The sequence below is a fragment of the Thermoanaerobacter kivui genome (genome assembly GCF_000763575.1).
In the GTDB taxonomy this organism is placed as follows: Bacteria; Bacillota; Thermoanaerobacteria; order Thermoanaerobacterales; family Thermoanaerobacteraceae; genus Thermoanaerobacter; species Thermoanaerobacter kivui.
Window position 1 is genome coordinate 144,954 of the sequence record NZ_CP009170.1, and the last position, 115,343, is coordinate 260,296.

At 34.5% G+C, this 115,343-nt stretch carries 105 protein-coding genes, 9 pseudogenes, 2 riboswitches and 1 other annotated feature (1 of these 117 only partly in view); of the genes and pseudogenes, 84 read left to right on the plus strand and 30 right to left on the minus strand.

Annotation, left to right across the window (positions count from 1 at the left end):
- From rho to wecB, 14 genes are all read left to right on the plus strand, one after another.
- A protein-coding gene (rho, locus tag TKV_RS00715) for a transcription termination factor Rho (protein ID WP_049684343.1) crosses the window boundary here: on the plus strand, positions 1-160 show its end. Its footprint begins 1,379 nt before the window's first position; 160 of the gene's 1,539 nt are visible here — the last part of the coding sequence; its start codon lies beyond the left edge, outside the window; its stop codon occupies positions 158-160.
- Between the two features lie 271 nt (positions 161-431).
- Entirely contained in the window at positions 432-641 is a 210-nt protein-coding gene (gene rpmE, locus TKV_RS00720; protein ID WP_049684344.1) for a 50S ribosomal protein L31, read from the plus strand.
- A 70-nt stretch (positions 642-711) separates the two neighbouring features.
- Complete coding sequence (locus tag TKV_RS00725; protein WP_049684345.1) at positions 712-1,293, plus strand: thymidine kinase; 582 nt, start codon at positions 712-714, stop codon at positions 1,291-1,293.
- Positions 1,294-1,308: 15 nt separating this feature from the next.
- Positions 1,309-2,235, plus strand: a complete 927-nt coding sequence (locus TKV_RS00730; protein ID WP_049684346.1) for a DUF1385 domain-containing protein — start codon at positions 1,309-1,311, stop codon at positions 2,233-2,235.
- The gene (gene prmC, locus TKV_RS00735; protein WP_049684347.1) at positions 2,222-3,061 is read left to right on the plus strand and encodes a peptide chain release factor N(5)-glutamine methyltransferase; all 840 of its coding nucleotides are present in this window, start codon (positions 2,222-2,224) and stop codon (positions 3,059-3,061) included. The genes TKV_RS00730 and prmC overlap by 14 nt, the downstream gene beginning before the upstream one ends.
- Before the next feature lie 48 nt (positions 3,062-3,109).
- Entirely contained in the window at positions 3,110-4,180 is a 1,071-nt protein-coding gene (gene prfA, locus TKV_RS00740; protein WP_049684348.1) for a peptide chain release factor 1, read from the plus strand.
- A 688-nt stretch (positions 4,181-4,868) separates the two neighbouring features.
- Entirely contained in the window at positions 4,869-5,591 is a 723-nt protein-coding gene (locus TKV_RS00745) for a ZIP family metal transporter (protein WP_049684349.1), read from the plus strand.
- Positions 5,592-5,621: 30 nt separating this feature from the next.
- Complete coding sequence (locus TKV_RS00750; protein WP_049684350.1) at positions 5,622-6,686, plus strand: L-threonylcarbamoyladenylate synthase; 1,065 nt, start codon at positions 5,622-5,624, stop codon at positions 6,684-6,686.
- Complete coding sequence (locus TKV_RS00755) at positions 6,683-7,135, plus strand: low molecular weight protein arginine phosphatase (RefSeq protein WP_049684351.1); 453 nt, start codon at positions 6,683-6,685, stop codon at positions 7,133-7,135. Before TKV_RS00750 ends, TKV_RS00755 begins: the two co-directional genes overlap by 4 nt.
- 8 nt (positions 7,136-7,143) lie before the next feature.
- Positions 7,144-7,590, plus strand: coding sequence for a ribose 5-phosphate isomerase B (rpiB, locus tag TKV_RS00760; protein ID WP_049684352.1), 447 nt, complete (start codon positions 7,144-7,146; stop codon positions 7,588-7,590).
- 51 nt (positions 7,591-7,641) lie between these two features.
- A complete protein-coding gene (upp, locus tag TKV_RS00765) occupies positions 7,642-8,274 on the plus strand; it encodes a uracil phosphoribosyltransferase (protein WP_049684353.1) in 633 nt (210 codons plus the stop codon).
- A 36-nt stretch (positions 8,275-8,310) separates the two neighbouring features.
- On the plus strand, positions 8,311-8,754 hold the full coding sequence (locus TKV_RS00770; protein WP_049684354.1) for a deoxycytidylate deaminase: 444 nt from the start codon (positions 8,311-8,313) through the stop codon (positions 8,752-8,754).
- Between the two features lie 68 nt (positions 8,755-8,822).
- Positions 8,823-9,863 (plus strand): glycosyltransferase family 4 protein, encoded by a 1,041-nt coding sequence (locus TKV_RS00775; RefSeq protein WP_049684355.1) that lies wholly within the window; start codon positions 8,823-8,825, stop codon positions 9,861-9,863.
- A gap of 32 nt (positions 9,864-9,895) precedes the next feature.
- Complete coding sequence (gene wecB, locus TKV_RS00780) at positions 9,896-11,050, plus strand: non-hydrolyzing UDP-N-acetylglucosamine 2-epimerase (RefSeq protein ID WP_049684356.1); 1,155 nt, start codon at positions 9,896-9,898, stop codon at positions 11,048-11,050.
- Positions 11,051-11,072: 22 nt separating this feature from the next.
- Here the strand turns inward: wecB and TKV_RS00785 are convergent, their stop codons facing one another.
- Positions 11,073-11,369, minus strand: coding sequence for a hypothetical protein (locus TKV_RS00785; RefSeq protein WP_049684357.1), 297 nt, complete (start codon positions 11,367-11,369; stop codon positions 11,073-11,075).
- 363 nt (positions 11,370-11,732) lie between these two features.
- On the opposite strand from TKV_RS00785, the gene TKV_RS00790 reads away from it, so the two are divergent.
- The 27 genes and pseudogenes from TKV_RS00790 to TKV_RS00915 all read left to right on the plus strand — a co-directional run.
- Entirely contained in the window at positions 11,733-12,485 is a 753-nt protein-coding gene (locus TKV_RS00790; RefSeq protein WP_049684358.1) for a YwmB family TATA-box binding protein, read from the plus strand.
- Between the two features lie 7 nt (positions 12,486-12,492).
- Positions 12,493-13,743, plus strand: a complete 1,251-nt coding sequence (murA, locus tag TKV_RS00795; RefSeq protein ID WP_049684359.1) for a UDP-N-acetylglucosamine 1-carboxyvinyltransferase — start codon at positions 12,493-12,495, stop codon at positions 13,741-13,743.
- 84 nt (positions 13,744-13,827) lie between these two features.
- Complete coding sequence (locus tag TKV_RS00800; RefSeq protein WP_049684360.1) at positions 13,828-14,190, plus strand: OPT/YSL family transporter; 363 nt, start codon at positions 13,828-13,830, stop codon at positions 14,188-14,190.
- Positions 14,191-14,245: 55 nt separating this feature from the next.
- The gene (locus tag TKV_RS00805) at positions 14,246-14,587 is read left to right on the plus strand and encodes a PqqD family protein (RefSeq protein WP_049684361.1); all 342 of its coding nucleotides are present in this window, start codon (positions 14,246-14,248) and stop codon (positions 14,585-14,587) included.
- A gap of 135 nt (positions 14,588-14,722) precedes the next feature.
- A complete protein-coding gene (gene ald / locus TKV_RS00810; RefSeq protein ID WP_049684362.1) occupies positions 14,723-15,847 on the plus strand; it encodes an alanine dehydrogenase in 1,125 nt (374 codons plus the stop codon).
- A gap of 122 nt (positions 15,848-15,969) precedes the next feature.
- Positions 15,970-17,670 carry a PEP/pyruvate-binding domain-containing protein gene (locus TKV_RS00815; protein ID WP_049684363.1) on the plus strand — a complete coding sequence of 567 codons (1,701 nt, stop codon included), beginning with the start codon at positions 15,970-15,972 and terminating at the stop codon, positions 17,668-17,670.
- Between the two features lie 300 nt (positions 17,671-17,970).
- Entirely contained in the window at positions 17,971-23,262 is a 5,292-nt protein-coding gene (locus TKV_RS00820) for an IPT/TIG domain-containing protein (RefSeq protein ID WP_049684364.1), read from the plus strand.
- Positions 23,263-23,274: 12 nt separating this feature from the next.
- Complete coding sequence (locus TKV_RS00825; RefSeq protein ID WP_049684365.1) at positions 23,275-25,848, plus strand: S-layer homology domain-containing protein; 2,574 nt, start codon at positions 23,275-23,277, stop codon at positions 25,846-25,848.
- Between the two features lie 22 nt (positions 25,849-25,870).
- A complete protein-coding gene (locus tag TKV_RS00830; RefSeq protein WP_049684366.1) occupies positions 25,871-27,358 on the plus strand; it encodes an S-layer homology domain-containing protein in 1,488 nt (495 codons plus the stop codon).
- Between the two features lie 493 nt (positions 27,359-27,851).
- Entirely contained in the window at positions 27,852-28,904 is a 1,053-nt protein-coding gene (spoIID, locus tag TKV_RS00835) for a stage II sporulation protein D (protein ID WP_049684367.1), read from the plus strand.
- 68 nt (positions 28,905-28,972) lie between these two features.
- Entirely contained in the window at positions 28,973-29,809 is an 837-nt protein-coding gene (locus TKV_RS00840; protein ID WP_049684368.1) for a M23 family metallopeptidase, read from the plus strand.
- 119 nt (positions 29,810-29,928) lie between these two features.
- Positions 29,929-30,189 (plus strand): sporulation transcriptional regulator SpoIIID, encoded by a 261-nt coding sequence (gene spoIIID, locus TKV_RS00845; RefSeq protein ID WP_049684369.1) that lies wholly within the window; start codon positions 29,929-29,931, stop codon positions 30,187-30,189.
- A 130-nt stretch (positions 30,190-30,319) separates the two neighbouring features.
- Positions 30,320-31,336, plus strand: a complete 1,017-nt coding sequence (gene mreB / locus TKV_RS00850) for a rod shape-determining protein (protein WP_049684370.1) — start codon at positions 30,320-30,322, stop codon at positions 31,334-31,336.
- A 24-nt stretch (positions 31,337-31,360) separates the two neighbouring features.
- Positions 31,361-32,116, plus strand: a complete 756-nt coding sequence (gene flgF, locus TKV_RS00855; protein ID WP_049684371.1) for a flagellar basal-body rod protein FlgF — start codon at positions 31,361-31,363, stop codon at positions 32,114-32,116.
- A 14-nt stretch (positions 32,117-32,130) separates the two neighbouring features.
- The gene (gene flgG / locus TKV_RS00860; protein WP_049684372.1) at positions 32,131-32,931 is read left to right on the plus strand and encodes a flagellar basal-body rod protein FlgG; all 801 of its coding nucleotides are present in this window, start codon (positions 32,131-32,133) and stop codon (positions 32,929-32,931) included.
- A gap of 25 nt (positions 32,932-32,956) precedes the next feature.
- Positions 32,957-33,289 (plus strand): rod-binding protein, encoded by a 333-nt coding sequence (locus tag TKV_RS00865; RefSeq protein WP_049684373.1) that lies wholly within the window; start codon positions 32,957-32,959, stop codon positions 33,287-33,289.
- Between the two features lie 105 nt (positions 33,290-33,394).
- Complete coding sequence (fabZ, locus tag TKV_RS00870) at positions 33,395-33,823, plus strand: 3-hydroxyacyl-ACP dehydratase FabZ (RefSeq protein ID WP_049684374.1); 429 nt, start codon at positions 33,395-33,397, stop codon at positions 33,821-33,823.
- Positions 33,824-33,835: 12 nt separating this feature from the next.
- Positions 33,836-35,401 (plus strand): murein biosynthesis integral membrane protein MurJ, encoded by a 1,566-nt coding sequence (murJ, locus tag TKV_RS00875; RefSeq protein ID WP_049684375.1) that lies wholly within the window; start codon positions 33,836-33,838, stop codon positions 35,399-35,401.
- 21 nt (positions 35,402-35,422) lie between these two features.
- Entirely contained in the window at positions 35,423-36,541 is a 1,119-nt protein-coding gene (locus TKV_RS00880; protein ID WP_049684376.1) for a DUF362 domain-containing protein, read from the plus strand.
- Positions 36,542-36,633: 92 nt separating this feature from the next.
- On the plus strand, positions 36,634-36,792 hold the full coding sequence (locus TKV_RS13090) for a hypothetical protein (protein ID WP_009051973.1): 159 nt from the start codon (positions 36,634-36,636) through the stop codon (positions 36,790-36,792).
- Between the two features lie 15 nt (positions 36,793-36,807).
- The gene (gene pgeF, locus TKV_RS00885) at positions 36,808-37,620 is read left to right on the plus strand and encodes a peptidoglycan editing factor PgeF (RefSeq protein ID WP_049684377.1); all 813 of its coding nucleotides are present in this window, start codon (positions 36,808-36,810) and stop codon (positions 37,618-37,620) included.
- 149 nt (positions 37,621-37,769) lie between these two features.
- Positions 37,770-38,003 (plus strand): type II toxin-antitoxin system Phd/YefM family antitoxin, encoded by a 234-nt coding sequence (locus tag TKV_RS00890; protein ID WP_009051971.1) that lies wholly within the window; start codon positions 37,770-37,772, stop codon positions 38,001-38,003.
- A 54-nt stretch (positions 38,004-38,057) separates the two neighbouring features.
- Complete coding sequence (locus tag TKV_RS00895) at positions 38,058-38,480, plus strand: putative toxin-antitoxin system toxin component, PIN family (RefSeq protein WP_049686157.1); 423 nt, start codon at positions 38,058-38,060, stop codon at positions 38,478-38,480.
- A 180-nt stretch (positions 38,481-38,660) separates the two neighbouring features.
- Positions 38,661-39,809 (plus strand): annotated as a pseudogene (locus TKV_RS00900) (transposase).
- Between the two features lie 423 nt (positions 39,810-40,232).
- Positions 40,233-41,567 carry a TrkH family potassium uptake protein gene (locus TKV_RS00905; RefSeq protein WP_049684378.1) on the plus strand — a complete coding sequence of 445 codons (1,335 nt, stop codon included), beginning with the start codon at positions 40,233-40,235 and terminating at the stop codon, positions 41,565-41,567.
- Between the two features lie 15 nt (positions 41,568-41,582).
- Positions 41,583-42,236 (plus strand): potassium channel family protein, encoded by a 654-nt coding sequence (locus tag TKV_RS00910; RefSeq protein WP_049684379.1) that lies wholly within the window; start codon positions 41,583-41,585, stop codon positions 42,234-42,236.
- Positions 42,237-42,316: 80 nt separating this feature from the next.
- Positions 42,317-42,898, plus strand: a pseudogene (locus TKV_RS00915) (Gfo/Idh/MocA family protein); the annotation flags it as partial.
- 61 nt (positions 42,899-42,959) lie between these two features.
- Here the strand turns inward: TKV_RS00915 and TKV_RS00920 are convergent.
- Positions 42,960-43,535 (minus strand): Uma2 family endonuclease, encoded by a 576-nt coding sequence (locus TKV_RS00920; RefSeq protein WP_049684380.1) that lies wholly within the window; start codon positions 43,533-43,535, stop codon positions 42,960-42,962.
- 215 nt (positions 43,536-43,750) lie between these two features.
- Here TKV_RS00920 and TKV_RS00925 point away from each other — a divergent pair.
- Together TKV_RS00925 and rbsB are read left to right on the plus strand one after the other, a co-directional pair.
- A pseudogene (locus TKV_RS00925) lies at positions 43,751-44,463 on the plus strand (ABC transporter permease); the annotation flags it as partial.
- A gap of 81 nt (positions 44,464-44,544) precedes the next feature.
- Positions 44,545-45,468, plus strand: a complete 924-nt coding sequence (rbsB, locus tag TKV_RS00930; protein WP_049684381.1) for a ribose ABC transporter substrate-binding protein RbsB — start codon at positions 44,545-44,547, stop codon at positions 45,466-45,468.
- 385 nt (positions 45,469-45,853) lie between these two features.
- On the opposite strand, the gene TKV_RS00935 is transcribed toward rbsB, so the two are convergent.
- Together TKV_RS00935 and TKV_RS00940 are read right to left on the minus strand one after the other, a co-directional pair.
- Positions 45,854-46,585: a hypothetical protein gene (locus TKV_RS00935; protein ID WP_049684382.1), complete on the minus strand. Its 732-nt coding sequence runs from the start codon at positions 46,583-46,585 to the stop codon at positions 45,854-45,856.
- 20 nt (positions 46,586-46,605) lie between these two features.
- The gene (locus TKV_RS00940) at positions 46,606-47,433 is read right to left on the minus strand and encodes a 4Fe-4S binding protein (protein ID WP_049684383.1); all 828 of its coding nucleotides are present in this window, start codon (positions 47,431-47,433) and stop codon (positions 46,606-46,608) included.
- Positions 47,434-47,624: 191 nt separating this feature from the next.
- Between TKV_RS00940 and nagA the strand changes: the two genes are divergently transcribed.
- Entirely contained in the window at positions 47,625-48,791 is a 1,167-nt protein-coding gene (gene nagA / locus TKV_RS00945) for an N-acetylglucosamine-6-phosphate deacetylase (protein WP_049684384.1), read from the plus strand.
- 29 nt (positions 48,792-48,820) lie between these two features.
- Here nagA and TKV_RS00950 read toward each other — a convergent pair whose 3' ends face one another.
- Together TKV_RS00950 and TKV_RS00955 are read right to left on the minus strand one after the other, a co-directional pair.
- Positions 48,821-49,987, minus strand: coding sequence for an aminotransferase class I/II-fold pyridoxal phosphate-dependent enzyme (locus tag TKV_RS00950; protein WP_049684385.1), 1,167 nt, complete (start codon positions 49,985-49,987; stop codon positions 48,821-48,823).
- Positions 49,984-50,472, minus strand: a complete 489-nt coding sequence (locus TKV_RS00955; RefSeq protein ID WP_004400312.1) for an Lrp/AsnC family transcriptional regulator — start codon at positions 50,470-50,472, stop codon at positions 49,984-49,986. The genes TKV_RS00950 and TKV_RS00955 overlap by 4 nt, the downstream gene beginning before the upstream one ends.
- A 215-nt stretch (positions 50,473-50,687) precedes the next feature.
- Between TKV_RS00955 and TKV_RS00960 the strand changes: the two genes are divergently transcribed.
- Positions 50,688-50,930, plus strand: coding sequence for a FeoA family protein (locus TKV_RS00960; RefSeq protein ID WP_049684386.1), 243 nt, complete (start codon positions 50,688-50,690; stop codon positions 50,928-50,930).
- 18 nt (positions 50,931-50,948) lie between these two features.
- Positions 50,949-52,919: a ferrous iron transport protein B gene (gene feoB / locus TKV_RS00965; RefSeq protein WP_049684387.1), complete on the plus strand. Its 1,971-nt coding sequence runs from the start codon at positions 50,949-50,951 to the stop codon at positions 52,917-52,919.
- A gap of 390 nt (positions 52,920-53,309) precedes the next feature.
- On the opposite strand, the gene TKV_RS00970 is transcribed toward feoB, so the two are convergent.
- From TKV_RS00970 to nikR, 5 genes and pseudogenes are all read right to left on the minus strand, one after another.
- Positions 53,310-54,038, minus strand: coding sequence for an energy-coupling factor ABC transporter ATP-binding protein (locus TKV_RS00970; protein WP_049684388.1), 729 nt, complete (start codon positions 54,036-54,038; stop codon positions 53,310-53,312).
- An 11-nt stretch (positions 54,039-54,049) separates the two neighbouring features.
- Entirely contained in the window at positions 54,050-54,865 is an 816-nt protein-coding gene (gene cbiQ / locus TKV_RS00975; RefSeq protein ID WP_049684389.1) for a cobalt ECF transporter T component CbiQ, read from the minus strand.
- On the minus strand, positions 54,858-55,175 hold the full coding sequence (locus TKV_RS00980; protein WP_049684390.1) for a PDGLE domain-containing protein: 318 nt from the start codon (positions 55,173-55,175) through the stop codon (positions 54,858-54,860). Before TKV_RS00980 ends, cbiQ begins: the two co-directional genes overlap by 8 nt.
- On the minus strand, positions 55,172-55,864 hold the full coding sequence (gene cbiM, locus TKV_RS00985; RefSeq protein ID WP_049684391.1) for a cobalt transporter CbiM: 693 nt from the start codon (positions 55,862-55,864) through the stop codon (positions 55,172-55,174). The genes TKV_RS00980 and cbiM overlap by 4 nt, the downstream gene beginning before the upstream one ends.
- Before the next feature lie 12 nt (positions 55,865-55,876).
- Positions 55,877-56,264, minus strand: a pseudogene (gene nikR, locus TKV_RS00990) (nickel-responsive transcriptional regulator NikR).
- A gap of 212 nt (positions 56,265-56,476) precedes the next feature.
- Here nikR and TKV_RS00995 point away from each other — a divergent pair.
- The 11 genes and pseudogenes from TKV_RS00995 (at position 56,477) to TKV_RS01040 (ending at position 65,308) form a co-directional block, all read left to right on the plus strand.
- Positions 56,477-57,046, plus strand: coding sequence for a PepSY domain-containing protein (locus tag TKV_RS00995; protein ID WP_049684392.1), 570 nt, complete (start codon positions 56,477-56,479; stop codon positions 57,044-57,046).
- Between the two features lie 343 nt (positions 57,047-57,389).
- Positions 57,390-57,767, plus strand: coding sequence for a sodium ion-translocating decarboxylase subunit beta (locus tag TKV_RS01000; protein WP_236617292.1), 378 nt, complete (start codon positions 57,390-57,392; stop codon positions 57,765-57,767).
- Positions 57,768-57,797: 30 nt separating this feature from the next.
- Positions 57,798-57,911 (plus strand): OadG-related small transporter subunit, encoded by a 114-nt coding sequence (locus tag TKV_RS13755; RefSeq protein ID WP_268870087.1) that lies wholly within the window; start codon positions 57,798-57,800, stop codon positions 57,909-57,911.
- A gap of 88 nt (positions 57,912-57,999) precedes the next feature.
- Complete coding sequence (gene trmL, locus TKV_RS01005; protein ID WP_003869071.1) at positions 58,000-58,470, plus strand: tRNA (uridine(34)/cytosine(34)/5-carboxymethylaminomethyluridine(34)-2'-O)-methyltransferase TrmL; 471 nt, start codon at positions 58,000-58,002, stop codon at positions 58,468-58,470.
- 17 nt (positions 58,471-58,487) lie between these two features.
- A complete protein-coding gene (locus tag TKV_RS01010; protein ID WP_049684393.1) occupies positions 58,488-59,657 on the plus strand; it encodes a DNA polymerase IV in 1,170 nt (389 codons plus the stop codon).
- A 1-nt stretch (position 59,658) separates the two neighbouring features.
- Positions 59,659-60,012, plus strand: a pseudogene (locus TKV_RS01015) (MATE family efflux transporter); the annotation flags it as partial.
- A gap of 250 nt (positions 60,013-60,262) precedes the next feature.
- Positions 60,263-61,828: an efflux RND transporter periplasmic adaptor subunit gene (locus TKV_RS01020; RefSeq protein WP_049684394.1), complete on the plus strand. Its 1,566-nt coding sequence runs from the start codon at positions 60,263-60,265 to the stop codon at positions 61,826-61,828.
- Between the two features lie 3 nt (positions 61,829-61,831).
- Entirely contained in the window at positions 61,832-62,524 is a 693-nt protein-coding gene (locus TKV_RS01025; RefSeq protein WP_049684395.1) for an ABC transporter ATP-binding protein, read from the plus strand.
- Positions 62,521-63,696, plus strand: coding sequence for an ABC transporter permease (locus TKV_RS01030; protein WP_049684396.1), 1,176 nt, complete (start codon positions 62,521-62,523; stop codon positions 63,694-63,696). The genes TKV_RS01025 and TKV_RS01030 overlap by 4 nt, the downstream gene beginning before the upstream one ends.
- Positions 63,697-63,813: 117 nt before the next feature.
- Positions 63,814-64,212, plus strand: coding sequence for a bacteriohemerythrin (locus TKV_RS01035; RefSeq protein WP_049684397.1), 399 nt, complete (start codon positions 63,814-63,816; stop codon positions 64,210-64,212).
- 367 nt (positions 64,213-64,579) lie between these two features.
- Complete coding sequence (locus tag TKV_RS01040) at positions 64,580-65,308, plus strand: fumarylacetoacetate hydrolase family protein (protein WP_049684398.1); 729 nt, start codon at positions 64,580-64,582, stop codon at positions 65,306-65,308.
- 2 nt (positions 65,309-65,310) lie between these two features.
- On the opposite strand, the gene TKV_RS01045 is transcribed toward TKV_RS01040, so the two are convergent.
- Complete coding sequence (locus TKV_RS01045; protein ID WP_084574148.1) at positions 65,311-66,363, minus strand: DUF1646 family protein; 1,053 nt, start codon at positions 66,361-66,363, stop codon at positions 65,311-65,313.
- Between the two features lie 74 nt (positions 66,364-66,437).
- Positions 66,438-66,492: a sequence feature (sodium ion sensor (DUF1646 type); this cis-regulatory element may regulate processes involved in with the transportation of sodium ions), on the minus strand.
- A 75-nt stretch (positions 66,493-66,567) separates the two neighbouring features.
- Positions 66,568-67,563 (minus strand): sodium:calcium antiporter, encoded by a 996-nt coding sequence (locus TKV_RS01050; protein ID WP_084574150.1) that lies wholly within the window; start codon positions 67,561-67,563, stop codon positions 66,568-66,570.
- A gap of 161 nt (positions 67,564-67,724) precedes the next feature.
- Here TKV_RS01050 and addB point away from each other — a divergent pair, with 161 nt between their 5' ends.
- From addB to TKV_RS01070, 4 genes are read left to right on the plus strand one after another with little or no spacing between them, the layout of a single operon-like run.
- A complete protein-coding gene (gene addB, locus TKV_RS01055) occupies positions 67,725-71,186 on the plus strand; it encodes a helicase-exonuclease AddAB subunit AddB (protein ID WP_049684399.1) in 3,462 nt (1,153 codons plus the stop codon).
- The gene (gene addA / locus TKV_RS01060) at positions 71,164-74,856 is read left to right on the plus strand and encodes a helicase-exonuclease AddAB subunit AddA (RefSeq protein ID WP_049684400.1); all 3,693 of its coding nucleotides are present in this window, start codon (positions 71,164-71,166) and stop codon (positions 74,854-74,856) included. The genes addB and addA overlap by 23 nt, the downstream gene beginning before the upstream one ends.
- A 10-nt stretch (positions 74,857-74,866) precedes the next feature.
- Complete coding sequence (locus TKV_RS01065) at positions 74,867-76,084, plus strand: exonuclease SbcCD subunit D (protein WP_049684401.1); 1,218 nt, start codon at positions 74,867-74,869, stop codon at positions 76,082-76,084.
- Positions 76,065-79,598, plus strand: coding sequence for an AAA family ATPase (locus tag TKV_RS01070; RefSeq protein ID WP_049684402.1), 3,534 nt, complete (start codon positions 76,065-76,067; stop codon positions 79,596-79,598). Before TKV_RS01065 ends, TKV_RS01070 begins: the two co-directional genes overlap by 20 nt.
- A 21-nt stretch (positions 79,599-79,619) precedes the next feature.
- Here TKV_RS01070 and ltaE read toward each other — a convergent pair whose 3' ends face one another.
- Positions 79,620-80,657, minus strand: a complete 1,038-nt coding sequence (gene ltaE, locus TKV_RS01075; RefSeq protein WP_039929082.1) for a low-specificity L-threonine aldolase — start codon at positions 80,655-80,657, stop codon at positions 79,620-79,622.
- Between the two features lie 155 nt (positions 80,658-80,812).
- Between ltaE and TKV_RS01080 the strand changes: the two genes are divergently transcribed.
- Entirely contained in the window at positions 80,813-82,039 is a 1,227-nt protein-coding gene (locus TKV_RS01080; RefSeq protein WP_236617294.1) for a MalY/PatB family protein, read from the plus strand.
- A gap of 354 nt (positions 82,040-82,393) precedes the next feature.
- On the opposite strand, the gene TKV_RS01085 is transcribed toward TKV_RS01080, so the two are convergent.
- The 3 genes from TKV_RS01085 to TKV_RS01095 are packed head-to-tail and all read right to left on the minus strand — an operon-like array spanning position 82,394 to position 83,686.
- Positions 82,394-83,056 carry a peroxiredoxin gene (locus TKV_RS01085; RefSeq protein ID WP_003869087.1) on the minus strand — a complete coding sequence of 221 codons (663 nt, stop codon included), beginning with the start codon at positions 83,054-83,056 and terminating at the stop codon, positions 82,394-82,396.
- Between the two features lie 2 nt (positions 83,057-83,058).
- Positions 83,059-83,493 (minus strand): Fur family transcriptional regulator, encoded by a 435-nt coding sequence (locus TKV_RS01090; protein ID WP_049684404.1) that lies wholly within the window; start codon positions 83,491-83,493, stop codon positions 83,059-83,061.
- A gap of 16 nt (positions 83,494-83,509) precedes the next feature.
- Positions 83,510-83,686, minus strand: coding sequence for a MarR family transcriptional regulator (locus TKV_RS01095; RefSeq protein ID WP_049684405.1), 177 nt, complete (start codon positions 83,684-83,686; stop codon positions 83,510-83,512).
- A 322-nt stretch (positions 83,687-84,008) separates the two neighbouring features.
- Here TKV_RS01095 and galT point away from each other — a divergent pair, with 322 nt between their 5' ends.
- The 5 genes from galT to TKV_RS01120 all read left to right on the plus strand — a co-directional run bounded on the left by galT (position 84,009) and on the right by TKV_RS01120 (position 89,531).
- Positions 84,009-84,977 (plus strand): galactose-1-phosphate uridylyltransferase, encoded by a 969-nt coding sequence (gene galT, locus TKV_RS01100; protein WP_049684406.1) that lies wholly within the window; start codon positions 84,009-84,011, stop codon positions 84,975-84,977.
- A 24-nt stretch (positions 84,978-85,001) separates the two neighbouring features.
- Positions 85,002-86,549 carry a hypothetical protein gene (locus TKV_RS01105; RefSeq protein WP_049684407.1) on the plus strand — a complete coding sequence of 516 codons (1,548 nt, stop codon included), beginning with the start codon at positions 85,002-85,004 and terminating at the stop codon, positions 86,547-86,549.
- Positions 86,550-86,571: 22 nt separating this feature from the next.
- Complete coding sequence (glgA, locus tag TKV_RS01110; protein WP_049684408.1) at positions 86,572-87,738, plus strand: glycogen synthase; 1,167 nt, start codon at positions 86,572-86,574, stop codon at positions 87,736-87,738.
- 90 nt (positions 87,739-87,828) lie between these two features.
- Entirely contained in the window at positions 87,829-88,449 is a 621-nt protein-coding gene (locus tag TKV_RS01115) for a DedA family protein (RefSeq protein ID WP_049684409.1), read from the plus strand.
- Positions 88,422-89,531 carry a GNAT family N-acetyltransferase gene (locus TKV_RS01120; RefSeq protein WP_049684410.1) on the plus strand — a complete coding sequence of 370 codons (1,110 nt, stop codon included), beginning with the start codon at positions 88,422-88,424 and terminating at the stop codon, positions 89,529-89,531. The genes TKV_RS01115 and TKV_RS01120 overlap by 28 nt, the downstream gene beginning before the upstream one ends.
- A gap of 38 nt (positions 89,532-89,569) precedes the next feature.
- On the opposite strand, the gene TKV_RS01125 is transcribed toward TKV_RS01120, so the two are convergent.
- Together TKV_RS01125 and TKV_RS01130 are read right to left on the minus strand one after the other, a co-directional pair.
- Entirely contained in the window at positions 89,570-90,307 is a 738-nt protein-coding gene (locus tag TKV_RS01125) for a DUF881 domain-containing protein (protein WP_049684411.1), read from the minus strand.
- A gap of 164 nt (positions 90,308-90,471) precedes the next feature.
- Positions 90,472-90,996, minus strand: a complete 525-nt coding sequence (locus tag TKV_RS01130) for a hypothetical protein (RefSeq protein WP_049684412.1) — start codon at positions 90,994-90,996, stop codon at positions 90,472-90,474.
- 149 nt (positions 90,997-91,145) lie between these two features.
- Here TKV_RS01130 and TKV_RS01135 point away from each other — a divergent pair, with 149 nt between their 5' ends.
- The 4 genes from TKV_RS01135 (at position 91,146) to TKV_RS01150 (ending at position 94,812) form a co-directional block, all read left to right on the plus strand.
- Positions 91,146-92,081, plus strand: a complete 936-nt coding sequence (locus TKV_RS01135) for an L-lactate dehydrogenase (RefSeq protein WP_049684413.1) — start codon at positions 91,146-91,148, stop codon at positions 92,079-92,081.
- An 87-nt stretch (positions 92,082-92,168) separates the two neighbouring features.
- Positions 92,169-92,627: a ferritin family protein gene (locus TKV_RS01140; RefSeq protein ID WP_049684414.1), complete on the plus strand. Its 459-nt coding sequence runs from the start codon at positions 92,169-92,171 to the stop codon at positions 92,625-92,627.
- Position 92,628: 1 nt separating this feature from the next.
- Positions 92,629-93,729: an FAD-dependent oxidoreductase gene (locus tag TKV_RS01145; protein ID WP_049684415.1), complete on the plus strand. Its 1,101-nt coding sequence runs from the start codon at positions 92,629-92,631 to the stop codon at positions 93,727-93,729.
- A 3-nt stretch (positions 93,730-93,732) separates the two neighbouring features.
- Entirely contained in the window at positions 93,733-94,812 is a 1,080-nt protein-coding gene (locus TKV_RS01150) for an NAD(P)/FAD-dependent oxidoreductase (RefSeq protein ID WP_049684416.1), read from the plus strand.
- Positions 94,813-94,820: 8 nt separating this feature from the next.
- On the opposite strand, the pseudogene TKV_RS01155 reads toward TKV_RS01150, so the two are convergent.
- Positions 94,821-94,961, minus strand: a pseudogene (locus TKV_RS01155) (PPC domain-containing DNA-binding protein); the annotation flags it as partial.
- Between the two features lie 179 nt (positions 94,962-95,140).
- Here TKV_RS01155 and TKV_RS01160 point away from each other — a divergent pair.
- Entirely contained in the window at positions 95,141-95,449 is a 309-nt protein-coding gene (locus TKV_RS01160; protein WP_006569288.1) for a nucleotidyltransferase domain-containing protein, read from the plus strand.
- On the plus strand, positions 95,442-95,837 hold the full coding sequence (locus tag TKV_RS01165; RefSeq protein ID WP_006569287.1) for a HEPN domain-containing protein: 396 nt from the start codon (positions 95,442-95,444) through the stop codon (positions 95,835-95,837). Before TKV_RS01160 ends, TKV_RS01165 begins: the two co-directional genes overlap by 8 nt.
- 25 nt (positions 95,838-95,862) lie before the next feature.
- On the opposite strand, the gene TKV_RS01170 is transcribed toward TKV_RS01165, so the two are convergent.
- The gene (locus TKV_RS01170; RefSeq protein ID WP_049684417.1) at positions 95,863-98,007 is read right to left on the minus strand and encodes a sodium-translocating pyrophosphatase; all 2,145 of its coding nucleotides are present in this window, start codon (positions 98,005-98,007) and stop codon (positions 95,863-95,865) included.
- Positions 98,008-98,346: 339 nt separating this feature from the next.
- Between TKV_RS01170 and fbp the strand changes: the two genes are divergently transcribed.
- Positions 98,347-99,435 carry a fructose-1,6-bisphosphate aldolase/phosphatase gene (fbp, locus tag TKV_RS01175; RefSeq protein ID WP_049684418.1) on the plus strand — a complete coding sequence of 363 codons (1,089 nt, stop codon included), beginning with the start codon at positions 98,347-98,349 and terminating at the stop codon, positions 99,433-99,435.
- Between the two features lie 71 nt (positions 99,436-99,506).
- Here fbp and gcvPB read toward each other — a convergent pair whose 3' ends face one another.
- From gcvPB to gcvT, 4 genes are read right to left on the minus strand one after another with little or no spacing between them, the layout of a single operon-like run.
- On the minus strand, positions 99,507-100,961 hold the full coding sequence (gcvPB, locus tag TKV_RS01180; protein ID WP_049684419.1) for an aminomethyl-transferring glycine dehydrogenase subunit GcvPB: 1,455 nt from the start codon (positions 100,959-100,961) through the stop codon (positions 99,507-99,509).
- Positions 100,958-102,301, minus strand: coding sequence for an aminomethyl-transferring glycine dehydrogenase subunit GcvPA (gene gcvPA / locus TKV_RS01185; RefSeq protein ID WP_049684420.1), 1,344 nt, complete (start codon positions 102,299-102,301; stop codon positions 100,958-100,960). The genes gcvPB and gcvPA overlap by 4 nt, the downstream gene beginning before the upstream one ends.
- Positions 102,302-102,305: 4 nt before the next feature.
- Positions 102,306-102,686 carry a glycine cleavage system protein GcvH gene (gcvH, locus tag TKV_RS01190; protein WP_049684421.1) on the minus strand — a complete coding sequence of 127 codons (381 nt, stop codon included), beginning with the start codon at positions 102,684-102,686 and terminating at the stop codon, positions 102,306-102,308.
- Positions 102,687-102,700: 14 nt separating this feature from the next.
- The gene (gcvT, locus tag TKV_RS01195) at positions 102,701-103,807 is read right to left on the minus strand and encodes a glycine cleavage system aminomethyltransferase GcvT (RefSeq protein WP_049684422.1); all 1,107 of its coding nucleotides are present in this window, start codon (positions 103,805-103,807) and stop codon (positions 102,701-102,703) included.
- A gap of 75 nt (positions 103,808-103,882) precedes the next feature.
- A riboswitch (glycine riboswitch) is annotated at positions 103,883-103,954 on the minus strand.
- 2 nt (positions 103,955-103,956) lie between these two features.
- Positions 103,957-104,063, minus strand: a riboswitch (glycine riboswitch).
- Between the two features lie 109 nt (positions 104,064-104,172).
- On the opposite strand from gcvT, the gene TKV_RS01200 reads away from it, so the two are divergent.
- The 7 genes and pseudogenes from TKV_RS01200 to TKV_RS13095 all read left to right on the plus strand — a co-directional run.
- Positions 104,173-105,576 (plus strand): ISLre2 family transposase, encoded by a 1,404-nt coding sequence (locus TKV_RS01200; protein ID WP_049686150.1) that lies wholly within the window; start codon positions 104,173-104,175, stop codon positions 105,574-105,576.
- A 191-nt stretch (positions 105,577-105,767) separates the two neighbouring features.
- Positions 105,768-106,748 (plus strand): lipoate--protein ligase, encoded by a 981-nt coding sequence (locus tag TKV_RS01205; RefSeq protein ID WP_049684423.1) that lies wholly within the window; start codon positions 105,768-105,770, stop codon positions 106,746-106,748.
- 165 nt (positions 106,749-106,913) lie between these two features.
- A pseudogene (locus TKV_RS14040) lies at positions 106,914-107,123 on the plus strand (NAD-binding protein); the annotation flags it as partial.
- A 226-nt stretch (positions 107,124-107,349) separates the two neighbouring features.
- On the plus strand, positions 107,350-107,682 hold the full coding sequence (locus TKV_RS01215; protein ID WP_049684425.1) for a carboxymuconolactone decarboxylase family protein: 333 nt from the start codon (positions 107,350-107,352) through the stop codon (positions 107,680-107,682).
- 47 nt (positions 107,683-107,729) lie between these two features.
- Positions 107,730-108,173: an OsmC family protein gene (locus tag TKV_RS01220; protein ID WP_049684426.1), complete on the plus strand. Its 444-nt coding sequence runs from the start codon at positions 107,730-107,732 to the stop codon at positions 108,171-108,173.
- Positions 108,174-108,305: 132 nt separating this feature from the next.
- Positions 108,306-109,472, plus strand: a complete 1,167-nt coding sequence (locus tag TKV_RS01225; RefSeq protein WP_049684427.1) for a pyridoxal phosphate-dependent aminotransferase — start codon at positions 108,306-108,308, stop codon at positions 109,470-109,472.
- A 358-nt stretch (positions 109,473-109,830) separates the two neighbouring features.
- Positions 109,831-109,944 (plus strand): annotated as a pseudogene (locus tag TKV_RS13095) (transposase); the annotation flags it as partial.
- Between the two features lie 312 nt (positions 109,945-110,256).
- Here TKV_RS13095 and TKV_RS01235 read toward each other — a convergent pair.
- From TKV_RS01235 to TKV_RS01250, 4 genes are all read right to left on the minus strand, one after another.
- Positions 110,257-110,520, minus strand: a complete 264-nt coding sequence (locus TKV_RS01235; RefSeq protein WP_049684429.1) for a hypothetical protein — start codon at positions 110,518-110,520, stop codon at positions 110,257-110,259.
- Positions 110,487-110,684: a hypothetical protein gene (locus tag TKV_RS01240; protein ID WP_049684430.1), complete on the minus strand. Its 198-nt coding sequence runs from the start codon at positions 110,682-110,684 to the stop codon at positions 110,487-110,489. The genes TKV_RS01235 and TKV_RS01240 overlap by 34 nt, the downstream gene beginning before the upstream one ends.
- Before the next feature lie 306 nt (positions 110,685-110,990).
- Positions 110,991-111,311 (minus strand): hypothetical protein, encoded by a 321-nt coding sequence (locus TKV_RS01245; RefSeq protein WP_049684431.1) that lies wholly within the window; start codon positions 111,309-111,311, stop codon positions 110,991-110,993.
- Between the two features lie 128 nt (positions 111,312-111,439).
- Positions 111,440-111,679 carry a hypothetical protein gene (locus TKV_RS01250; RefSeq protein ID WP_049684432.1) on the minus strand — a complete coding sequence of 80 codons (240 nt, stop codon included), beginning with the start codon at positions 111,677-111,679 and terminating at the stop codon, positions 111,440-111,442.
- 348 nt (positions 111,680-112,027) lie between these two features.
- On the opposite strand from TKV_RS01250, the gene TKV_RS01255 reads away from it, so the two are divergent.
- Positions 112,028-112,303, plus strand: coding sequence for a YiiX/YebB-like N1pC/P60 family cysteine hydrolase (locus TKV_RS01255; RefSeq protein ID WP_052392241.1), 276 nt, complete (start codon positions 112,028-112,030; stop codon positions 112,301-112,303).
- 223 nt (positions 112,304-112,526) lie between these two features.
- Positions 112,527-112,673, plus strand: coding sequence for a hypothetical protein (locus TKV_RS12965; protein WP_158506583.1), 147 nt, complete (start codon positions 112,527-112,529; stop codon positions 112,671-112,673).
- A 778-nt stretch (positions 112,674-113,451) separates the two neighbouring features.
- Here the strand turns inward: TKV_RS12965 and TKV_RS01260 are convergent.
- Positions 113,452-114,728 (minus strand): annotated as a pseudogene (locus TKV_RS01260) (transposase).
- A 360-nt stretch (positions 114,729-115,088) separates the two neighbouring features.
- On the opposite strand from TKV_RS01260, the gene TKV_RS01270 reads away from it, so the two are divergent.
- Positions 115,089-115,292, plus strand: coding sequence for a hypothetical protein (locus tag TKV_RS01270; protein WP_049684435.1), 204 nt, complete (start codon positions 115,089-115,091; stop codon positions 115,290-115,292).
- Positions 115,293-115,343 lie beyond the last annotated feature (51 nt).

Sequence of the window (115,343 nt, forward strand, 5' to 3'; positions counted from 1 at the left end):
AAAGGAATTAGAAGCAATGTGGATGCTGAGAAAGGCTATGTCCAACTTGCCGCCAGCAGAAGTTACAGAAATGCTCATTGAAAAGTTAGTAAAAACTAAATCAAATGCTGAATTTATTGATATGATAAGGTCCCAATTATATAATAGGCAATATCAATAAATATATTAAGGTATATTAAAAATTTTAACAAAATATATAATTTCTTAATTCAAGGAACCATGAACTTATAGAACCCCTTGGTGGGATTCGCTTACTGTAAGGCTAATTCTAGTCTTGCATAGTTAGACGCCGAAACAATGGTGCGCATAAGGGAGTTGAAAGTATTCACCAACGCATTTGTAGAGAGGATAGAGGGTGTGGATCTTGATATTGTGTATAAGTTGTGTTATAATTTCTGACGTATGAGTTTAGGTTGAAAGAGGTGAAAACTTTGAAAGCGAATATACATCCTACCTACTATCATGATGCTGTTGTAAGATGTGCTTGTGGCAATACTTTTGTAACAGGTTCTACAAAGAAGGAAATTAGAGTAGAAATATGCTCTAAATGCCATCCTTTCTTCACAGGACAGCAGAAAATTGTTGATACAGGCGGAAGAGTCGAAAGATTTAGGAAAAAATTTAATTTGGAGGAAAAATAATTTATCGGTTAGAGTGGATAAGGCTCTAACCTTTTGTTTTTAATTTGACATTGGAAAGGTGGTTTTGTAAATGATATATGGTTCTTTGGACCATGGCTTTATTGAGGTTATAGTCGGTCCTATGTTTAGTGGTAAAAGCGAAGAGCTCATAAGAAGAATTAAAAGGTCTCAAATCGCGAAACAAAAGGTGCAAGTTTTTAAACCAGCTATTGACGATAGATACTCTATTGACAAAGTAGTATCTCACAATGGCACTAATATAAATGCCATAAGCATAGTAAAAGCTTCCGAAATACTTGAACATTTAGAGGAAGATACAGAGGTTATTGCGATTGATGAAATTCAGTTTTTTGACCATGCAATTGTTGATATTGTGAGGGGAATTGCTGATATGGGCAAAAGAGTGATTTGTGCAGGCCTCGATATGGATTTTAGAGGTGAGCCTTTTGGTCCTACTCCAGACGTAATGGCAATTGCTGAATCTGTCGATAAGCTAACAGCCATATGTGTAAAATGCGGTAATCCTGCTACTCGTACACAAAGGCTTATAAATGGAAAACCCGCAAAATATGATGACCCAATAATTTTAGTGGGGGCCCACGAAACATATGAGGCGAGATGTAGAAAATGTCATGAAGTTCCTCGTACATAGAAAAGAGGTGTGATGATGAGAAAAACTGATATAGGCGGCCAAGCAGTAATTGAAGGAGTTATGATGAGAGGCCACAATAGTGTTGCAACTGCTGTAAGGCATGGGGGGGAAATAATTATAAAAAAGGAGTATGTTAAACCTCTTACAAAGAGGAATAAATTTTTTTCTCTGCCTTTTATAAGAGGTACTTTTGCTCTTTTTGATTCTCTCATAATAGGAATAAAAAGCCTTACTTATTCTGCGGAACTTTTTGAAGAGGATGAAGAAGAAAACGTTTCAAAATTCGACTTGTTTTTACAAAAAATCTTTGGAGATAAACTGGATGACGTAATTATGTATTTTTCTGTTGCAATATCACTAATTATTTCCATTATTGTATTTTTCATAGGTCCTACATACGTTGCTGATTATATAAAAATATTTACAAAAAATACCACAATTATAAACTTTGTCGAAGGACTTCTTCGTGTTGTCATTTTTATTTTGTATCTTGTGTTGATATCACAGATGAAGGATATAAGAAGAATATTTGAGTATCACGGTGCCGAACACAAAGCCATTCACTGTCTCGAACATGGAGAAGATTTGACAGTGGAGAATGCGAGAAAATACACTACTCTCCATCCCAGATGTGGAACAAATTTTCTTTTTATAGTCATGATTGTCTCTATTATAGTTTTTTCTTTTTTAAAATGGCCTGCTCTCTATATAAGAATATTAAGCAGAATCTTTTTGCTTCCTGTGGTTGCAGGCATATCTTATGAAATAATAAAAATTGCAGGGCGGAGTGACAATAAAGTAATAGCAGCTTTTGTTTATCCTGGCTTACTTTTGCAAAAGCTTACCACAAGGGAGCCTGATGACAGTCAAATTGAAGTTGCAATTGCTTCTTTGAAGAGTGTTTTGGAAGATGAGGGAGGACGTGAATTTGAAAGTATATGAAGCAGTAAATTTGGGGGCGGCAGAGCTTAAAGGAATTTGTGCAAACCCCAAATTTGAATCTGAATTACTCCTTGCTTACTGCCTTGGGATTGATAGGACAAAGCTTATACTTAAAAAAGAGGAAAAACTTGAGGGAAAACAGCTAAAAAAATTTTTAGAACTTTTAAATATGAGGAAATCCCGCATACCCTATCAGTACATTGTAAAAAAACAGCATTTTATGGGGTTAGAATTTTTTGTAGATGAGAATGTGTTGATTCCCAGGCCTGATACAGAGACACTTGTAGAAGAGGTATTAAAAAGGTTGAGAAAAGGCGATGTTATCATTGATATTGGTACGGGTAGTGGGGCTATAGCCATAAGCATAGCTAAATATTTTAAAAATTGCACAGTGTACGCTGTTGATATTAGCAAAAAAGCTCTTGAAGTTGCTAAGTACAATGCTAAAATGCACGGTGTTTTAGATAAAATAGTTTTTATAGAAAGCGATGTTTTTTCTAATGTTTCAAAAGATTTAAAGTTTGATTTTATTGTGTCAAATCCCCCCTATATTAAGAGAAGTGAGATTGAGACTCTTCAGAAGGAGGTAAAAAAAGAGCCTATTATTGCATTAGATGGAGGACCCGATGGGCTTTTATTTTACAAAAAAATTATAAAAGAAGGTCCTTTTTATATAAATATAGAAGGTAATATAGTATTTGAAATAGGATATGGACAAAAGGAAGCAGTGACTGATTTATTAAAAAAGAACGGTTTTGAGGATATTGAAGTGATAAAAGATTTAAGCGGCATTGACAGAGTGATAATTGCAAAATACAAGTTATAGTTTTCACAAAAAATAATATGTGGTATAATCAATCTTTGAGGTGAGATGATGATTGATAAATTACAAGCAATAGAAGACAGGTATGTAGAATTGAGCCAAAAAATAAGCGACCCCGAAATAATCTCAAATGTGAACGAGTGGAGAAAGTATGTAAAAGAACATGCAGCCATTGAGGATATTGTATTAAAGTACAGGGAATACAAAAAAGTGATTGAAGATATAAATTCTACTAAGGAATTGCTGTCCAGTGATGATTTGGAACTGAGAGAAATGGCGGAAGAAGAGCTTTTAAAATTGGAAGAGAAAAAAGAGGAATTATTAAAGGAAATAAAAGTTCTTCTTATACCTAAAGACCCTAATGATGAGAAAAACGTCATAATGGAGATAAGAGCAGGAGCAGGAGGAGAAGAAGCAGCCCTTTTTGCCCATGACCTTTTTAGAATGTATTCAATGTACGCAGAGAAAAAAGGATGGAAAGTGGAAATAATGAGCTCAAATGAAACGGATATAGGAGGATTCAAAGAAGTAATTTTAAATATTTCTGGAAAGGGAGCTTACAGCAGATTAAAATACGAAAGCGGTGTTCATAGAGTCCAAAGAGTTCCAACTACAGAAGCAGGGGGAAGAATTCACACTTCAACTGCGACAGTGGCAGTTTTGCCTGAGGTGGAGGAAGTAGATGTACAAATAAATCCAAATGATATAAAAATAGATGTTTTTAGATCTGGCGGTCATGGTGGACAGAGTGTAAATACAACGGATTCGGCTGTGAGAGTTACTCATATCCCAACAGGAATTGTGGTAACTTGCCAAGATGAACGGTCTCAGATTCAAAACAGGGAAAGAGCTTTAAAAATTTTGAGAGCAAAGCTTTATGAAATGGCTTTAGAAGAACAGGAAAGAGAAATTGCCGAGACCAGGAAGTCTCAAGTAGGAACCGGTGAGAGAAGTGAAAGGATAAGAACTTATAATTTTCCCCAGGGTAGAGTCACTGACCACAGAATAGGATTGACTTTGTATAGGTTACAAGAGGTGCTTGATGGTGACCTTGATGAGATTATAGACGCTTTGATTTTGAATGACCAAGCGGAAAAACTCAAAAACATGAATCTAAACTAAAGGACAGGCATTTTGTTGACAAACCTTTTTATTGCAATTAAAGTTTCCTGTTTTTATGCTTAGGTGCAGGCTCACGTATCTAAGTCGTGTCATAGGCTTCCTTTGGGCAGCTTCCGAATTTGCTTTCTTTCTTAATATGAAAGACAATTTTGTTCTAAGTTCAAGAAAATTTTTTAAGTTAGTACATATTTTTTTAAGACTGCTCATGGGAAGCTACTTTTCCAAAACTTCGCCAAGCCGTCTCCGATACTTCCGCAATGCACCTTGCGCATAAAAGCGGAGACTTATTAAAAATGATTTGTCTGCAGTGTGCAAGAACAGGGAAGCCTGTTCTTTTTATTTTGTAAAATGTGTTTATAGCAATATTTTGTCAAAAAGTCGTAAAGTGTGTATTATCAAAAAAGATAGGCATAATTAAAATTTTTGTGCTTGACTAAATAGTCATTATAAATTATAATTATAAAAAAATACTTTAGTAAGCTAAACTAAAAAAATAGCAGTATGCAACAAAATACCTACAATTTGACATTGCCCCCCAGCTGTCCTCTATAGAGGATGCTTTGTTCGCTCGATGGTCCTCCTACCTTCGAGCGAATTTTTTTATGTCCAATCATAATGCTTATTAGGGATTAATACATTTAAGGTAGAGTATATTTTATGTTTAAAGCGTAAAAAGGAGATGTTTTATATGTCTACCTTAAATGCCATGATAATAGGTTCTTTGGTGGGGGTAATTGGCACAGGATTAGGGGGAGCGGCCACTTATTTTTTTAAAAATCCTTCTAAAAAATTTTTCAGTGGACTTATGGGAATTGCTGCAGGTTTAATGCTTTCCATTGTAGCATTTGACCTTTTGCCTCATGCTTTTGAAATAGCAGGACTTTCTATGGCGATAATTGGTATATTAATAGGGGCTATCTTGGTTTCACTTTTTGATATGTTAATTGCTGAAGGAGGAATTACTAAAAATACATATATAAAGGAAGGTATACTTTTAGGTATTGCAATTGCTCTGCATAATTTTCCTGAAGGGCTGGCGATAGGCTCCGGCTTTATGGTTTCTAATTCTTTAGGTGCCAGTATCGCACTTGTTATAACTTTGCATGACTTTCCTGAAGGTTTGGCAATGGCAACTCCTCTATCTATAGGGGGTGTATCCCCTTTTAAGAATGTAGTATACACTGTACTTGCAGGAATCCCTACGGGTATAGGTGCTTTGGTTGGAGTTCTGACGGGAGGTATTTCTCCCTATTTTATTGGCTTAAATTTAGGTATAGCGGGAGGTGCTATGCTTTATGTGACTTGTGGAGATATGATTCCACAGGCGAGAAATATTTATAAAGGAGAAATTTCTATTTTGGGGATGATATTAGGTATTATAGGTGGTATAATAATAACAAAGTATTTATGATCTATAGCTTTTTACCAAGGAGTGCCATATATGACGAAAATAATAAAAATTGATAGAAATAAACCAGATGTTAGCCTTATTGATTTTGCAGCGGAAGTCATACGAAAAGGAGGACTTGTGGCGTTTCCTACTGAGACTGTCTATGGCATTGGGGCAAATTCTTTTGATATAGAGGCAGTGAAAAAAATTTTCATAGCAAAAGGAAGACCACAAGACAATCCTCTCATTCTTCACATAGCAGATATTGAAGTAGTGTATGACCTTACTTTACATGTCCCTGAAAAAGCTAAAGTGCTTATGGAAAGGTTTTGGCCAGGTCCATTGACACTTATTTTTAAAAAATCCGATAAAGTTCCTTCGGTTAATACAGCTGGAATGGATACTGTTGCTATCAGAATGCCTTCAAATAAAATAGCCCATCTTTTAATTAAAAGGGCGGGAGTCCCCATATCTGCCCCCAGTGCTAATGTTTTTGGGAAGCCCAGTCCTACAGACGCCTCACATGTTATTGAAGATTTATACGGAAAGATTGATGTAATAATAGATGGGGGAAAATGTGACGTTGGTGTGGAATCGACAGTTTTGGATTTGACAGAAAAAGTGCCAGTAATTTTAAGGCCAGGAGCAGTCACCGTAGAAATGCTAAAAGGATTGATAGGGGATGTTTTAATAGACCCTTCTCTCTTAAAAAAGCCAGATGAAAATATAAAACCTAAATCCCCAGGGATGAAGTACAAACATTATTCTCCTAATGCAGAAGTGTACATAGTAAAAGGAGACCTTAAAAAAGTTGTTAAAAAAATTCAAGAATTGACAGAAGAACAATTGAAATACGGCAAAAAAGTTGGTATAATGGCAACGGTACAAACTTCGACACAGTATAAAAATGGAGAAATTATTGTCGTAGGTGATAGAGACAAGCCCGAGACGATAGCGAAAAATTTGTTTGAGGTTTTGAGGGAATTTGACAGGCGAGGCGTTGATGTCGTATTTTCTGAAAGCTTCGATTATGACAATATTGGACTTGCCATAATGAATAGACTGGAAAAAGCTGCTGGATATAAAGAAATAATTGCTGAAGGGGAGTCTCAATGAAGGTATTGTTTGTATGTACAGGTAATACATGTAGGAGCCCGATGGCAGAGGGCTTATTCAATGCTCAGGCTAAAGCCTTAGGTAAGGATTTTAAAGCAAAATCTGCAGGAGTTTTTGCGCCGGAGGGTTTTTCTGCTTCACAAGAAGCGATAAAAGTATTGAAAGAAGATTACAATATTGATATATCGAATCACAAGTCAAAAAGTCTCACACGACAAGATGTGGAACAAGCCGATTTGATTTTGACAATGTCAAATTCTCATAAACGCAGCATACTCATGCAGTATCCTGAATATTCTCATAAAGTTTTCACCATAAAGGAATTTGTAGGATTAGATGGTGAAGTAGAAGACCCTTACGGTATGCCTATAGATGTTTACAAAAAGACGGCTGAAGAGTTAAATGGCTTAATATCAAAAGTTATACAAAAGATTTCACAAGAAAGGTAGGGTGTGTTATGATTGCATTAGGTGCTGACCATGGTGGATATGAACTCAAAGAGATTATAAAAAAATATTTAGAGGAAAAAGGAATAGAGTACAAGGACTTTGGCACTTTTAGCACAGAATCTGTTGATTATACTGATTACGCCTTAAAAGTGGCAGAAGCTGTTGCTTCAGGGGATTGCAGCGAGGGAATATTGGTTTGTGGTACAGGAATAGGCATGTCTATTGTAGCAAACAAAGTGCCAGGGATTAGGGCTGCTCATGTGGAGGATGTCTTTTCGGCAAAAGCTGCAAAAGAACATAATAATGCCAATATTTTGTGTATGGGTGGACGTATAACAGGTCCTGGCCTTGCTGTGATGATGGTAGAAGAATGGCTAAACGCTACTTTTCAAGGAGGTCGCCATCAAAGGAGAATTGACAAAATAGCAGATATTGAGAAAAAATACAATAAATAAAAACTTTCGTGTTAATATAATTTCGAATCTTAAATTTACAGGAGGTACAAAATGTATAGAAATGTATATGTCATTGACCATCCGCTTATACAGCACAAAATAAGCCTTATAAGAGATGAAAACACGGGTTCTAAAGAGTTTAGAGAATTAGTTGAAGAAATTGCAATGCTCATGGCATATGAAGTCACAAGAGATTTGCCTCTGGAAGAGATAGAGGTAAAAACTCCTGTCGCAATTGCAAAGACAAAAGTAATTGCGGGGAAAAAATTAGGCATAATCCCCATATTGAGGGCAGGACTGGGAATGGTAGACGGAATGTTAAAACTCATACCTGCTGCTAAAGTAGGTCATATAGGAATTTACAGAGACCCTGAGACTTTAAAGCCTGTGGAGTATTATTGCAAATTGCCTTCTGACATAGCAGAAAGAGACCTTATTGTAGTTGATCCGATGCTCGCTACAGGCGGTTCTGCTTGTGCTGCTATACATTTTCTTAAAGAGAGAGGCGCGCAGAACATTAAGCTTGTGAATTTAATAGCTGCTCCTGAAGGAATTGAAGCAGTGCACAAAGACCATCCTGAGGTTCCTATTTATGTAGCTAGTATAGACCAAGGCTTGAATGAACATGGATACATTGTGCCGGGATTAGGTGATGCAGGAGACAGGCTTTTTGGAACAAAATAATTTGGGCATCTCTTTATTGAAAGGAATGTAGGTTAAATGAGACCTTCATGGGATGAGTATTTTATGCAAATTGTGGATGTAGTTAAGAACCGTTCTACCTGTCTGAGAAGACAGGTGGGAGCTATTTTGGTGGTGGACAAACACATAATCTCTACAGGGTATAACGGTCCGCCGACAGGGCTTTTGCATTGTGAGGAAACAGGGTGCTTAAGAGATCAATTAGGAATACCTTCTGGAGAGAGGCCGGAACTGTGTAGAGGGGTACATGCGGAGCAAAATGCGATTATACAAGCGGCATTGTATGGGGTAAGTACTAAAGGGGCTACTCTGTATGTGAGTGCTAGCCCTTGTGCTATATGTGCTAAGATGCTAATTAATGCAGGAATTAAACGCATTGTATACGAAGAGGAATATTCTGATGAATTGGCTTTTAAGCTTCTAAAAGAAGCAAATATTGACTTAGTAAAAATTGAGAGATAAAATAGTATTGGCATATGTTGAAGCGAATGAATAAGATAGAGTGAAAAACTCCGAAGGAGTGTTAAAAAATGAAAATATACCTTTTATCTTTTGTTGTGGCATTTATAGTGTCACTTATTGCTACTCCCGTAGCGAAAAAATTGGCTTTTGCGATTGGGGCCATTGATATACCTAATGAAGAGAGGCGCATACATACCAAACCTATTCCAAGATTAGGTGGATTAGCTATTTATTTTGGTACCATAACGAGTATATTGTTATTTTTACCCAAAACCCACGAAACCATTGGTATAGTCTTAGGAGCCACAATAATTGCAGTCTTGGGATTGTTTGATGATAAGTACAGTCTTAGTGCAAAAATTAAACTTTTAGGACAAGTTGTAGCAGCCGTAGTACTGATAATAAGTGGTGTGAGAATAGATTGGCTTTCTAATCCTTTTGGAGATGGAATGATATATCTGAAAAGCTGGGTAGCCATTCCTCTTACGCTTTTTTGGGTAGTAGGGATTACGAATACTATGAATCTCATCGATGGCCTTGACGGACTGGCAGCAGGAATAGCAGTCATATCATCGGGTTCTCTTTTTATAGTCTCTCTTTTAAATGGCAGATTTGCAACCGCTGTTATTTCAATCGCTATTGCTGGTGCTGCTTTAGGTTTTTTGCCTTACAATTTTAATCCTGCAAAAATTTTTATGGGAGATACAGGGTCTATGTTTTTAGGATTTGTGCTGGCAGCTATATCCATACAAGGAGCAGTAAAATCAGCAGCGGCAATCGCTATTGCAGTGCCAATTCTTGCCTTAGGAGTTCCGATATTTGACACAGCCTTTGCAATTATTAGAAGATTAATAAACGGCAAACCAATTATGGAGGCAGATAAAGGACATTTGCACCACAGGCTTTTAGAAAAAGGCCTTACACAAAAACAGGCTGTGCTTATAATGTACGGTGTTAGTGTATTACTGGGGATAAGCGCTATATTGATATCTTCCAGCAGTGAAATAAAAGGTTTGATTATCCTCTTTATTTCGATTTTGTTTGTAATGTGGGGTGCAGATAGGATCGGACTTTTGGAAAGGCAAAGGAAAGGTACACAGACTCGTTGACGATTGTATTCTTTTAAGGAGTGAATTAAATTATGGCACTAAAAATCATATCTGTTTTTGGTACAAGACCTGAAGCTATTAAAATGGCACCTCTTATTAAAGCTTTGGAAAGAGAGAAGAATTTTCAATCAAAAGTTTGCGTTACAGCCCAGCACCGGGAGATGCTCGATCAGGTGCTGAGGCTTTTTAATATTACTCCGCATTATGATTTGAACATCATGAAAGAAAAACAGACATTATCTGAAATCACTACTTCTGCCCTTATAGGGCTTGAAAGAGTCTTTAATAGCGAAAAACCGGACCTTGTACTTGTACACGGAGATACTACAACAACTTTTGTTGCTGCATTAGCAGCTTTTTATCACAAAATTAAGGTGGGACATGTAGAAGCAGGGCTGAGGTCTTTTAACAAATGGTTTCCATATCCCGAAGAGATAAACAGAAAGCTTACAGGAGTTTTGACAGATTTACACTTTGCTCCTACAACTACAGCAAAATCTAATCTTTTAAAAGAAGGTGTAAGTGAAGAAAATATTTTTGTTACAGGTAATACTGTTATAGATGCAATGGCATATACTGTAAGGAAAGATTATGTTTTTAGGGATGAACGGCTCAACCAAATTGATTACAATAATAAAAAAGTCATTGTTGTTACAGCCCATAGAAGAGAGAATTGGGGACAACCCCTTGAAAATATATGTAATGCTCTTAAGAATATTGCCAAAAATTACAAGGATACCTATATAATATATCCAGTACACAAAAATCCTGTGGTGAGAGAGACGGTATTTAGCATATTAAAAGGGCTTGACAATGTGCTTCTTCTGGACCCACTTGATACAGACGAAATGCACAATCTCATGGCAAAATGCTATATGGTAATGACAGATTCAGGAGGTTTACAGGAAGAAGTACCTTCTCTTGGCAAACCTGTGCTTGTTTTGAGAGATGTTACCGAGAGACCGGAGGCTGTTGAAGCAGGTACGGTAAAAGTCATTGGAACAGAACAGCAGGTTGTATACAATGAAGGAGCATTGCTTCTTGAAAATAAAGAAGAATATGATAAAATGGCTAATGCGGTAAATCCATATGGTGATGGTAAAGCCTCTTTGAGAATAATTCAGGCGATAAAATATGCGTTTAACTTGACTGACAAAAAACCAGAAGAATATAAAGGCGGGGAATAAACCCCGCTTTTATGAATTTATTTTATTTATTAGCTTCTGCTTTTGTTTGGCTTTTTGCGATTAAGTACCAGATGAAGCCGATTACTATTGCTCCGATGAATCCGCCTATTACGTTGTAATCAGCGACCATCCAGCCCCATTTACCTAGGTAAGCGCCGCCAAGCCATGCTCCGATTAGATGTGCTACAAGTGCTGCCCAATATGTTCCGTAGATTTTATTTAGTTTTTCACCGTAAGATTGTCCGGCTTTGTAGTTAAACAAGGGATGAAATATAAGACTAGATATGATGCCGACCACAAGAAGTGCTACCCAGAACATGGTTTACACCTCCTTATTAAAATATTTTACCCTCTACCTATAATTTTAATTAATAAAAATTATAAAACAAATTTAGATTTTGACCTTTTTTGACCAAAAATCCTCAATAGGAAAATTTATCTATGTTTATCTGACCTTATCTGACCTTTTCTCTTTTTATCTAATTCTTTCTAATAGCTGTCCTTTTTTCCTATTATGCCAGTAATAAAAATTTTTAAAACCTATGAATAAAATTTTTTGTTGTGGTTAATAATTTAAAATAGAAGGGCGGTAGAAATCGGCGAATTCATTCTCCCCCTTGTGGATTCGTCGATATTTTACCGCCTATTCTTTTTGTAAAAAATATATGGCGAGGTATGAGGTATGTTTAAAAAAATAATTACAGGAATAATAATTTTTGTGGGTTTGTTTTCTTTATTAAGTGTCCAGAGGCAAGCTTTTCTTTCTTTTAATGATGATGTAGAACTTGTAAAGAGAAGCTTTTTAAATACTGGTGCAAAATATCAATATGCGAATATAAACGCATGGGCAAAGATTAACAATGATTTTACATCTTTTGACAAGTTGAATGAATATATCGAAGTCGCGATAAAAGCTATGAATATTGACAAAGATAAAGCAAAAATATCTCGCATTGAGGAAAACAATTTTAGACAAGTGGGAGTAGAATATGCGGAAAATACCAGACAGGTAAACATTGCAGTACAAACTTTAAAAAATGGCTCAAAAAGCGAAACATATATGTTGATAGACGAGTATCTTCTTAAGGGATATGACGATGTTTTAAAAGAGAAAAGTCTTATAAATAATTCTTTTAAAATGTTAAAACTAAAAACTAAGATGGCAGTGTGTTTTGTAGGTATTTTTAATGGGAAGTTGAATAAAGAAAAAAATAGTAGTATAGTTAAATTAGTACTTAATGAACTTAATGCACAAAAAGTAGAAGGTATGGAAGATGAGAATGTAACAAGCGTTTCTGCCTATTCTGACAAAATCAAGGAATATATTAAGCTGGGGAGTGAAAAAATAAATTTAAACGTAGCAATAAGATACAGTTCTTTTGACGATAAAACTTATATATGGGTTGCCACGCCTATTATAGCGATAGAATATTAAAAAGAGGGTGATAGCAACGAAATTCATTGTTGAAAAAAGTCCACCCCTTAAAGGAACTGTAAAGATAAGCGGTGCTAAAAATTCTGTCCTGCCTATAATCGCTGCATCTTTGTTGTCCTCAGGAGAAGTGGTGTTAGATGATATACCTAAATTAGAAGACGTCAATGTCATGATAGAACTAATTAAACATTTTGGTGCTATATGTGAATTTGAAAATGAGAGGTTAAAGATAAAGGTTGATATTAAAGACGTTGAAGCGCCATACGATTTAGTAAAAAAAATGAGAGCATCTTTTTTGGTGATGGGACCCATACTTGCAAGGCTTGGTCATGCAAAAATTTCTATGCCGGGTGGCTGTGCCATTGGCTCGAGGCCTATAGATTTGCACTTAAAAGGTTTCCAAACGTTGGGAGCAGATATCACTATAGGGCATGGTTATGTAGAAGCAAGAGCTAAAAAACTTACAGGTAAAAAGATTTATTTAGACTTTCCCAGTGTTGGCGCTACAGAAAATATCATGATGGCAGCAGTATTTGCCGAAGGTGTTACTACAATTGAAAACGCTGCTGAAGAACCGGAAATTGTAGACCTTGCCAATTTCCTCAACAAAATGGGAGCAAATATTAAAGGCGCGGGGACAGACACCATAAGAATTGAAGGAGTAAAAAAGTTAAAAGGTGCTGAGCATACTGTGATACCTGATAGAATTGAAGCAGGGACTTTTATGGTGGCAGCTGCAATGACCGGCGGAAATGTCCTTATAGAAAATGTTATAGTAGATCACGTGAGGTCTATAATAGCAAAACTTACAGAGTGTGGAATTAAAATAACGGAAGAGCCCAAGGGGCTGCGAGTTAAAGGAGTGAAAAATTATAAAGCAGTTGATATAAAAACCCTCCCTTATCCAGGTTTTCCTACAGATATGCAGGCGCAAATGATGGCAATGATGACAGTGGCAAAAGGAACAAGTGTTATAATAGAAACAGTTTTTGAAAACAGGTTTATGCACGTAGATGAGTTAAAACGGATGGGAGCGAATATAAAGATAGAAGGAAGAAGTGCTGTTGTCACTGGAGTAGATCATTTAACAGGGGCGGAAGTTAAAGCAACTGACTTAAGAGCAGGAGCAGCACTTGTATTAGCTGGACTTATTGCGGAAGGTAAAACTGAAATAAATGATATTTATCATATTGATAGAGGATATGTAAAAATGGAAGAAAAATTAAGAAATCTCGGTGCAATCATATATAGAAAATAAAGGCGTTATTTGGACGCCTTTATTTCATGTAGAAAAAATTTTTAGTAGCGGGTATATTTATGGGTATAATGGCAGAAATGATGCATGTTCCTGTGCTTCCTGCTTCCTTTTGCATTAGGACTTTATCTGCCATTTGAACTCAGTGCTGCTATTGTCATCGGCGGTATAATAAGATGGTTTGTGGAGCAAAGGTACAAAAAGGACGAGAAATTGTACAAAGAGAAGACAGAAAAAGGTATTCTTATTGTTTCTGGACTTGTCGCTGGAGATGCCTTAATAGGACTTGTCATTGCTACATTTGCTGGTTTAAAAATAAGTATAGACTTTGCTTCTAATTTGGCTACGAACACTGCATGGTTTGCACCTTGGCTTTCATTAGCAATGTTCTTGCTTGTAGGGTTGTTCCTCTATACTTATACATGTAAAGAGGACAAAGGTCAGGGATAAAGTATAATGCTCCCACCCTTTGGGTGGGAGTGTTGATTTAAAGGGTGATAAAAATATGGCAAAGAAACAAAAAAAGAGCGACAATTTTATGCTTTCTGTTCCGCATTATAGCAAAAAAATAGAATGGAAAAATAAAAACGGAAAAGTCATATTTGTATTTTATCACAACAAGTTAGTTGAAAGGTTAGTGAGACTTTTTGTAAAAAAACCAGAGACAACTACTTTGGAATTATACGAAATAGGAAGTACTGTATGGAATCTTATAGATGGGAAAAGAAATGTCTATGAAATGGGGCAAAAGTTAAAAGAGAGATTTCGAGATAGTGTTGAGCCTTTCTATGATAGATTGATAATTTTTATGAGGTATTTAAATAGAAGAGGATGGGGGAAATACTAAGTAAGTTAACATTATGTTTTTGATGTTTTAAAATTTTTTATAACTTCTATTTTTTGTGGAAGGATTTTTGACATTTTTGTAGAATTAATATATTGAAAAGGTTTTGATAAAAAATGAATAAAGGGGAGATATAGTGTGAAGATTGGCATCCCAAAAGAGATAAAAACTGCAGAAGCTCGTGTGGCTATTACTCCTGCGGGAGTGGAAGTTTTTATAAAAAATGGACATGAAGTATATATTGAAAAAAGTGCAGGAATGGGAAGTGGCATAACTGATGAAGAATATGCAAAGGCTGGCGCTAAAATACTTTCTACTGCAAAAGAAGTATTTGATGTAGCAGATATGATAATGAAAGTAAAAGAACCGCAGCCAAGCGAATATGACTATTTCAAAGAAGAACAGGTTCTTTTTACTTATCTTCATTTAGCTCCTGATAAACAACAAACAGAAGCTCTATTGAGGAAAAAAGTGGTAGGAATTGCTTATGAGACAGTACAACTAGATAATGGAGCTCTTCCTCTTTTGACTCCCATGAGTGAAGTAGCTGGAAGGATGTCGGTGACAATAGGAGCTTATCTTCTCACCAACATAAATGAAGGAAGAGGAATTGTAATGGGGGGAGTCCCAGGAGTAGAGCCAGCAGAAGTGGTAATAATAGGTGGGGGAACAGTAGGTACAAATGCAGCCAAGGTAGCTGTGGGGATGGGAGCAAGAGTTACAATATTGGATGTAAATCCTGCAAGACTTGCATATCTTGATGACATATTTGGAGGACGAGTTACAACTTTGATGTCAAATAGTTTTAATATTGCTCAGAGTGTGAAAAAAGCTGACTTGTTGATAGGAGCAGTTTTGATACCTGGAGCAAAAGCACCAAAGCTTGTGACAGAAGAAATGGTAAAGACGATGAAGAAAGGTGCAGTAATAGTGGATGTTGCAATAGACCAAGGTGGTTGTATAGAGACTTGTGATAGAACGACTTCTCACAAAGACCCGTACTTTATAAAACATGGAGTAGTACATTATTCTGTGCCTAACATTCCAGGAGCTGTTCCGAGAACCTCTACTTTTGCTTTAACTAACGTAACATTGCCTTATGCTTTAGAAATAGCAAATAAAGGATATAAGAAGGCTCTACTTGAGAATAAAGCTTTATTAAAAGGATTAAATGTTTATAAAGGAATGGTAACATACAAACCTGTTGCAGATGCTCAAGGTTTAGAGTATGTCGATCCTGTTGAAGCTTTAGATAAAGAGTAAGATTTTCTGAATGGAAATATCTACCTCTCACAAAGAAATTTTGTGGGAGGTTTTTTGTTGTTTACTAAAAACTCTCATGTTATAATTTGTGTAAAGTTAAAATGTCAATAGGCGGTGAAAAAATGGCTGGGACTTTATTATATAAAGATTATGATCCTCGCTTGAATAAAAAAAATAATGAGAGAATTTTTGGAGAAGGGCATATTGGAGGGAAAGCTTCGGGACTTTGTTTTGCAGAAGAAGTATTAGAAAAATATAACGATGTTTTTAAGCAAAGTGTAAAAATACCTGAAAGCTTTTTTATAGCTACTGATTATTATCAAATGTTTTTAGATTATAATAATTTGAATGATATAACGGAAGATACTCCTTATGAGGAAGTAGAAATAAGATTTAGAGAAGCTAAATTTCCTCCAGAATACAAAAAAATGCTGATAGAGATTTTAAATAAAATGTATTATCCTTTAGCTGTGAGGTCTTCTTCTTTATTAGAAGATAATGTAAAATATTCTTTCGCTGGCAAGTATTATACCACTTTTATTCCTAACAAAGGTACAGATAGAGAAAGGCTTAAACAATTAGAAAAAGCTATTAAAGAGATTTATGTAAGCGTATATGGCCCAGATGCTGTCGCATATAGGAGAAAACATGCTCCTGATCAAAAAGAATTAATGGGGGTAATTGTGCAACAACTGATAGGTTCACAAAAAGGCATGTACTTTTATCCAGAGGTTTCTGGAGTAGGCTTCTCTCGAAACTACAGACGGTGGACTGACAGAATTAAAATAGAAGATGGAGTTGTGAGATTAGTTTTTGGCTTAGGGACAAAGTGTACAGGTAGAGGATATGCGAGAATTTTTTCTCTAACTAATTTGAGACTAAGGCCCGAAGGAAATAATCCTAAAGAAATTGCCAAAAATTCACAAGAAGCTTTTGATGTATTAAATTTAATCACAGGAGAAGTAGATACTTATAACATCAATGAAACACCGCAATTTTTAGCTTATCATGAAAAAATAGGTGATATTGCTCAAATATATTCAAAAAGAGAAAATGCGATTTTTGACATAAATATGCTAAATAGCAGTGATGCCTCTAATAAATATATCTTTACATTTGAAAATTTTCCCAGAAGGCATAAAGGATTTTTTAATATAATTTCTAAACTATTTAAGTATCTCGAAGAAGAGATGGAAATGGCGGTTGATATTGAATTCACTTATGACTTAAAAAAAGGCGAATTTTATCTTCTTCAAACACGACCATTGACTTCTTACGAAAGTTTCAGAAAAGTCCACATTCCTAAGGATATTGAAAAAAAATGTGTCTTGTTGAAAGGGGATAGGATGCTTACAAATGGCATCTTGAAAAACATAAGATATATAGTATACGTAGACCATGAAGTTTATAGCCAGTATAAAGATAAACATGAAATTGCGAGAATAATAGGTAGACTCAATAAAAGTATAGGAGACAAATACATTCTTGTAGGTCCAGGAAGATGGGGGTCCTCCAATCCCTATTTAGGGGTACCTGTTATATACAACGAGATATCTAATGCCGCTATGATTGTAGAACTTGGAATAAAAAATGGCGATTTTATGCCGGAACTTTCTTATGGTACACACTTTTTTGCTGATTTAGATGTAGACAATATTTTGTATATGCCAGTTTTTGATGGATATGAAAATAACATTTTTAACGAAGAATGGTTTAAAAAAGGGGCATATATCGACACAGGAGTAAAAATTTTTGAAGGACGGTTCGACGCCTATTTAGATGGAGATAAAATGATAGGATATGTGATAGCACAAGAAAAATAAAAAAGTCGATTTATGTATAAAAAGATATAAAAATAACAAAAAATGAGACTTAAGTCCTATTTAAAGTACCAAAATAATGTAATATAATTTAAACTGTAAGAATGATTCCCCTTTTCCCCATAAAATTTAATATATTCTGCACCCCCAACCCAATATAGGCTGCTTTAAAGCAGCTATTTTTTTGTTTTTGCTAAAGTTTAGCCTTTAAAATGCCGATAAATAAAATTAGAGGGGTTTTTGAGAATTGTTTCACATAGAACATTTTACCATTTATTCATAAATCTGAGAGGAGCATGTCGAATGAAGAGATTTTTGTCATTGGCTATTGCTGTAAGCATGATATTGTCACTTTTCCCGGGAAATATGTCGAAAGCATATGGAGCATATTCTCCAAATATAACATCGGTAGCTTCTTTGAGATTAGATGGGACAATGGCATCTCCTGCTAAAGGTCCTGTTGACCAATACACTGACATAAAAATTACAGGAAGCGGTTTTGTTACATACGACACAAATGGCAATGTAGTCTCTTCTGTCAGTGCAGTTTACATTGATTCACCCATAGATTCCAATAAGCTCACAATACTAAGTGCAAATGAAAATACAATTTATGCAAAAGTTCCCCCAGCGTCTAAAATTGGTCTTAGCCCAGATACTCCTTATACTATAATAGTTCAGCGAAGTGACGGACAGAGTGCAGCTATATTTAATGGCTTTACATATATAAATAACCCATATATTTCAAAAGTAGCTCTTGATAACTTTATTACACTTGTCAAAGATTCCAATGGCAATATTATAAACAGAACTACAAAGTCATATATAAGAATGGAAGGAAGTTATTTAAACGACATAGGATTAGCTCAGATCAACGGAGAAACAGCTTCAGTTGTTTCGCAAAGCGGTTCTGTGCTTATTACGACTATTCCTCAAAACATTAACATAGACCCTACAACTTTATACACTGTAAATGTCACAAATATATACCGTGGGCGTTCTAATACAGTGCAAACGAATATTTATGCTGTAAATCAAGACATAACAGGATTATCTCAGTATACTGTCATTGTAGGAGATACAATTACTATATATGGTCATGGTTTTTCCACTCTTGGTAGCGGATTTAAAGTGTATGTAGGAGCGAATCTTGTAAATTCTTCAGATGTAAATATAGTAAGCGATACTGAAATGACTGTAAAGGTTCCTGCTCCTAAAGATACGACACTTGAGTATCAAAATATTGATATTGTCGCAGCTGACGGTTCTACTGCTACTCTTGTGAATGCTTTAAAAATAATACCTACACCTGCTGTAATTACTATAGATAATATTACTCCAAATGCAGGTTCTGTATCAGGAGGAACAAAAGTTATAATTGTAGGACAAAATTTAAGAGAAGATTTAATAGTAAAATTCGGTGGGGTTGTAGCAAAAAGTGTACAAAGTATCACTTTGCCTGGTCTTACAGCAAATCAGCGTGCTATACAAGTTACTACGCCTCCTTACAGTAAGTCCGGTCCTGTGGATGTGAGTTTAGTTGACCCTATTACAGGGTATACTGTAACCAAACAAAATGGATTTTTTTACCTTGCTGTTGAAGATACTATGGTAGTTGTTGATATGAATCCCGACCACGGATATGAAAACGGAAACACAGATGTAACACTATGGGGATTTAATTTTCAAAGAAGCGATGACCCGTCTACTTACACTGCTAATTCTGACAACACAGAGATAACTTATACCAATACAAATTACACTTACAAAGACCCTGCAACAGGAAATTTAGTAGAAGGTTCCAGAGAAAGAAAACTTTATGTCACTTTTGGCGGTAACAAAGCCCAGATAAAAAGCATATTCAATCCTGGAACAGGACAACAAACTTTGAATGTGTTGTCTCCTAGTGTGACACTTAATCCCCCTGGACAAGATATGCCAGTAGATGTGGTTGTTACAGTGGAAACGACTATAAAAGATGCTAATGGAAATGTAGTCATGCACTACTCTGAACAGAGTTCTCCACCTACAAAATTTACTTACAATCCATTGCCTTCAAATCCCCAAATTTTAAGCATATCACCCAGTTCAGGAAGCCGTGCCGGTGGAGATACAGTGATTATTCAGGGATTTGATATAAGGCCAGGTGTAAAAGTGTACTTTGGGGATAAATTAGCTACTGTTAAAGATTTAACAACTGGTGGAGACAATAAGTCAGTGCTTACAGTTATTTCGCCACCATCTACTGCTTTGGGTTATGTAGACGTGAAAGTTGTAAATAAGGATGCGGATGCCAATAGAGGCTTTGCAATTTACTCAAAAGGCTATTATTACTATACTGCTCCTTCTATAAGCAATATTTTTACAAATTTTGGTTCAAAATACGGTGGTAACCTAATTACGATAATAGGTAGTGATTTTTATGTAGGGCAGACAGTCATAGATGGGGTGTATATGCCTAAATATCCTGATGTAAGAATTGGAAATATTCAATTAAAAGTAATTTCTGTTGAAGACAAAGATGGCAATATAATAGATGGAAAGAAACTTAACATTGGTACAAAGATTAAAGCTATAGTACCTGAAACACAAGTGCCTTATACAGTTGGATGGCAAGATATGACAATTCAAAATTACGATGGCATAAGTGGTACTGTAGGCGGAAGTGTGACTTTGCAAAATGCTTTTGAGATAAAAGATACTCAAAAGAATCCGACTATTACCTCCGTTGACCCTAATAAAGGGCCCACAAAAGGTGGCACACCTATCAAAATTTTGGGAAGCAATTTTGAAAAGGGAAGCATAGTTACAATAGATGGAGTGCAGGCAACCGTCACAAAAGTCTTAAGTGGCAATACTGAAATAGATGCGACTACTCCACCGGGGACATTGGGCAAAAAAATAGTTCAAGTTGTAAATCCTTCTGATGGCGGTACAGCGACATTAGTAGATGGATTTGAGTATCTTTTGATTGAGACAAAGCCCCAGATAACTAAAGTTGTTCCTAATTACGGCGGCAAAGGGACGCTTATATACATTTTTGGAAGCGACTTTTCACTGAAAGCTGGGGATAGCGAAGGAGCAAAAGCTTATATAGGAGATACTGTTCTTGAAAATGTGTATGTAATAAATGACACGACAATTACAGGAATAATACCTGACATGAGGTACTCTGGCCTTTACGATATAAAAGTTGTAAATCCTGATACTGCTCAAGCTGTGGCTCCCGAAAAGTTTCATTTCCTTGTACCAGAAAGTAGCCCAATAATAACTTCTGTATATCCGAACTTTGGTACAGTAAAGGGTGGTACTTCTATCTTGATTGAAGGAAGTGATTTTAGAAGGGGTGCAGAAGTATTTATAGGAGGCAACAAAGCCACAAACGTAACTGTAAGTTCTGATGGAAAGACGATAACTGCTACTACTCCTCCAGGAGTTCCAGGGAAAACTTATGTAACTGTTGTAAACTATGATGGTGGCAATTATACTTATGGACTTCATGAAGGGGAAAGCGGGTTTACATATGTTGTGCCCAACAGCCAGCCTGTCATTACAAAGATAGAACCTAATAGCGGCTCTACTTATGGAGGACAAGAAGTGACCATATATGGTCAAGACTTTAGAATTTCTAAAGACGAAAATGGAAATATACTAAAAGATGAAAATGGCAATCCAATAGGCCCCGAAGTATATTTTGGAAATGTCAAAGCGGAGAAGGTCACTTATATTGATTATGGAACTTTAAAAGTTATTACACCTCCTAACGCGCCTGGAAAAGTCAGAGTAACTGTTGTAAACTATGATGCAGGGCTTGGGTACATTGACAATGGATATACTTATATTCAATCGAAACCTCAGATTAAAGAAGTTATACCTCCAAAGTTTGATAAGGCTGGAGGAACTTATAGTATTATCATAGGAAGTGATTTTGCAGTTCCTGTATATGATAACGACAAATTAGTAGTACCGGGTTCTTCTGTTTATATTGATGGAGCTTTAGTGCAGGATGTAAAAGTTGTAGACAGTACAATGATAAAATTTACTGCTCCTCCAGTGGACAAAGTAGGCATGAAGGAATTAAAGGTGGTAAATCCAGATGGAGGGACTGCTGTATTTAAAATAGAGTATGTATCTCCAAACTCACATCCTTTAATAACTTCTATAACTCCAAATAAAGGCAGTATTAATGGGGGCACTTATGTAACTATCAAGGGACAAGACTTTAGAGAAAAAGTTAAAGTATATTTTGATGCTTATGAAGCGAAAGTAGTTGCGAATACCTCTGATACTATTACTGTAATCACTCCTGCCGCAGACCCGCAGAAAGACTTAGACCGTCTTGTGGATGTGACAGTGTTTAATATTGATGACGGAGGAAGTTATACTTTAAAGGAAGCATTTATGTATATCGCTACAGAGTCCAACCCGAAGATAACTTCTATTACTCCTAATACAGGGTCTACAAAAGGAGGAGAAACAGTAACCATAACAGGTAATGACTTTAGACAAGGAGCAAGGGTGTTTTTTGGAGATGTAGAAGCTTATAATGTAATTGTGAAAAGTTATAACACGATTGTCGTGACAACCCCAGGGCATGCAGAGGGAAAAGTAGATGTAATTGTGAGAAATCCCGATTATGCAAATGCTGTTTTGCCTCAAGGTTTTACCTATGTGCAAACAGTACCGGATAATCCAGTAGGCTTTTGGGCCGAATCAATAGCCGGTAACGACCATACATTATATTTACATTGGTCAGAGGCAAAAGGAGCAAAATATTATGAAATCTATGGTAAGACAGCTAATTCGGCAGATTACAAATTCATCGCTGCAACAGATAAATTGGAGTATTACGTGACAAATCTTTTGCCAAATACTACTTACTCCTTTGCCATGAGAGCTGTAAATGATTTGGGGCCCAGTGATTTTGTATACACTTATGCTACTACTGATACTTCTTCTAACAGCAAATATGACACTTCTGTTACAGGAGCTAAAAACGATACAACTTATGCGACGGCGAATGGAACACTTGTCATTACATTGGGAGATGACATTTTAAACGGAACGCCGATTGATTTGACAGGCAAGAAATATAAAAATATAAACAAATGGGTTATAAATATACCGTCTAAATATAAAAATAAAACCTCTACTACTATATGGGTTATAATGCCTGGATTTAATATAAAATTTACCCTTAACAGCCTCTACCTATCAGGAGATTATGACAGAATAACAATAAATAAGCTATCAGATAAAACTTATGACGAAATATCAAGGAATATGCCAAAAGGCTATAAGATATTATCTGACATTTATGACATAAGTTATGAAAAAATTGACGGAGATAAAACAACTAATTATCCAGATTTTTACAATAAAATAACTGTAACATTAAATTTCGATAAAAATAGACTTGGCAATAGGAATATAAGCTTTTCAAAGCTCATGTATATAACTCCCTGTATGAGTAGTGTACCATGTACGGGGTTATCAATAAACAGAGATGGCATATCAAATATGATGGTAGATAGCGCATCGAATAATGTATTAGGTGATATATCTTATCCAGGCAGGTTAGCTGTTATTTATTGAGGAGTGAGAAAGTTGAAAAAGATATTTACAATTTTACTTACAATAATTCTATTTGTTTTAAATAGTGTTTATACTTATGCTTCGGACAATCCTGTATATTACGGTACGGACAATGTGCAAAGCATCTATTACAATATGTCCTTCAAAGATATAAAAAATAGTTTTGCTAAAAATGACATAATGAAAATGACTGCTCTTTCAGTTATTAGAGGTGGAGGAAGTCAAAAATTTTATCCTAAAAGCTATTTAAAAAGAGAAGAGGCAATAGCATATATTGTAAGACTAATGGGACTGGAAGAACAAGTACAAAAAACACCTATATCCTCCTCTACTGCAGTAGGGGGGAGTAACCCTCCTACTGCTAATTCTAATCAGACTGGGCAAAATAATGCTTCTTCTCAATCAGGTCCCAAAGTAGATTCGTGGGCACAAGGAATAGTTGATGTGGCAGCGAAAAATAATCTTTTGAGGAAAGAGGATATGGCTTTGGATTTTACAGCAAATGCAACAAGAGAGGAAGTTGCTTATTGGATAGCAAAAGGATTGAATCTTGCGCCGATTTACGGAAAAGATTTACAAAAAGTTTATGCTTTTTCGGATGTTAAAAGTTTTAATACTGATTATATGCCATATATTGAAGCAGTTTTAAAAAGTGGAATAATGACAGGTTACAATGATAGTAAATTTGGACCTAAAGACAACATAACCAGAGAGCAGATGGCGTCAGTTTTGAGTAGAGCTTTTAACTTAGGGTATAGTTTAATGGGCTATTCAATAATAAATGCTACAGTGCAGGATATACTTTACGAAGAGGTTGATGGGAAAAATAGTATAAAGAAAACTTTTGTTCTTCTCAATAATAAAGGGCAAAATGAGTATATTGTGGTTCAACGAACATATTCTTCAAAAGGAATAGTTCATAATTCAGATTTTTTGACTATTAGCAATGGAGTTCCTTCTTTTTCTGATTCTATTGAAAAAGGGGATAATGTGAATTTTTATATAAGCGGTCAAAATGTGATATTTGCTGAAAAAAACCCTGTATTTCAGAGCACTTTGTACGGAGAGATAAAAGACATATCAGCTTCTAACATAACACTTACATCTGAATCAGGAGTTGAATATGTATTTTCTTATAACCCTAATACAAAAATCTATATAAATGATTATCCTGCTTCTATAAAAGATTTACGATATGGTCAAACTGTCACAGTATACCTTAATGGTAACACGGCTTATGCAATAAATGTTGATTATGAAGATTTGGGAAGTGGGAAAATCGATACAGGCTCAAGACAAGTAACAGGAAGCATAATGGCTATAGATAAACAAGATAATGGCATAAATATTAAATTAGACAATGGACAGTTTTATTCTATTGCTTATGATGTGCCTGTTATAAAAAATGGAAATGCTGTGCCTTTGTCTTCAATAAAAGAGGGAGACTATGTAAATTTGTATTTTGATGACCCTTATACAAATGTACCCATCAAGGTATTAGTAGAAAATGGATATCACAAAGTCTACTATATCATAAGAGGAAATCTCGGAAGTTTATTGGCTTCCAACAATTCTATTTCAATAAACAATGTGGAAAAGTATTATCAAGGTACATGGCAAAGTGCAAATAATTTTGCTTATTATCCTTTAGATGAAGCTAAAATATATTACAATGGCTTTGAGGTCAGCAAAGAAGACCTTAAAAATTACAAAGGAAATCAAATATATGCTACAGTTGAGAAGCACTTTGGAACAGATTCGATTACGTTTATAAACATAACCCCAAGTTTTACAATGAGTTACAGTGGCATTGCAAGTTTTGATACTCAATCGATGATTCTTACATTAAATGATGGCAGAAAAGTAACTGTAAACGACGGCACAATTATTTTAAAAGATGGAATGAAGATACCCTATACTTCACTTATAGGAAATAAACAAGTATATGTATCTTTTTCCCAGACGGATAGAAGCTTATATGCTAATTTCATCTCAGTAATTGATAGTGTATATCCAGAATATTACTATGCGAAAGGTTTTATAACCAGTGCAACATCAAATTCTATCACTATTGGTAACTTATATACAAGTTGGTGGTATCAAGCATATGGGTATTATGCTATACAAAACAATCAATGGAATATTGTAGCAGGCACAAAAACTTTCTATGTGGGAGATAAAACTTATATAGTTGACAATAGAGATAAAGATTCAAAAGTTATTCCCTACACAGAGCTTTTGGATGTAAAATATGGAAAATCTAAATACACCTCTGCCCATGTGTATGTGGTATCACAAGGAGACAATGCTATTGCAATAAACATTATGAATTCAACGGGGCAAGAAAGAGTGTCTACTGCTGATGTTGTATCTATTGATGGTACCAAGTTAACTCTAAATAATGTAAATGATTGGAATGAATTAAATGGGGTTTGGAATCTGAATACTTCTCTTGATACAGTAGATGTATCAAAAACGGTAATAATTAAAAATGGACAGGCAGTCAATATAAGTTCTATAAATCCGGGAGATTCACTCTATATTATAAGAAATGGGTCATCTGCTGTTATTGTAACGGTGAAGTAAGAAAAACATTGGGGGAATTGCAATGAAAAAAATTATAGGGTTAGTTATAATATTCACCCTTTTGATTCCTTTTCCTGTTCAGGTTTTTGCCAATGATGCAGGTTTTGAAGGTGGTATTGCCAATGAGCAAGAATACAAAGAAGTTGTATTTATAACGGGACAACCTATTATATTTAGTGGTGTTCTTAAAGTTAATCAATCTGTAAGAGGTGATACTACTACAACAACATATAGGTATGACCTTGCTTCCGATTCAGGAGACAAACTCACACGTTCTCTTACTTTTGTTACCCAAGAAACAAAAAAGCCTGAATACAACCAAGTGATTAGTCAGACTACTCTTAAGACATATACTGAAAACATAAAAATAGGGGGGAATACTTACACTTTAGACAGAAATAATGGATATATATACTCAGGCTCTGAAGTAAAAAGCATAAACCCTGGTGTAACTTACTATGCTGGTAACTATTCAGGCGTAAAATTATACAGGATCAATGGCAATAAAGGGACTGTAAAAGTGACTATAGATGACAAAACAGTAGGATTTACTCATAAATACGGAAGTGCTGATACACATCAAATAGATTATTTAATCGAAAGCACAATGGGGTCAAATGGAGAAGTAAAAAAATGGGTTGGGGAGGCTCATGCAAATGTATCTTTTACTGATAAATCCAGTATTGAATATGTGGAAAATGACCCTCAATATATAAGTTTTAGGGGTGGATATCTTTTAAGGCGAAATAGCGGTGACATGATGAATTACACTTATAATCTCCCAAAACTAGATGATAACGGCAACGAAATAGGAAGAAACATAGGAAATGGAAGTTTGAAACTTGATGGTGTGTCATTCGAAGATAGATTGGTGGTCCCACAGGTTAAAGACATAAACGGAACATGGGGAAAAGAGGATATTAAAAAATTGATGAGCATGGAAGTATTTCCAAATGACTCAGAATACTTTGGTCCTAAACTTCCCATATTGCGCTCAGACTTTACCGTTGCAGTTGCAAAAGCGATTGGATTAAAACCGTATGAACCGCCCAAGAGTACGCTTTATTCAGCAAGAAACAAAAGCGCTATAGAAATTTCACCTTTTATTGATATATCTACTACTGATCCGAATTATGGATATATAAAAGCAGCCAGTGATGCAGGGCTTATCTCAGGTACTGCTCCAAATCAGTTCAGTCCTTCAAGGTCTCTTACTCGTGCTCAAGCGGCAGTGATATTTATAAGAGCTTTGGGGCTAGAAAACCTTGCGCCTTTGGGGAATTTTAATATAGGCTTTTTGGATGACTATGCCATACCATTGTGGGCAAAAAGAAGTGTTTATGTAGCACGAGAGATAGGACTTTTATCGGGTGATGAATACGGAAGGTTTAACCCCGATGACTATGTAACTAGAGAGGAAGCTGCTTCAATGATATCGAGGATGATAAACTTTATGATGAACGACCTTACTTTTGATTATGTAATGAGGATATTAAATTATCATAATTAAGACAAGGGAGAAGTCTATTGTTCAGACTGTAGACAAACAATTTTGTAAGATTGGCATTTTGTAAAGTAATGCAACTCGCGACAAGGCAGCCCGGCACTCAAGTAAGAAAGTTTATAAAGCAAAAATAGAAAAACAATCATACTTACTTGAGTGCCGGTAAACTTAGCAAGCTCAAAAGACGAAGGCGGGGCTGGAGCCACGGATGGCGGAAGCGGCCACCTGAGACAAGGATGTCGAATGTGGCCGGAACCCCGCCGGAGTCTGAAGGCCGAGCTTTAGTTTTGTCGCTTTGGAGCATCGGAGCGACGATGCAAAATATCTCCTTTGAATATTTTTTAACTTTGTCAACAAACTGTACAAGGGAGAAATCCCTTGTTTTTTTGTAGACAGAGATTTTTTAGTTTGTAGGGGTGATAAGAGGCTTAATTAGATAGAATAAATATATACATAAGGACATATATTTTATTTAGTAGTTCACAATCGGAGGGGAAAAATGAAATATGCCATTTATGGAATTTCTTTGATATTTTTTAGCTTAATAATTTTACCTTCTATAATAGTTTTTGGCTTTAATTCTCACAAAACTTCCTCAACGCCTGCGAGTGAGGTCAAGCTTATTGATGGAGGAAAGCTAGTAAAATTAGATAATTTAGATAATACAGATTTGTACCATACAGTGAATGTTTTTATAACAAACCAAAACAAAATACAAAAAATGGATTTAGAGGAATATGTAAAAGGGGTAGTCGCTGCGGAAATGCCTGCAGAGTTTGAAATGGAGGCTTTAAAGGCACAGGCTGTTGCGGCAAGGACTTATGCCCTTTCAAAAGAAATAGCTTTGGGAGGAAAAGGATGTGAACTTCATCCGGGAGCTGATGTGTGTACTGACCCTGAGCATTGCCAAGCATGGCAATCAGAGAAAGAGTTAAGAGATAAGTGGGGAGAAAATTTTGATAAATACTATGCCAAAATATCTCAAGCGGTGGAAGATACAAAAGGACTTGTTTTAGTCTATGAAAATGCTCTTATTGTTCCTGCTTACCATGCTATAAGTGGAGGCAAAACAGAAAATGCTGAGGAGGTGTGGCAAAATAAGATACCTTATCTGAGAAGTGTTTCTTCTTCTGGAGAAGATGTCGCATCAAAGTACAAAACTACTGTTGTGGTGTCAAAAGAAGAATTTATAAGTAAAATAAAACAAAAAGAACCTTCAGTAAAATTAAATGCGACTAATATTTTGAGTCAAATAAAAGATGTAGAAAGGACACAGGCAGGCCATGTCAAAAGCTTAAAAATAGGCAATGTAACTTTTAGTGGAAAAGACATAAAAGAAATCTTTAATCTAAATTCTACTAACTTTAGCTTTGACGGACAGAAAGATAATATTGTAATAACAGTTATAGGGTATGGCCATGGGGTAGGAATGAGTCAATACGGAGCAAATGCAATGGCCAAAGAAGGTAAAAAATTTGATGAGATATTGAAGCATTATTATACAGGTGTAGAAATAATTAAAATTGAAGACTTATTAAAAGTGCAGCACTGAAATTGGTGCTGCATTTTTTGTATAAATACATTGATTAATGGTTAAAATACCATTTGGAGGTGAAATATGTGAAAATAAAGAAGGAAAATTTAATAAAATTTTTTGACAGAAAAGGATTTTACATTGTGTTATTTTTATGCGTTGTGGTAGTAGGGGCTACTGCCGTATATGTGACTAATAACAATTTAAAAAAATTGGCTGAGCTTAAAAAAGCGCAACAAGAAGAAATTAATTCAGTCGTTGAAAGCAATTGGGATTATGAAGAAGATTTGAAACAGGCTAAGGAAGAGAAAACAAACGATAATTTAGCTGCCACGATGACACAAGGCCCAAAAGAAGACAAAGGGGTGGTTTCTAGTAACGACACTGCAGACAAGAAAGAAGAAAAAACTAATACAGCTTATGAATCTCCTGCAAAAAGCAATGTAACTGGTACTAAAGTGAAGGCTGTCTTAACTACTACTCAGCCGGCTAAAACAGAAAAACAAATAGCTTCTTCAGCTTTGGTACTGTTAAAACCTGTTGATGGAGAAATAATATTAGAATTTGCGAAAGACAAACTTGTTTATTCCAAAACTCTTGATGAATGGACGACCCACAAAGGTATTGACATAAAAGCACCAGTTGGAAGTCCGGTACTGGCGGCGATGGAGGGAATTGTGACTAAGGTGTATAAAGATGAAAGGTTGGGGAATACTGTTGACATAAAAAGCGGCAAATTTGAGACTCGATATGCAAACCTTGAAGAAGATATTTCAGTTAAAGAGGGAGACAAAGTAGAAAAAGGACAACAGATAGGCAAGGTAGGCAAATCGGCTAAGTTTGAAATTGCAGAAGAACCTCATGTACATTTTGAACTTTTAGAAAACGGAGTACACATTGACCCCTCAGTGTATTTTAAATAAAAAGTCTAAAGACTTGAATACGCATGGTATTCAAGTCTTTTTGTTTTTTAGAAAATATTCTAATGGTTTTATTTCGGCATATACATATATTGAGAAAATTTAATAAGGGGGTTTTTGTATTGAAAGACTACATTGAAGAGAGAACATTAGAGATATCAAAATACATAATAGAACACAAAGCGACGGTGAGGGAAGCGGCGAAAGTTTTTGGGGTTAGCAAAAGTACAGTTCACAAAGATGTCACAGAGAGGCTTCCCGATATAAATTTTGAATTATACAAGGAAGTTAGAGAAATACTTAGCAAAAACAAGGCGGAAAGGCATATAAGGGGAGGCAAAGCGACAAAGATAAAATATCAAAGGGCAAATAATAAATTTTGAAAACAAAAAGAGGATTTTGTAAGTTTGTAGCGAAATAATAAATTGATAATAAATTAAACATTTCGGCATCAATGTCGATAATTTTAATGGATGCCACTTTTGTCGAAATACAGAAGAAGGGTGTGTTTAAATGTTTGCGATTTCAAAAGATATAGGAATAGACCTCGGCACGGCATCTGTTCTTGTCTACATAAAAGGGGAAGGAATAATTTTAAAAGAGCCTTCGGTTGTTGCAATTGATAGAAACACCAATAAAGTTCTTGCAGTTGGTGAAGAGGCTCAAAGGATGGTAGGCAGAACGCCGGGGAATATATTAGCGATAAAGCCTATGAAGGCGGGGGTAATTTCTGACTACGATGTAACAGAAAAAATGCTGAGGTATTTTATCCATAAAGCCTGTGGCAGCAGATTTTTATTAAGGCCGCGTATAATGATTTGTGTTCCCAGTGGGGTGACACAAGTAGAAAAAAGAGCCGTCATTGATGCAGCATTACAGGCAGGGGCGAGGAAAGCGTATCTCATTGAAGAACCCATTGCGGCAGCTATAGGAGCGGGGTTGGATATATCGAAACCCTGTGGAAATATGATTGTGGATATTGGGGGAGGCACCACTGACATAGCTGTAATTTCTCTAGGTAGTTCAGTGGTGTCTAAAAATATTAAAGTAGCAGGGGACAATTTTGATGAGGCAATTATTCGATATATGAGGAAAAAGCATCATATCATAATAGGGGAAAGGACAGCAGAGGAGATAAAAATAACTATCGGTACGGCTTATTTTGATGGCAATGAAGAAAAAATGTTGGTTAAAGGACGAAGTTTGATTTCAGGTTTGCCTCAAAACGTAGAAGTTACTTCCAGTGAAATATGTGAAGCATTAAGAGAGTTACTTGAAGAGATTGTGGAAGCAGTCCATAGTGTATTAGAAAGAACGCCTCCTGAATTAGCTGCGGATATAAGTGACAGAGGCATAATACTTACAGGAGGAGGAGCATTACTTAAGGGAATGGATAAACTTTTAAGGGAGAGAATGAATACTCCTGTATATATGGCAAACGACCCTGTGAGCTGTGTCGCTTTAGGGGCGGGAAAAGCATTGGAGTCATTAGAAATATTAGAAAAGTCAGAAACAATCATTGATGCTTAAAACTTAGATAAGAAGGTGAAGGTTGTGTTAAGAGGGCTTTATACTGCGTCTTCTGGCATGATTACCCAGACAAAAATAATGGATGTTTTAGCAAATAACCTTGCAAATGTTAATACTGTCGGGTATAAAAAAGATGTTGTTGTCACTTCTTCTTTTCCGAATTTCGAAGTAACGAGGTATGGCGGTGACAATATACCTCCTAATGGAAAAATCGGGAGAATGGATTACGGCGTATTGATTGACACTTTTTATACAAATTTTGAAGAAGGGGTGCTGTACCAAACAAAGGGTAAATTGGACTTTGCAATAGATGGGAATGGCTTTTTTGTGGTGGACACTCCCAATGGTCAAAGATATACGAGAGACGGCTGTTTTACCTTGTCAAGAGATGGATATCTGGTAACACAAGAGGGGTATATTGTAGAAGGGGAAAATGGCCCGATTCAATTGTCACAAGGGGATATTTCTGTTGATGAGACAGGCAATATAATAAACAATGACCAGTTGGTGGACAGGCTTAGAATTGTAGACTTTAGTAATTACGATGGTTTAAGGAAAGAAGGCAATAATTTGTTTTTTATAGATAACAGTGCCAATGTACAAGTTATTCCTGCAACAGGGAAAATAAAGCAAGGTTTTTTAGAACAGTCAAATGTGAATTCAGTTAAAGAAATGGTAAATATGATAAGCGTGATGAGAAATTATGAATCTAATCAAAAGGTTGTCATTGCTTTTGACGAGACTCTTGGAAAAGCTGTCAACGAAGTTGGAAAAGTATAAGGAGGATGAAAATTATGATGAGGGCATTGTGGTCTGCAGCAACTGGCATGACTGCTCAGCAACTTAACGTAGATGTTATCGCGAATAATCTTGCGAATGTAAATACTACTGCTTTTAAAAGAGATAGGGCCGAATTTAAAGATTTAATATATCAAACTTTACAAAGAGAAAACGTATATGGTGGACAAGGTAAACCTGTCAATATGCAAGTAGGGGTAGGTGTGAGACCTTCAGCAATTGTAAAAGATTTTACGGAAGGAAGCCTCCAGCAGACAGAGAATCCTTTGGATTTGGCATTGGATGGAGAAGGCTTTTTTGCTGTGTTAGGACCGGATGACAAAGTTTATTACACGAGAGATGGAAGTTTTAAATTAAGTGCTGACGGCAGCACTTTAATGCTTGTAACTGCTGACGGTTATCCCGTATTAAATGACAGCGGTAATCCCATAGTTTTTGACAGCACTGAAAAAGACATATCAGTATCACCTATGGGGGTAATAAGCGTAAAAAACCCTGACGGAACTACTCAGGAAATAGCTACTTTGGGGATTTATAATTTTGTCAATCCACAGGGCCTTTTAAGTGTAGGTAGTAATCTCTATGAGCCAACAGAAGCCTCAGGACAGCCTGGTACAAGAGATGACTTTCAAGGAAGAATGGGCAAAGTCATGCAAGGATTTTTGGAAACTTCAAATGTTCAAGTAGTAAGAGAAATGGTGGATATGATTGCCGCACAAAGAGCTTATGAGATAAATTCAAAAGCTATACAAGCAGCCGACGAAATGCTGGGCATTGCAAATAATCTAAAAAGATAGCTATAACTGAAAGGGATGACCTTACATGGTGATAAATCCTATAGATAATATGACGAATAAACTACAAATTAATTTGCAAAAAGATGGAAGTGATTTTGAACGAATAATACAACAGGCGATAAAAGACAAAGACAGTAAAAAGCTTAAAGAAGCATGTCAGCAATTAGAAGCAACTTTTATAGGGCTTATGTTAAATGAGATGAGAAAGACAATTCCAGAAGACCCATTGACGGGAGATAGCCTAGCAAATGATATTTTTACTTCTATGTTATATGATAAATATGCTGAAATGTTGGCTCAAAATGGATCTTTTGGACTGGCTGACCAAATATATAATCAACTTTCTAAGAAAGTGTGAAAGGGCGCTTGCCCTTTTTATTTTTCATTTTTTTGTGATATAATCAATGATAAGCCACTGTTTTGTCATATCTTCTAATTCCGATAAAAAGAGGTGAAACATAGGGTGGAAAATAAAAACATAAGAAAAATTCTTCCTCATAGATATCCTTTTTTATTAGTGGATAGAATAATAGAAATTGAAGAAGGTAAAAAAGCTGTTGGAATAAAAAATGTGACCGCTAATGAACCTTTTTTTCAAGGGCATTTTCCAGACAATCCGATAATGCCAGGAGTTCTTATTGTTGAGGCATTGGCACAAGTAGCCGGGATTGCTGTTATGAATATAGAAGAGTTTAAAGGTAAATTAGGGCTTTTTACAGGTATTGATAAATGTCGCTTCAAAAAAGTGGTAAGGCCTGGTGACCAACTTGTTTTAGAAGTTTTAATAGATTCTATAAAGATGGGGCTCGTAAAAGCTAAAGGTGCTGCAAAAGTTGGAGATGAAGTTGTAGCTACTGCAGAGCTTATGTTTATAATGACTGAAGAAAATTAAGGAGTTGTATGTATGTCGACGGCTAAAAAAACTGTAAAAGCGGCTAGCGTCATAATGATAATAACTCTACTGAGTAAAGTATTTGGATTTTTGAGAGATATGGCTTTAGCTTCCCAATTTGGTACATCTGTTTCCATGGATGCATATAATATGGCGACTGTCATACCTATGATACTTTTTGCGGCGGTAACTGCTTCAATAGCTACTACTGTTGTGCCAATATTTACTGAATATTTGCAAAAAGAGGGAAAGCAAAAGGCTTTTGATTTTATAAATAACCTTTTAGGTGTGGTATTAATTTCGACTGTAATTTTAACTTTCTTAGGTTTCATATTTGCACCTTATATAGTAAAATTTGTAGCGCCAGCTTTTACAGGGGAAAAATTTGAGTTGACAGTTAAACTTACGACTATATTATTACCTACAATGGTGTTAATAGCTGCATCTAATATTTTCACTGGTGCTCTTCAGGCGATGGAACATTTTACTGTTCCTGCTATGATAGGTATACCTTACAATATTATCGTAATAACAGTAGCAATTTTATATGGGAGCAAATTTGGGATTACGATAGTAGCTTATTCTATAATTATTGCTACTTTCATACAAGCATTAATGCAATTGCCTGTTTTATACAAATTAGGTTACAAATTCAAGTTGAGAGTGAATTTTAAAGATGAAGGAGTAAAAAAAGTAATTGTATTGGCTATGCCTGTGTTAATAGGCACGGGAATTCAAGTTATAAACGTATATGTAGACAGAGTAATAGCTTCCTTTTTGCCAGATGGAAGCATTGCAGCATTAAATTATGCGAATAGACTTAATATGTTTGCCCTTGGGATATTTTCAACAGCGATTGCCACTGTCATATATCCTGTGTTGTCAAAACACTCGGTATCCGAGAATAAAGAAGGATTTTTAAAAGGGTTGAATCTTGCAGTAAATGCAATTTTATACGTCTTAATACCTGTTTCAGTCGGTGCAATGGTATTAAGAGTGCCTATAATAAAAGTATTGTTCGAAAGAGGAGCTTTTGATGAGAGGTCGACATATCTTACTTCTATCGCGCTTTTTTATTTTTCCATAGGAATGACTGCTTATGGGCTAAGGGATGTTTTAAGCAGAAGTTTTTACTCTATGAAAGATACAAAAACACCTATGATAAATGGGGCAATGGCCGTCTTATTGAACATTGTGCTTAATCTGATTTTAGTAAGGTATTTACAACTTGGTGGACTTGCGCTTTCTACTTCTATTGCAGCTATATTTACAACGTTTCTTTTATTTACTTCATTAAAAAAGAAAATCGGAAGAATAGGCGGAAAATCTATGTTCATGAGTTTTTTAAGGGCGATGTTTGCATCAATTATCATGGGTATTACAGTACATTTTGTGTATAATAATTTGATTATTAGGATGCCTTCAGATAGGATGATTTATGAAGCTATAGCTTTATTTATAACCATATTAATTGGTGCTGTAATTTATTCTGCCATTGTCTTAATAAGTGACAAATCTGCCCTCTCTTATTTCAAAAGGGTCATAAGATTTGTAAATTCTAAACTCGTGAGAAATTAATTTTGTAAATGAGGTGGTGTTATGAAGTCAAAGGTATATTTTTACAACATGAGGGCAAACAAAGCTACCAGTAGTTTGTCTTCCAAAGTAGCAAGGATTTTCGATGTAGCAGGGTTTAAAAATATTTTTTCTAAAAATGACCTTGTGGCTATCAAAATTCACTTTGGAGAAAAAGGGAATAATGCATACATAAATCCCATATATGTGAGAAAGATTGTTGATAAAGTCAAAAGTTATGGTGGCAAGCCATTTTTGACGGATACAAATACTCTTTACAAAGGCAGCCGTTCAAATGCAGTTGACCATTTGGTGACAGCAATTGAAAATGGTTTTGCATATGCTGTTGTGAACGCACCAATAATAATTGCTGACGGTATTTTAAGCAAAGACTCTGTAGAAGTGAAAATTGATAAAAAGCATTTTGACACTGTAAAGATTGCTTCAAATATTTTCTTTGCAAACTCGATGATTGTGATGTCACATTTTAAAGGTCATGAATTGGCTGGCTTTGGAGGAGCTATCAAAAACTTAGCTATGGGGTGTGCACCTGCGGCAGGAAAACAACAGCAGCATTCAACAGTGCAGCCTGTCGTAGGAAAGGGATGTACCGCATGTCAAATGTGCATCAGGAATTGCCCCGTAAATGCGATATCTTTGGTCAATGGTTCAGCTTATATTGACCCTTCTATATGTATAGGGTGTGGAGAATGCGTGTCTATTTGTCAATATGGTGTCATAAAGCCTCAATGGGGAACTGATATGGATGCTTTTGTAGAGAGAATGACGGAATATGCTTATGGCGCTTATTTTACAAAAAAAGGCAAAATTGCGTTTATAAATTTTGTCATGAATGTTACACCACTTTGCGATTGTACGCCTTGGAGCGATGCGCCGATTGTCCCTGACATAGGAATATTGGCTTCCTTTGACCCTGTTGCCATAGATCAGGCAAGCTATGACCTTGTGAATCAGCAATTTGGCCACAAAGGCGCAGCTTTAGAAGAAGCGGGATATGGCATGAATCCAGGAGAAGACAAATTTAAAGCATTGCACCCTGAGACTAAGGGAGAATTGCAATTAAAATATGGAGAAGAAATTGGCTTGGGTACAAGAGATTATGAACTTGTTGAACTAAAATAGTAGGTTAATCCTGCTATTTTTTAATAATTTTTAGTGACTTATGAGAACGTTTGTAGTATTATATAATTAAAGAGGGGTGGGGAGGGGGATTTATGGAAAAATATTTTGTTCTTGCTTCTATTATAGCAGTAATTACCTTTGTGCTATTTTTAATAGCCTCGGTCCTTTTTGTGCAATGGACAAATAAACTTTTCGGAATTGAAGAAAATAAAAAAGAAAAAGAGAAAAGGAAAGATAAGTTACACAGTTGATAAAGGAGTGATACTTTGGAAGTAGGTTTTAAAAGGAATGAGGTAAAAGGAGTAGTTTTTTACACAATACCTTCTTTTGAAAGGACGGGGCTTGTCAAACACCTTTTTACTACTCGGATTGGGGGTGTAAGCAAAGGCAAATACGCTTCCTTGAATTTAAGCTTAAAAAGATATGACACTAAAGAGGAAGTCTATGAAAATTTTAAAATAATATGTGATATTGGCGGTTTTTCATATGAAGATATGGTTTTTTCAGACCAAGTTCATGGTAATGTTATAAGAAAAGTAACTTTAAAGGATAAAGGCAAAAACTTTGGTGGAAGTGATATCTCTGGTGTAGATGCCCTTATGACTAATGAAAGAGGCATTCCTCTTGTTACATTTTATGCCGACTGTGTGCCTTTGTTTTTCTTAGACCCTGTCAAAAAAGTTATTGCCCTTGCACACGCAGGATGGAGAGGCACAGTAGCCTACATTGGGCCTAAAACAGTTAATGCCATGAAAGAAGAATACGGCTCAAATCCAAAAGATATACTTGTAGGGATAGGCCCTTCTATATACCAATGCTGCTATGAAGTAGGTGATGATGTTGCGAATAAAATTAAAGATGCTATTGGTGAATGGGGAAAAGTTCTTGTGAAGAAGGCGGAGGGCAAATGGATACTGGATTTACAGCTTACAAACTACATTGAACTTATAAATACTGGCATACCTGATGAAAACATTACAGTAAGCCAAATGTGCACCCATTGCAATAGTGAATTTTATTCCTATAGAAGAGACAAAGGCATGACAGGCAGTATGGCAGCTTTTATGGAACTTAGCTAGTTTTTCTTTTATGATATTTGTCTAATATATAAGTTAAAGAAATGGTTATTTGTGTTTTTTGCATATTGACTATTTCTATATTGGATAATATAATCAAATTGAATAATATGATAATATAGTAAATAAAGATAGTGAAAGAGGTGGTAAGAATGAGAGTAAATGCTACAGAATTCAAAACAAGAGTCGGTAAATATTTAGAATTAGTTGATAAAGAAGAAATTATTATAACGAAAAATGGCCGTGAAGTTGCGAAACTTATTCCAGCGAAAAAAGAAGGTACACCAAATGCAGATTTTTTATATGGAATTTTATCTGACTATCCTGACAAAAATATAACGGCTGAGCAAATACGGGAAGAAAGAATAAGAAATAAATACAATTAAAGGGGAGGGGAAAATTACCCGTTAAATAATAATATGGGTATAATAGGTTAAATGATGAAAGTGTTAATTGATACTAACGTTATTCTTGATGTTTTACTGAAAAGAACTCCCTTTGATGTAGATGCTTATAACATATTAAAATTAGCGGAAGAAAAAAAGATAGATGCTTATTTAGCTACTTCTTCAATCACAGATATATATTATTTCATAAATAAAAACCTTTCTCACAATGAAAGCATAAAAGCATTAGAAGCTTTGTTAAGTATAGTAGAAGTAGTGAGTATAACAAAACATGATATAAAGAAAGCAATGAATTTTAAGGAGTTTAGAGATTTAGAAGATGCTTTACAAATGCAATGTTTGAAAAAGTTAAAGGGTGATTTGATTATTACAAGAGATGAGGAATTCCAAAAATTAACTAATAAAGCAATATCACCAAAAGATTTTTTATCCAATGAGGGCTTAATTAAAAACTAATACAAATGCTACCATACTTTTTATGCCATAAGACCTATTAAGGTCTTTTTTATTTTATCTACTATAGATGAGAAAATTTGATTACAATAAATTCCACATAATAAAATTATAGAGACAAATGCTCACTTCTGTGATATAACTTTAATTACCACAAAAAAATCAATAACAGGAGTGGAGCATATGTCTCATGATAATAGAATAACAGAAAACTCAGCAATTTACCAGTACCTTTTTAAATTAAATTTTATGCTATACTTCACCAAACCTGTTATTCGCCATATTGTGGAATTTATTATCGCTGCTGTTCAAAAAGGTTACAGTGGCACTGTTACTGATATTGTTAATTTAAGCTTTGCACATTGTCATAGAACTACCTTTGGCAAATTTTTAAGCCAAGGTGTTTGGAATATAGAATATGCATGGAGAGCTATAAGGCGAGAAGTTATTCGTATTATTTATCAACTTTCTCAAACCCATAAAAGTCCTTTGTTTGTGATATTTGATGATACTATTGCTGAAAAGACCAAGCTTTCGTTATAGGCTAAACATCCTATTCAAGCAACAGGATTTCATCAATCGCATTTAAAAGGAAAACAGGTTTGGGACCATCAATTTCTTGCTATGGTGATATCTTGTGGCAGAATAGTATTGCCATACTACATTATGGTATCAACACTCCCGATACCCAAAGGGCCAGCATATGGTCTTTGTGATTCCTGGTTTGCAAATGAAAAAGTAATTAATGCACACTTTAAGCAAGGCTATCATCTTATTGGTGCGCTTAAAATCAACCGCATTATATATCTCAAAGGGATTCGCATCCAGATAAAAGACTTTGCCCAGTATATTGATAAGAACGAAGTTCACCTCGTTACAGTGAAAGGTTCTAATTACTGGGTATATCGTTATGAAGGTGCTTTAAATGGGATAGATAATGCTGTAGTTCTAATATGCTGGCCTGAAAAAGCTTTTAAAAATCAAAAAGCTCTACATGCATTTTTATGCACTGATACTGAACTAAATACTGAGACTATTCTAAATTACTACAGTCAGAGGTGACCCATAGAGATTTTTTTCAGGCAGACAAAGAACAACCTTGGCTTAAATACATATCGAGTACGCTCTACAAAATCAATAGATAGGTTATTATGTCTTATATCATTGACATACCTGTATTGTACAGTTTCAAGTGATAAATATTGTCAATTTGGTTGTGGAATAGTTATAGTTCGTAAAGATGTACAAAAGCAGCGTATTCAATGGAACTATGATCAAGCTAAAAATAATATACCTATCGATGAGATTTTTGAGCAACTAAAATTGACTTAGATAAAGTGTATCTATCTAATGGTAATATTTGTTATTAAATTTTCTCATCTATAGGTGTTAAACTCATGTTATGGAGATTCTCCTTTCTGTTAATGTTTTTGTTTGTCACTTAAATTTTATCAGAAAAAGGGGAATCTCCATATATTTTTTGTAAAAAATTTTTCACTTAATTTAGCCCTCAAATGGCTCTATTTGGGCATTTCGTAAATTCACTTGCCGAATCCAAGTTTAACATAAAGCCATGGAGAAGTTGCTCCATGGCTTTATAACTGAAAGGAATACTATCCAAGGAAAGTAGAATGATTGACTCTATGACAGTAATTTGTTATAATTTAGACGTTGAATCTTTTCGCTTTAAACATTTTATCAGTAAAACCCATAAAGGCCTTAATAGGCCTTTTCTCCATAGTGAGGTGATTTTCTATAATAAAAATAAAACTGACACCTACTCAAGTACTTGCTTTAGGATTTGTAGCTATTATATTAATTGGGACTTTATTACTGATGTTACCTGTGGCAACTAAAAGTGGAGAAAGAGCAGATTTTTTAACTGCGCTTTTTACGGCTACCTCAGCTACATGTGTTACTGGCCTTGTAGTTGTTGACACAAAAACATATTGGTCTACTTTTGGGCAAATAGTGATAATGTTGCTGATACAAGTTGGCGGTTTAGGTATTATGACCATGTCAACGCTTTTCGCGTTGATCCTGGGTAGGAGAATTACCTTTAAAGAGAGATTGGTAATGCAAGAAGCTTTTAATACAAATAGCCTTGGAGGCATTGTGAAATTTGCCAAGTATATACTAATGGTTTCTTTTTTATTTGAAAGCATTGGCGCAATTATATTGACTTTGAAATTTTTACCGCAGATGGGATTAAAAAAAGCAGTGTATTACGGCTTTTTCCATTCTATTTCTGCATTTAATAATGCTGGCTTTGATCTTATGGGTAACTTTAAGAGCTTGACAGGTTATGTATCTGACTGGGTGGTAAACCTGGTCATAATGGGTTTGATAATATTTGGTGGATTAGGATTTTACGTTTTGCTTGATATATACGAACATAGACATTTTAATAAATTTACATTGCATTCAAAAATTGTTATAACTATTACATTGTTTTTGATTGCTGCTGGTACACTACTTATATTTTTATTTGAATACAATAATCCAAAAACATTAAAACCATTGGACTTTCCTACAAAGATACTTGCATCATTATTTCAAGCTGTGACACCTAGAACAGCTGGTTTTAATACGTTATCGCTTTCTGACATGACCATAGCATCTAAATTTTTGACAATAATACTCATGTTTATTGGCGCTTCTCCAGCTGGGACAGGGGGAGGTATCAAGACAACTACTTTTGGAGTTATATTATATACTGTATTATCAGTTATAAGGGGTGAAGAAGAGACAGTACTTTATAAGCGCACTATTAGCAGAAACATAGTCTATAAAGCTGTAGCTATATCCTTTATAAGCGTTTTTATTATTTTCTCTGTGACTATGGTTTTATCTATTACTGAAACATCCGACTTTTTGACCTTGTTATACGAAACAACCTCAGCTTTTGGAACTGTAGGACTTTCACTTGGGCTTACACCTGAATTAACTCCAGTGGGCAGAATTATTATAATATTTACAATGTATACCGGCAGAGTTGGTCCTTTAACATTGGCGTTAGCATTGGCACAAAGGCAGAAGAGACCTAAACCTCTTATGAAGTATGCGGAAGAAAAAATTATGGTAGGTTAAAATAGAGGTGGGACGATGAAACAGTTCGTTGTTATTGGGTTAGGAAGCTTTGGCATAAGTTTGGCTAAAACTTTATATGAAATGGGCAATGACGTACTGGTTATAGATAAAGATGAAGAGTTGGTACAATCTATGGCTGGTCTGGTAACTCATGCGGTGCGGGCTGATGCTACTGATGAAAATGTACTTAAGTCACTTGGTGTGAAAAATTTTGATGTGGCTATAGTTGCTATAGGAAAGAATATGGAATCAAGTATTATGGTAACAATGTTGGTCAAAGAAATGGGGGTAAAATATGTAATAGCAAAAGCACACAATGAATTACACGCAAGAGTTCTTTACAAAGTTGGAGCAGATAGAGTTGTAATGCCTGAAAAAGATATGGGTATAAGGGTTGCTAGAAATATTTTTTCAAGCAATTTATTGGATGTTATTGAGTTTTCTAAAGATTACAGCATAGCAGAAATTCTCCCAATTGAAGAGTGGTTTCATAAAACATTAAAGAACATAAAGATGAGAGAAAGATATGGATTAAATGTCATAGCTGCCAAAAAGATGAATGATGAGATTATTGTGTCACCAGGGCCAGATTATGTGGTTGATGAAGGCGATGTATTGGCTGTTTGCGGTAAAAATATAGACATTAAGAAATTCGAGATAAAAATGTAGATCGTAAAAAAATCTATGAATGTAACTGGATATATTACCAAAGATGCAGCTGAATTAATAGGATTAAAAGATGGAACAATAACAAATCTCTTATTTTGAAGGTAGGTTTTAACAGAAGATATGCGCCTATGTATCAAAAAGCCTTAGCTTTGTTTCATGGCTTAAAACCTGAATTGTGCATTATGGTGAAAAACAGGAATAATGACATCAAAAATAGTGTTAAGTTTACACTTTATGACGATTTCATTCATGTAATAGACACTTTATGCTATATAGTTAAAGATGTTGATGACATAGATGTAAATATTTCAAAAGAAAGAGATTCATTAAAATCCATAGAAGTAGTATTAAAATCTAATAGTTTTACAGCGATAGGAGTCATGCATAGAAATGGTGGAAAAGATTATGAAAGGTTAGAGATACACGGGCATGGCAAAAGTGCAGTTGTGGAAGACATGGAAAGTATAAGAATAATGGAAAATGGCAAAATATATGTGCATAATTTTGGAAGCTGGGATACTATATCTTATAGAAGGGGCTTTGAGACTGCCGTAAAAAGCTTTTTAAAGGACGTATTAGAAGAGAATTATGCAAATGACGAATTAAAATGTACTTTAAAATCTCACGAGATTATAGAGAAAATATTAAAAAAGACAGTCTAAAATCAGGGTACAAAAAACCCTGATTTTATAATAATGCTTCTATAATAAATGTGCAGGTGTTTTAATAAGCAAATACATCTTTCAAATCTATTTCTAGATCTTCAAAAATAGAAACTTTAATTTTATCTTCCTCTGTGTAAACTTCAGGCCTGCCATAACGATTATTCTCTTGTAACGTAAAAACACTTACTATCTTTGGCTCAGGTTCTACTATCCAGTATTCTTTTACTCCATGCTTTTCATATAAATTAAACTTTTCTACTTTATCTTTTCTTCCAGTCGATGGAGAAGTAATTTCAACAATTAAATCAGGAGCGCCTTTACATCCTTCGTCATCTAGCTTTGACTTATCGCATACTACCACGATATCGGGTTCTACAACAGTTTTTATTTCTTTATCACTTTTCTCATTTCCAGAAGGAAACCTTACTCCAAAAGGTGCACTAAATACTTCACATTGCTTACCTCTAAGATATACAGCGAAGCTTGTAAATATTTCTCTTGATATTCTTTGATGAATTGTCGATGGAGGAGTCATTAAATAAATCTGCCCATTTATTAATTCTATTCTTTGATTATTTGGCCAGTTTAAATAATCCTCATAAGTATAAATATCCTTTCTTTTTGGTAAAGGCATAATTAAACACCCCTTTAAAACTCTTCTTATACTAAGTTTAACATTTTATATTTCTAATATCCAGAGCAAAAATATCTCCCTTTTTTATCAAGCAATGAATAGATTACACCTACATTATTCCAAATAGTTTCTGAATACTGCTCATGCTAGTTATTTACTATTTTCACTATAGTTTCTATTTTTTTATTTGTTGCATTTAATTATACAACTAACCCTTTTCAAGTGCAATTACAGCTGGCATGTTAAAAGACGGTTCTCCATTAATTATAGCAGTATTAGCAGGTTTAATAATAGGTACCGGTTTAGGATTTTTTAATGGTTTTGTCATAATTAGATGGAATATACCACCCTTTATTGCGACATTTGCCATGATGACAGTAGCAAGAGGTCTAACATTGTATATACCAATGGACAACCAATAACGGGTTTAGGTGCGGCTTTTGGTTATATTGGCAACGGTTATATTGGGCCGATACCTGTACCAATAATTCTTACGGTTCTTATCTTTGCGATAGGTTATTACATTTTAAAGAATAATAGACTTGGAAGATATGTCTATGCTACAGGGGGCAATATACAGGCTGCTAAATTGGCTGGTATTAATACTAACAATATAATTCTATTTGTGTATTCTTTAAGTGGCTTTTTAGCAGCAATAAGTGGTTTAATAATTACTTCAAGGTTAAATTCCGCAGCTCCAACAGCGGGACAGGGTGCTGAACTTGATGCCATAGCTGCGGTTGTACTTGGAGGTACAAGTTTATCAGGTGGCGAAGGGGGAGTAATAGGTACTCTAATAGGTGTCTTGATAATAGGTATTTTAAATAATGGCTTAAATTTACTTAACGTTTCGCCTTTTTATCAGCTTATAGCTAAAGGTGCAGTAATATTACTTGCTATAGCATTAGACAAAAAAGAAAGTAAATAAAGGGGGTGTTTTAGGAAGGTTTTAATTGAAAAACAAAAATTTTAAAAAATTAACAATTAATTAAGAGGGGAGAGTTTAATTATGAGAAAATTAAAAATTTTGTTCCTTTTATTAACATTTATTTTAACTGTTGCGTTAATTGCTGGATGCAGTACAGGTAATACCAACAATACTTCAAATATTAAAGGAGAAAAGACAATAGGTTTAGTTATATCGACGCTTAATAACCCGTTTTTTGTAACATTAAAAAATGGTGCAGAGGCCAAAGCAAAAGAATTAGGTTATAAATTGATAGTAGAAGATTCACAAAATGACTCTTCAAAAGAACTTTCTAATGTAGAAGATTTAATTCAACAAAAAGTAGACGTTTTGCTTATAAATCCTGTAGATAGCGATGCTGTAGTTAATGCGATAAAAGAAGCAAATAGCAAAAATATACCAGTTATTACTTTGGACAGGTCTGCAAATGGTGGAGATGTTATTTGTCACATAGCTTCAGATAACGTAAAAGGTGGAGAAATGGCAGCAGAGTTTATTGCCAAAACGCTAAATGGGAAAGGAAACGTAGTAGAACTTGAAGGCATACCAGGTACTTCCGCAGCAAGAGATAGAGGCAAAGGATTTGATGAAGCTATCGCTAAATATCCAGATATAAAAATTATAGCAAAACAAGCTGCTGATTTTGATCGTTCAAAAGGTTTATCAGTAATGGAAAATATCCTTCAAGCCCAACCTAAAATTGATGCAGTATTTGCGCAAAATGATGAAATGGCATTAGGTGCAATAAAGGCAATAGAGAGTGCAAATAGGCAAGGAATTTTAGTAGTTGGATTCGATGGGACAGATGATGCGTTGAAAGCTATAAAAGATGGCAAAATGGCTGCAACGATTGCTCAGCAACCAGCTTTAATAGGTTCTCTTGGAGTAGAAATGGCTGACAAATATCTAAAAGGTGAAAAGGTAGAAAAATTTATACCAGCTGAGCTTAAACTTATAACGAAGTGATATGATATCAATACAGATAAGGAAAATAGAAAAACGAATGCGAATCTAAAAAGCCTGCCTTGTGTTGGGCAGGCTTTTTTGCTAATATAATAAAATAATAGCATGTAAATGATGGAACATAGACTTTAATTAAAATAATGGTATAATATTATAAATACAGGATAAAAAATAGTAGGTGGTGATTATATGAATAAAATAGATTATCTTATAAATGAAATAAAATTACTTCCCCGCAAAGGATTGGCTAAAACCTGAGGAGGACGAAGCATGGTAGAACTTAAGACCATGCGAAACCTTGTGTAAATAGTTTAAAAACTTCTTCCTTGGTAAAAAGTGAAATATATTCTGGCAGGCTTTTAGTGGAATTATTTATAGTATTTTTAGCTTATTTTAAACCATTTAACTTATTTTGTAATTCGTTTTTAATTGTTTCAAAATCAATATTATTTTCTAAGCAATAATCTTTAATTATTGAAGTAGTATTTTGGATTTTTCTACCTAATATAGCTTCAATTTTTTCTTTTGATATACCCCAATCTATTATCTCTTTAAAAGTTGTGTTTCCTTTAATAGTTCTATCTGTTGAGCTTTGCGTGATATTACCTTCTGTTTTTACATTTTCTGATTGGTTTTGAATATTCACAGTATGGTTTTCTAAATATTTAATTTGTTCCTCGGTTAGATTGCCTTTAGATTTTAAAATTTCTACTGCACTTTGTGGTAAATATATGTCTTCACTCATGTCATATGGCAAGCCATTGTAAAGTGCTACAAATAACCTTACAGAAGAGACTCCTATTTCTGTACCATTATCTTTTAGATATTGGTAAATAGTTTCAAGCTGGTTTATTTTAAAAGATGCTTTATCGCTTGTATTTATTCCAAATGCCTGTGCTAATTCATCAATAGGGATTTTAAAGAATTTATTTATGTCAGTAAAAGTATAAGAACCTCTTATATCTGCTGGGTTATATTCTCCAGCAAATTCGCCGTCTTTATAAGTTGCTGGTACTTTTGAAGATTCTGTTTTCCAATAATTTGTTGCTTTTGCGATGCCAATTCCGCCAAATAACAATAAAAGCAATATAATACCTATAATTTTAGAATTAAGCTTCATATTTATCTTCCTCCTTGTTATTAACTTTTATAAGGAATAATTGATTCAATTGTTACAGTATTGTTAATAGGGCACGAATACTCAGATGTACATTTAAGACATGATATACACTGGTGGTCTCTGATTATAGTTTTTTCTGAAACTTTTATATTCATTGGACAATTACGATCGCACATTTTACAATTTATGCATGTTTTGTTATTTCGCTTGATTGGGAATATCCTAATTAAATTAAAAATGCCGAGTACTGCCCCATAAGGGCATAAATATTTGCACCATGGTCGCTCTATAAAAAGTGATAAAATAATTGTAATAAATAGTATCACAATACTTCCAACTGCAATTTCACCATTCCAAAAATTAAATAATGCATAATAGGGATCAACATCCTGGAATATCAATTTTCCTGTTAAAATTGTCGCGTATAAAACCCACGCAAGGACAAAATAGCGTAGATATCTTAAATATTTATCGTATTTGTAAGGGACAAAATTATTAAATCGTTTTTTGAAAATTTTCTTGCCTAGTTTTCCTATAAATTCTTGAAAAGTTCCAAAAGGACAAATCCAACCACAAAATAAAGGACCAAATAATATAGCTATGATAAATCCTATAATCATTAGAATGAATGAAGATTCATGTATTTTCTGGATAAAGGTTCCTGTTGTTAGATATTGATAAATTGTTACAACTCCACCAAAAGGACATAAAGCGTGAAGGGATGCAGTTGAAATATATGGTATAGATATGCCCTTTTCAGATAGGGTTTTATTTATTGAGATTGAAAGAATCAAAATAAAGAGAAATATTTGTATCAAAGTTCTAATATGGATTTTCTTTTTATGCATTCTTATCTCTCTTTTATATTTTATTTCCACAATATCACTATAAAGATAAAGGATGATAAAAAATTGATATAAAATGATGTTTTTATGAAATTTAGTCTTTAAGAGAGTCTTTTTTAGGTCAATTCAAATAATTTTTTATGATATAATCAAAATAGAAAGCTAAAAGAATGTTTAAAATGGGGTGAAAGCTTATGGAAAACCTTTTATTAAAGCATGGCGAAATATATACGGAAGATGAGATTATATATGACGGAGACTTATTAATTTCTGAGGGCAAAATTTTTGATATAGGTAAAAATATAAATATAAATGATATAAACGTTATCGATTTAAAAGGAAAAAAGGTGGTGCCTGGATTTATTGATATACACATACATGGTGGAGTAGGGCATGACACAATGGAAGGTACTTATGAAGCCTTAAATGCTATTTCAGTTCACCTTGCAAGGCATGGGGTTACATCTTTTTGTGCTACTACCATGACAATGGATATACCCTATATTTTAGATGCTCTTAGAAACATACATGAGACAATGAAAAAGGGTACAGAAGGTGCGCAAGTTTTAGGTGCATATGTGGAAGGACCCTTTATAAGCAAAGAACACAAAGGGGCACAGGATGAGAGGTACATCTTAGAACCAAACATAGACATAATGGACAAGTTTATTGAAGCTTCAAATGGGAATATAAAAGTAATAGCACTGGCGCCAGAGAAGGACAAGAATGGGGAGTTTGTAGAATATGTAACTAAAAAAAATATAAGAGTATCATTAGGGCATACAAATGCTACTTATGAAGAGATGAAAAATGGAGTTGACCATGGAGCGACAATAGCAGTTCATACATATAATGGCATGAAAGGGCTTCACCACAGGGAGCCAGGTGCTTTAGGAGAAGTTTTTTTGGATGACAGATTGTACAGCGAGTTGATATGTGACTTTATACATTCACATCCTGCGGCAGTAAAAATACTTTTAAAGATAAAAGGGACAGATAGAGTAGTATTAATTTCTGATGCTATGGCAGCTTGTGGTTTAGGAGATGGAGAATACAGTCTTGGAGGGCAAAAAGTTTACGTGAAGAATGGAGAGGCAAGACTTGAGAATGGCACTTTGGCAGGAAGTACTTTGATATTGGATAAAGCTGTAGCAAATATAACGTCTCTTGGAGTACCACTTTTTGAAGCTTGCAAGATGGTTTCTTTAAATCCTGCAAAAGCAATTGGCATAGATGACAGAAAAGGCAGTATAGCTATAGGAAAAGATGCTGATATAACCATTTTAAACAGTGATTTGACTGTAGATATGACAATGGTTAATGGGAAAATTGTGCATAAAAAATCGGATAATAACCGCTGATTGAGAGTCAGCGGCTATTATTTTTTTAGCTACAAAATCCTTTCGGCGAAGTGTTTTATTCTTTCAAGTGCTCTTGCTATTTTATCTATAGAATATGCGTATGATACACGAATAAATCCTTCACCGCTTGGGCCAAATGCGTCTCCTGGTACTACAGCTACTTTTTCTTCTTTTAAGAGTTTTTCACAAAATTCCTGTGAAGTCATACCCGTCTTTTTTATTGACGGGAAAATATAGAAAGCTCCTTTTGGCTCAAAGCAGTCAAAACCTATTTCGCGAAATCCGTTTACAATAAATTTCCTTCTCTTATCATATGTTTCTCTCATTTTTACTATATCTTCTTCACATTGATATATACCCTTTATAGCTGCATATTGTGCTGTTATTGGAGCGCATATAGTTGTGTACTGATGGATTTTATTCATTGCTTCAATAAATCCGTGTTCTGCTGCAATGTATCCCAGCCTCCAACCTGTCATGGCAAAAGCTTTAGAAAAACCGTTTATAAGTATTGTCCTTTCTTTCATGCCCGGAAGTGAGGCTATGCTTACGTGTCTTCCTTCATAAGTCAATTCACTATATATTTCATCAGAAATTACTATTAAATCATGCTCGATTATTATGTTTACAATTTCTTCTAATTCTTCTTTTTTCATGATAGCACCTGTAGGGTTATTGGGGTAAGGAAGAATTAATGCTTTTGTTTTCGAGGTTATTTTTGATTTTAGGTCATCGGGAGTGAGTATAAAATTGTTTTTTTCGTCGGTAGGTACAAACACAGGGATACCTCTTGTCAGAGTTACACAGGGGGCATATGAAACATAGCTAGGTTCAGGAACTAAGACTTCGTCACCGTCGTTTAAAAGAGCTCTGAGTGCCAAGTCGATAGCTTCACTGGCACCGATAGTTACCATAATTTCTTTTTCTGGGTCATAAGCTAAATTATAATGGGTCTTTAAAAAATAGGATATGGCGATTCTAAGTTCGGGCAAGCCTAAGTTTGAGGTGTATGTTGTGCTACCTCTATCTAGTGCGTCAATGCCTTCTTTTCTTATTTCCCATGGAGTTACAAAATCTGGTTCGCCAACTCCCAGTGATATTATGTCTTTTGAATTTGTCACAAGGTCAAAAAATTTTCTAATTCCGGACGGTGGTATGCTTTTTACTACATTAGATATATATTTGTCTGTGTTCATGGTGTTACCACCAGTCTTTTGTCATTTTGTCCTTCTTCGTAAAAAACGCCGTCCTTTTTATATCTTTTTAATACAAAATGGGTTGTAGTGCTTAAGACTCCTTCAATAGGTGCAAGTCTTTCAGCTACAAATAATGCTATTTCTTTCATGGTTTTGCCTTCTACTTCCACAGAAAGGTCATAAGTTCCGGAAATTAAGGAAACTGATTTTACTTCTTCGTACTGGCATATTCTGTGGGCTACTCTGTTAAATCCATGTCCTTGCTGGGGTGCTACTCTCACATCTATGAGGGCAGTTATGACTTCCCGGTCGGTCTTTTCCCAATCCACTAAAGTAGTGTATTTTAACAACACTTTTTTGTCCTCAAGACTTTTTATTGTATTTTTGACTTCTTCTTCACTAAGCCCTGTAATTGTTGCAATTTGTTTTTCTGTAAGACGACTGTTTTCGCACAAAAGGTCAATGATTTCCATAGATTTATCCATATTTCATCCACCCTCCTAAAAAGATATTTTATGCACATTATAATACAAAGATAGGCGTAATTCAATAATTTAATAAATTGAAGTATAAAATTTTAAATAAAAACGTTTAAAATTGAAGTAATACAAGATTGTTGGGTTGACAGATACATGTAAAGAATGTTACAATTTTTATAGGGATATTGATAATTATTTTCATTTATGGAGGCTGCATATAAATGGGAGAAAATACTATTATAAATCTTATAGAATTAAAGGAAAATCGTGAAGGAGAGATTGTACTAATAAAAGCAGGAAGAGCAGCTACGCAAAGGTTAAATGAAATGGGGCTTGTCCCGGGGACAAAAGTTAAGCTGGTTAGAAAAGGTCCTTTAAGGGGCCCTGTGGAATTGGAGGTCAGGAATTCTCACCTTGTGATTGGATATGGTCTTGCTTCAAAAATATATGTAAAAATCGTCTGACAGAAAGGGCGATATGCGATGAAAAAAGAAATAATTATAGCCTTAGCAGGAAATGCTAATGTGGGTAAAAGTGTCATATTTAATCAATTAACAGGATTGACACAGATAATTGGTAACTGGCCGGGGAAAACAGTCGAGAGGGCAGAAGGTGTACTGCGGTTTAAAGGACGGACTATAAAAATTGTTGACCTTCCTGGTATTTATTCACTTTCTGCTTATTCTCAAGAGGAAATTGTTTCCCGTGAGTTTATAGCTTTTGAAAAACCGGATGTTGTAATAAACGTGGTGGATGCTTCTAATCTTGAGAGAAATTTGTTTTTTACAGTGCAACTTTTAGAGCTTCATGTGCCTATGGTTATGGCTTTAAACCAAGTGGATTATGCTATTAAAAAGGGTATAGATATAGATGTGAAGAAGTTAGAAGAGCTTTTAGATATTCCAGTTGTAGAAACTGTTGCTACAAAAGGCAAAGGGCTTCAGGAATTAATAAATAAAGCTTTAGAAGTTGTGGATTCGCATAAAGAAGTGGATGTAAAAAGGTATGATATAAAAGAGGAAAAAGTTCTCAAATATAGAAATGAAGTAAGTGAATATGTAATGAAAATTTACGACATCCTTTTGAAACACAATGTAGACCTTATAAATTTGTTTCATCCTCTGTGGATTTCTCTAAAACTGATAGAAGAGGATAGCGATATAGTAGAAAAGTTAAAAAAAGAGCCTAATGGGGAAAAAGCTTATGAAGAAATTCAAAAAGAATTAAAAGGTTTAAAGGTGAAGACAGATAGTCCTCTTGCAACTTTAGTTACAGCAGACAGATATGATATTGCTTCTTTTATTGCAAGCCAAACTGTATCAGAGATTCACCATAGAATTACTTGGACTGATTTAATTGACAATGTAGCTCTTCATAAGATATGGGGCTATATATCAATGCTCATTATTGTATTTATATCTTTTTATGGAATATTTAAATTTGGAGAGTATTTCTCAGGTGTGCTGGAGGACTTTTTTGACGGTTTTAAGCCTTTAGTGTACAATTTGAATATTCCAAATATGTATAAAGATTTTCTCTGGAATGGGCTTGCTGAAGGGATTATTTCTGCTATAACTATAGTGCTTCCCTATATATTTCCTTTTTATGTGTTTTTATCAATACTTGAAAACACTGGTTATCTTGCAAGAATTGCATTTTTAATGGATGAGGTTATGCACAAAGTTGGACTTCATGGTAAAGCCCTTATTCCAGTATTGATGGGGTTTGGGTGCAATGTCCCTGCAGTATTAGGCACCAAAATTTTAGAAACGGATAGAGAAATATTTATTGCGTCTTTTATGTCCACTCTTGTGCCTTGTTCTGCAAGAATTGTAATAATTTTGGGAACAATAGGGGTCTTCATGGGGCCACAATACGCACTCGCTGTTTTTGCCTTAGACGTTTTGGTAGTTTATATAGCGGCGTATTTTGCAAATAAAATAGCGCCTGGAAAGCCTTATGATTTGATAATGGAACTTCCTGGCTACAGGATGCCTGCTTTAAAGCCTACATTGAAGCAGATATGGTTTAGAATAAAAGACTTTTTGTATGTAGCTCTTCCAATAATTGTAGTTGGCAGCTTGGTTCTGGAAATATTGAAGTACTCTGGCATATTTAAATATGTGACTTATATAATGGATCCGATTGTTGTAAAATGGTTGGGATTGCCGTCAATAGTTGGGATAGTATTGATTTTTGGGATACTCAGAAAAGAATTGACACTTATAATGCTTTTAACACTGTCTGGGACAAGTCACATCACACAGATTTTGACGCCAAAGCAGATGATTGTCTTTGGTGTTGTTACAATGCTTTATATTCCTTGTATTGCTACAATTGCGGCATTAAAAAGGACAATTGGCTGGAGAAAGACATGGTGGGTAGTTTTTGTTAATATTTTTATTGCAATACTAATAGGGGGAATATTAAATCGAATTCTTACTTTTGTATAATTGTGCTATAATGTTAATGGGTGAAAAACAATAGAATTTATAGAAAAAAATAAATTGAAAATAGAGTAGGACACTAGACCTACTCTATTCAGACTGTAGACAAACTTTCGTAAAGGAGGTATTTTGCATAAGGAACGACTTGTGACAAAGCGGCAACAAAACTTAGCAAGACCGAGGGTGGAGGCAGGGCCGTAGCCACGGATGGCGTAGGCGGGCACTAAGACAAGGAGGTTGAATGTGCCCGGTACCCTGCCGGAACCCGAAGGTCGAGCTTAGTTTTGTCGCTTTGGAACATCGGAGTGACGATGCAAAATATCTCCTTTGAAATATTTTTTAACTTTGTCAACAAACTGAATAGAGTAGGACATTAGACCTACTCTATTATTTTTATCAAATCAGATTGGTTTTTAGCAAAAGCTCCTCATTATTAAGAATTTCCTCAGGTTTACCTATAGCTTCTATTCTATGGTCTTCGTTTAGCACTATTATCCTGTCTGAAAGTGTTGCTGCCATGTCAAGGTCGTGAGTTGCAATGACTATCGTAGTGCCTTTTTTGTTTAATTCTTGTAGCTTTTCCAAAAGCCACTTTTTTGACCGTGGGTCAAGGCCATTTGTAGGTTCGTCAAGAAGCAAAACTTCAGGATTTATTACCATGACTGACGCTAATGCGACTTTTTTCTTTTCTCCGCCGCTTAATCTGTGAGGGGGTCTATCTTTTAATTTTTCGAGTCCAAAAGAAATAAGAGTTTCTTCCACTATTTTTTGGACTTCGTCTTTCTTTAAGCTCATTTGAAGTGGTGCAAAGGCTACTTCATCAAAAACAGTAGTGTTAAAAAGTTGTACATCAGAATCCTGAAACACAAAGCCTACTTTTTTTCTAAATTCATATTCATCAAAAGTTTTTTTATCCCCCAGCAATTTGCCAAATGCCCATATTTCACCTTTGCCCGGATAAATTAAATTGTCCATCAATTTTAAAAGAGTGGATTTTCCACTGCCATTTGCACCGAGAAGAATTAACTTTTCTTCTTTTTTTACTTCAAAACTTATGTCAATTAAAGCAGGAATTGATTTGTTATAGGAGTAATAGACGTTTTTTAATTCAAATACTGTGCTCAATTTAAACCTCCTTATGGGTGGATATACCACAAGATGGATAAAAAAGTTATATTAAAACCTATCCATATATAATCATAAAAAGTTATTTTAAAAGTAGTTATTGTTTTGTATTCTCCTTTGTAACTTCGTGAAATCATGGCGTTATAAACTTCATCACTCAGTTGTTGAGACCTTATCAAAACATTTGCCATAGCAGAAGCGACAAATTTTCTTCCTTCACTACTATCACTTTTCCCGACATTTCTGCTTTTTCTTGCGAGGAACATGTTCATAGCAATTTCTAAAAGCAAAAAGATGTAACGTAAGGCCATTTCAAGTGTAGCAGTAAAAATGCGGGGAAGCTTAAAAGCTCTCAATGCTTTTAATATTTCTACCCATTTTGTTGATAGAGCTAATATATACACAAAAGATAAAGATATAAATGACCTCATCATAAAAACAATGGCACTTTCTAATCCCTCTTTTGTTATATAAAAATTTTTTGTGAAATATACTAAAGGCTGTCCTTCTTTTACTACATTAAAAAGTGAAGGTATCAGGACAATACCTGTAAAAAGTATTGAAACTGCTGATACCCTCACAACATATGCTTTTAAAGGAATTTTAGAAAAATAAGTCAACAAAAGTGTATAAATAAGAAATATTGTCATAAAAGGTATTGTTCTTCCAAAATTAACTATTATGATTAATACAAAAACAGAAACAAGTTTTATTCTCGTATCAAGAGACTGCATAATACCTTTCTTAGCAGAAATTGCATCAGAATAAAACATGTCTTCGAATACACTTTGTATGCTTAAAATTGTTTTTTCTAAAAAATCATTCATTTTTTTTCTGGGGTTTTCCCATAATCCTCCCTAATATTGCAAATATCAATACAATAGCTGCAATTCCTACAACTGCTGAAAAAATATAACCTAAAGCCTGTTGGAAGAAATTGCTGTCAAACCCAGGTATACTGTAGTCAGGCAGTATTGCTTTTATAACTTCTGAGAATCGGCTCATGCCTTCGGGTACATATCCTATCATACTCTTAATTTCATCAAGGCCCCATTCTCCCCATGCCGAACCAGGAGCCAAAAGTCCGAGAGGAGTGAGGAGTATTATAACTATAGCTGCAATATAGAGTTTTCTCATTTATTATCACCTCTGAGCTTGTATGAAAATTTATACAGTATATTTTCCTCATCAGTTTTTTCTAAATAATATACTACAAGACCTGTTATAACAGCTTCTACAATACCAGCTACAGTAAGATGAGCAAACATCATTGCAGGTATTGCTACGTTTAATCCATAAGGGAAATACAGAGGTGTTCCATTTGCTGTATGAAAAAGCAATGGTTGAAGTCCAAGTTCTATTGCTGTGGCAAGAGCTGCAGCATTTATTCCTACATATCCCCCTATAGCAGATGATAAAACCTTATTTAGTTTGAGAGATAACATAAGCCTGTAAATTCCATATCCCACAAAAGGAGCTATAAATGCCATATTAAAGCTATTTGCTCCAAGAGCCAAAATTCCTCCATCGCCAAAAAGCAATGCTTGAATAAATAAGGCTATCGTAAGAGATATACTTGCCGCCCAAGGTCCTAAAGTTATAGCAAGTAGGGTTGCGCCAATTGCATGGGCAGTTGTACCTCCTGGTATTGGGATATTAAACATCATTATTGTAAATGAAAAAGCAGACCCTATTGCCATAGCAGGAACGTCCTTTTTGTCAAAACTTTCGTTGACTTTTTTTGCTGCAACTGCAATTACTGGTACCATAGCAGCCCCCATAACGGCACAGGTTTGAGGACTTATATATCCTTCTGGTATGTGCATAAAAATTCCCCCTTATAAATTTTCTCCTGTTGTTGTCATTACCAGTTTTCTATGCTTTACTCCTTTTGTTCTAATTATTTCATCAGCAATTTTTGTGATTTCTTTGGCAGTGCCTTTTACTACCATTACTTCAAGACAGTTGTGTTTACCCAAGTGTACGTGTATTGTTGAGATTATGTTTTGATAGTACTTGTGTTGCATGTCTGTCAGTTTGTCACTTACTTCTCTCACTTCATGATTAAAAACATATGTAATTTGTTCCGATAGTTTCTACATCTTCTGCTTCCCACTGATTTACCACTATGAAATCCCTTCTTAAATCTCTTATGGCTTCAGACCTGTTGTTGTAATTTCTTTACTTTATCAATTCGTCCAATTGATAAAGATGTTTTGATTCCATTGAGACTCCGAGACGAATTATTTCCTCCAGATTTGTCACCTCTCTAAAATAGTGTTATCTTTCTAAAAATTATAGCACTATTTTGTACCACAGTCAACCAAAAATTAATTTTAGTTTAATATTCAATTAATGTTGCTTTAATGTTGGGGTTATAAAATAAACTTGAAAGTTGATGGTAAACATCAACTAAAATAAAAGAAAGGGTGGTTCAAATGAACAAAAAATTAATGGCTTATGTTGTTACAGGGGCAATGGCTATAGGATTACTAGGAGGAGCATCTTATCAAGGAATTGCGAAGGCTCAAACAAATGCTCCTGCTCCTTCAGCTGTGACATCTACTGCTACGATGCAATCTAACAAACAAAACATAAACGAGCAACAACCGATGTATCAGGGCACAATAAAAGTTGCAAATCCTCAAGATAATGCAATAGACAATGAAAAGAATGTAAAAGACAATGAAGCTCAGGATAATGCACAATTAGCTTCTCTTGCTAAAATAACTCCAGATCAAGCAAAGGCAGCAGCATTGAAAGTTGTACCAGGTACAGTGACAAAAGTAAGTCTTGACAACGAAAATGGATATCTTGTATACAGCGTGGACATAAAGACAAATACAGGTTTAGTTGAGGTAAAAGTTGATGCAGGAAATGGTACAGTATTAGCGCAAGACAAAGGTCAAGACAATGAAAAGCATGAAAAAGAAAAGGTAAGCGAAGTTAAAAAAGCAAATGCTCCTGACAACGACACTGTACAACTTGAACAGCAAGGAAAAAACTAAGAAAAGGGGCGTTTTGCCTCTTTTCTTAGTTGAATATGTTAACGATTTAATATGTAATGAAACATATAAAGGGGAGAGCTTGCCACACATTGTGGTTTCACCTGTCGTCGGCACGAGAAATTTTCTCCGGCAGGTTAGAAACTCCAGACGGAATTTTGAGCAAGACCTTTATAGTGTTTACCACTATAAAGGTCTTTTTTGTTTATATTTACAAAAGAAGGGAGTATATATACAATGAACGCTTTTATAGAAGGTATATTAAATCTTACATTAGGTCATATTATAATGTTTATCATTGGGGGGTGTTCTCATATATCTTGCGATAAAAAAAGAATACGAGCCAATGTTACTGTTACCTATAGGATTTGGCATAATACTTGCCAATATCCTGTTTTCAGCTGCTGTAGGTGAAAACGGCTTTCTCACAATTTTATATAATGCTGGAGTAAATACAGAATTTTTTCCTATCCTTATTTTTATTGCAGTTGGGGCAATGGTAGACTTTTCACCACTTCTTAAGCAACCGTTAGTGATATTTTTTGGTGCAGCAGCACAGTTAGGGATATTTTTAACTATAATTTTTGCGTATATACTAGGTTTTAATTTAAAAGAAGCAGCTGCTATAGGCATAATTGGCGTTGCAGATGGTCCTACGTCTATTTATGTAGCTAAAGTGTATAGTTTGGACTCCAGGGAAGAGGTTTTTAGATACTCTCATTAGAGGAGCTAAAATTTGAAAGAGGTGAACAAAATGGACTTACTTAATGTATTTAAAATTGTTATTGTGGGAATAGGAATGACTTTTTTGATGTTAGTCATATTTTTTTTGATGATCAAATTTTTAGTGAAAGTATTTAATAAATGAGATGAGTGGAAAAATTTTCACTTTTTTTTAATTATAAAGCTCTTGTGATATAATAAAATAAAGTTAGTTACAATACAGGAGGTAGAGTATGCCACTTAATGTAGTACTTGTTGAACCTGAGATACCACAGAACACGGGGAATATTGCAAGAACTTGTGTGCTTACAGGCAGCAGGCTTCATCTTGTAAAACCTTTAGGTTTCAGTATAGACGAAAAATACGTAAAAAGAGCTGGCCTAGATTACTGGCCTCTTTTAGACCTTACCGTTTACGATAATCTCGAACAATTTCTTGAACAAAACAAAGGGAAAAAGTTTTATCTTGCTACCACAAAGGCTAAAAAGTATTATCATGAAGTAAAATATGAAGACAATTCTTATATACTTTTTGGGAAAGAAACTGCAGGACTTCCTAAGTGGTTGATTGAAAAATACTACGAAGACTGTATACGGATACCAATGCATGAAGTGATATCTACAAGGTCTCTAAATTTGTCCAACTCTGTAGCTATAGTACTATATGAGGCCTTGAGACAACTGGGTTTTCCTAATATGAAATAAAAAATTGAGGGATGATTATGAAGCGAAAGATTATTCATGTTGATATGGATGCCTTTTTTGCATCCGTAGAACAGCATGATAATCCAGAGTATAAAGGAAAACCTGTCATTGTAGGCGGTTTGTCTGAAAGAGGAGTAGTTTCAACTTGCTCATATGAAGCAAGAAAATACGGGATACATTCTGCAATGCCGATGTACATGGCGAAAAAGCTGTGTCCACACGGTATTTTTCTTTCTGCAAGGAGAAAAAGATATGAAGAAGTGTCTGCTCAAATTTTCGATATTTTGTACAGTATAACTCCTTTAGTAGAACCTATGTCTATAGATGAAGCCTATCTTGATGTTACAGATATTGACAAAAATCCAGAGATTATTGCCCTGGAAATAAAAAAGAAAGTGAAAGAGACGACGGGGCTTACCATTTCTGCGGGAGTTTCCTATAACAAATTTCTTGCAAAACTTGCTTCTGATTGGAATAAGCCAGACGGATTTATGGTCATAACAGAAGAAATGATTCCCGACATTTTAAAACCACTTCCTGTTTCTAAAGTTCATGGCATAGGGCAAAAATCTGAAGAGAGACTTAAATCTATGGGAATAAATACAATAGATGACCTTTTAAAACTGTCACAGGAGAATCTTGTCGAAATTTTTGGTAAAGTAGGTGTGGAAATATATTTAAGAATCAGGGGCATTGATGAGAGGCCTGTTGAAACTATGAGGGAGATTAAGTCTATAGGAAAGGAAAAGACACTGGAAAAGGATACAAAGGACAAAAAGCTTTTACTTCATTATTTGAAATTATTTTCCGACATAATATCGGAAGAATTAGTTAGAGAGAAACTTTATGCCAGAACGGTTACTGTTAAGATAAAGACACCAGATTTTGCAGTTCACACCAAAAGCAAGACATTAAATAAATATATACGATTAAGTGAGGACATATACGATGTAGCCTACGAAATTATTGAAAGACTAAAATTAGACCAGTATATAAGGCTTATTGGTCTATCTGTTTCTAACTTGAGTGCAGTAAAATATGAGCAATTGTCCTTTTTGGATAAAAGGGTTATTAAATTTATTAAGGCAGAAAATGTAGTTAGAGAAATAAATAAAAAGATGGGGCAGGAAGTAGTGAAAAAAGCAAGTGAACTTTTAAATGAGGAAACGAAGCAACGGAGGGATTAAATTGGAAGCAAAAGAGAGGCATAAGCGCAATGTTGCTAAAGAAATTATAGAATTGGCTTGGCCTTCTATAACAGAACAAATGCTTATAATGGCAGTTGGAATGGTATCTACTATATTTGTAGGACGTGTTGGAACAAATGCGATTGCGGCTGTTGGGATGATTAATTCCCTTATTTTTTTCTTTCAAGCAATTTTTTCAGGGCTTGCCACTGGTTCCACAGTAATTGTAGCGAGGCTTATTGGTGAAGAAGACAAAGAAGGGGCTCGCCTTGCAGTTATGCAGTCACTTATTATGAGTATTGCTATTTTTATAGGACTCACTACTTTGGGCTATATTTTTGCAGTACCTATTGTTATTATGGCTCTTTAGAGTGACTATTGGATATATTCTTGGTAAAGTGTTTGGTATGGGAGTATATGGAATATGGATTGGTATATGTATCGACTTTGTTGTAAGGTCAGTAATGTATAGCTATAGGTTTAAAGCGGGTAGATGGAAATATATAAAAGTTTAGACTACACAAATTTATCACATATTCTTAATTTTTACATAACAATTTTTTGATATTTTAATTATACATCAATTTTTTAGAAGAGGTGGATTTATGAAGAGGAAATATTTATATGCGATTGTTGCAGTATTAATCATTGGAATTGCCACTTTTTACTTTGTAAACAGGGCAAAATCATCACAACCCCAGCAGCTTTCATATGTTACAGTTACTCGTGGTAATATTTCTATGGAAGTCACTGGGACAGGAAACTTAAGTGGCGATGTAAGAGCAATTACGTTAAAAGGCAGTGGAACAGTAAAGAAAGTGTATTTTAAGGTAGGAGATACTGTAAAGAAAGGAGACCTATTATACGAAATTGAAGATGACGATTTAAATAATCAGCTTGAAGAAGCCAAATTAAATCTTGATTTAGCACAGCAGCAATTAAATCAAGAAAAGCAAAATTATAATAATAGCCTTGCTAAGTTGAGTATAACTGCACCTTCTGATGGAGTTGTACAGGTATTAGTAAAAGAAGGACAGGATGTTACTCCAGGTATGCCTGTTGCAATAATTGGGGATAATTCAAAAGAGAATGAAACTGCAGAAAATAATGGGCAAACTACTCAAAATTCAGTTAATGTTACAGCACAAATTGCAGGTACAGTAGAAAAAGTATATGTGTCCCAGGGACAAAATGTAAAAAAAGGCCAACTTTTAATAAAACTATCCTCGAATAATATAAGTGATGCACAAATAAAAAATGCCGAATTAAAACTGAAGCAAGCTCAAAACAATTACAATCAGATTTTGCAACAAATTGATAACTTAAAAATTTACTCTCCTATAGATGGGAAGATCCTTAGCCAAAATATAAACGAAGGAGATATACTAGGTACTTCTGTAGCGAGCACTAACCTAAGCAATACTAATAGCCAATCGCAGCAAGCAGGTTTTGTGCCTGTTTTAGATATAACACAATTATCTACTTATGAGAGTCAACCAGAAACTGCGGTAATAGTGGGCAATTCTAATTATGTTGTCAATCTTTCTGTTGACGAGACAGACATAAAAAATATAAAAGTAGGGCAGCAAGCACAGCTTACGACAGATAATTTACCGGGTAAGACTTTTACCGGTACTGTTTCACAAGTATCACAACTTCCAACAATACAAAACGGAGTAGCTTCTTATAATGTAACTATTGAAGTAGAGCCAAGTGAAGACTTACTTTTAGGCATGTCAATGAATGTTTCAATAACTGTTGCAGAAAAACAAGATGCTTTAATACTTCCTATCCAAGCTGTTCAGACAAACGGTGATAGAAAATACGTAATACTCTACACAGACGATTTAAAAAATCAAAATATCAATAGCACTAACAATAGCACTAATAACAGGAACTCTTTCAGGAACAACATGCGATTTGTAGAGACAGGCATTTACAACGACAACTTTATAGAAATCGTGAGTGGATTGCAGGAAGGAGACAAAGTATTAATTCCAACACTTATTTCCTCAACAAACGCAAATAACCGTAATCCAAGTGCTTTTGGTATAATGGGTGGCTTTAGGCCAGAAGGCAATTTCAACAAGAATATGACTAATCAAGGTGGTAGTTACCAAGGCAGAAGCTTTAATGGGACAGGGCAAAATAACACTTCCACAGGGAGGTAAATGATGGATAACATTTTAATAAAAATAAGGAATTTAACAAAGATTTACAAAATGGGAGAAAATGAAGTAAGAGCGTTAGATGGTATAAACCTTGACATTGAAAAAGGGGAATTTGTATCAATTGTCGGTCAATCAGGTTCAGGTAAAACTACTTTAATGAATATAATAGGGTGCTTAGATGTAAAAACTTCTGGAGAATACTTTTTAAATGGCATAGACACAAGCAAACTTTCTGACAATCAATTAGCAGATTTAAGATGTAGCGAAATAGGGTTTGTTTTTCAAAATTTCAATTTGCTTCAAAAAATGACGGCTTTAGAAAATGTGGAATTGCCTATGATATACAAAGGTGTGCCTACAAAAGAAAGGCGGCAAAGAGCCCAGATGCTATTAGAGATGGTAGGACTTAAGGAAAGGATGCACCATAGACCTAATGAATTATCAGGAGGTCAGCAACAAAGAGTAGCAATAGCAAGGGCACTAGCAAATAATCCCCATCTCATATTGGCAGATGAGCCGACGGGAAATTTAGACTCAAAAAGTGGTAGTGAGATAATGAAAATAATAAAGGAGTTGAATGAGAGAGGAAACACAGTAGTACTCATAACTCATGACCCTAATATAGCTGCACAAGCAAAAAGAATAGTAAGAATAAAAGACGGACGCATTTTAGAAAACGAGGTGGTAACACCGTGAGATATGTAGAAGCTTTGAAAATAGCTATACGCAGTATTTTAAGCAATAAAATGAGGTCTTTTCTCACCATGTTGGGGATTATAATAGGTGTCACAGCTGTTATAGCCTTAGTAAGTATAGGCCAAGGCTCTACAAGAAGTATTACTTCTCAGATACAAAGTATGGGTTCAAACCTCATAATGGTAAACGTAATGGGGAGAGGGGGAGAAAGCTCTTTAACTTATGACCAAGCCATTGCTTTAAAAGACTCAAGCTTTATAGCTGCTATATCTCCGGTCATATCTAGCAGTGTAACGGCTATGTACGGAAATAATTCAGTGGACAACACAACAGTAAATGGAGTAAATGGAGATTATCAATCAATACGCGATCTACAAGTAGCAGCTGGCAGATTCATTTTGCCGATGGATGATGAAGGAAGGAACAAGGTGGCAGTTCTTGGCAGCAATGTAGCGAGAGAGCTTTTTGGCTTTACTGACCCTATTGGCAAGACTATAAAATTAAATGGCCAAAACTTCACGGTAGTAGGTATTTTGTCACAAAAAGGTTCTTCAATTGCAGGTTCTGATGATGATTCAATATTTATACCCCTTAAGACAATGTTCTACTTTGCGAAAAATAGAGACATAAGACAAATATATATAGAAGCTACAAGCCCAGATACTGTTGAACTTGCTAAAAACGAAATAAACAGCAAACTGTTGCAGATATTTAAAGGCGATACAAATGCCTTTAGAATAATGGACCAATCACAAATTTTATCTACAGTAAATAGTGTTACTGCTACTTTGAGCTTGCTCCTTGGAGGAATTGCAGGAATCTCCCTTTTAGTCGGTGGAATTGGGATAATGAACATAATGCTTGTATCTGTTACTGAAAGGACGAGAGAGATAGGGATAAGAAAAGCATTAGGAGCCAAAAAGAAAGATATATTACTTCAGTTTATAATTGAATCATTAACTTTAAGCGGATTAGGAGGAATAGTGGGAATTATAGTAGGATACGTATTGTCGATGGTACTAGGCTCAGCTATGAATATAAATGCTAAGCCTTCTCTCTCTACAGTATTAATATCCTTCTCTTTCTCGGTAATTGTAGGATTGTTCTTTGGCGTATATCCTGCAAATAAAGCTGCCAATTTAAATCCAATTGAAGCTCTAAGATACGAATAAAATACAAAAAAGGACAAACTTCTTAATTTTTCTTAAGAGTTTGTCCTTTTTAATATTGCTTTTTTGTCGATAAAAGTTTACAATGTAGTTAATGATAAAATCGGGAGGAGAGAGTAATTGAAGTGGACTGAATCTTTATCAGTTGGAAATGAACTCGTTGACAGCCAACATAAAGAGTTAATAAAAAAAGTAAATGATGTTTTGGAGGCTTGCAACCAGAAAAAAGGAAAAGAAAAAATTGAAGAAGTGATGAAATTTTTAAAAGATTATACTATAGAACATTTTAGCGCTGAAGAAGACCTCATGAAAAAATATCAATACCCTTCCTATGAAGAACACAAAAAAATTCATGAAGATTTCATTAAAAAAGTAGAGGAATTGGACGAAAAAATAAAAAAAGAAGGCATAAACTTATCAATTATAATGCTTGTCAATAAAACGTTGGTGGATTGGCTTATAAATCACATAAGCAAAGAGGACAAAAAGGTAGGAGAGTATATAAAAAGTCAAATGTAATTAAGCCTGTAAATACAGGCTACAGCTTGTTGACAAAATCAAAAATTTTAAAATAGGATATTTTGCATCGTCACTCCGATGTTCCAAAGCGACAAAACTAAGCTCGACCTTCGGGTTCCGGCAGGGTACCGGGCACAATCGACGTCCTGTCTCAGGTGCCCGCCTCCGCCATCCTTGGCTACGGCCCTGCCTCCACCCTCGGTCTTGCTAAGTTTTGTTGCCGCTTTGTCACAAGTCGTTCCTTATGCAAAATATCCTATTTTCGAAAGTTTGTCTATAGTCTGAAGCCTGTAAATACAGGCTGTTTTTTAATCATAAGTTATGTGGTAAAATATTTTTAAATCTAAAAATTTAAGGAGGTTTTATTGTGAGGCTTGTGCGAATAGATAAAGCGTTGAATGAATATGGAGTAATTGAAGGGGATAAAGTTATTGCATTTGGAAGTGAAGGCTTTTATTCTTATAACTTGGAGGAAGTAAAGCTTTTGCCTCCTTGCCTGCCTACAAAAGCTATATGTGTAGGGTTAAATTATAGGGATCATATAGAGGAAATGGGGGACAAAGAGCCGGAGGAACCGACATTATTCATAAAACCTTCAACAGCAGTTATTGGCCCTGATGATTTTATAGTCCTTCCAGAGATGTCAGAGAGGGTTGACTATGAGGGGGAACTGGCTGTTGTAATAGGCAAAAGAGCGAAAAATGTATCTTTAAAAGATGCGTTAGATTATGTCCTTGGCTATACGATAGCTAACGATGTAACAGCAAGAGATTTGCAGGCAAAAGATGGCCAATGGACAAGAGCGAAGTCTTTTGACACCTTTTTGCCTATAGGCCCTTGGATTGAGACAGACTTAGACCCTTCTTCTTTGGACATAACTACATATGTAAATGGTGTAGTAAGGCAAAAAAGCAACACCAAACACCTCATATTTAACGTTCCAAAACTTGTGAGTTTTATATCTCACATAATGACGCTAAACCCTGGCGATGTCATATTGACGGGAACACCCTCTGGCGTTGGACCCTTAAAATCAGGCGATGTTGTAACTATTGAAATAGAGGGAATAGGTAAACTGACAAACAGAGTAAAATAAAATCAAATTACAAAATGAATGATAAAATATATAACTAAACCAACTAAAGACAGAGGAATTCCTACCAAAGCCCATTCACGGCTTTTAATATTCAGCTTTCCTGCTGATATGATATTAGGTATGTTTCCTGGAATCAACATGCCGCCACTTATTAGAAGCCCCATCAATATTGCTTGGATTTGTTCTGTTGTCATAGCAGGGCTTATTTCAGCTGCTGCCAGTGTTGCGTTGTCAAGCACTGCTGAGGCCATATTTATCCAATATAAAAGTCGGCTATCAAGATGAATTATATAATTGTCAATAATAGGTTTGAATCCTGCACCTAAAAGTTCCAATGCCAGAATAAAAACGAAAATTTTAAATGCTTGAATAAAGATAAATTGAAATCTTTCAACTTTTTTAATTTCCTCTGCTTCTTTAACATAATTTTCTTCTATAATGAAATGGTTATTTATCTCTAATTTATTAATGTAAAGTAAACCTAAAAAACCCAAAGCTAATATACCTGGTATGACGTAAATGCCTAAAGTATTGAAAAGGTAAAAAAAGTTTGCATTTAATTTTGAAGTTACTATTGTGGCTAAAGGCTCTCCAATTGGTGTTAGTGCAGCACCCATGCCGATTGAAAGAGAGGCAATGACAGTAATCACCACTTTGTCTTTGTGTTTTAAAGGCAACAAGTGAATTATTTCCACTAATATTATTGAGGCTATTATGGCTGTAATTATACTGGCTGTCAAGCCAAGGATAATAATGATTAAAAATATAAATATTTTAAGTGGAATATGAGTTACTACTGTTCCTATAGATTTTTTAAATTTATCTTTAAATATCTCAAATAAAAGTCCTGATAAAAATACGGCTGCTGTTATTAAATACAAAAGATGATTTTTAAATATGTGTTCTATCAGGTCATAAGAAAATACTCCTGATACAAATGCTGCAGCAACTCCCATTGCAAAAAGAAAATATTCGATGTTGTGTTCTATATGCCTATTTGCAAGAGGCAAAATTAGGATCATTAATAATATTACTAAGAGTGCAACAATGACCACAATCCATCCTCCTTTTACATTATTATTTGTATTATTTTGTAAAATGAAAGGTGGAAAAACTCACCTTTAAGATGAGCTTCCCACCCAAGAAGCCAATAGTTCTTGAACAAGTTATAAAACTTGCCAACCGTCAAAAACTTTATTCACTTTATTAAAATTATAACACACAAGTATTTTTGTAAGCAATAGAGGCGAAGATATAAATTAATGAAGTATAGTGATTAAAAATATTCCGTATAACACTCCTCCAAACATCAGCACAAAAGGATTGACTGACTTTCTAATATTTATCCACATTAAATTTAAAATAGCTGAAGTTAAAGCTAACATGGCACTTAAAAAAGCTATTCCTGTTATGTTCCACGGGGTAAACAGTATACCAACAGTAACTGGTATGGAAGACTGAAACACCATTGCACCTGTTATATTTCCAAGTGCAAGGGTGTCTTTTTTTTGTCCTACCCATACAATAGAATTGAGTTTTTCAGGCAATTCTGTTGCAATAGGTGTTATGACAATTGAAAGTATAAGAGGTGAAATTCCCATCATGTGAGACAAATCTTTTACATATCCTACAAACAAGTGAGCGCCAAAAATTATTCCTAAAAGGGAAAGAGCAAGTTGCGTAGTTATCCAAAACAAGTTGGTGTCTACACTAAACACTTTTGTAAAATATAAAGTTCCTATGTTTTCTTCTATTTTCTGCTCGTCTGAAAAAGTGCGCTTTACGTAGAGAGCGTATGATACTAATATTAATACAACTGCAAAAGTTCTCACTTCATTAAATTGGTTAAAAACAGAGGTAAAAATTGCAACAGTGTATACTAAAATAAAATACATTAAATCTCTGCGAAATACCTTTTTATTTGCATTCATTTTTAATGTTCTTTTTCCGAAAAGAGAATAAATTATGACGGCAGCACCCGTTATCAAAAATCCTAAGGTAGAAAGCATAAAAGGAGCGCCCAGAATAGCACCTGTAGCTATTTGGCTTGCTTCCCTTCCTCCATAAAAAAGTATAGCGATAATTGGTATAATTGTTTCTGGAAGTGCTGTACCTACAGCAGCCAGAATACTTCCGACAACCCCTTGACTTAAGTTTAGCTTTTTCCCAAACCATTCTATTGAGTTTGTAAATAAGACACAGGCAAAAAGTATAAAAGCGAGACTAAAAAGCAGCATCAGTATATCTTGTGTCAATTTTTACAACTCCTTTTTGGGTGGTGTTTTAGACCATTTACAGTAATGTATTGTACCACAAAACGAGAATATAATTCAATAGTTTGAGTCTCTTCACCAAACATTAATAATGTGGTAACATTTATATTAGATATGTCTTTTCGCTTAAAGGAGTGGACGATATGAGTATAAGATTTATATATGGAAGAGCAGGTACAGGCAAGACTACTTTTTGCCTTAACGATATAAAAAGAAAATTAAATGATGGAAAGTCTCACCTCCTTATACTACTTGTCCCCGAACAATTTACCTTTGAGGCAGAAAAATATCTTTTAAATACAATTGAAAAAGATGAAAAGATGAGGGCACAAGTTTTAAGTTTTAAGACTTTGGCAAATAGGGTATTTACAGAAGTTGGAGGTCTTACCCGTCAGCACATGAAATCCTGCGGAAGGTCAATGCTTATTTATAAAATAATGGAAGACATACAAAAAGACCTTAAGGTTTATTCTAAAGCCTCCAGGCAGCAGGGTTTTATCAAAAAAGTTTCAGAAGTTATAACAGAGCTTAAAAGATTTGAAGTGACTCCTGAAAAGTTATTAGAGATAACTGAAACAATAGATAATTTAGGATTAAGAGAAAAACTAAAAGACATAAGTTTAATATATTCTAAATTTGAAGAGAGTTTACACCAAAATTATATAGACCAAGAGGATGAGTTGACTCTTTTAGCAGAGAAACTTGAATATTCTTCTCAATTTGAAGGAGCGGAATTTTGGATAGACGGCTTTACGGGTTTTACGCCAAAGCAGTACAGGGTAATAGAAAAGCTTTTAAAAAAAGCATCAAGAGTAAATATTACTCTCTGTATGGACACTTCTAATATCTCTGCTGAAATTGATACTACAGACCTTTTTTACACCACTAAAAAGACAGAAAGCAAACTTTTAGAGATTTGTCAAAGAAATAATATATCCTATGAAAAACCAGTAAATTTGAATATAGGGATTCCACAGAGATTTAAAGAAAGTGAAGAACTAAGTTTTATAGAAAAACATCTCTTTTCCTACCCTTACAAAGTATATCTAAAAGAAACAGAGGATATAAGCATATTTAAGGCTGTCAATGTCTATAGCGAAGTTGAAGAGACTGCAAGAGATATCATAAGGCTCGTGAGAGATGAGGGGTTTAGGTATTCTGACATTGTGGTAGCTACTCGCGATTTAAATAGATATCATAAACTCATAAAAGCTATATTTTCTCAATATGGAATTTCCTGTTTTATAGACATAAAGATGGAAATAAAAAACAATCCCATCATCGTTTTTATAACCTCCCTTTTTGACATTCATTTAAAAAGATGGTCTTATGAGTCTGTTTTTAGATACCTAAAGACAGGTTTTACAGATTTAGAAAAAGAGGACATAAACCTTATTGAGAATTATGTTTTAGCTAACGGTATAAAGGGAGATAAATGGAAAGAGGAAGTTTGGAATTACAGGTTAAATTACAGATTTGATAGACTTTCAATAGAGGAAGATGAAAAAGAGATAATAGAGAGAGTGAATGAGATAAAAGGAAAAATCGCAACTCCCTTACAGGATTTTTATAAGAAGTTTTCTAAATCAAAGAATATTAAAGAAGCTTGTGGTACTTTGTATGATTTTTTAGTTGAAATGAAATTGCCTCAAAAGATTGAAAAATTGATTGAAAAGTTTAAACAAGAAAAGGAATTTGACACGGCAAATCAATATGCACAAGTGTGGGATATTGTTGTAGATGTTTTAGACCAAATGGTAGAAGTGATGGGGGAGGAAAAAGTTACAGCAGAGCAGTTTGCAAAGATATTAAGCATAGGATTTGATGAATATCAAATTGGAAGTATTCCTCCTGCACTTGATGAAGTTTTGGTTACCAGTGTCGATAAGATGAAAAGTCACAATGCAAAAGCTCTTTACATAATCGGCGTAAATGATGGTATATTTCCTGCTTCTCTTTTTGAGGAAGGAATTTTGACAGATGGGGAGAGGGAAATTTTAGCTTCCCACAATGTGGAGTTGGACAGAGATACAAAGACTAAGATATTTGAAGAGCAATTTTTAGTCTACACTGCCCTGACTTCCACAAGTAAATTTTTAAAGATAAGTTATCCCATTGCTGACCATGAAGGGAAAAGCTTAAAACCCTCTATAATAATTTCCCGCTTGAAAAAGATTTTTCCTAGAATAAAGCAGTTGAGCAATGTGGTGGAGATGGATACGGAAGAAGAAAATTTAAATAGGGTTTCAACACCTCCTCCCACTTTTAATGAGATGATAAAGTCAATTAAGATGTGGGATATCACAAATAAAATGCATCCTCTGTGGTTGGATGTGTATAAATGGTATGCTAAAAGTGAATCATGGAAGCCGAAATTGACAAGGGCTTTAGAAGGACTTTATTACACTAATCAGGTTGAAAAAGTACCTGCCCACAAGGTAAAAAAGTTGTATGGGGATGAAATGTATTTTAGCGTATCCAGACTTGAAAAATACGCAGCTTGTCCTTTTGCTTATTTTGTGCAATACGGTCTTAAAGCGAAAGAAAGAAAAATCTATAGTTTTGAACCGCCTGATTTAGGGACTTTTATGCACAATGTCCTTGACAGGTTTTCTAAAGCACTGGAGGAAGAAGGACTTACTTGGCAGGATATTGACAGAGAGTGGTGCGATGAGGCTGTGGCTATTATTGTGGATGACATGATACAAAAAATACCAGGATATATTTTAAACAGCAGCCCCAGATACAAATATCTTGCTGAAAGGTTAAAAAGAGTGCTTTCTAATGCGGTATGGGTGGTATCTGAGCATATAAAGAGAAGTTCTTTTGTGCCTTTAGACCATGAGGTTGCTTTTGGCGATAACCAAAAGTATCCTCCTATAAAGATTGTGCTGTCAAACGGTGAGGAGATAAATCTCATAGGGAGGATAGACAGGGTTGATATATTTGAAAAAGAGGATGAAGCCTATATAAGGATAATAGATTACAAGTCTGGCAACAAAACTTTAGACCTTTCAGATGTTTTCTATGGTTTAGAACTTCAGCTTTTGATATATTTAGATGCTATATTAGAAAGTGCAATAAAGGGAAACACAAATTTAAATCCGGCTGGCATATTCTACTTTAAAATAGATGACCCGATTATAAAGGCAGATAAAGATATATCAGATGAAGAGTTGCAAATGCAGATTTTTAAAAAATTGAGGCTGGAAGGGCTTGTTTTAAATGATGCTCAAATTATAAAAGAGATGGACAAATCAATTGAAGGTACTTCTTATATAATTCCAGCAACAATCAATAAAGACGGGAGTGTAGGCAAAAACACCAAAGGAGCTACAAAAGAGCAGTTTGAATTGTTGAGAAAACACGTCAAAAAAACTATACAGCGTTTGACCGAACAGATGCTAGAAGGAGATATTTCAATTTCTCCATATAAAAAAGATAAAGAGACTCCTTGTAAATATTGCCCTTACTCTTCTGTCTGCCAATTTGAAACGAATTTTAAAGGGAATGAGTACAGGGTTATAAAGAGTAAAGATGTTGAGGAGATATGGAGTATATTGGAACAGGAAGTGAAGTCAGATGGAAACCAAATGGACTTATGAACAGCAGCTGGCCATAAATACAAGGGGCAGTAATCTCTTGGTGGCAGCAGGTGCAGGCTCTGGCAAAACGGCTGTCTTAGTTGAAAGAATCATAAAACTTGTCACGGATGACAAAAATCCTGTAGATATTGATAAACTTTTAGTTGTTACTTTTACAAATGCTGCTGCCTCTGAAATGAGAGAAAGGATAGCAGAAGCGTTGATTTCTAAGTTAGAGCAAAATCCGGAAGACAGGCGGCTTAGCAATCAGCTAACATTACTTAACAAAGCTACAATCACCACAATTCACTCCTTCTGCTTGGAAGTAGTGAGAAATAACTTTTTTCTCATAGATTTAGACCCTAACTTTAGAATAGGGGATGATACAGAAACTTTACTTTTAAAATTAGAGGCGTTAGAGGAGCTTTTTGAGGAATTATATCAAAAAGAGGATAATGAAGATTTTTTGACATTGGTTGAAAGTTATGGAGGCACAAGGGACGATAAACCCCTTGTAGATATTCTTTTAAAATTGTACGACTTTGTAAAATCACTTCCCTGGCCTGAAAGATGGCTTGGAGATGTATTACTGAGCTTCGAAGTTAAAGAAGATTTTAATTTTGAAAAATCGCAATGGGCTGCAGTCATCTTAGACAGTTTAAAAGTAGAAATGTCAGGGCTTTTAAATGGAATGTATGTGGCAATTGCTAAACTTCATAGTGAAAATAGGCTACAAAGCTATCTTGATAATTTTGAAATAGAGGCGGGAAATTTGGAAAAACTTCTAGACTGTGAAAATTGGGAGGAATTTAGAAAACAGATAAATGCTATAGAGTTTGATAGACTTCCCAGAGCAGGTAAAGATGCAGACCCTAAAGTAAAAGATGAAGTGACAAAAATAAGAAATGAGGTTAAAGCTAAAATTAAGGAGATAAGAAATAAGTTTTTTTCAGATGACATAGAAAAAATTGAAGAAGAAATTAAAGCTTTGTACCCTAACATGAAGGCTTTAGTGGATTTGATTTTACTTTTTGATAAAAAATATGCTGATAAAAAAAGGGAAAAAAGCATTATAGACTTTAATGACATTGAACATTTTGCACTGCAAATTTTGACAGAAGTCGATGAAAACGGGAATGTGAAGCCTTCAGAGGCAGCTTTGATGTATAGAGAAAAATTCCAAGAAATTTTTGTGGATGAATATCAAGATTCTAATTTAATACAGGAAGTTATACTAAGCACTATAGCCCGAGAAGACACACCTAACAGGTTTATGGTAGGAGATGTAAAACAGAGCATATACAGGTTTAGGCAGGCAAATCCTTATATATTTTTTGAAAAGTACAATACTTATTCTTCAAAAGAGGAAGATAAAAATAAAAAGATACTGCTTTATAAAAATTTCAGAAGCAGACCCCAAATCATAGATGCGGTAAATTTCATTTTCAAAAAGATAATGTCTAAGAATGTAGGTGAGATAGATTATACAGAGGAAGAAAAGTTAAATTGTGGAGCAGATTTTGGAACACCTCCTCTTGATGCCATTGTAGGTGGACCTGTGGAAATACATTTGATAGAGAAAAATGATGAAACTCCTGAAGAGGAAGAATTAGAGGTTTATGGGGAAGAAGAGGAAGAGATTATTGACAACATACAAGTAGAAGCAAAGGTGGTAGCTCAAAGGATAAAGGAATTAGTTACACAAAATGAGAAAAATACCTTTATGGTTTATGATAAAAACCTCAAAAATTACAGGCCTGTGGAGTATAGGGATATAGTAATACTTTTGAGGGCTACAGAAAGATGGGCACCTGTATTTTTAGAAGAATTTATAAATGCCGGTATTCCTGCTTTTGCGGACACAGGAACGGGATACTTTGAAACAACGGAGATAAAGACTATAATATCCCTCCTTCAGGTGATAGACAACCCAATGCAAGATATTCCATTGTTGGCAGTTTTGAGGTCTCCTATTTTTTCCTTTACCCCAGAAGAATTAATTGACATAAGGTTAGAAGAGCCTAATAGAGCTATATATGAAGCACTTAAAAAGGTATCACAAAGGGAGGATGAATTAGGGCAAAAAGCTAAAAGTTTCTTAGAATCATTGAAAAAGTGGCAAGAGGAAGCCATTTATATACCGGTGGATGAGTTTTTGTGGTATTTATATCAAGACACTGGTTATTATGCCTATGTAGGGGCAATGCCTCAAGGAGCGCAGAGGCAGGCAAACTTGAGGATTTTGTTTGAAAGGGCAAAGCAGTACGAGGAAACAAGTTTTAAAGGGCTGTTTAACTTTATCAATTTTATAAACCGCCTCAAAGTCAGCAGTGGCGATATGGGAAGTGCTAAAATAGTAGGAGAAAATGAAAATGTAGTCAGGATAATGAGTATACACAAAAGTAAAGGTCTTGAATTCCCGGTAGTCATAGTGGCAGGGTTAGGTAAACAGTTTAATTTAAAGGATTTAAGTCAAAGCGTATTGTACCATCATTTATTAGGATTGGGCCCTGAGTTTGTGGACTTCAAGAGAAGAATTTCTTATCCCAGCATTGTGAAAGAGGCAATAAAAAACAAAATAAAGTTAGAAAGCCTTTCTGAAGAGATGAGAGTTTTGTACGTTGCTTTGACAAGGGCAAAAGAAAAGTTAATATTAGTTGGAAGTGTTAAAGACATAAAGGGAAAAGTGAAAAAATGGTGCAATATTGCTATGTTGGAGAGTAAGGTGCCTGAGTATGAAATTTTAAGAAGTAAAAGTTATATAGATTGGATAGGTCCTGCTGTTATAAAGCATGCGGATTTAAAACCTTTAAGGGATTTTGCACAGGTACAATATGTGGCTGTGGAAGAGGATAGCTCACAGTGGCAGGTAAGGATTTGGAATAAAAAAGATGTGATTTTTGATAAAAAACAGGTTGAGGAAGAGACAAACTTATTGCAAAAGCTTGAAAACTTAGATTTAGATAGCCCTAGCAGTGAATTTTATGATGAAGTGACAAGGCGTTTAAATTATGTATATCCTTATGAAAAAGCCTGCCATTTGCCTGCGAAACTTTCTGTTACAGAAATTAAAAGAATTTTAAACGAAGAAGTAATAGATGAGGACACTACTTCAATATTTGAAAAAACAGTCCTTAAAATCCCTGCCTTTTTAGAAAAGAAAAAAGGACTTACTGCAGCCGAAAAAGGTATAGCTATGCACCTTGTCATGCAAAAATTAGATTTAAATGGGGATTTGAGTGTAGAAGGCATAAAGAAGCAAATTAAGAATATGGTGGATAGAGAGATTTTGACAGAAGCACAGGCTAAAGAGATAGACATAAGAAGAATTGAAGAATTTTTTAGAGCTTCTCTTGGAAGGAGAATGTTAAGTTCTCAAAATGTAAAAAGGGAAGTGCCTTTCCATATAAAAATTAAAAGTACAGAAGTTTACAAAGATTTGCCTGAAGAATACGAAAATGAATTTATAGCTGTGCAAGGCATTATTGACTGCTTTTTTGAAGAAGAGGGAGAAATAATCCTTATTGATTACAAGACGGATTATGTGACAGAGGAAATGATGGAGGAAATAAAAGAAAAATATAAAGTGCAGATAGATCTTTATGCAAAGGCTTTAGAAAAGATTACTGGCAAAAGAGTCAAAGAAAAATATATTTACCTCTTCTTTAATGGAATGATTCTGGAATATTAAGGGTGATAAAATGAGGATTTTACATACTTCAGACTGGCATTTGGGAAAAAGCCTTGAAAATTTTTCAAGGATTGAAGAGCAGGAGAAATTTTTAGAGGATTTTGTGCAGATGGTGGAGGAAAACAATGTAGACCTGGTCATAATTGCCGGGGATATATACGATTCTTCAAACCCTCCTGCAAGGGCGGAAATGCTTTTTTACACAACTTTAAAAAAACTTTCCAACGGGGAAAGAGTGATTTTGGTCATAGCAGGAAATCATGATAATCCAGAGAGACTTTCAGCTGCAAGCCCCTTTGCTTATGAGCACGGAGTGATACTTTTAGGTACTCCTAAAAGTATTGTGCCCAAAGGAGACTTTGGGAAATTTAAAATTTTAGATTCGGGAGAAGGTTTTTTAGAAATTGAGATAAAAGGTGAAAAAGCTGTAATTATAGCTCTTCCTTATCCCAGTGAAAAAAGGCTAAATGAAATTTTTACATCAGAATTGGAGGAAGAGAAAAGGCAGAAAAGTTACTCTGAAAGAGTTGGTGAAATTTTTAATGACCTTTCGAAAAAATACAGAGAAGATACTATAAACATTGCGGTATCTCATATTTTTGTTGCAGGAGGAGAGGAGTCAGGTTCAGAAAGGCCTATTCAGTTAGGAGGAAGTTTTACAGTAGAAATAAGGCACCTGCCACAAAAGGCGCAGTACATAGCTCTCGGACACCTTCACAAACCTCAGAGAATTTCTTCTACTCTTCCTGCTTATTATTCTGGTTCCCCTCTTCAGTACAGCAAAAGTGAGATGAACCATTCTAAATGTGCTTATTTAGTAGATTTAAAGGCAGGAGAACCTGCACTTGTGAAGGAAATATATTTTAAAAATTACAAGCCTATTGAAGTGTTTAGGTGTAATGGCATAGAGGAGGCTTTAGAGATTTGCAATGAATACAGGGATAAAGATATATGGGCATATTTCGAGATTAAATCTGAGTCTCCACTGCCTTCTTCAAAGATAAAAGAAATGAAGAGCATATTACCGGATATAGTTGAAATAAAGCCAATTTTGCCAGAGGATGAAATGGAAATTGAAGACTATGAGATAGATGAAAAAAGTGTAAAGGAACTTTTTGAAGAATTTTATTTAAAGGAAAACAAAGTTCCTCCAACAGAGGAGGTTTTAGAACTTTTTATGAGTATAATAAAGGAAGAGGATGAGGAAGATGAGACCTCTGAAGCTTAAAATTGCAGGGCTTAATAGTTTTGTAGAAGAACAAATTATTGATTTTGAAGTCCTAACAGAAAAAGGACTTTTTGGCATATTTGGTCCCACAGGAAGTGGAAAATCCACTATTATAGATGCAATTACTCTTTCAATGTACGGAAAAATTCCCAGAAATAGCAAGGATTTTATAAATACTCAATCTACATCTATGTCTTTGACATACCAGTTTGAAATAGGTGTTGATGGGGCAAGAAAAAGGTATATAGTTGAGAGAAATGTAAAAAGGGACGCAAAAAGCGGCGGTTATAAAACTACATTAGCAAGACTGCGGGAAATAGGGGAAAGTGGAGAAAGAGTTTTGGCAGAAAAAGATAGGGAAGTTCAGCAAAAAATAGTGGATTTAATTGGACTTACAGCAGAGGATTTTACTCGTTCTGTAGTGCTTCCACAAGGGAAATTTAGTGAATTTTTAAAGCTAACAGGCAAAGAAAGAAGGGACATGTTAGAGAGGATTTTTGGCTTAGAAAAGTATGGAAGCAAATTACTTGTTAGAATAAGAGATGTAAAGAGAGAAAAAAGTAATTTATTGAATGAGGTAAATGCGAAGTTAAGTCAGCACGAAGGTGTTACTAAAGAAGCATTGGAAGATTTAAAGAAAAAGTTTGAGATTTTAAAAGAAGAAGAGAAAACTTTAAAAGAACAAAAGGATAAATTAGATAAAGAAAGGGAAAAACTTAAAGGGATATGGGAAAAACAGCAGGAATTAAATCAATTTTTGCATAAGAAGGAAGTCTTAGACCGTAAGTTAAAAGAAATAGAAGATAAAAAGGAAAAGTTAAAAAAAGCGGAAAAGGCATTATCAGTAAAACCGTATATAGACTCTTTAGTGGAGACAGAGAAAAAACTCATTTTAAATCAAAAGGATGTGGAAAAGTATTCTAAAGAGTTGGAGGAGGCTGAAAAATTACTTGAGAAGGTAGAAAAAGAATATGAGGCTTCATTAAAAGAAAAGGAAGAAAAAATTCCTCTCATAATTGAAAAGGAAGAAAGGCTTAAAAGGGCTTTTAAACTGAGAGATGAGATAAAAAAGATTAATAGTGAAAGGGAGAAACTTGTAAAGGAGTATAAAGATTTAAAAAAGCAGATAGATGGGATAGAAAGAGAAATAAAAGCCCTGTCCGATTCTATAGATATAGCAAAAAAAAGCTTAAGTGAGAAGGAAAAAAGAATTAATGAAATTAAAGTTGATTCGAATAAAAGGGAAAAAATTTTTGCTGCTTTTGAGATTCAGAAAGAGTTTGAAAGGGCAGACAAAGAGAAAAAAGAAAAGGAGAAAAGAACTTTAGAATTAAAAGAGCTAATAGGTAAGCAGCAGAAAGATATTGAAAAAATAGACAATTTATTGAAACAAAAAGAAAAAGAAATACAAGAGGTTGACAATAATATAAAAAATCTTGAAATGCAAAAGCCTCCCACAAATGAAGACCTTTTGGACCTGCAAAAAAGTTTAGAAAGAAAAAGATTAGAAATTTTAGAATTAAAAGAAAAAGAAAAGTTAAAAAATGAGACGGAAAATAATTTAAAAGAAATTTTAAAAATAAAAGAAGAAATAAATAATGAGATAAAAGAGATTGAAGAGAAATTAAAAAATAAGAATAATAGTTTGGAAGAAGTAAAAAAAGATATAGAGGAACTTGTAAAAAACAACATGGCAGGTGAACTGGCAGAGGGATTAAAAGAAGGTGTTCCCTGTCCTGTCTGTGGTTCGATTCATCATGTAAGATTGGCACAAAAGGTAGAGGAAGACTTAATAAAAGAAAAGCAGGAAATAAAGGCAAACTTAGAAAAGGATATAATGGACTATCAAAGTAAGCTTTTTAAATTAAAAGGTGAATTATCAGGAATAGAAGTCAAAGAAGAGATGTATAAAAAAGAATATGATAAACTGTGGGATATATTAAAAGACATTAACCTTTTAAAGTTAGAAGAAGAATTAAATAAGATGGAGTCTGATTTTATACAGTGGAAAGAAAAATTAGAAAAATGGAATAAGAGTAAGGAAGAATTAGAGACCTTAATTAAAAAATTAAAGGAGGAAAAAGCAAGTTTAGATTTAGAACATACAAGATTAAAAGAAGGTATAAATAAAGATATTAGCCTTTTGAAAGAGTTTGAGTCTTCTCTTGAGGCTATTAGTATAACTTACAGTGAATTAGAAGGTCAGTTAAGAATATCAAGGGAAGAATTGGGGATTTCAGATTTTAAAGAAAAAGTGGAGGAGATAAATCAAAAAGAGAGGGAAATAGAAGGCCTGAGGAATGAAATAGAGAATTTTAAAAATACGATTGAAGAATTGACAAATAAAAAGGAAACCCTTTCAAACAATCTCAATGCTCTTTCAATAAGGAAAGGACAGATAGAGGAAATAGGTAAGGAAAAAAGTAAAAACCTTCGGGAGAGGCAGCAGGAGTTTGATTCTTTATCAGAAGGTAGAGACATAGAAGAATATTTAAAAGAGATTCAGTATAATAAAGAAAAAATTACAAAAATGGAGAGTGTTTTAAAAGAAACTTTAGAAAAGGCAAGAAAGGATAAACAAAATATAGAGAGTAAAAAGATATCTGCCCTTGAGAGTCGGGACCTTTTAAATAATATGTTTAGGGAACAAAGTGAAAAATTAGAAAATGCTCTATTAGAAAAGGGATTTAAGGATAAAAAAGAGGCTTTGGAGTATTTATTAGACAGTGAAAATATTAAAAAAATTGAGAAAGAAATTAAGAATTTTGAAAATGAATATGTATCTGTAAACAAAAGTATAGACAGACTGATGGAGATATTAAAGGGGCAGAAAATTAATGAAGAAGAATGGAATCAATTAGAAGAAAGCATTAAAGGGTTGGAACAGGTCTTAAACGAAAAAAGGAAGGAAATAGGCGCTACAGAAAAGGCTATTTCAGATATGCAAGAGAATTTGCAAAAAGTAGAAGAATTTACGAAGCAGAAAAAGGAATTAGAGCGTGTAGTGGATATATTAAATGAATTGGACAATCTTTTTCAGGGAAATAAATTTGTAGATTTTATTGCCGCAAGACAGCTTAAATATATAACCTTTTTTGCATCAAAAAGGCTTAAGGAAATAAGCAGGGGAAGGTATGCTCTTGAGATTGATTCAGACAACAATTTTGTAATGAGAGATGACTTCAATGGCGGAGTAAGAAGGTCTGTAGATACTTTATCTGGCGGTGAAACTTTTTTGACATCCCTTTCTTTGGCTTTGGCTCTTTCTTCTCATATACAATTAAAGGGAAGAGCACCTTTAGAATTCTTTTTCTTAGATGAAGGCTTTGGAAGTCTTGACGCGGAACTTTTGGATATAGTGATGACCTCTTTAGAAAGGCTTAAAAAAGACAAAATGGTAGTGGGCATAATAAGCCATGTAGAAGAATTAAAGGACAGGGTACCCGTAAAACTGATTGTTACACCGCCTGCCGCTTCTTTAGAAGGGAGTAAGGTGAGAATAGAATATACATAGAGAGAAGGGGATACCTTCTCTCTAAAACTGTCTTACAATTTTCTCAATTGCATCGAGAGTTTTTTCAATGTCTTTTTTACTTATGTAATAATGAGTTACAAATCTTACTGCAAAATCATTTCCGCCATTTATTAAAATTCCCTGCTCTTTTAATTTTAGAGCAAATTCTTTGCCAGTCATTCCTGTTTTTGATATGTCGGTCATTACTATATTTGTTTGTACCGTTTCCAGGTCGAGGTTTATTCCCGGTATATTTTTTAATCCTTCTGCTAAAAATCTTGCATTGTCATGGTCTTCCTGTAGCCTTTTTGTCATTTTTTCAAGTGCTACAATGCCAGCAGCTGCAATAAAACCTGCTTGTCTCATTCCACCACCTAACATTTTGCGGTATTTCCTCGCTTTTTCAATGAAATCTTTTGTGCCGACGACTACCGACCCAATAGGGGCGCATAAGCCTTTGGAGAGGCAAAACATTACACTATCTGCATATTTGGCTATTTCTCTTACATCTACTTTAAGATAAGTAGCGGCATTGAATATTCTCGCACCATCTAAATGAACAGGTATATTGTGTTTTTGAGCTATTTCGTATATTTCCTTCATAATTTCAATTGGAGTTACAGTGCCACCAGCTCTGTTATGAGTATTTTCAAGGCAGATAAGACTTGTGACGGGGTAATGTATGTCCTTTGGCCTTATGGCCTTTTCTACATCGGCAGGATTTAAGACACCTTTGTTGCTTTTCAAAGCTTTTGTCTGTACGCCTGCAAGGTATCCCACTCCTCCAACTTCATAAGTTATGATATGGCAGTTTTCTTCTACAATAATTTCTTCTCCTGGATGAGTGTGAGTCATTATTGAGACTTGGTTACCTTGTGTACCGCTTGTTACTAGCATTGCTGCTTCTTTTCCCAACATTTCTGCTGCCATTTCTTCAAGTTTTCTCACTGTAGGGTCTTCGCCGTAGACGTCATCACCTACTTCAGCCTTGTACATGGCTTCCCTCATTTCTTCAGTGGGCACTGTTACAGTGTCACTTCTTAAATCAATATATTGCATTTGTAATCCCCTCTCGCCAATATGATTCATAAAAATTTCTTTTGTTCTCATTATACCATATAATACCTGAAATTTTTAATAATTTATTCTCATTTATAGTATGGTATCAAAATATTTTAAACAAAGAAATTTAGTATAGAAATAAAAAGTTTAACATGATAAAATATATGTGTGTGGTAGACATTAAGTTAAAAGGTAGGAGAGTTGATATGAAATACAATTTTGATGAAATAGTAGATAGGAGAAATACAGATTCAATTAAATGGGGAAATTTAAAAGAGACTTTTGGTGAGGAAGACATTTTGCCAATGTGGGTTGCGGATATGGATTTTAAAGCCCCTACTGAAGTTATAGAAGCATTTAAGGAAAGAGTCCAACATGGAGTATTTGGATATACATGGATACAAGATTCTTTTTACGATGCGATTATAAATTGGGTCAAAAGAAGGTTTAATTGGGATATAAAAAAAGAATGGATTTTATTTATTCCTGGAGTGATTCCAGGGCTTAGTATTGGAGTTAGAGAATTGACAAATGAAGGAGAAAAAGTTTTAATACAGCCGCCAGTATATCCACCATTTTATGAAGTTATCAACAATAATAACAGAGTTATAAATAAAAATCCTTTAAAACATAATGGGAAAAAGTTTGTTATGGATTATGAAGATTTGGAAAAGAAAATAGATGAAGAAACAAAATTAATGATACTTTGCAATCCTCATAATCCTGTCGGAAGGGTGTGGACAAAAGAAGAACTTGAAATATTAGGATATATATGTGTCAAAAATGATTTAACAATTATATGCGATGAGATACACAGTGATTTTATTCTAAAAGGTTATAAACATACACCTCTTGCGACAATTTCCAAAGAATTAGAACAAAGGACTATAACTCTTATGGCCCCCAGCAAAACTTTTAATATTCCGGGACTTGCTACAGCATTTGCCATCATTCCAAATCCAGATTTAAGAAATAAATATCAAAAGGCTATTAAAGCCTTGAGAATAGATAATATAACTATTTTTGGAGCTTTGGGATTAGAGACGGCATACAATAAAGGGGAAGAATGGTTGGAAGAGTTGCTAAAATATATTGAATATAATATAGATTTTGCTATAGATTATATCCATAAGAATATACCTGAGGTGGAAGTAGATAGACCAGAAGGCACGTACTTACTTTGGCTTAATTTTAAAAAATTAAATAAAACTTCTGATGAGATATACAAAGCTTTAATAGAAGTAGGTAAAGTAGCATTAAATGATGGAAGGCAATACGGAGAAGAAGGAGATGGATTTTTTAGGCTTAATGTAGGTTGTCCAAAGGCTACGTTAGAAGAAGGTTTAAGAAGAATAGAAAAAGCAGTAAAAAGCTTATAAATTTAAGCGGGTCTATTAAAAAACCCTGCTTTTAGACTGTAGACAAACTTTGGAAAATAGGATATTTTGCAATCGGTGCGACTTGTTACAAAGCGGCAACAAAACTTAACAAGACCAAGGGTGGAGGCAGGGCCGTAGCCATGGATGGCGGAGGCGGGCACTAAGACAAGGATGTCGAATGTGCCCGGTACCCTGCCGGAACCCGAAGGTCGAGTTTAGTTTTGTCGCTTTGGAACATCGGAGTGACGATGCAAAATATCCTATTTTAAAAATTTTTGACTTTGTCAACAAACTAAAGCGGGTCTATTAAAAGACCCGCTTTGTCGAAAAGAAGGGATATTTTATGAAGTGACCTTATTTCAAAGGCTTGTGTACAAACCACCAGTCAAAAGCTTCAATTTCTTTTGATTTAATCTTTTCTTTTCTTTCATTTGCAGAAGCTTCATCAGTGGATGGTGGGACTATTACATGGTCTTTAATTAAGTAGTTGTTTGGCCATTTCTCAGGGAGTGCCACCCCGTATTGGTCTGCTGTTTGCAATGCTTTTAATGCTCTTAATATTTCATCTACATTTCTTCCAACTTCTTGTGGATAATACATTATAAGTCTTATTGTTCCTTTGTCGTCTACTATAAATACTGCTCTTACAGTATTGGTGCCTTTGCCTGGATGAATCATTCCTAATTGGTTAGAGACTTTTCCTAAGTCATCAGCTATGACTGGGAAAGGAATAGCTATGTTTGTGTTGTCCTTTATCCACTCTACCCATTTTATGTGGGAGAAAACTTGGTCAACTGATAGACCTATTAATTCAGTGTTTAATTCTTTAAAGTCATTAGCTTTCCTTGCAAATTCTACAAATTCTGTTGTGCAAACTGGTGTAAAGTCTGCTGGGTGGCTAAAAAGCACAAACCATTTTCCCGCGTAATCCTCAGGCAGTCTCTTTACTCCGTGAGTGGTCACTACCTCCATAGATGGGAATTTTTCTCCTAACAATTTCATTCTAATTTCCTCCATTTTTAAACCTCCTTATTTTTCTCATTACATTTTTTGCATATGCCATAAACATTTATGTCAACATTTCTAATTACAAAGCCTTTTAATTCTTCTACATTTATAATTTCCTCTGATACGGGAAAATCATATACATTGCCACATATCTCACATTTAAAGTGTCCGTGAAAGTAAGTGTTTATATCATATCGCAATTCTTTTTCTTTCAAAGATAAAGCATTTACAACTCCTTTTTCCATAAACAATTCCAATGTGTTGTAAACACTGGTTTTTGAAAGGGTTGGTATTTCGCTTATCAAGTATTGATAAATGTCATCAGCTGTTGGGTGTATTCTATTGTTTAAAAGGTATTCTAATACTTTTATCCTTATGGTAGAAGGCTTTATATCATGTCTCTTTAAATAATCTTTTAATTGCTCTATTGTATAAGTCATTTTCATTACTTCTTTCTCATGATTATTTTGCTGCGTAGTAGCATCTTTTGGGAGACATTATCAAGTCCTCTTTTTTTAGCTCTTTTATAGCTTTGTCTACTTCTTTTTTGTCTAAATTAGCTTTTTGAGCAATATCTCCTGGTCTTAGAGGCTCAGAGGATTCTTTTAAAGTTTTTAGTACCAGTTCTTTTAGTTCCATTTATCTCACCTCATTTGTATTAAATTTAATTTTGTATTTATTTCAATTTTATTATAATATCAATTTTTCTTTTTGTCAACAGTTTTTTATTTTATTTTTTCCTTCATGAGGAGAAATTATTAAAAAATGAAGCAGTAATCTTTAAAAAAACATTGACAATTTTAAAGGAAAAGTATATTATAATAGTAGAATGCATTCGGTTGCATAAAAGTTTTAGCATTTCTCCCCGATTTGATTAATTTTCATAATTAATCAAATTCTTTTTTTAATCTGACGATGCATTCGATTGCATTTACTAAAAAGAATAGGAGAGGTCTTACAAATGTCCGAAATAAGATATGACCTTATAACTGGTAAAAGGGTAATTATAGCTACAGAGCGAGGTAAAAGACCTCATGATTTCAATGTAAACTATGAGGAAAAGAAAAATAATACTTGTCCTTTTTGCCCAGGAAACGAAGAGATGACTCCTCCTACTTTAGTTGAAATTAAGGATGAAAAAGGAAATTGGTTAGTGAGAGGTTTTGAAAATAAATTTGCAGCTGTGAATAGAGATTTAAAAAGTTTTGAGGTGCCATCCCTTTATAAAGCGGAATATGGCTATGGTGTAGCAGAAGTGATAGTAGAGTCACCAGAACACGATGTAACTTTTGGAAGTTTATCTTTAGGGCAAATGCAAAAAGTTTTTATGGCAATAATTGAGCGTTATAAAAAAATTGCTCAAGACGATAAAATAAAATACATTCAGGTGTTCAAAAATTTTGGAGCAAGAGGAGGAGCTTCCTTAGAACACGGGCATTGGCAGATTATAGCTACTTCTTTTATTCCAGATGTTGTAGAAAAAGAGGTATTTGGGACACAGGAATATATTAAGAAGAATGGTAAATGCCCTTATTGTGAAATTATAGAATACGAAAAAAGAGAAGGAATAAGGGTAATAGCAGAAAATGACAAATTTATTGCTATAAGTCCGTATGCTTCTCAATATGCTTATGAGTCATGGATAATGCCTAAAGAACATCAGGAGCGCTTTGAAAAGTTAAGTGAAGAGGACCTTATAAGTCTAACTAAACTGCTTAAAACTATTATTGAAAAGTATGAGGGAGAATTTAATATGCCTCCATACAACATCGTCATCCATACATTGCCGGTTTCCGATATTCGAAATTATCATTGGCATATTGAAATAATGCCAAGGCTTACGACAGCAGCGGGGTTTGAATTGGCGACAGGAGTCTATATAAATCCAATGTCACCAGAAATGGCGGCATCGGTTTTAAAAATAGAATGAAACTCTATTGAAAGAAGTGGTCGGATGTATATCGATGAGAATCTCAAATTTGAAGACATTCCTTCAAAATTGGAAAGTATAGTAAAAAGTATGGATGATGAGACTTTAAAAAAGTTTAGATGGTTTCAAGAAAAAGCCTACACTATTTTAGAAAAGTATCTATTTGATTATGCGATATTACTGCAATATGAGGCTAAAATTATAATTGCGGCTATAATAGCATTTGTAGTAAAAGACCCGAATACAAAAAAAGAAAGCACTTCTTTGTACTATTTGCCTTTGATTATAACGAAATATTTGACTAATAATGATTTGATTAGCATCATAGAGGGATTAAATTTTAAAGCTTTTGTATATGATGGTGTTGATGATATAGAGTATGTGAAGCTTTTAAATAAAATATTGCGAGAAGAAGGCAGAATACCTTTTAAGTCAGATGCTAAATTGATAGCTGTCAGATTAAAACAAGAAGACATCTACAAGTCACGTCGGTTGAGCAATAAATCCAGTAACAGTCTCACGTTTTTGCAAAAAGATGAAATTATAAAGACGTATAGAAAGCTTGTCAAAGGAATAAACCCTGACCTTGAAATGACCCTTGAATTGAGGCGGATGGGTTTTGAAAATGTGCAAGATATAAGAGGTTATTTTTTGTATCAGGACAAAGAGGGGAAAAAACACACTGTTGCAATAGTTGTGGAGTATATTAAAAATATGGGGGATATGTGGCAGTACACTCAAGATTATTTGGCTTCATTAATCTCTCGCTTATCAGGTTGTGAAGATATAGATGAAGGCTATGTAAAAAGTTATTGTAGCGATTACATTGAAGAAGTAAAAAATATTGCAGGAATAATTGCTGACATGCATATTAAGTTGTCACAGATTGATGAAGAAGATTTTGGGAAAAGAGATGCAAACACATCAGACATCCAAGACCTTTTGAAAAGCATAAGAAGCAATTTCTACAGGCTTTTAAGTTTTATGAAATCGGGAAATTTTGAGGAACCGATAGATTCAATGATAAAAGAAATTGTGCTGCAACAAGATTTTTTAACTGCGAAATTACAAGAGTTTGAAAACAGCAGCGTTTTTGGCAAATACATGAGATGTCATGGTGATTTGCATTTGGAGCAAATTTTAAAAACTGAAAATGGATACGTGATAATAGATTTTGAAGGAGAACCGACAAAGCCGATTGAGATTAGAAAGAAAAAAATATCTCCTTTAAAAGATGTAGCTGGAATGGTGCGTTCCTTTAGCTATGCTGCATGTGCTGCATATTTTAATTACTTGCAACAAAGCGGAACATTAGAAAATGAAAGGATAGAAAGATTACTTTCTTTTTGGGCAGAAGTTGTAACACAAAATTTCATAGAAAGCTATGTGAATTTAGTACGAAAAGAGGCACCAGACATTATACCAGAGGATGAAAGTTTTGATGCGGCTCTTGCGCTTTTTAAGTTGGATAAAGCATTGTTTGAAGGGCTTTATGAAGTGAACAATAGGCCTTTGTGGTTTAAAATACCTTTGAAAGGCATATTAGAGTGCATTAAGGATTTAAAATTTTAAAAAGAAAGATTGGAGGTAAATTATGGATAATTTAAAAGTGACGATTTTTACAAATGAATATCCTCCTAATATTTACGGTGGAGCAGGGGTGCATGTAGATTATCTTACCAAGGAATTGTCCAAATTGATGGAAGTTGATGTAAGGTGCTTTGGAGACCAAAATTACACCGAAAATAATCTCAGAGTTCGCGGATATAAGGAATGGGATAAGTTAAAAGAAAATTCCGATGCAAGGTATCAAAAAGTATTAGGACCTTTTTCTATAGACTTGGCAATGATAAAAGACGAAATAGATTCTGATATACTCCACTGCCATACCTGGTATACTTTTATGGCAGGTTTTTTAGCGAAGAAATTGTACGATAAGCCATTGGTAGTTACAATTCACAGTCTTGAACCTTTAAGACTCTGGAAAGAGGAGCAGTTGGGAAACGGATATAAATTAAGCTCGTGGATGGAAAAAACGGGCATAGAAGCTGCTGATAGAGTTATAGCTGTTTCTAAAGGGTCAAAAGAGGATATCTTGAAATGTTACGACATTCCGGAAGAAAAGATTGAAGTGATTTACAACGGTATTGATTTAAATCAGTATCAAAAGACAGATGAAAATGTGGCGCGAAAAAAATACGGAATTGAGGGGAAATATATTCTTTTTGTAGGTAGAATTTCAAGGCAAAAGGGTATTACCCATTTAATAGATGCTGTTAAGTATTTGCCTAAGGACATAAAAGTAGTTTTGTGTGCTAGTTCTCCTGATACTCAAGAGGTATTGGAGGAAGTGGAACAAAAGGTAAAGGGCCATGACAATATTATTTGGATTAATAAAATGTTGGAAAAAGACGAGATAATAGAGTTATACAGCAATGCGGAAGTTTTTGCATGCCCTTCGGTTTATGAGCCTTTTGGCATAATAAACTTAGAAGCAATGGCTTGTAAGACTCCTGTTGTCGCAAGTGCTACAGGAGGAATTAAAGAAGTTGTGATACATGATGAGACAGGATTTCTTGTGGAACCAGGAAGTCCAGAAGAATTGGCAAAATATATAAATATACTTTTAAATAACAAAGAATTGGCAATAAAGTTTGGGGAAAATGGCAGAAGGCGCGTTGAGGAGATGTTTAGCTGGGAAAGTATAGCCCAAAAAACTTATGATATGTACAAAGATGTGATAGATAAGTATAAAAAATGAAAATGCAAAAGCAGGACGCTATACTTGTATTGTTCTGCTTTGTTTTTTTATGTTATAATATAACTGGAAAAAATGTTGGATGGTGTATTTATGGAAGGTCAAACGTTTCTTTATAATGCGATAATAAACTATGGATATATAGCACTTTTTATAGGGCTTATGATTGAAGGAACTGGAACGCCGGGACCGGTGGAAATATTATTTTTCGCTGCAGCGTATTTGGTTTCAAAGGGGGAAATGAACCTTTTTTATGTGATAGTTATTGCTGCTGCAGGAAATGTCGCCGGCAATATAATAGCCTACTTAGTAGGGTATTATAAAGGTAGGCCTTTTGTCGAAAAATACGGCAAATATTTAAAAATAACGGTAAAAGACCTTGAAGCCATGGATAAATGGTTTGCTAAATATGGAGGATTTACTGTTTTGTTGGGCAGGCTTGTAGGTCTTCCAAGGACGCCGGCTATTTGGGCTTCAGGTATAACCCGTATGAATTTTACTGTGTATGTGATATTTTCTGCTATTGCTGATTTTATATGGTCTACTTTTTGGGCAGTAGTGTCTTATCTTGCTGCTATGCAATTGATTAAAATAGACTTTTTTGCGAAAAATCAGCCGCCGTGGGTGTATTTTGTTTCCACGGTAGGCTTTATGATATTTTTATATTTTGTTTGGAGGGTAGTCCTTTGGATGAAAGAAAGGTATCTAACGTAATTATTAATGTGATAACAGGAGTTTCCGAACTTTTAGATATTGAGGATATATGGCATGAATTAGAAACCGTTTCGGATATTTATCCTTTTAATACTTTTGAGTGGGTGCTTAATTGGTGGAAATATTTTGGTTATGGGAAAAAATTATGGATATTGGTGATTTATGAGGAAAGCACTCCTATTGGTATTGCGCCTTTTATGATAACTTATTTTGAAAAGGGACTTTTGGCAAAAAGGATAAAGTTTATAGGTTCCAACAACAGCGATTATCTTGATTTTATTGTGAGGCGAGGATATGAAAATCAATTTTATACAAGCCTTGTAAGTTTTTTGGAAAGGCATATAGATGCTTTTACAGTTTTGGATTTAGAGCATATTCCTGAAAAGAGTGAGTTTTTCCCTTTTATCATGGGTAGCAATCTTTATTACGATTATGACGTTGAAGATATATGCCCTTATGTGGAGTTGCCTCAAAGCTGGGAGGAATATTTGAATAGCTTAGAAGGCAAATTCAGGAGAAATCTCAATTATGAAACGAGGAGATTTTTTAAAGAGTACGATGGGATGTTTTCTTGTGTAAAAGATATAGATGGACTTGATGAGGCTATGGACAATTTAATTGTTCTTCACCAAAGGCGATGGCGAGAAAGGCACATGCCAGGTGCTTTTTATTCAAAAAGAATGAGGGAATTCCACAAGGATGTGGCACGAGCTATGCTTTTAAAAGGCGCTTTAAGTCTTTTTGAATTAAAAGACGGCAGGAAGACAGTTGCCAGCCTTTTAAGTTATCATGTAGGTGGTAAGAGGTATTACTATATAAGTGGTTATGACCTTGATTACAGCAAAAGAAGCGTGGGGACAATAACTCTTGGACTTGCTATAAAACAATCTATTGAAGAAGGAGACAGTGTGTTTGATTTTTTAAGAGGGGATGAAAGGTATAAAAAAAATTGGAATTCTTTAAAAAAGAAGAACATGAGATTTGTTGCGGCAAAGCCTTCAATAGCAGGAAAGCTGTTTTGCTATTATATCATTGCGGAAAATAAAATTATTAAAAAAATCAAAGACAGGTTTAGCGAATAACCAAACCTGTCTTAATATATAAAAGAAGGTAAGAGGCTTTATTGGTTTACGGGCTTTGCGTAAAAAAAGCGGATTGGGTCGCTGTACTTAGGAACTACTATGTTATTTGAAGTTTGTATGTCTATTTTTATTCCATAAAATTTCAATGTATCCACTATTCCACCTTTTAAATTAAGAGCAGCCTGTAATGTTTCAGGATTTCCTATTGCCTTTATTACGTAAGGGGGAGCATATCTTGTAGAGTTGATGTTTATTGTAGGTCCTACACATCTTATCTCAGATATAGCTATTATCCTTTGGTCGTTTATTGAAATGGCTTCAGCACCACCAGCTCTTAATTCATTGACGATTTTTAACAAATCTTCATCATGTACCAAATACAAATTAGGGTCTTCACCATTTCTGGGTTGAATATCACTATCATTTACTGTTACTATTATTCCGGGTCCTTTCATATCTGTTAGTCCAGCTAGAACTTTGTATTTTTCCACGTCCTGTTGTAGGTTTTTTAAAGCAGCATCGCTTTTTGAGGCTGAATCTTCGTATTCTTTAAACCTCTTGTTAAGTTCTTCTAATTGTTGTTCCAAAGCTGTTTTTTCTTCTTCTGCTTTTTTAAGTTGTTGAATAAGTTCTTCCAGCCTTGCATGATTTGCTGCAGAAATAGACACTGAAGGTTTACCTTCTCCTTGCACAGTTTTAAACTGCATTGAAATCATGAGTCCCATTGATATGAATACGAGCATAAGTGATAATGTCTGAAGTATCTTTCCTCTCATTCTTCCACATCCTCTCCAATAAAAAGACGTACTGCTCTTACCTTCATTTCACTTTTTATGTGCTCATATAAATAATATACCATTTAAAATATTAAAATTTATTAAGAAATTATTAAGTTTTTATTACAAAATGGTTACAAACAAAAAACTCCGATATCTTCATATCAGAGTTTGTCAGAATCTATTGCGTTAGTTATAGAATTTTTTAAAGATAATATCTCTTCAAGTTCTTTGTTGTATTTGTCTATTTTAAGCATGGTGCTTTTGTATATCCGTATATCTTCTTCGTTTTTTTGTATGCATTTTTTGAGGGAATTTTTTACGCTCTCAAAAAGTGTATCATAACTCATGTAATTGTGTATTTCAAGGTCTGGTATTGGATTTGCAATTAGTTCGTCATTTTCTATTTTGTAGTGATAAAAAATGTTGTCAGGTTTTAAAATTATTTTTTCCTCAATGCTTTTGTCGTATATGATTATGCCTTCTCCTGTTTCAAAAGTTTTTCCAGTATAACTTCTAAGTTTTATATTTTCCATTCCAATATATTTTTTTATTGCGAGCAATATACTTTTGATTTCTGATATAGATTTTTCAAGCACTTCTTGCATTTTTTTACTTGCCAATTCTTTATCTTTTTCGCTTTTTGCAAGTTGTTCCATTAATTGCTTGATTTCTTGGATGTCCCCCATAAAATATCACCTCTTTCTTAATATTCCACAGAGAAATTATTTTAAACGTTGAATATCTTAAATTCTAAGAGGAAAAATAAACTTGACTATTTTTAAAGTTTGATAAACTTTTATTAATGGAAAATTAATATTGAAAAGGAGAAGATATTATGAGCAAGATATCTGTAATAGGCTCTGGATTTGTCGGTGCTACTACTGCATATACACTGGCTTTGAGTGGGATTGCTAAAACCATTGTATTAATAGATATTAATAAAGATAAAGCAAAAGGTGATGCTCTTGATATAAGCCATGGTGTACCGTTTATTAGTCCAGTTGAAGTGTACGCGGGAGATTATAGTGATGCTGAAGGTTCTGACATAATAATTATTACAGCGGGAGCAGCACAAAAGCCGGGAGAAACCAGACTTGACTTAGTGAAGAGAAATACAATGATTTTTAAAGACATTGTAGCAAAACTTATTAAAGTAAATGACACAGCAATATATCTTATAGTTACAAATCCAGTAGATATTCTTACATACGTTACCTATAAAATATCTGGATTGCCATACGGAAGAGTATTGGGTTCTGGCACAGTTCTCGACAGTGCGAGATTTAGATATCTTTTAAGCAAACATTGTAACATAGATCCGAGGAATATACACGGATATATAATTGGAGAACATGGCGATTCTGAGCTTGCAGCTTGGAGTATTACAAATATAGCAGGTGTACCAATTGACAATTATTGCAATTTATGTGGAAAAGCATGTGAAAAAAACTTTAGAGAGGAGATTTTTAATAATGTTGTAAGGGCTGCATATACGATAATAGACAAAAAAGGTGCGACATATTATGCGGTTGCTCTTGCAGTAAGAAGAATTGTGGAAGCTATTTTCAGAGATGAAAATTCTATTTTAACTGTATCATCTCCGTTAACCGGGCAATATGGTGTTACAGATGTGGCTTTGAGCCTTCCGTCCGTTGTCGGACGAAATGGAATCGTGAATATACTTGAATTGCCACTTTCAGAGGAAGAAATTGCTGCTTTTAAAAGATCGGCCGAAGTTATCAGTAGAGTAACACAAGAGCTTGATATATAAGAGGGGAAACCCTCTTTTTTTGTATATAAAAAGTCACAGTGTGAAAAGATAATAATTAAAATGATGATTTTTTAGGATGTGATGGTTATGCAAAAAATAACACAACAGGAGATTATACTAAGTGCTTTTGTTGAAGCTCAAAATTTAGAAAAAATCTTGCTTGATAAAGTTAAAGAGTACAGCAAAGAGATGTTAGACAATCAAACAAAAGCATTGTTAAAACAAATTGAAATAATGGTAAAAAATCACAAAGAAGATATAATAAAAGCCCAAAAAACTATGCATATTAGTTCGCTTTCCAAAAAGAACATGTCTCAAGAGCCTTTAGACATGCTTCAAGATTTGTTGAAAAATTTGGTCAATATTCAGGCGTTTTATAACGAAAGTGTTGTTAACATAACCAATCCTTATGTTAGACAGTTGTTTAATCAAATGAGAGATGATGTTATGAGGTTTATTTCTCTTCTCCAAATAAACATTGAGAGTATGGAGTCAAAGCCCTCTATACCCAATAATACAGTTTTAAATAGGCCGGAGATGAGCTAAAATGAAAGTAGCTATTATTGGTGCTGGAGTTTCGGGATTAAGTGCTGCAATAACTTTTGAAAGGTATGGTATTAAACCAGATATTTTTGAAAAAAAGTGTAAAATAGGAGAATTATTTAATCATGTAGGTGGACTATTAAAAGTGATAAATAGGCCTGTAAAAGACCCTCTTCATCATCTTAAAAATGTTTATGGAATAGACATTAAGCCAATTGATGTAATAGAAAAAATAGTCATGAAAGGACCGACTGTTAAATCTTCTGTAATAGATTCTCATCTTGGATATATGTTACTTAGAGGGCAAGGAGAAAATTCAATTGAAAATCAATTGTACAAAAAATTGAATATGCCGATTAATTTTAATGTGGATGCGGATTACAAAAAATTAAAAAATGAATATGACTACGTTATTATCGCTACAGGCAATTCTCAAATTCCTAAAGAATTGGGTTGTTGGCAGGAATTAGTTACTACATGGGTAAGGGTTGCGGAAGTTTTAGGGAATTTTGATACAAAAACCCTTATAATGTGGATAAACACACTTTACACTAAAAGTGGATATGTATATCTCATGCCTTACAATGAAAAAAGAGCTGTGTTGGCTATGATAGTGCCTTATATTTCAAAAGAAGAGTTACAATATTATTGGGATACATTTTTGAAAGTGGAAAAAATGAAGGTAGACATTGTCAATATGGTAGATTTACAGCACGATTCAGGCAATTGCTTTCCCCACCGTTATGAAAACCTGCTTTTTGTTGGAAATGCAGGAGGAGCAATAGAGCCCTTTTTAGGGTTTGGAACTTTTAACTCTATTGTAAGTGGTGTTGTTGCTGCTAAAAGCATAGCATCAGGAATTGACTTTGAAAAAGAAATTAGTTTTTTGTCAAATGCTAATATAAAAATGCTGGAATTTAGAAAAGCTCTTGACCTTCTGGATAATGATAAAATAGATAGGCTTATAAAAATTCTCACTTTTCCACCTATAAAAAAGCTTGTCTATGACAGTAATTTTAATGTAATAAAATATGGTTCTATCATCATGAAATATACTGTAAACAAATTACATAACAAGCCTTATGAACACAGAAAGAGGGTATAAAAAATGAAAGTAGCGATAATTGGGGCAGGAATGTCAGGTCTATGTTGTGCTTATACTCTTGAAAAATTGGGAATACATTGTGATATTTATGAAAGAAAACATACAATTGGCAGCCTCTATTCTTTCGGGGAATTGCTGTTGCAAATCATCCATAGGCCTGTAAAAGACCCTCTTGAATTTATAAAAAATCAATATGGTATTTTTATTGAACCCTTGAGCAAGGTAAATACTGTAATTATGAATTCGCCAAATAATACAGCGACCATTAAGGGCAATCTTGGTTACATATTGCAAAGGGGTCAAGGAGAAGAAAGTATTGAGAATCAATTAGCGAATAATGTAAACTCAAAGATAAATTTTAATGCAAATCCTGATTACAGAGAATTGGCAAAATCCTATGATTATGTGGTAATTGCTACTGGAAATAACATTATAGCAAAGCAGCTTACAGAGTTTAAAAATACAGTTTCATCAAAGGTTAAAGGAGGTATTGCATTAGGAGAATTTGAGCCTAATACTGTATGCATATGGTTTAATACTAGATATGCAAGGTCAGGCTTTGGTTATCTTGTACCGTTTAATCAAAATAAAGCATCGATAATTCTTGTATCTACATATACGCAAAAAGAAGAACTTGAGGATATGTGGCAGACTTTTTTATACCAAGAGAAATTAAATTATGAGATAATTGAAACTTTTGAGACAGAACTAGACGTAGGCATAGCAGATAGGCACCAAATAGACAATATATATTTAATAGGGAATGCGGGAGGTTTTTTAGACCCTTTTTTAGGATTTGGTCTTTTAAATTCTATAGAAAGTGCAGTTTATGCGGCAGAGTCAATAGTACACGGATACAACTATGAAAAGATGGTGAATAAAATAATGAAAAAAGTTAATATGTTTTCAGATTTTAGAATTGCGGTAGACAATATGAAAAATGAAGATTACGATAGAATAGTAGAAATGATTAAAAAGCCTTTAGTAAGAAGTTTTATTTACAATACCAATGTGAATGTAATTAAATATTTGCGTTCTATAGTAAAATTAGCAAATACAAAAGCAAAAAAACCCAGCAACTAAACTGGGTCTTAAATATTCCACAATTGAAGTCCTGTTTTTTCATCGTAAACTTTTTCGAGTTTATTATCGCCGTAATCTGATATTACAAATTCTGCGGCAAATATTATTGTTCCTTCCATCAAATGGCCGCCAAAAGCATTGCCGTAAGCAGTTGCTACAAGTTCGTGTAAAATTTCAGTATATTTTTCACCTACTAACTTTTGACACACACGGACTGTTACAAAAAGTTGTAAGATGAACTTAAGAATAGTATAATTAATTATTAAGAAGGAAAGATTGGTAAGGTAAGTTAAGGCATAGAAATTAAAACTTGTAAGGAGAAAGATGTATGAGACCTTATGAAAAAGAAATACAAAGCATAAAAAATCAGATAATTCAAAAATATAAGCCAGAGGATATATACCTTTTTGGTTCATGTGCGAGAGGTATAATAACTAAAAGAAGTGACATAGATATATGTGTGATTATTGCTACGGATAATAAAAGAAAACTCATTCAGCAAATGCTCATAGAACTTGATTACACCGTTGACATAGATATAATAGTTTACACTCCGGAAGAATGGAAAAAGTACAAAAATGACCCTTCAACTTTCGCTTATTTAATTAAATCAAAAGGAGTGAGTTTGCTTGGTTGATTCTAAAAAAATTGAAGACTGGTTTAATATGGCTAAGAAAGATTTTAATGGTGCAAAAATTTTGTATGAACATGGTGGCGATTATTATCTTATATGCTTTCACTGTCAACAAGCTATAGAAAAATATTTAAAGGGTTATTTAATATCAAAAACGGGTGTAATTAATGAAGGACATAGTTTGGTAAAACTTTGTAAAGAAGCACAAAAATATAATGAGAATTTCAAAAATTTTCTTAAGGATTGTGCATTAGTAAACTCATATTACATTGAAACAAGATATCCTGCTGAAGAACCTCTTTATGTGGAGGAAGAAGAGGTTTTGGAATGCATGAGAATAACAGAAGAAATTATGAATTTTATAGATAAATTAGTACAAGAAAAGAACTAAAAAGGCGGTTTTCCCGCCTTTTTTATCATCTAAATAGAGCCACAAAGACAAGGGTTATTGTGCTTATGAGCTTTATGAGAACGTGCAGTGAAGGACCAGCTGTATCTTTAAATGGATCACCTACAGTGTCTCCTACAACTCCAGCTTTATGAGCTTCAGATTTTTTACCACCGTAATTGCCAAGTTCTATAAATTTCTTTGCATTATCCCAAGCACCGCCGCCGTTGTTTAAGAATAAAGCCAGTATTACACCAGAAATAGTACCTATCATTAAGAAAGCTGCTGCAGCTTCCTTACCAAGGATTACACCTACTAATATCGGTGTTACTACTACGATAAGTCCCGGAATCACCATTTCTTTTAAAGCGCCTTTAGTTACAATATCTACTGTTTTAGCATAGTCTGGCTTTGCTGTACCTTCCATGATGCCGGGAATTTCTCTAAACTGTCTCCTAACTTCAAGAATAACATATTGTGCAGCTCTACCAACAGCTCTTATTGCAGTTGAACTAAAGAGATATACAATCATTGCTCCAATAAATGCTCCTATAAAGACTTCAGGTTTTCCTATATCTACAGCAAACCAAGAATCAATAGGTTTACCCAGTATCTTTTTGACTTCGTCCAAATATGCAGAGAAAAGCAAGAAAGTTGCAAGAGCGGCTGAACCTACTGCGTATCCTTTTGTCAAAGCTTTTGTAGTGTTTCCACAAGCGTCCAACCTGTCTGTCACATGTCTTACTGACTCTGGTGCTCCTGACATTTCAGTAATTCCACCAGCATTATCAGTAATAGGTCCAAATGTATCCATTGCAAGTATATAAGCTGTTGTTGACAGCATTCCCATTGTTGCAATAGCTGTACCGTAAAGGCCAGAAGTACCTATGTGAGGAAGTGCTAATTCACCAAGCTTATATGCTATAAATATTGCTGCGGATATAAATATGACTGGAAGGGCAGTAGACTCCATACCCACAGAAATACCTGTAATTATGTTTGTAGCAGCTCCCGTTGTGGAAGCTTTGGCAATTTCCTGTACAGGACGTTTATTTACAGAAGTATAATAGTCTGTCAAGAATACAAAGATGTAACTTAGTACAACACCTGTTACTACTGCACCATACAGTAACCAATAATTAACTTCACTGCCATCAGGCAAATGGCCAGAAAGCATTATTTTTACTGCAAAGAAAAGAGCAATTAAATTTACAATTGTTGTGACGAAATATCCTTTGTTTAAAGCTATCATTGGGTCTTTTGATTCATCTTTTGTATTCACAAAGTAAATACCTATAATTGAGGAAATTATGCCTATTGCACCAGCTACCAACGGGAACAGTATCCCTCTCCAACCGAATACGGGATAAAGACCTACTCCCAGTATCATAGCACCTATATTTTCAGCAGCAGTTGATTCAAAAAGGTCAGCACCTCTTCCTGCGCAGTCTCCAACGTTGTCTCCCACAAGGTCAGCTATAACTGCGGGATTTCTTGGGTCATCTTCGGGGATGCCGGCTTCTACCTTGCCCACAAGGTCAGCACCCACATCAGCAGCTTTTGTATATATACCGCCGCCCAGCTGGGCAAATAACGCTACAAAAGATGCGCCAAAGCCAAAACCGACGAGCAAGGAAGGAGCCTCTTTTATCAAAGCTTCTTGACCTGATAGACCTGATAGACCGCCATAAGCCAAAAACAAAGTAGCAACGCCAAAGAGCGATAAAGCGGTTACTGCAAGTCCTGTTACAGCTCCTCCTTTTAAAGCGATTTGCAGAGCTCTATTAAGGCCAGATTTTGCGCCAGCCGCAACTCTTACATTAGAATTCACCGCTATATACATTCCAATGTAACCTGACAATGCTGAGCATAAAGCACCTGTAATGAATGCAAATCCTATGCGCCATGCAAAACTTAATGCTGTACCAGTTCCTTCAGATAGATGTCCATAATAATTAGCTACAATAATTATTATAGCTACAATTAAGGCTAAAAGCGCAATTGTTTTATATTGCCTGTTTAGAAAAGCCATAGCTCCTTCTTTTATAGCGTCTGAAATTTGCTGCATTTTTTCATCGCCTTTATCTTGTGCAAAGATAAATTTAATTAAACCAATTATAACGAGGGCTGCAATAATTATAACCCCGTAAATTAGAGCAAGATAAGAACCCAATTTACATCATCCCTTTCTTTTTTATATATTTTTTATTATTATATCACATTATTATTATTATATTATAATATTCCATTTAGTATAGTATTTTTACTACTACTCATTATTATTTCGACAAACTTTTAAAAATTTCTTCAATCCTTTTTGACTAAATTAGTCTAAAAAATATCTCACTAGTGCCTTTAGTTTTATTTGATGGCTATGAAGTGAAAATGTTAGAAAATAAATAGGACATACTATTGAAAAAATAGACATAATGATTTAAAATATTAAGTATAAATAGTGCAACATTTTTAATAGAATTATAACATATCAAATCTCTGAAAGGAGGAAGTTGTGATGTCAAAAATAACTTTAACGGTGATTAAGGCAGATGTTGGTGGATCAGTAGGCCATACAGATGTACATCCAGAGCTACTTGAAATTGCTAAAGAGCATCTTAAAGAAAAAGGAAAAATGCTTATAGACTTTTGTGTAACACATGTAGGAGATGACCTTGAACTTATAATGACTCACAAAGGAGGAGTTGACAACAAAGAGGTTCACAAGCTTGCATGGGATGCACTTTGGGCTTGTGCACAAAGAGCAAAAGAACTTAAGTTGTATGGTGCGGGACAGGATTTGCTAAAAGATTCTTTTTCAGGCAATGTAAAAGGATTGGGACCGGGAGTTGCAGAGATGGAATTTGAAGAGAGAAAAAGCGAACCTGTTATAATTTTTATGGCTGATAAAACAGAACCAGGGGCATGGAATTTACCTCTTTATAAGATGTTTGCAGACCCCTTTAATACCATAGGTCTTGTAATCGATCCTAGTATGCACCAAGGGTTTAAATTTGAAGTTTATGATATGATTGGACATAAAAAAATAATATTTGAAACTCCCCAGGAGATTTATGACATGTTGGTATTTATTGGAGCTACAGGGCGATATTGCGTACGAAAAGTGTATACAAAAAACAATGAAATTGCAGCAGTGTCTTCTACTCAAAGGATGAATTTTATGGCAGGGAAATACATAGGAAAAGATGACCCTGTACTTATTGTGAGATGCCAAAATGGTCTTCCGGCAGTAGGTGAAGCATTAGAACCTTTTGCTAATCCTCATCTTGTTGCTGGCTGGATGAGAGGATCTCATAATGGCCCTATGATACCAGTCTCGATAGAAGATGCTGTACCTACAAGATTTGATGGTCCTCCAAGAGTATGTGCTTTAGGTTTTCAATTGGCAGAAGGAAAGCTTATAGGACCACAGGACTTCTTTAAAGACGTTGCCTTCAATAATGCAAGGAAAAAAGCATTAGAAATAGCTGATTATATAAGGAGCATGGGACCCTTTGAACCTCACAGGTTGCATTTAGAAGAGTTGGAATATACTACTTTTCCTCAGGTTGCTGAAAAACTTCAAGGGAGATGGGAAGAAGAATGAGGTGCAAGCTGGGGATAAAAAGACGGGTCCAACCCGTCTTTTTATCCCCCATTTTTCGATGGTCCTCCCTATTATTTGCTCCACTTTAAAACAGGATTTCTTGCAGCCAGTACCTCATCAACCCTTCTTACAGGCGTGTTGTGTGGAGCTTCTTTTAAAAGTTGTGGATTTTCTTTTGCTTCCTCTGATATTTTAATCATTGCTTCAATAAAAGCGTCTAATGTTTCTTTACTTTCTGTTTCAGTAGGCTCTATCATTATAGCTTCATCAACAATTAATGGGAAATATATTGTAGGCGGATGGAAACCGTAGTCTATAAGTCTTTTAGCTACATCTAATGTTCTGATATCATTGACTTTTTCTAAGAGACCAGCTAAAACAAATTCATGCATGCATACTTTGTCAACAGCTACTTTATAGTGATTTTTAAGTTTTTCTTTAAGATAATTAGCATTTAAGACGGCCATTTCGCTGGCTCTCTTAAGTCCTTCAGCTCCCATAGTTAGAATATAAGAATAAGCTTTTACAAGCACATTGAAGTTGCCATAAAAGCTTCTCACTTTTCCAATTGAAAGCGGCTTATCATAGTTTAAGCTATATATGCCATCTTTAAATTCTATTACAGGCACTGGTAAAAAGTCGGCAAGTTCTTTTTTGACACCTACAGGTCCTGCGCCAGGTCCTCCACCACCGTGAGGTGTAGAAAATGTCTTATGAAGATTTAGATGCACAACGTCAAATCCCATGTCTCCAGGGCGTGTAATTCCCATTATAGCATTTAGATTTGCGCCGTCGTAGTATAAAAGTCCTCCTGCTTCGTGTACTAGTCTTGCGATTTCTACTATATTTTCTTCAAAAAGTCCTAAGGTGCTGGGGTTTGTAAGCATAAGTCCTGCTACTTCCTCATTTAAAACGGCTTTTAACGTCTCAAGGTCTATTGCACCTTCTTTGTTAGACTTAATTTCAATAACGTCAAAACCAGCAACTGCTGCACTGGCAGGATTTGTACCGTGGGCAGAATCTGGAACGATTATTTTTTTGCGTTTTGTGTCGTTTCTGTGCTCGTGATATGCTTTAATTATCATAAGACCTGTCAGTTCACCATGAGCACCTGCAGCAGGCTGTAATGAAAATTTGCCCATTCCAGTTATTTCAGAGAGCATATTTTCTAATTCATACATGAGTTTCAAAGCGCCTTGCACTGTTTCTACTGGCTGGTAGGGATGTAGAGCTGTAAAACCGACAAGGGATGCCATGTCTTCATTTATCTTGGGGTTATATTTCATTGTGCAGGACCCTAATGGATAAAAACCTGTATCGACGCCGTAGTTTTTATTTGATAAAAGGGTGTAATGCCTTATTATGTCTACTTCACTTACTTCGGGAAGCTCTATTTCTTCTTTTCTCATCATTTGTTGCGGAAGTATGTCTTCTAAAGGTTTTTCTTCTACATCCAACTTAGGGAGAGTGTAGGCTTTTCTTCCTTCCTTTGACAATTCAAATATCAATTTATTGTACTTTTTCACACTATCACCTCCAGCAGAGCTTTTAACTCATCAATTTCTTCTTTTGTCCTTTTTTCTGTAAAGGCTAGTAACATTGTATTTTTGTATTTGTCGTAATCTCTGTGGAGGTTGTATCCGCCTAATATGTCCTTTTCTAAAAGTTTTTTATTAATTAAGTCTACATCTACATCAGCCTTTAATACAAATTCCATAAAGAAGGGCTTGCTAAAAGCAGGTTTATATTTTCCTGATGTGGTAAGCACTGAAAAAGCATAATGAGCTTTTTGAGTGCATTGATAAGCCACTTCTTTTATACCTTTTTTACCCATAGTTGCGAGATATATTGCAGCAGTCAAAGCATTTAATGAGTGGTTGGAGCAAATATTTGAAGTTGCCTTTTCTCTTCTTATGTGTTGTTCTCTTGCTTGCAAAGTAAGCACAAAAGCACGTCTACCATCTACATCTTTTGTCTGGCCTACTATTCTTCCTGGCATTTTTCGCACAAGCTTTTGCGTTGTAGCTAAAAAACCAATATAAGGACCACCAAAATTTAATCCGTTGCCAAGTGATTGACCGTCTCCTACAGCTATATCTGCGCCAATTTCTCCTGGCGATTTGAGTATGCCGAGAGGTATTGGATGTACGTAAGTTATTAACATTGCTTTGTTTTCATGTGTTATTTTCTCGATTTCTTGCAAATCTTCAATGATTCCAAAGAAATTAGGATACTGTACAATTACTGCCGCGGTATTACTACCAATTTCATCTTTTAATTTTTCTATATCAGTTACACCTTCTGTGTCCTCTATTTCAATTACTTGTATATCTCTAAAATGCATATAAGTTTTTAAAACTTTTCGAGTTTCTGGATTTACAGTTTTTGAAACTAATATGGTTTTTCTTTGTGTATTTTCACATGCCATAATTGCAGCTTCTGTACAGGCAGTTGCTCCGTCGTACATTGAAGCATTTGTGACTTCCATTCCTGTGAGGTTTGTAATCATCGTCTGGTACTCAAATATAGCTTGTAAAGTTCCTTGGCTTATTTCTGGCTGGTAAGGAGTATATGCCGTGTAAAATTCAGAATGAGATATTATATGCTTTACAACAGAAGGGATGTAATGGTCATATACTCCAGCGCCTAAAAAACTTGTCAGCTCTTCAAGGCTTTTATTTTCTTTGGCGTATTTCTTTATGTGGGCTGTAAGCTCTATTTCTGACATGGGCTTACCTAAATTTAAAGGCCCTTTTAAGCGAACTTCTTGAGGTATGTTTTCAAACAGCTCTTCTATAGAATTTTTTCCTATTGTTTTAAGCATTTCTTTTTCGTCATTGGAGGAGGTGGGAAGGTAGGGAAACATATTCTCACTCCTCATCTAAAAATTTTTTATATTTTTCGGCTGTCATCAAATTATCAAGCTGTGATTTATCTTTAAGTTCTACTAATATCATCCAGTTTTCGTAAGGGTCATTATTGACCAGAGAGGGGTCGTCTATAATCGAGGTGTTCACATCTATTACTTTTCCATTTACAGGTATGTAAACGTCAGATGCAGCTTTTACAGATTCTACAACTCCAAGTACATCGCCAGCAGAGAGTTCTGCGCCTACTTCTGGAAGCTCAATATACACTATGTTTCCTAAAGAATGCTGAGCATAATCTGTTATTCCCACATATGCTTTGTCCCCTTCCACTTTGACCCATTCATGGTCTTTTGAGTAATATAAGCCTTCTAAAACTTTCATATAAAGATTCCTCCTTACTTTTTATAATTTTTCTTGTAAAAGTTTTTGCTTATGATTAAAGCCTTAAGTGGCTTGTTTCTTATCACAATTTCAATTTGATTTCCCATTTCTGCGTATTTTGCGTCAATCAATGCAAGGCCTATGTTTTTCTTTAATGTAGGTGAGAAATATCCGGTTGTGATATAGCCGATTTTTTGATTATCAGCACGAACTTCATAGCCGTGTCTTGGAATTCCATTGTCTATCATTTCAAATCCTACGATTTTACGTTTAAGCCCTTCTTCTTTTTGCTTTAGTAAAGCATCTTTTCCGATGAAATTGCCTTTGTCAAATTTGACGAAAAACTCAAAACCTGCCTCTAAAGGAGTTATCTCTTCTGAAAGTTCATTTCCGTATAGAGGCAAACCGGCTTCAAACCGCAAAGTATCTCTTGCTCCTAATCCTACTGGTTTAAGCCCATATTCTTTGCCTGTTTCAATTATTTTTTCCCATAATTCTGCTGCGTATTTATTGGGCATGTAAATTTCAAATCCGTCTTCACCTGTGTATCCGGTTCTTGACACTATGCAGTCAACACCTGCTATTTTGACATTATCTTTGAAGTAGAAAAATTTGATTTGCGAAAGGTCAGTATCTGTAAGTTTTTGAAGTATTTCTTCTGCTTTTGGACCTTGTATTGCAAGTTCAGAAACTTCATCTGAAATGTTATTTATCTCTACATCATATACTCCTTTGTTATCCCTCATCCATTTATAATCCTTTTCTATATTAGCTGCATTTACAACAAGGTAGTAGTGTTTGTCAGAATATTTGTAGACCAATAAGTCGTCTACAACGCCGCCATCGTAATTGCACATAAAGGTGTAAAAAACTTGATTATCTTTTAATTTAGACAAGTCATTTGTTATGAGATTTTGCAGAAAGGCAAAAGCTTCTCTCCCTTTTACAGTTATTTCTCCCATGTGAGAAACATCGAATAGTCCTGCAGCGTTTCTCACTGCTTCGTGCTCAGAAATTATGCTTTCAAACTGAACAGGGAGAGCCCATCCTGCAAAGTCGATGATTTTTCCATTGTATTTTTTGTAAAGGTCAAAAAGAGGTGTTTTTTTGAGGCTATCCAAAAGACATCACACCCTTTCATAAAATTTTAAAAGAGGAGTTATGATGAGCACAACAAAACAAATGCCATCATAACTCCCCTGTTTTTTGACCTGAGAGCTTCTACTTAGTATTGCTCCTTCGGCGCTCTATACGAGACTTTCCAGAGGTCTATCCGATAGCGATACTTTTGCCTGAGAGCTTTTATAAAGGCTTGGCGGGCCTTTATATTTCCCCTTCGGCTATCTTTTTAAAAAAGATATCTCTCGCTATCTTCATCCATAGTGTAAAATTATCGTAGGATTTTTTAAGTGATAAAAAACAAGAGACAACCCCTGTGATAAAATAGATTATGGAAAACAAAACAATACAGAAAGGGGTGTCTCTTGTGAAAAAAAATATCTTTGAGGATATTATACTACAAAATGCTCTAAATTTCACTAAGGAAGTAGTAGAAATTTTTGGTGATTTATTAAATAAAGGAATGAATATTACAGAGCTTGCAGCAAGGATAAAGGAACTGACGGACAAACTAGGTAGAGAGGCAATAGAAGCAATTATTGAAGAGTTAGATAGGATAATAAAAGAAGATAAGAGAAGGAAAGAAAAATGGGTAGTAGAGAGGAAAGATAAAAAGAGATTAACGACAATCCTTGGGGATATAGAATATGAGAGGACATATTACAAATCCAGAGAGGATGGAAGATATACATACTTGATAGATGATGCATTAGAGATAGGACGGCACGATAGGATAGAGAAGGGAGTAAAAATAAAGTTAGTAGAAAACGCGATAGAAGAATCATATGAGAGAAGTAGTAAAAAAGCATGTCCAGAGGAGTTAAGTAAACAGACGGTATTAAACGCAATAAGGGAAATAGGAGAAGTAGAAGTAAAGAGAGAAATAAAAGAGAAGAAAGAGGTAAGGGTATTATACATAGAAGCAGATGAAGACCATGTGCCTTTGCAAGATGGCAGCAATGAAACACCGCGATTGATATACATACATGAAGGTAAAGAAGAGAAAAATGGTAGAAATGTACTGAGAAATGTGCATTACAAAGCATATGTAGGAGAGAAACCTGAAGACATATGGATAGATGTAGCAAATTACATAGAAGACAATTACAAAGAAGAGAAGATAGAGAAGATATACATAGCAGGAGATGGGGCACCGTGGATAAAAGAGGGATTAAAATGGATATTAAAATCAAGGTTTGTGTTAGACAGATATCATTTAAACAAATACGTATTAAAAGCAACATCAAAAGAGCCAAAGTATAGAGATAAGATATGGAGAGCAATAAATGAAGGGAATAAAGAAGGAGTGAAGAAGGTATTTGATGAGCTAATAAAGGCAGCAGAGGAAGAGAGAGAGAAAGAGAAGATAAAAGAAGCAAGGAAATACATACTAAACAATTGGGAAGGAATAGTGATATACAACAAAGACGAAGATGTAATAGGGTGCAGTGCAGAAGGGCATATAAGCCATGTATTTTCAGCCAGATTAAGCAGGAATCCACTAGGGTGGAGTAGAGAAGGATTAAAGTTAATGGCGAAATTAAGGGTATTCAGCAAGAATGGAGGAGACTTAAGAGAAGCAGAATGGGGTAAGAAAAAGAATATCAATGCTGGGAGTTATAATTTAACGAAGAAGCAAATAAAAGAAGCGGTAAGGAGAGTTAAAACGTCTACAAATGAAAAAATAAACAATATTACGGTTTTGAATATAGGGAAAGTAACGCCAATATATAGGGTTTTAAGAGCATTAAAATATGCACAAGTTATATAAAAAGCATGATAAGTTGAAGTATGAAATTAACTAAGTTTCAGGGGTTGTCTTAAAAAAATCCTACAGTATCTTGACACTATCATCTTCATCTAGAATAGTATTCAATTTTTTTAAAATATGTTATACTTTTATTATATCATATTACCTTTAATAGTCAATAATCGTTAAAATCAAGACAAGGAGAGGTGCCTATGCTATACATTTATAATAAAAACACAAATCCATATTTTAATTTGGCGGCAGAAGAATATATTTTGAAAGAATTTAAAGATGAGTGCTTTATGTTGTGGCGAAACGGACCCAGCATTATAGTAGGTAAAAACCAGAACACATTGGCGGAAATAAATTTAGATTATGTGAGAGAACATAAAATTCCGATTGTCAGAAGATTATCAGGAGGAGGAGCAGTTTTTCACGACCTTGGTAACTTAAATTTTACTTTTATAGTAAACGATGATGTTAGCAGTTTTAGCGACTTTAGAAGATTTACACAGCCAATAATAGATGTGCTTAGAAAACTTTCTGTCAATGCTGAGTTTTCAGGAAGAAACGATTTAACAATTGATGGTAAGAAATTTTCAGGTAACGCACAATATTACTATAAAAACAGGATATTACACCACGGGACCCTTTTGTTTTCCTCAAGCATTACCGATTTGTCAGCGGCACTAAAAGTAAGACCCATAAAATTTGAAGATAAAGGCGTAAAATCTGTATCTAAAAGAGTTACAAACATAAGTGAACATCTAAAAGAGCCTATTACAATAGAACAGTTTATAGACCTTATTATGAATCATATTAGAGAGCAAAGTGGTGGCAATGAATTGTATGAATTTACACAAGAGGATGTAGAAAAAATAGAGAAATTGGTCAGAGAAAAGTACAGTACATGGGAATGGAATTTTGGAACATCGCCTGATTATAGTTTCAAAAATGAAAAAAAATTTGCCGGGGGCACTGTTGAAGTAAATTTAAATGTTGAAAAAGGAATAATAAAAGATATAAAAATTTATGGAGACTTTTTTGGGAAATACGATGTCTCAGAATTAGAAAATCTTCTAAAAGGTGTAAAGCATTCGGAAGAGGAAATAAGAAAAGTGCTTTCAAATATTGATATAAACGATTATTTTGCTAGCATAACTGTTGACAATTTAATCGAAGTGATGTTTTGATAAAAAATATTTTTAGATTGTTGACTTTTTAACCAAAAAGTGATAAAATATATACAAACGAAATTGTTAATAATTGTCGTTTTTTATTTTATCAAATTTAGTCCCTCCCCATTAGGGGGGCGCCTATTAAATGAGATATTATTGGTGGGTAAAACTGCTAAGAGAGACGAATTTGGTGTGAAAGTGTCTGTTGTAGAAATGATGCCGGACATTTTTCCTACACTTGATAAAGAAGTAAGTTCTTTTATTAGGACTGTAGCTCAAAGAAGAGGGATTAAAATATATACTTCTTCAACAGTTGAGAGAATAGATGAAGAAGAAAACGGCAGAAGTATAGTGACTGTTAAAAATGGTGAAAATATAAAACGTATATATACTTCCAACAGCTTGCCAGGAGGGTGTAGATGCAGAAGCTTTAAAAAGAGCAGTTTACTCCCATCCCACCAGGGGAGAAGCTATTATGGAAGCTGTTAAAGATATCTTTGGAGAATCTGTACACAAGATATAAATTTTAATCCTTTATCTATACGCTTTCAAAGCTCTTATGGAGCTTTCGAAATATATAAATTTGAGAAATAAAAATAAAAGGAGGTATCTTTTAATGGCAAGCGTAGACATGAAGGAATTACAAGAAGGTATGAAAAAGCTGGGAGAAGGGGTACCTTCAGTGATGAGGGATTTCCAGAAACTTCACCATGATGCTAAAGCCAACGGGGCCCTCTCAACTAAGGAAAAAGAGCTCATCGCTTTGGGCATCGCTGTGGCTGTCCGTTGCTCCTACTGCATCCTCACCCACGTAAATGCGGCCCTGCAAGCGGGAGCTACCCGGGAAGAGATCATGGAGACCCTAGGAGTGGCTATACTTATGGGTGGAGGACCTGCTGTGACTTATGCCACTGAGGCTATAAAGGCTTTGGAAGAGGCTGGAAAGTAAAGTTGAATTAATTACAAAATATTGAAATAAGAGGAGAGGAATTGAAAATGGCAATTGAAACTTTTAAAGCAGTTTCAAGAAAATTACCAGAAGGTTTAGCAGTTGAGAGCGAAGTGAGAGGTTTCAAAATAGTACTAGATGAGCCAAAAGAATTAGGCGGTACAAATAAAGGGATGAACCCTGTAGAGGCTTTACTTTGCGCTTTAGGTTCTTGCCAGACAATTGTGGCATCAGCTTTTGCAAAGGCAAAAGGTATAAATTTACAAGATTTTTGGGTTGAATTAGAAGGAGACCTTGATACAGATGGTTTCAGGGGGAAAGCTAATGTAAGACCAGGCTTCCAAGAGATAAGATTTAAAATGCACATAAAAACAGACTCGCCAAAAGAAAAAGTAGAAGAATTTGTAAAGTTTATAGAAAAAACCTGCCCTGTAGGCGATTCTATAGCAAATCCAGTAAAATTAGTTTTGTCAGATGTGATTGTTGAATAACAGTCGAAAACACTCCACCCCAAAAAGGGGGAGTGTTTTTTTAGTTAGGAATTCAGTTCTTGAATAGATAGAGGATTTTTAAAACTTTTGTAGAACTATAACAATAAAACTATTGTTTTGGGAGGATTAGAGATGAATATTGAAGACAGAGTGGCAAAAAGAGCAAAGTTGATAGAAATATCTACCATAAGATATTTCTTTAACATGGCACGAGAGGTGCCAGGGGCAATATCCCTTGCTATTGGAGAGCCAGACTTTGTAACCCCTCAGCACATAAGAGATGTGGCGAAAAAAGCCCTCGATGAAGGTAAAACAGGATACACTGTAAATCCTGGGCTTATTGAACTAAGACAAGAAATTTCGAATTACCTTAAGAGAAGGTATAATATTACCTACAATCCAGAAACTGAAATTTTAGTTACAATTGGAGCTACAGAAGCTATATACGTCGCTTTAAATACTTTGGTAGAAGAAGGAGACGAAGTATTAATTCCAGAACCTTCATTTGTAGCATACCATCCTTGTACAATTCTTGCAGGTGCTAAATCTGTTTTTGTGCCAACATATGAGGAGGATGAGTTTGTATTAAGGGCAGATGTTTTAGAGAAGTACATTACGGACAAATCAAAAGTGTTAATTCTTCCTTATCCTAATAATCCAACTGGCGCGGTAATGCCAAAAGAAGCGATGGAAAAGATAGCTGAAGTGGTTAAAAAATATGACCTTATTGTGGTTACTGATGAAATTTATTCTGAGCTAATATATAGTGGTTTTGAACACGTAAGCTTTGCTTCTTTAAAAGATATGTGGGAAAGAACAGTTACTATAAATGGTTTCTCGAAGTCATATGCGATGACAGGATGGCGCCTCGGATATATAGCTGCACCGGAATATTTCGTGAAACACATGACCAAAATACATCAATACGGTGTGACAGCAGCAGCTACAATGTGCCAGTATGCTGGAATTGAGGCTATAAAAAATGGGGATGAAGATATTTTAAGAATGAGAGATGAATACGATAGGAGAAGAAAGTATTTACTTCAAAGTGTGAGAGAAATGGGACTTGATTGTTTTGAACCAAAGGGTGCTTTTTACATATTCCCTTCAATAAAAAAGACAGGCCTTACGTCGACAGAATTTGCTAAGAGACTCCTTTACGAAGCAAAAGTTGCAGTTGTGCCGGGAAATGCCTTTGGAGAAAATGGGGAAGGATATGTTCGAATGGCTTATGCAACTTCTATGAAAAACTTAGAAGAAGCAGTAAAAAGAATGAAAGAATTTATGTCAAAGTTTTAAAAATGGTTCTATAATAAATGTTGGGGTAGGCAAAAGAAATCTATAAAAAAGAGAGCACTTATTCTGAATGCCTGCTATAATAGAAGTGGTTAAAACAACCCAACAAAAGGAGGCATCAGAATAAGTGCAAGGTAATTATATCACAAAATTCTTAAAATCTGAAGATATAATTTGGGAAGGTGTTATAGAAAATGACACTTCATATTAAGATGAAACAGAAACCACATATTTGTTCAAGATGCGGGGAAATAACATCTAAGATAGATATTTTAAATGACAGAAAACAAGAGAATCTAACTGAATATTTCAAAAGATTTAAAGACAGGAATAAAGTAAAGTGGGTTATTATAGACATGATACTAATTCTGTAACAGAAGGTTACAATAATAAAATTAAGGTGCTAAAAAGGCTTGCATATGGCTATAGAAATTTTCATCGATTTAGAAAGAGAATATTATATTGTAATGCTTAATGTTCTAACTTAATACTATTTTTAGTGTTAAAGGATATTCAAGGATATTATAGAGCTTTGATAAAAAGGTATAGATAAATACCTACCCATACTTCTAGCTATATCTCTTATTGTAACTAGCAATTACAAATATTACCATATTATGTGATAAGATTTATAGGTGGGCATTCAGAAAAATACCCACCCCAACTATTGACAAAGAGCTAAAATTTTATGTTGAGTTTTAATAAATTTGCCAGGCAGAAGCCTGGCAGATTTTTTAGTCTTTCAATTGCTCTTCATACATTGTCGCAATATCTAAAAGCTTATCTTCTATAGATGGTTCAACTTGCCATCCATCTGTGAAAAACCACATATATTGTAATGCCCCTTCTTTTTTGGTGGTAATTTGTTCTCTACTGCTAATCTTCGTAACTCTTCTAATTCCTCTTTTATAAACTCGAGTTGGTCAACCTCTCCATATCCTGGTACACCTTTTTTTCTATCCTCTATCTCTTTTTCAAGCTCTGGCATTACATTCTCTATTGCTTCTATTAGTTCTCTTACTTTGTATAGCTTGTTCCTTTTAAGTACCATGCGTTCTTTCCCTCCTTTAATATTTCTGGATTTGGCACAAATATCTGTCTTGCTTCTCCTGATCTTTCCCATTTTTCATGGGCTGCTACTGTCCCATCTAATACTTTTGTGCCTTTCGGGATTATCCACTCCTGTACTTTTTCTGCTTTATTTGTAGGTGGCAATGCAAGTTCGTTCTCTGAATCTTTTAAAGTCTATATGTTAACCAATGACCGCGTGGCTCACCTTCACCACGTAGCATCTGAATGCTCTAAATTCTTTAATCCATTTTTATCCTCTTTCTACTTTATTTTAAGGCGGCAAAACTAATTTATTATTAGTTATCTAAAAACTTTGTTGCCAAATACCATATTTTATCAAAGTAAAAAACTATAAAATAATAAATATTTCACCAGTTATACTTTAAATTGTATAACTGGTGTTTTTAAGTCATTTTGCCAATGTAAATTATTTATATTATATTAAAAATTTTACTCTCTCAACTTTCTGTGGTATATATCAGCTATTTCTTTCAGGTTCTCCTCCAATAAAGGTTCAACTTCCCAATCTTCGTGAGTAAAATACCATCTATATCTAACCCATCTTTCACCCTTTGGAGGAAGCTTATTCTCCAAAGCCATCTTTTTTATTTCTTCCAGTTCCTCTTTTATTGCTTCTAACTGGTCTATTTCTCCGTATCCAGGTATCCCTTGCTTTCTATTCTCAAGTTCTTTATTTACTTTTGGCAATACTGCATCTATTTCTTCTATTAAATCTGAAATTTCGTATCTTACCTTTCTTTTTAGAACCACCTTACTCACCTCTTTATTTTAGTACTCCTGGATTTGGTACAAATATCTGAGAAGCTCCTCCAGACTTGCCCCAGTGCCTTTTAACACTTTAATTCCCTTAGGGATTATCCATTGTTGTACTTTCTCTGTTACATGTTTCCATGAGGTAAAGCTAATTCATTTACTGGATCACTTAAAAGCTCTGTTGTTAACCATCGCCCTCTTGTATTAGAATTACCACCATAATATCTATAAACTACTACGTCTTTATTTAATTCTATCACTTCTGCACCTGGATTAAATGCTTCTATTATATCACGCCTATCTTTTTGATTGTTTATCCCATTTTCTTTTAAAAACTTTACTACGTCTTTCAGCTCTTTAAACAATGCTTTTTCTGTAGTTTGTGTTGCTACTTCTTTTACTGCTGTTACTGCAGCTTTTTCTGCAACTCACACCACTTTCTCTTTTTTTGCTACATCTACTGCTGCATCCGCTGCTTTCGCAATCTATATTATTAAATTCTTGGTATTTTTATTTCTTTCTTGCTGTATTTTCTATTTTATTATTTTTATTGTATAATGTACAGCCTTTTCATTTGATAGACTAATCTGCCAGGGCTACCCTGGCAGATTATGAGAAATTAAAAAACAAATGGCAGAATCTATATCCTTAGGAGACAAAGAGACAAAGGGGACGAGACAAATGGGACGGTTCCTCTTGTCTGAATTTTTCGGATGAAAGAAACCGTCCCCTTTGTCTGCAGAGCCAGTTCTTCGAATGCAGGAGAGAGAGCCAAAGCAGTTGATAAAGTATATAAGTTTGTTGGAATACCTTACAGTTGGAGGGCAGATAAAAGCGATGATGAAAACTGGTATTGCTCAAAAGTTCCATGGGCCGCATATAAAAAAGCATCAGGAATAGATATAGACGGCAATATAGGCTTTTGGGTATTGCCAATTGACATCTTTATTTCAAAAGAAACAGATGTATTTGAATATTCTAATTCATAAGGCAGGTAATTAACCTGCTTTAAAAGTTGTAAAAACAAGTAAATTTAATGAAGATTGATTAACATAAAGACTATATTTTTGTATAGTTTTTTGATTTTTATGTAAAAACTATACAAAAATATAGTAGACATTGGTAAAATATCGCTGTAAAATGAAAGTAAAGAAATCAATTCGTTAAAAAATTGATCAAAAAATACTTAATATTAGAGGGAGGAGAAAAAAATTGATAAAAAAGTTAGTTTCATTACTTCTAGTTGTGTTATTTCTTACTGTTTCATCTTTTAGCCTTGCTTTTGCTGATGATTTAAATAACGTAAAAGATATGACAATGAAATCAAAACTTGAATTATTACAAAAAAATATAACATAGTTCTTTCTGACGTTAAAGTTCTTCCTCCAGGAATTGAACCACAAAAATTTTCAAGTGTAGAAGAATTTGAAAAATACTTAAAAGGAAGACAAGTTAGTAACAAAAATCTTATTAATTTAAAAGAAGTACCTAATGAACCAAATGAACAAATAAATAATAATATAGTAAGTACATTAGACAGTTCAAGTAGTCTAACACATAGAAAACATGTACATTTATTGGCTTGGTTGAACATACTAGTCAGATTTAATTATTAATTATCAAAGAAATCAATTTACATCATGGAATAGTGTTGATTCATGGTATGATGGTTATTCAGTCCCAACAAGTTATGAATGGGAACAAAAAAATTATTCAGCGCAAATATTAGATGGTGGACGTACTCTCGCGGTAACTATAACAGGTTTAGAAAAGCAATATGTACTAATTGGTAATATATTACAAATAATATCTTCTACAGTAAATTATTATGATGAATTTTATTATAATGAAATATAGAATAATTATAAATATAGAATAATTATAAAGTAATCTTTTAAAGTTTTTTGCCTCATAACTATGTTATATAAAAGAATAGGGATGTGCAAAATTAATAAAAATAATCACGAACAAAAGCCAAAATATGTATGACATACAATATATAGTAATAAAAACTGACAATCAAACATAAAGGAAGTGGTAAAGGAAAAGAAAAGACAAAAAGAGGAGCTAAAAAAGGGCATAAATATCCTGTAGAAGTCAAATGTTAAAAAGTGGCATGAACCAAATTCAGCAAAAGTTAAGCCGATTGCATCAGACCAACAAGGGACTTAAACTCATCAAATTTACCCAGTTTAATAGCTACAATAGCGACAGTAAGCAAAGTAATATGGCCAAAAGTATTAACGTTGCTGACAGAATTAATATTTCTAACATAAGCTTTTTCAAAATCTAGAGATTTAAATCGAGAATTATATCTTTCTGATTCTACTCTTAGTCTATAGACAGCCTTAAAATATAGGGAGTCTCTATTAATAGAAGACCTATAATCAGAAGATATAATAGCATACTTAGTACAGCCTCTATGCTTTTTGCCATTAAAATATTTAGGATGCTTTATAGGGCAGGCAGAGTCATCTTTAGAATTACAGAACTTGCAAACAAATTTTTGCTTAATAAAACCATCAAAATACTGCTTGCCGTCTTTGAGCATTTTAATACCTGCTTCACAAACCATATAACCATCATCAGTCAGTGGGGGATTTTTAGAATTACGCTTGTTAAGAGGAATAAAACAATGACCATGGAGAGTATTTCTAACATAATTATAGAGTTTCTTAACGTCATAACCTTTATCAGCGATAAAATTAGTACCAGTCAGTTTAAACCAATTATTAGTATCAGCAAGTAAAGACAAAGCGACATCAAAATCAGGGACATCAGCAGGAGTAGTAGTTTCAGCGATAGGTAATCCAGAGATAGCATCAACAATAATATGATTTTTATAGCCCCAATAAAACTTATAACGTTTATTAGAAGAATCATTAGAAGCAGAATAAACGCCTAATTTACAATCCTTATCAGACTTAGGCTGATTATCTTTAGAGAATTTATTTTTAGAAAAAGACTTAGGGTTATTTAACTTAGTGTTAGCTTTAATAGGGGTAGAGTCCATGGAAATAAACTCACCAGAGATAATACCCATATTTTTGAGGATATTGACTTGATTTTGAAAGATAGTGGTTAAATAATCATGAGAGAACTCATTAATAAAACGGCGGAAAGTCCAATAAGAAGGAAGAGGTTTAAAAATGTTAAAGCCACAAAGATGAGCAATGATAAGATTATTGCGGAGATAATCCAGGAGGTCAGAAATTGTACCGAATCTTAAAGCTTAATAACAATAAAAGCTCTAAACATTGCATGATGAGAGTAACCCTTACGGCCATGACTAGAGGAAGGGAATTCAGGTATTGAAGACAAGTCTAGATTTTTAAACATAGAAGAATAAAAGTCTATTTTAGACTGGGAAGTAAAGAGTTCAGGTATATTTAAAAGTAATTGAAGCTGGTACATGTAGGATTTCCTCCTCCTTAAGAAATATTTTCATGCTGTATATATAATAATTCGACAAATGGGAGGTGAAATCCTACATAAAAGATAAAAAATTCAAGAGTGATAGAAAAAAAGTATGTCTCCAGAATCGCTTAAATGAAGGCTTTTGAATTTTGCACAAGTCTATAAAAGAAAAGTTATGAGGTGAAATATTTTAATTGATAAACTCAAAAATAAAACTTAACAACAAGTATCACTTTAAGAATAACATTTTTTACTAGTAATGTTTATTGATTTAATATTAATCAGGCATTTTTATATATAATTTAATTTATTAAAATAATTATTAGGAATATTTTCACAGTTAGGAGGTTCTAATAGTTGGAATTAAAAAAGAGATTATTAAAAATTGTCGGGATAGTATTTATCATTATTGGATTAATTTGCATTATTGCGATCATAAAATCTGTTATATCTATGGATATAGAGCTTTTTGCAAATATATCTGATACAATAGATGTAATTGCTACTTTATTGTTTTTGTATGTAGGATATATATTTATAAAGTATAGTGAAGAAAAATAATAGATAAAAAGGCAGGCATTCAGCCTGCCCTTTTTATACGTGCGCCCGGCA

Bases quoted from the DNA above. Each gene is read 5' to 3' on its own strand.
- TKV_RS01160 (WP_006569288.1), top strand. From the start codon at position 95,141: ATGAGACCTTATGAAAAAGAAATACAAAGCATAAAAAATCAGATAATT.
- TKV_RS01135 (WP_049684413.1), top strand. From the start codon at position 91,146: ATGAGCAAGATATCTGTAATAGGCTCTGGATTTGTCGGTGCTACTACT.
- TKV_RS00830 (WP_049684366.1), top strand. From the start codon at position 25,871: ATGAAAAAAATTATAGGGTTAGTTATAATATTCACCCTTTTGATTCCT.
- galT (WP_049684406.1), top strand. From the start codon at position 84,009: ATGTCCGAAATAAGATATGACCTTATAACTGGTAAAAGGGTAATTATA.
- TKV_RS00865 (WP_049684373.1), top strand. From the start codon at position 32,957: ATGGTGATAAATCCTATAGATAATATGACGAATAAACTACAAATTAAT.
- TKV_RS00980 (WP_049684390.1), bottom strand. From the start codon at position 55,175: ATGAGAAAACTCTATATTGCAGCTATAGTTATAATACTCCTCACTCCT.
- TKV_RS00890 (WP_009051971.1), top strand. From the start codon at position 37,770: ATGAGAGTAAATGCTACAGAATTCAAAACAAGAGTCGGTAAATATTTA.
- TKV_RS01020 (WP_049684394.1), top strand. From the start codon at position 60,263: ATGAAGAGGAAATATTTATATGCGATTGTTGCAGTATTAATCATTGGA.
- TKV_RS01065 (WP_049684401.1), top strand. From the start codon at position 74,867: ATGAGGATTTTACATACTTCAGACTGGCATTTGGGAAAAAGCCTTGAA.
- TKV_RS01125 (WP_049684411.1), bottom strand. From the start codon at position 90,307: ATGAGAGGAAAGATACTTCAGACATTATCACTTATGCTCGTATTCATA.
- gcvPA (WP_049684420.1), bottom strand. From the start codon at position 102,301: ATGTTTCCCTACCTTCCCACCTCCTCCAATGACGAAAAAGAAATGCTT.
- TKV_RS00940 (WP_049684383.1), bottom strand. From the start codon at position 47,433: ATGCATAAAAAGAAAATCCATATTAGAACTTTGATACAAATATTTCTC.
- TKV_RS00920 (WP_049684380.1), bottom strand. From the start codon at position 43,535: ATGCCTTTACCAAAAAGAAAGGATATTTATACTTATGAGGATTATTTA.
- rbsB (WP_049684381.1), top strand. From the start codon at position 44,545: ATGAGAAAATTAAAAATTTTGTTCCTTTTATTAACATTTATTTTAACT.
- TKV_RS00815 (WP_049684363.1), top strand. From the start codon at position 15,970: ATGGCTGGGACTTTATTATATAAAGATTATGATCCTCGCTTGAATAAA.
- TKV_RS01085 (WP_003869087.1), bottom strand. From the start codon at position 83,056: ATGGAGGAAATTAGAATGAAATTGTTAGGAGAAAAATTCCCATCTATG.
- cbiM (WP_049684391.1), bottom strand. From the start codon at position 55,864: ATGCACATACCAGAAGGATATATAAGTCCTCAAACCTGTGCCGTTATG.
- gcvH (WP_049684421.1), bottom strand. From the start codon at position 102,686: ATGAAAGTTTTAGAAGGCTTATATTACTCAAAAGACCATGAATGGGTC.
- TKV_RS00785 (WP_049684357.1), bottom strand. From the start codon at position 11,369: ATGTTCTGGGTAGCACTTCTTGTGGTCGGCATCATATCTAGTCTTATA.
- TKV_RS00950 (WP_049684385.1), bottom strand. From the start codon at position 49,987: ATGAACACAGACAAATATATATCTAATGTAGTAAAAAGCATACCACCG.
- TKV_RS01220 (WP_049684426.1), top strand. From the start codon at position 107,730: ATGGCAATTGAAACTTTTAAAGCAGTTTCAAGAAAATTACCAGAAGGT.
- murJ (WP_049684375.1), top strand. From the start codon at position 33,836: ATGTCGACGGCTAAAAAAACTGTAAAAGCGGCTAGCGTCATAATGATA.
- TKV_RS00995 (WP_049684392.1), top strand. From the start codon at position 56,477: ATGAACAAAAAATTAATGGCTTATGTTGTTACAGGGGCAATGGCTATA.
- TKV_RS01105 (WP_049684407.1), top strand. From the start codon at position 85,002: ATGTATATCGATGAGAATCTCAAATTTGAAGACATTCCTTCAAAATTG.
- TKV_RS01225 (WP_049684427.1), top strand. From the start codon at position 108,306: ATGAATATTGAAGACAGAGTGGCAAAAAGAGCAAAGTTGATAGAAATA.
- TKV_RS00755 (WP_049684351.1), top strand. From the start codon at position 6,683: ATGAAGGTATTGTTTGTATGTACAGGTAATACATGTAGGAGCCCGATG.
- rpiB (WP_049684352.1), top strand. From the start codon at position 7,144: ATGATTGCATTAGGTGCTGACCATGGTGGATATGAACTCAAAGAGATT.
- TKV_RS00820 (WP_049684364.1), top strand. From the start codon at position 17,971: ATGAAGAGATTTTTGTCATTGGCTATTGCTGTAAGCATGATATTGTCA.
- TKV_RS00895 (WP_049686157.1), top strand. From the start codon at position 38,058: ATGAAAGTGTTAATTGATACTAACGTTATTCTTGATGTTTTACTGAAA.
- TKV_RS00910 (WP_049684379.1), top strand. From the start codon at position 41,583: ATGAAACAGTTCGTTGTTATTGGGTTAGGAAGCTTTGGCATAAGTTTG.
- nagA (WP_049684384.1), top strand. From the start codon at position 47,625: ATGGAAAACCTTTTATTAAAGCATGGCGAAATATATACGGAAGATGAG.
- TKV_RS01140 (WP_049684414.1), top strand. From the start codon at position 92,169: ATGCAAAAAATAACACAACAGGAGATTATACTAAGTGCTTTTGTTGAA.
- TKV_RS13755 (WP_268870087.1), top strand. From the start codon at position 57,798: ATGGACTTACTTAATGTATTTAAAATTGTTATTGTGGGAATAGGAATG.
- TKV_RS00725 (WP_049684345.1), top strand. From the start codon at position 712: ATGATATATGGTTCTTTGGACCATGGCTTTATTGAGGTTATAGTCGGT.
- TKV_RS13090 (WP_009051973.1), top strand. From the start codon at position 36,634: ATGGAAAAATATTTTGTTCTTGCTTCTATTATAGCAGTAATTACCTTT.
- flgG (WP_049684372.1), top strand. From the start codon at position 32,131: ATGATGAGGGCATTGTGGTCTGCAGCAACTGGCATGACTGCTCAGCAA.
- TKV_RS01070 (WP_049684402.1), top strand. From the start codon at position 76,065: ATGAGACCTCTGAAGCTTAAAATTGCAGGGCTTAATAGTTTTGTAGAA.
- fbp (WP_049684418.1), top strand. From the start codon at position 98,347: ATGTCAAAAATAACTTTAACGGTGATTAAGGCAGATGTTGGTGGATCA.
- wecB (WP_049684356.1), top strand. From the start codon at position 9,896: ATGGCACTAAAAATCATATCTGTTTTTGGTACAAGACCTGAAGCTATT.
- trmL (WP_003869071.1), top strand. From the start codon at position 58,000: ATGCCACTTAATGTAGTACTTGTTGAACCTGAGATACCACAGAACACG.
- cbiQ (WP_049684389.1), bottom strand. From the start codon at position 54,865: ATGAATGATTTTTTAGAAAAAACAATTTTAAGCATACAAAGTGTATTC.
- glgA (WP_049684408.1), top strand. From the start codon at position 86,572: ATGGATAATTTAAAAGTGACGATTTTTACAAATGAATATCCTCCTAAT.
- TKV_RS01025 (WP_049684395.1), top strand. From the start codon at position 61,832: ATGGATAACATTTTAATAAAAATAAGGAATTTAACAAAGATTTACAAA.
- prfA (WP_049684348.1), top strand. From the start codon at position 3,110: ATGATTGATAAATTACAAGCAATAGAAGACAGGTATGTAGAATTGAGC.
- TKV_RS00745 (WP_049684349.1), top strand. From the start codon at position 4,869: ATGTCTACCTTAAATGCCATGATAATAGGTTCTTTGGTGGGGGTAATT.
- upp (WP_049684353.1), top strand. From the start codon at position 7,642: ATGTATAGAAATGTATATGTCATTGACCATCCGCTTATACAGCACAAA.
- TKV_RS01205 (WP_049684423.1), top strand. From the start codon at position 105,768: ATGCTATACATTTATAATAAAAACACAAATCCATATTTTAATTTGGCG.
- TKV_RS00935 (WP_049684382.1), bottom strand. From the start codon at position 46,585: ATGAAGCTTAATTCTAAAATTATAGGTATTATATTGCTTTTATTGTTA.
- TKV_RS00955 (WP_004400312.1), bottom strand. From the start codon at position 50,472: ATGGATAAATCTATGGAAATCATTGACCTTTTGTGCGAAAACAGTCGT.
- addB (WP_049684399.1), top strand. From the start codon at position 67,725: ATGAGTATAAGATTTATATATGGAAGAGCAGGTACAGGCAAGACTACT.
- TKV_RS00960 (WP_049684386.1), top strand. From the start codon at position 50,688: ATGGGAGAAAATACTATTATAAATCTTATAGAATTAAAGGAAAATCGT.
- TKV_RS01090 (WP_049684404.1), bottom strand. From the start codon at position 83,493: ATGAAAATGACTTATACAATAGAGCAATTAAAAGATTATTTAAAGAGA.
- TKV_RS01010 (WP_049684393.1), top strand. From the start codon at position 58,488: ATGAAGCGAAAGATTATTCATGTTGATATGGATGCCTTTTTTGCATCC.
- TKV_RS00805 (WP_049684361.1), top strand. From the start codon at position 14,246: ATGGCAAAGAAACAAAAAAAGAGCGACAATTTTATGCTTTCTGTTCCG.
- TKV_RS00750 (WP_049684350.1), top strand. From the start codon at position 5,622: ATGACGAAAATAATAAAAATTGATAGAAATAAACCAGATGTTAGCCTT.
- TKV_RS01145 (WP_049684415.1), top strand. From the start codon at position 92,629: ATGAAAGTAGCTATTATTGGTGCTGGAGTTTCGGGATTAAGTGCTGCA.
- feoB (WP_049684387.1), top strand. From the start codon at position 50,949: ATGAAAAAAGAAATAATTATAGCCTTAGCAGGAAATGCTAATGTGGGT.
- TKV_RS01235 (WP_049684429.1), bottom strand. From the start codon at position 110,520: ATGGTACTTAAAAGGAACAAGCTATACAAAGTAAGAGAACTAATAGAA.
- ltaE (WP_039929082.1), bottom strand. From the start codon at position 80,657: ATGCAATATATTGATTTAAGAAGTGACACTGTAACAGTGCCCACTGAA.
- TKV_RS01080 (WP_236617294.1), top strand. From the start codon at position 80,813: ATGATAAAATATATGTGTGTGGTAGACATTAAGTTAAAAGGTAGGAGA.
- TKV_RS00730 (WP_049684346.1), top strand. From the start codon at position 1,309: ATGAGAAAAACTGATATAGGCGGCCAAGCAGTAATTGAAGGAGTTATG.
- mreB (WP_049684370.1), top strand. From the start codon at position 30,320: ATGTTTGCGATTTCAAAAGATATAGGAATAGACCTCGGCACGGCATCT.
- TKV_RS01115 (WP_049684409.1), top strand. From the start codon at position 87,829: ATGGAAGGTCAAACGTTTCTTTATAATGCGATAATAAACTATGGATAT.
- TKV_RS01130 (WP_049684412.1), bottom strand. From the start codon at position 90,996: ATGGGGGACATCCAAGAAATCAAGCAATTAATGGAACAACTTGCAAAA.
- TKV_RS01215 (WP_049684425.1), top strand. From the start codon at position 107,350: ATGGCAAGCGTAGACATGAAGGAATTACAAGAAGGTATGAAAAAGCTG.
- TKV_RS00790 (WP_049684358.1), top strand. From the start codon at position 11,733: ATGTTTAAAAAAATAATTACAGGAATAATAATTTTTGTGGGTTTGTTT.
- TKV_RS00770 (WP_049684354.1), top strand. From the start codon at position 8,311: ATGAGACCTTCATGGGATGAGTATTTTATGCAAATTGTGGATGTAGTT.
- TKV_RS00775 (WP_049684355.1), top strand. From the start codon at position 8,823: ATGAAAATATACCTTTTATCTTTTGTTGTGGCATTTATAGTGTCACTT.
- spoIID (WP_049684367.1), top strand. From the start codon at position 27,852: ATGAAATATGCCATTTATGGAATTTCTTTGATATTTTTTAGCTTAATA.
- TKV_RS01150 (WP_049684416.1), top strand. From the start codon at position 93,733: ATGAAAGTAGCGATAATTGGGGCAGGAATGTCAGGTCTATGTTGTGCT.
- TKV_RS01000 (WP_236617292.1), top strand. From the start codon at position 57,390: ATGTTACTGTTACCTATAGGATTTGGCATAATACTTGCCAATATCCTG.
- TKV_RS00800 (WP_049684360.1), top strand. From the start codon at position 13,828: ATGTTCCTGTGCTTCCTGCTTCCTTTTGCATTAGGACTTTATCTGCCA.
- TKV_RS01255 (WP_052392241.1), top strand. From the start codon at position 112,028: ATGAAAGAAACCGTCCCCTTTGTCTGCAGAGCCAGTTCTTCGAATGCA.
- TKV_RS01095 (WP_049684405.1), bottom strand. From the start codon at position 83,686: ATGGAACTAAAAGAACTGGTACTAAAAACTTTAAAAGAATCCTCTGAG.
- addA (WP_049684400.1), top strand. From the start codon at position 71,164: ATGGAAACCAAATGGACTTATGAACAGCAGCTGGCCATAAATACAAGG.
- TKV_RS00880 (WP_049684376.1), top strand. From the start codon at position 35,423: ATGAAGTCAAAGGTATATTTTTACAACATGAGGGCAAACAAAGCTACC.